The organism is Bacteroides sp. 51 (assembly GCF_010500965.1).
In the GTDB taxonomy this organism is placed as follows: Bacteria; Bacteroidota; Bacteroidia; order Bacteroidales; family Bacteroidaceae; genus Bacteroides.
The window spans coordinates 113,178-228,520 of the sequence record NZ_QVMI01000002.1 but is presented as its reverse complement, the minus strand read 5'-3'; the positions used below and the strand labels follow the sequence as shown (position 1 = coordinate 228,520).

Below are 115,343 nucleotides of genomic sequence, written 5' to 3'. Positions count from 1 at the left end.
ACCGCCTGCGCATTCCATGTTTTGAAATTACATCCCGCATACCAGCGTGCAATATCAACGTAATGCATTCCGCAATCGTGAAAAGATGGTCCTTCATATTCATGCCCTTCGCCAGGAGCAAGTCCGGGAGTAAGATGGCAAAGGCGAATGATTGCGAGTTCACCGATTTCGCCCTGATCAATAAAATCTTTGATTAGTTTATGGTACCACGAGTTGCGTAGATATAAATTTACGGTCGAAAACAAACGCGTACTTTCTGCTGCTTTTACGGCTGCCCGCTCTCTTTCTACGGTATCGGAAATAGGCTTCTCGGAAATAATATGCTTTCCATAGCGGAATGCTTTCTCAATTTGTTCTTTTCTGGAGTCGGCAAGCGCAAAAAGGCCGATTACCTGCACAGTTTCGTCTTCAAATATTTCCTGTTCGTTATCAGTTATCTTAGATTCCGGAGAAAGTTGAGCGGCAAGCTCCCGGGAAGCCGGGCTCAAGTCGCATATATAAGCAATATCCCATCGTCCGCTTTTCAGCATCTCCTCAAGATAAAATCTGCCCATTCTTCCGCAGCCGATAAGTCCGACTTTAATTTTGGTATTCATGCTATTATCATTAAAAGATTATCAGGTTTTATTTCATCGCAGGGGAGATGAAATAGCTGTTATGCAAAACTAATCCCTATTCGGCCAGCTTCTGTGAGCTAAAGAAGGAATTGTAGAAAAGAAAAATCGTATCTCACTGATATACAGCAGATACGATTTAAAATAATATCAAAAAATGTAGATTGTTTAGAATGACTTATTCAACTGTTTTCTTCATAATACCGATTTTCATAACCATTTCTTCAAACTTTTCACGGTTAAACGCAGCCTTGTTCCTCATTTTAGTCCGGTAGTTATATATCGTACTCATTGAACAACGTAAAAATCCGGCTATTTGGGTACTGTCTGTTATACCCAACCTAAGCAAAGCATATATTCGAAGTTCTTTATTCAGCAAATCATCCGTCTTCAAATGAATTTGCTCTTCCTGCTCAAGCAATGAATTAAAATCACTCACAAAAGTAGGATATAAATTCAAGAAAATATTGTCGAAATTCGCATAGAGCTCTTCCAAGTCATTATCTACCGTGGCGGTAGATTTTAAACGCTTTATCAAATCTTCATATTGACGGTTAATTGCCAACTTATAAAGCCCTTTACGAAACTCTTCTATCTTATCTATATAGGTAGAACACAAATTGAAAAACTGAGCTATATATTGTTCTTTAATTTGATTGGATTCATGCAGTTGTTCGTTTCTCTCATTTATCTGATTGTTCCTTTCATTCAATTCGGTTATCAAGTTATTCAATTTAATATTTGTCTGTGATAGCTTCTCTTTTACACGCGACAGTTTTTTCATCTGCTTATAAATGTAGATAACCAATAGAATAAGGAAAATGGAGAGTATGCTTATCCATATAAGATTTGTTTTCAGTTTAGAATTGGTCTTTGTTTCTTTTAATTGGTAAGAGGCGTTGATGATAGAGTAAAATTCGGCCATTTCTGCTGTTCGGAATTGCGCTCCGGAGAAAACCGCATCCTCAATAGCTGACTGTGTATAACGAAATGCTTTGTTAATATCACCACTATTATAATAGATCAGTGCCAACCGCAGGCAAGAAGCATTTTCTTTGATTGAACTTTTTATATCTGCAATGGCCGACATTATGTAATATTTCTTTTCAAGCTCCCACTCCTCCTTCCTTCCATTGATCACGGCCAAATTATGAGTAATCATTGCGTATTCCGGAGAATCTGCAGTTTCGGTACGAAAGAGATCATTCAATATTTCTTCGGCTTCTTTATTTTTGCGCATATTGGCATATTTGTTCGCCAAATTTATTTTATATTTGAAAGTAGAAGGTTCCAGTACAGACAATAACGAATCCTGATATATCCCTGCCTCACGGTTATACCCGCCTTGGTTGCTGATTACAGCATAGTGATAAAAGAAGCGTGAATACGTTTCATAATAAACAGGTAATAAGTCTTGGGGAAGTTGGTGTGAAGGGATATTTTTCAAAATATCTCGTGATTCCAGGAATTTGCCTGAATAAGAATAAACACTGGCCAAACGGATATCGGACATAAACTTTAAACGCTGGTTGTCAAGTTGCTGAGCAATTCTTACATTTTCAAGTGCATAATAAACAGCAGTGTCGATTTTATATTTCTCATATTCGTCGCACAGTTTATAATTGATCTCGTATATATATTCAGGTGATGATCCCTTCTTTTTGAGTAGCTTTTTCAGGCTATTAATTTCCTGTTCCTTCTTTTCCGTGTATTGTTCTTTATTGTTGATAATATGATCCAGGAAGTTGGACAGTTGTTTCAGATCGTTTTTCCCATATATAGTAGTAGAAAAGATGCAAAATATGAGCATAAAAAAAATGCTCTTGGGCCGTACAACTGTGAGAATTTCATGGTTCATGGTATAATCATTTAAATAACGCGAGTCAGATATAAGAATTCGACCATAAAAATAGCATAATAGTCTAACATTGATAGTACCGATTTACAAATATCTTATCAATTTATTCTATTATGCTAAATATTCACTTTGTGGGATGGTGAACATCGTGGGTGGAACCAATTAATTGATTATCTACCCACATGGACAGGTAGGCCGAGTGATAACCCAGATAATATTCTCCTGTGGAGGGTGCTTTTAAATAACCCGTCCAGCGGACGCTGAAGTTGCGTGGGTCGAGGTCTTTCAATGGGGCTTCGTGCCACCAGTTGAAGTCGATGTGTATTCCATTTCCTCTATTCATCCACCAACTACCTCAACCCCGAGAAAAACCGCTTCCGCTACCGGCTACGGGGATACGACAACGACTGGATTGAAACGGATGCCCGCCATCGCATCGCCTCATACTCTAAAGTGCCGTGGGGAAACTACACATTCGAGATACTGACGGCCAACAACGAGGGCATATGGGGAGCGCAGAAAACAATCCACCTCACCGTGAAAACCTCGCTCTGGGCCAGTACATGGGCCATTATTGTATATATACTACTGGTTGGTGCTGTTGTTGCATCTATGCTTCGTTATTACTTCGAGCGACGCAAACTGAAAATGCAACTCTATTTGGAGGAACGGGAACGTGAACAGAAGGAAGAATACCACCAGGCGCAACTGCGCTTCTTTACCAATGTGTCGCATGATTTCCGCACGCCGCTATCGCTCATTATGGCAGCATTCGATTCGCTCAAGACCGGACGAACCAACATCAAGTACATGAATATTCTCGAGAACAACATCAAGCGGCTGCACGAGTTAGTGAATGAATTGCTCGACTTCCGTGCGCTGCAAAACGGGAAGAGTAGTGCTGGTGGTGAGTGACAATGGTATCGGTCTGGCGCTAGTCAAAAGCCTTGTAGAGCTGCATGGCGGCACTATCAGTATATATAGCGAACGGAACAAGGGAACGGATATTGTGGTATCCTTCCGGTTCCGAGAGACGAAAACTGCTGAAAACAATTCTTCCGGTACTTTTCAAGAGAGTGAAATGTCTTCCGGGTTTATGCGCTATAAGGAAAACATTATCAAAAAAGTTGAAGATATGGTCGGCGCTGATGTGATAGACGATCATACTTATCCTGTTTACACGGAGAAAAAAACGATATTGTTGGTAGAGGATAATGATGATCTACGCATACTCATTGCCGAAATACTTGATAAGGATTATCACATCATCCAGGCTGAAAACGGAGCCGTCGCCCTGGAGAAGTTAAAGGACGAGAACCCCGATTTAATCCTGACAGACATCATGATGCCACTCGTGAGCGGTATCGAATTGTGCCGTGCAGTGAAGCAGAACATTGAGACATCGCACATTCCGGTCATTATGCTGACCGCCAAATCGGGCATGGAGAATCAAATCGAGGGCATGGAGGGCGGCGCCGACCAGTATATCGAAAAGCCAGTAAACCGCAAACTGCTGTTGCTGAGCATTGCCAATATCTTCGCTCACCAGGAACGCGTCAGGACATATTATTCAAAGAACTTCTTTTCGGACAATCCCGAAGCAAAGTTCAGCAAACGCGACAGTGAGTTTATGGTGGAACTTCAGAACGAAATCGAGAAACAAATAGCCAACCCCGAACTGGATGTGGAAAAGTTGGCTGCTTCTCTTGCCATCAGCCGAAGCAAGCTGTACACCAAGATTAAAACGCTCACAGGTAAGTCTATCGTAGAGTATATTCGTAGTTATCGTCTGCGCAAAATCGCCCGCATGTTGCTGGAAGAAGATTTGCCTATAAACCTGATTATAGAACAGGCAGGGATTGATAATCCATCGTACTTCTCGCGGATATTCAAGAAGGAGTTCGGGGTTACGCCGACAGAGTTTATGGAGAAAAACAGGAAAGGGAGTTGAAGTTGCTAAATTAATCTAGTTGTTAATCCGCCAAGTCATAAATATGAGTAAAAACAGATCAAAAAGATAGTATTTGTTCTATTCTAGTTACATGCAAACTTTTCAAAAACCGTCAGTGAGATGTTAAAATCAGGTCTTAGGCTTGATTCCGCAGTGTATTATTGACATTTGGAAGTGCCCCAGTGCAATAATTTCTACACTTGAGCCGCGCACTGCCGACAGCACGCGGCTCAAGTATAGATAACGCGCGGCTCAAGTATCGACAGCCAAGCGCTCAAGTATCGACAGTCAAGCGCTCAAGTGTTTAAAGTGTTTCATTTTATAGATTTTTATTCTCTGGTTGGTCTGTTTTAAGCAAAATAATCAAAGTATACATTTGCTACTTTTACCCCAGACCGCGCAACTATTTAAAACCTATATTATTATATTTTAGTCATTTAGATAGCCTATTTAATAAATTTAAAACTTTTTGATTTTAGCAAACGTGATTCTTTTGCCATTTTCCCTTCCCTTTCTGCCCTAAGCCCGGAATTTGCGATTACCGCTCCATTCTATTATCAAAATGTCATTTCTGTCATTTTGTCTATATTTTGCTATTTCCAACAAAACCTTATAATTTCCGCCCGCCAACCCTCCACCGGTTAATCAAAAAAAAGAAGCACCAGATTATTTCCTGATACTTCTTTTCTTTCTGAGCCTCTTGTCGGATTCGAACCAACGACCCCGAGATTACAAATCACGTGCTCTGGCCAACTGAGCTAAAGAGGCGGGTGGGCAAGCTAACTATATCGCGCCGCTACAACCAACTACCTTTGCTGCGATCAAGCCCTGGAGGATTCGAAGGGAGCTGGCCGTATAGGACTTACCCGGCTGCAAAGGTAGACATTTCTTCAAAACCTGCAATAGCCTACTTATATTTTTTTTGCAGCAAACCCTTTAAGCATCTACATTTCAGACATTTAACAAATAAAAAAAATATCCGATTTATATTCTCATGTAAAAATACTACCTTTGTGCGCTTATATATTAAAAAAGAATGGCTGAAAACAGAATAAATCTACAGCGGTATGCTATGCATTTTGGTACCTATATGGGAGTCTATTGGATTGCCAAGTTCGCCCTCTTCCCTATGGGCCTGTCCAATTCGTTCCTCATGTTGCTGTTCTTTACGCTGACCATAGCAGTGCCTTTTATGGGATATTACTACGCCCGCACCTTCCGGGAAAAGATATGCGGTGGCAACATCACCTTCATGCAATCCTGGCTGTTTATGGTATTTATGTACCTCTTTGCTTCATTGCTGACGGCCGTGGGCCATTACATTTACTTCCGTTTCATAGACCACGGATACATGATGGACACCTACAGCGCCCTGCTCGAAGAAGCCAAAAGCGTACCGGGATTCGAAACAATGATGGAACCATACAACCTTCCGGACATAATCAACCTGATACGTTCTATGAGCGCCATCGAAATCGCCATGCAACTATTATCCCAGAACATGCTCTATTGCAGCATTCTGGCATTGATAACCGCACCGTTTGTAGCAAAAAAGAAACAAGTTATTTCCTAAACCCGAAAAGATCATGGATATATCTGTTGTCATCCCCCTGTTCAATGAAGAAGAATCGCTGCCCGAACTATACAACTGGATAGAACGGGTGATGAACGAAAACGGCTTTTCGTTTGAAGTGATCTTCGTTAACGACGGGAGTACCGATAATTCATGGAAAGTCATTGAAAACCTGAGCAACCAATCCGAGCATGTGAAAGGTATTAAATTCCGTCGCAACTACGGAAAATCGCCAGCCCTGTACTGTGGTTTCAAAACCGCACAAGGCGATGTCGTGATCACGATGGATGCCGACCTGCAAGACAGCCCCGACGAGATTCCCGAACTCTACCGGATGATCAAAGAAGAAGGCTACGATATGGTTTCCGGCTGGAAAAGAAAACGCTTCGACCCCATTTCAAAGACTCTCCCCACCAAGATCTTCAATGCCACCGCCCGCAGGGTTTCCGGCATCAAAAACCTGCACGACTTTAACTGCGGGTTGAAATCCTACCGGAAAGAAGTGGTAAAGAACATTGAAGTATACGGTGAAATGCATCGCTACATCCCCTATCTGGCAAAGAATGCCGGATTCAACAAAATCGGAGAAAAAGTGGTACAACACCAAGCCCGTAAGTACGGAACAACCAAGTTCGGCGTAAGCCGTTTTGTGAACGGATACCTCGACCTGGCCACCCTGTGGTTCCTGGCCCGTTTCGGTGTAAAACCCATGCACTTCTTCGGACTCCTCGGATCGCTGATGTTCGTCATCGGCTTCATAGCCGTGGTCATTGTCGGAGCAAGCAAACTTTATGCCATGTCCAAAGGCCTGCCCTACCGCTTGGTAACAGATTCGCCCTATTTCTACCTGGCGCTGACCTCCATGATCATCGGTACCCAACTCTTTCTTGCCGGCTTCCTCGGAGAACTCATCTCGCGGAACGCCACAGGCCGGAATGATTATCAAATTGAAGAAACTATTTAAGATAAAAGCAACAATGAAGAAATTCGCAAAACTCATATTCATCCTCATCGTAGCCTATCCGCTGATTGGGATAACCGTATCATCCTGTGCCGGCGAGAGCGATTGCTCCACCGCAGGTCGCGCCATGCTTAATGGTTACATTTATAGAAAGACAGAAGCCGGAACATCAGTGAGAGATACACTCGACTCACTCAAAATCACGGCATTCGGTACAGACTCCATCCTCCTCAACAATCAGAAAGACGTACACGATTTGTCTCTCCCATTGCAGTACACCAAAGACACCACTATAGTGATCTTCCAGTATAGCCAGGTAACAACAGACACCATAACAATCCGCCACACCAATACCCCGAACTTCATATCCATGGAGTGTGGATATGAGATGAAACAAGCCATACTGGGGCTTAAATATACAAAACACAGGCTGGATTCAATTCGTGTAACCAATAATAGTACAAACACCGATGGGACAAAAAACCTTGAATTATACTATCGTTAAAGCAATCAGCCTTATTCTGTTTCTTGTCTGCACCGCATCGATACACGCCCAGAACTCCACGTCAGACAAAGACAAGAAGAAAGAAGACATTGTAGAGTTTCCATTATACAATGGGCTCACCGTAAGTGCCGACATCTACGGACTGGGCGCCAAGGTATTTGGTAGCGACTTCCTTAGTTCCGAAATAGCCGTAGAAGCCAATCTGAAGAACAGATTCTTCCCTATCGTAGAAATCGGATACGGAACAACCGATGCCTGGAGCGAACGGGGAACACACTATAAAAGTAGCGCACCCTATTTCCGCATTGGGATGAACTATAATACCATGTACAAGAAAGGCAATCCAAACTTCCTGTACCTGGGCTTCCGGTATGGATACACCAGTTTCTCTTACGATGCAGTCAGCACACCTGCCGAAGACCCGATATTCGAAGGAAACATGGAAAACCCAAGCCTGACGGATAACATCTGGGGTGGTAGCGTTGCATTCGACCATAAAGGTCTGAAAGCAAGCATGGGATGGCTGGAATTGGTGGTCGGCATACGCACTAAAGTCTACAAAGACTTCTACATGGGTTGGAGCCTACGATATAAACGAAGCATGAATACTTCATTAAACGAATATGGCGATCCCTGGTATGTTCCCGGATATGGAGAATATGACTCAAATCGTTTTGGACTTACATACTCATTAATCTATAAACTCCCCTTCTGAGATGGCCGGAATTGAAATATGGCTGATTGCAATAGGTCTGGCTATGGATTGCCTGGCTGTATCCATTGCAAGTGGCATTATATTAAAGCAACCTCGCATCCGACCGATGCTAACCATGGCCTTTTTCTTCGGACTATTCCAGGCCATCATGCCACTCATCGGATGGGCAGGTGCCAACACCTTCCATCATCACATCCAAAGCGTTGACCATTGGATTGCTTTCTGTATTCTCGTATTTCTGGGTGTACGTATGATACGCGAATCACTAAAAGGTGAAGAAAACAGAGAACCCTTCAACCCATGCAACTTTAAAGTAATCATCACCCTTGCCATCGCCACAAGTATCGATGCATTGGCCGTAGGTGTATCATTTGCTTTTCTGGACATGAACACCTTTTCCGATATACTCAGCCCCATTTGTATCATCGGATTCGTATCGTTTATCCTATCCATCGGCGGAGTACTCTTTGGAAGCTGCTGCGGATATGGACGCAAAATCCGTGTCGAACTATGGGGAGGCTTGATACTGGTCATCATCGGAGTTAAAATTTTAGTCGAACACCTTTACCTGCAATAGTCATGGAAGCTAAGAAACCCTCAAGAGCCCGCTTACTTTGGCTCATTCCACTAATCCTGGGAACAGTATATATCCTAAGAAGAGAAAACACCGCCCTACCCTATCAACAAACTCAGGGGCTCATCTTCGGAACAGTTTATACCATGACCTACCAATACCCCGAAGACCTAAAAACAGAAATAGAACAAGAGCTGAAACGCTTCGATGCTTCACTCTCTCCATTCAACGACAGTTCCGTCATTAGCCAGGTCAACCGGAATGAAGATATCACAACCGATACACTCTTCCAGAACGTATTTAACCGTTCTATGGAAATCTCCGAAGAGACTAACGGAGCTTTCGATATAACGATTGCCGCACTGGCCAACGCCTGGGGATTCGGCTTTAAGAAAGGAGAATGGCCCAACGAGCATATCATTGATAGCCTTCTGGAACTTACAAACTACAAGAATATAACCCTGAAAGAAGGAAAAGTAAAAAAGAAAGATCCACGCATCATGGTTAGTTGCAGTGCCATAGCCAAAGGATATGCCGTAGATGTACTGGCACAATTCCTGCAACGGAAAGGAATAAAAAACTATATGGTCGATATCGGCGGCGAACTGGCCCTGAAAGGCGTAAACCCTAAACAAGCATCGTGGCGCATCGGAATAAACAAACCGATAGACGATTCACTTTCCGTAAATCAAGAACTGCAAATGATTCTTCAACTTACCGATCGTGGCGTAGCTACCTCCGGCAATTACCGCAACTACTACTATAAAGACGGCAAGAAATATGCCCACACCATCGATCCACGCACCGGCTATCCTGTTCAACACAGTATACTTTCGGCAACCGTAGTTGCCCAGGATTGTATGACTGCCGATGCCCTGGCCACCGCCTTCATGGTTATGGGCCTGGAAGAAGCCGAAACTTTTGCCAATGCTAATTCTACAATTGGCGCATGTCTCATATACAGTGATGAGGATGGAAAGTTCAAGACCTACATTACTGAAAACATGAAGAAGTATATAATAGAGAAGTAATACCACTACTTCAAAAACACAAAATATACCGCCAGTATCAAGCACCCAAATGCAGCGAAATGATTCCAATGCAGCGATTCGCCTTTAAACAGCACCGTTGTAAACACTGTAAAGATTACAAGCGTAATCACCTCTTGTATCACCTTCAGTTGCATCAGCGAGAAAGGACCACCATTGCCAACAAACCCAATCCGGTTTGCCGGTACCTGGCAAGCATACTCCGCAAGAGCGATAAACCACGAAAACAAAATAACCAGATAAAGCGGCCAGTTTGTAATCACCTTCATCTCCTGAAGTTTTAAGTGCCCATACCAGGCAAATGTCATAAAGATATTGGATACAATAAGTAGAAGAATCGAATAAACGCCATGTGAAAGCATATAAGCAATTATTTAAGGTAATAAATCAGTCTGTATATTAGTCATACTTCCCCAAAGGCTATAGCGCGCTTCAGGATTCATCGCCTCCAACTGATGTAAAATCCCTTTCATATCACTCCGGCTGGATTGCGACTCATAAGGGCAATTCTTTTTCTGCTTCTGATAGACATGCAACTCCGATAGCTCAATCAGGTCAGACTCATGCACCAAACACATAGGACGAATGATCGTCATATCGAATTTCCGCATAATCAACTTGGGGGGCATTGTACTAAAAGCTCCCTGAAAAGTTATATTCATCAGTAACGTCTCAAGAATATCATCCATGTGATGTCCCAAAGCTATTTTATTGCACCCATGCTCTTTAGCCACAGTAAAAAGCGCTTTCCTGCGGTTCCATGAACAAAGAAAGCAAGGCGACTTCCGCGTATCAGTACTTGGGTCGAACGAAGTTTCATATACAATCAATGGAATATCATACGCAGCAGCATGTGCCCTCAAATACTCCAGATCGGCCTGATAAGGTATATTGGTCATTACCACATGAACAGCAATTACCGTAAAACGAGGTTTAAAGATACGCGAACGTCTTCCCAGCAACTCTACCAAGGCCAAAGAATCTTTGCCACCCGATAAACCAACCAGTATTTTATCTCCCTCTTCTATCAATCCATACCCGACAACACCTTTATTAAAGCGTTTATCTATACGACGGATTGTTTTTTCTTCTTCAGTGAATTGTGCCATATTTGTAAAATTGACTGCAAAAATAACGAAAAGTATGATTCTTAATAACGAAAAGTGCAATTCAAGGAAGTTAATTTTATTATCTTTGGAAGAAATACTCAAAACTTTGTATTTTTGAGTTTAATAAAAAGATAACCTACTTATGAAACTAAGATATACGATTATATTATTCTGTTGCCTCCTGTTCGGCAGCCTATCTGCCCAAACACTAGATCAAGCCAGAGCTATGTTTACCAAAGGGCAATATGCAGAAGCTAAACCCGCATTTGAGAAGCAAGTAAAAGCACAACCAAACAATGCCAACTATAACTATTGGTATGGAGTGTGCTGTTTGAAAACCGGTGAACCGGAAAAAGCCATTAAATATCTTGAATTCGCCACAAAAAGGAAAATACAGAACGGTCCCCTCTATCTGGGGCAGGCATACGATCATGCTTATCAATTCGAGAAAGCTGTTGAAGCATTTGAAGAGTATATCGAAGCTCAAACCAAAAGAAAACAATCAACAGAAGAAGCCACCATGCTTTTGGAAAGAAGTAAGGTCAATGCCCGTATGCTAAAAGGAGTAGAAGACGTTTGTATTATTGATAGTTTCATTGTAGATAAGACCAACTTCCTTGATACTTACAAAATCAGTGAAGAGTCAGGCACCGTTTACACCTATAACGAATTCTTCAATGTACAAGGAAACAATCAAGGCACGGTATACGAAACCGAATTGGGCAATAAAATATATTATAGCGAAACCGGCAGTGACAACTCATTGAATATTTTCTCCCAAAACAAGTTGTTGAATGAGTGGAGCAAAGGAGTGGAATTGCCCGGAAGTATCAATTCCGGTGGCGATGCCAACTATCCGTTTGTCCTTACAGACGGGATTACGATCTATTTTGCTTCGAACGGTCCACATTCTATGGGTGGTTACGATATCCTTGTAACCCGCTATAACAGTGGTTCCGAAACTTATCTGGCACCGGAAAATGTAGGGATGCCTTTCAACTCTCCATACAACGATTATATGTATGTGATTGACGAGTTTAATGACCTCGGGTGGTTTGCCACAGACCGCCACCAGCCGGAAAACAAAGTTTGCATCTATGTCTTTGTACCCAATACCTCCCGCCAGGCATATAACTATGAAGCTATGGACCCTAAAAAAATACGTAACCTGGCTAAACTGACCTCTATAAAAGATACCTGGAAAGACGAAACCATAGTAACTGCCGCCAAGGAAAGACTTGCCAGTGCTATGGCTCAAACCACCAAAGAGCGCAAGACATATGACTTTGCATTTATCATCAACGATCAATATACTTATCACAGTGTAAATGATTTCAAATCAACCCGCGCAAAAGAATTGTTCAATAAATACCAGCAACAGGAAAAGGAATACAAGACACAAGTAAACAGACTGGAAGAACAACGTAATACATATGCCGTAGCCAACAAAACGGATAAAGACAAAATGGCTTCCGCTATTCTTTATCTGGAAAAAAAGGTAGGTACATTGAGTGACGAATTAGACACTCTGGCGACTAATATACGTAACGAAGAGATTAAATCCCTTAAAAAATAAAATATGGACATACTTATTATCGCCGTTTTGCTCATTGCAGCTATTATCCTGCTTCTGGTAGAAATATTCTTTATTCCTGGAATCAGTATTGCAGGGATTGCTGCTGTTGGAGCTTTGCTATACGCCAATTATTATGCCTTCGTTTATATGGGACCTGTTGCAGGTTTTATCACCTTAACCGTTTCGGCCATAGCCTGTATAGGTTCTATTGTACTTTTTATGCGCTCTAAAACGCTTGATAAAATTTCCTTGAAAAAGAATATTGATTCTAAAGTTGATAAGAAAGCGGAGCATAGCATTCAGGTAGGCGAAAAGGGTGTTGCCACTACCCGCCTGGCTCTGATCGGTTATGCCGAGATCAACGGAAAGATAGTAGAGGTAAAATCGACCGATGGTTTTCTGGATGAAAAGACTGCGGTTATCGTAACCCGGATCTCAGACGGCACCATCCTTGTAGAAAAAGATAAATAAATATATTATTCACTAAAAACAGAACATAATGGACCCAATGTATCTTACCATTGCGATAATAGCTGGTGCTATTATCTTTCTTGCCATTTTCTTTCATTATGTACCATTCTTCCTTTGGTTGTCCGCCAAGGTTTCGGGAGTCCACATCTCTCTGGTACAACTCTTTCTGATGCGTATTCGTAATGTGCCTCCTTATATTATTGTTCCGGCTATGATCGAGGCTCATAAAGCCGGACTAAGTAATATCACACGCGACGAACTGGAAGCTCACTATCTGGCCGGTGGGCATGTAGAGAAAGTAGTACATGCACTGGTATCGGCATCTAAAGCGAATATCGAATTATCTTTCCAAATGGCAACAGCCATTGACCTCGCCGGACGTGATGTATTCGAAGCGGTTCAGATGTCAGTAAACCCTAAAGTAATTGATACACCTCCCGTTACAGCAATGGCCAAAGATGGTATTCAGTTGATAGCCAAAGCTCGCGTAACAGTACGTGCCAATATTCGCCAGTTAGTCGGCGGTGCCGGTGAGGATACTGTTCTTGCCCGTGTTGGTGAGGGTATCGTATCATCTATTGGTTCATCGACCAATCACAAAGCTGTACTTGAAAACCCGGACACCATTTCCAAACTTGTACTTCGCAAAGGGTTGGATGCAGGAACTGCATTCGAAATCTTATCTATTGATATTGCCGATATTGATATTGGTAAGAACATTGGTGCCGTTCTGCAAATGGATCAGGCGAATGCCGATAAGAATATCGCACAAGCAAAGGCCGAAGAACGCCGTGCAATGGCAGTAGCTACCGAACAGGAAATGAAAGCTAAAGCACAAGAAGCCCGTGCGAAGGTTATTGAAGCAGAGGCAGAAGTTCCTAAAGCAATGGCAGAAGCATTCCGCAATGGCAATCTGGGAATCATGGACTACTATCGCATGAAGAATATCGAAGCAGATACCTCTATGCGTGAAAATATTGCCAAACCTAATTCGGGAACAAGTAAACCGTTAGGATAGCGGCAAGGTGCCGCACCCTGGTTTCCATGCGGGCGACATATCCTTAAAAAATAAAATTATGAAGAAATATTTCCCTTCATCCGAACTAATCATCAACGAAGATGGCTCCGTATTCCATCTTCACGTAAAACCGGAACAACTGGCAGATAAAGTAATCCTGGTCGGTGATCCCGGACGCGTGGCACTCGTTGTATCACACTTCGACAATAAAGAATTTGAAGTAGAAAGTCGTGAGTTCAAAACCTGTACAGGAACATATAAAGGCAAACGAATTACAGTTCTTTCTACCGGAATTGGCTGTGATAATATTGACATCGTATTAAACGAACTTGATGCACTTGCCAATATAGACTTCAACACGCGTGAAGAAAAAGAAAACTTCCGCCAACTGGAGTTAGTACGCATTGGTACCTGTGGCGGATTGCAACCCAACACACCTGTAGGAACATTTATTTGCTCACAAAAGTCGGTTGGGTTTGATGGTTTACTAAACTTCTATGCCGGACGTAACGAAGCTTGCGATCTGGAATTTGAGAAAGCATTCCTGGCACACATGGGCTGGACGGGCAACATCGGGAACCCGGCTCCTTATGTAATTGATGCCGATCCCGAATTGTGCAATCGCATCGCTAAAGACGAAATGGTACGCGGGGTGACTATCGCAGCAAGTGGGTTCTTTGGTCCGCAGGGACGTGAACTCCGTATTCCATTGGCCGATCCGAAGCAAAACGAGAAAATTGAAACCTTCGAATACAATGGTCACAGAATCACTAACTTCGAAATGGAAAGTTCCGCACTTGCCGGACTCAGTAAACTAATGGGGCATAAAGCAACCACTGTTTGTATGGTTATTGCCAATCGACTGATTAAGGAAGCCAATACCGGATACCGGAACACCATCGACACATTAATCAAAACCGTACTCGACCGCATCTGATGAGTACATTTGTAGCTATAGACTTTGAGACGGCAACAGGCTATCCATACAGCGCCTGTGCCGTCGGCATTGTCACCATCGAAGACGGTATCATTACCGACGAATATCACAGTCTCTTTCAACCACCCGAAAACGAATACTGGCGAAAAAATATCTCTATTCATGGCATCACTCCCGCCATGACCGAAGATTTACCCGGATTTCACGCCATTTATCCGGAAGTTAAAAAACGATTGAAAGGCAAAATTGTTGTTGCCCATAACGAAGGATTTGACCGTAACGTTTTGATACAAACGATGCGTGTTTATCAACTGGATTATGATGAATTATTTCTTCCCGAACGTTGGGAATGTACTTGCAGAATCTATCGTTCATTAGGATACAAACCCGTTACATTAAATGCCTGTTGCGAACGCCAGGGTATTCCTTTGCAACACCATGAAGCACTGTCCGATGCCAGAGGATGTGCAAAACTTTACTTAAATTTCCTCGAAAACATTCATTATTAACTCCATTTTAAGCAGTAATTATACATTTTATTAACTGCCTCCTATTTTCTTTGCATATAAAATCAACTTTAAAATGATAATATATGAAAAGTAACTATCTGATTATTGGCACTTTATTACTCATATTCTGCAGTTTATCCGGTTGCTCGCCCATTGGAAAACAAAAAACAGACACATCACGTATCATTGCCAATCCACTCAATCTGAACTATCGTTTCCACCCCGACGAGCCTTCCCGAAGAGAGGCGGCCGACCCGGTATTGGAATATTTCAAAGGCAAATATTATCTGTTTGCATCTAAATCCGGTGGATATTGGAGCTCTCCGGACCTGATAGATTGGACCTATATTCCTTGCAAAACCATAACAACAATAGAGCATTATGCTCCGGCAATCATGGTAATGGATGATGCTATTTACTTCATGAGTTCATCCGATCCGAAGATATTTAAAAGTACCAATCCCGATATGGATAATTGGGAAGATATAGGGTCTGAGTTTGAATTCCAAATTGCCGGCTCCGTTGATCCGGCCTTCTTCCTCGATGATGACGGAAAAGTATATATATACTGGGGATGCTCTGACAAGGACCCCATCATTGGAGTTGAAGTAGACCCTAAAAACAAGTTCAAAGTAGTTGGTGAGGCTAAAGTATTGATAGAACACAATCCCGACAAATATGGTTGGGAAGTAAAAGGACCAAACAATAATCTTAATAAAGCCGGATACAATGAAGGTCCCTGCATTATTAAATATAAGGGAAAATATTACCTGCAATACGCCGCACCGGGAACTGAAGTGCGGGTTTATGGTGATGGTTTATATATTTCCGACAATCCGCTAGGCCCATACACCTATGTAGAAAGTAGTCCTTTCTCATTTAAGCCCGGAGGTTTTATCGGAGGAGCAGGTCATGGGCATACGTTTAAGGATAAATATGGCAACTACTGGCACGTAGCCACAATGAAGATCTCACAACGTCATATGTTTGAACGCCGCCTTGGTTTATTCCCCATTTACATCTCCAACGATGATAACCTATACAGCCATACCGTATTTACGGACTACCCATTCATGATTCCTGATAGAAAGGTGAACATGGAAAAAGAAACCGGATATATGAATTGGAATATGTTATCCCATGGCAAACCCGCATCATCATCTTCTGCTCTTCTTGATTATAAAGTGGAGTATGCCAACGATGAACAGGTTGAAACATGGTGGGCTGCCGAAACCGGGAATGCCGGAGAATGGTGGCAAACAGACTTAGGCAAAACAGTGGAAGTCAAAGCGTTACAAGTCAACTTTGCCGATCATGATTTCACCAACAAAGCAGAGAACTCATACGTTTATTATCAATACAAGGTCGAAGCATCTAATGATGGTAACAACTGGAAAGTTATAGTTGACCAGACCCAAAATAAGAAAGATGCACCACATGAGCTATTTGTATTGGAAAATCCGATAGAAACCCGCTTCCTACGTATCACCAACACCAAAGATCTGCTGGGTAAATTCTCCCTTTACGATTTCCGTGTCTTTGGTCATGGCAAAGGTGGGCTACCGCGTGAAGTTACCAACTTCACCATTCACCGAAACCCAGAAGACAGACGCATGATGAATTTCAGTTGGACTGCACAGGAAAATGCTTCCGGTTATATCATCCGTTGGGGAGTAAAGAAAGACAAAATTAAGAATGAAACAATGGTTTACGATAATCAATGTGAGCTACGTTTCTTCAATCGCGACTCCGAGTATTATTTCACCATCGACTCATTCAATGAAAACGGCGTGATTCAGGGAAAAGAAATCGTACACATTAAATAAGCTATTTTAATAAGCAATTGAAAAATCAAAGCCCGGTTCATCCTTTTCAGGTAAACCGGGCTTTTTGTTATGGAAGAAAGCGGTATCTTTGCAAATCAAAAGACAAAAACCATGATGAATCAAGATACAATTTGCGCCATAGCAACTGCACAAGGTGGTGCCATAGGGTCGATACGCGTTTCAGGTCCGCAAGCTATCCGGATTACCAGCCATATCTTTACTCCCGCCAGAAGTGGGGAAAAGTTGGAAGACCAGGCGCCGTACACCCTCACCTTCGGACGGATTTATGATGGTGAAGAGATTGTGGATGAGGTACTTGTAAGCCTCTTCCGCGCTCCACGATCCTATACAGGCGAAGATTCTACGGAAATTACTTGTCATGGCTCATCTTATATTCTGCAACAAGTCATGCAACTATTAATAAAGAATGGTTGCCGCACCGCCCAACCAGGAGAGTTCACTCAACGAGCATTCTTGAATGGTAAAATGGACCTTAGCCAAGCCGAAGCCGTAGCCGATCTGATAGCTTCGACCTCAGCAGCGACCCACCGCTTAGCTATTAGCCAAATGAGAGGTGGCTTCAGTAGAGAGCTAGCCGAACTACGTGGACAACTACTCAATTTCACTTCGATGATCGAACTGGAACTCGACTTCAGTGAAGAAGATGTGGAATTTGCCGATCGCAACGAGTTATTCCAACTTGCCAATAACATTGAACGCGTCATTTCGCGTCTGGTAAACTCATTTAGTGTAGGAAATGCCATTAAGAATGGAGTACCTGTTGCCATTATTGGCGAAACCAATGCTGGTAAATCAACTCTGCTCAATGTATTGTTAAACGAAGAAAAGGCTATCGTCAGCGATATTCATGGTACCACCCGTGATGTTATTGAAGATACTATTAATATAGGCGGCATCACCTTCCGCTTTATAGACACCGCAGGTATCAGAGATACTAACGACACGATTGAGAATCTTGGTATTGAACGTACTTTTCAAAAGATAGAACAAGCCGAAATCATTCTTTGGGTAATTGATAGTAGGGAGGTGGAGAAGCAGATTCAACAACTATCAAGTAAAATTCTCCCCCTTGTAGAAGATAAACAGCTCATCCTTATCTTAAATAAAACCGATTTGCTGTCTACTGAACAGGAAAAAGAATTACTGTTCATACTTACCGATCTTATTAATAAAGATAATATTCAATATATTTCCATCTCGGCTAAACAACGCACACATACAGAACATTTACAGAAAATGCTTGTAGAAGCTGCACACTTACCAACGGTCACCCAAAATGATGTGATTGTTACGAACGTACGCCATTACGAAGCCTTGACTAAAGCATTAGAGGCCATACATCGTGTACAGCAAGGATTGGATATGCACATCTCAGGTGATTTCCTTTCGCAAGATATCAGGGAGACTATCTTCCATCTGAGCGATATTGTTGGAGAAGTTACAAACGACCAGGTGCTGGGGAATATTTTTGAGAATTTCTGTATCGGGAAGTAAGTTGAGATTATCATCCATTTTCAATAACTATCATTAACAGCAAAGTATCTTATTGCAAATCAGTTATATTTTGTCTAATTAATGCTTCCCTATTGTTAAATCCAATTGTTTCGATTACTTTTGTACCACGGCTGTACCGCTGTGTTTTTGCATCTGTCTTTCAAGTCCTAATTTTAACAGATGATACACTATTGGGACTTCTTGATACACAGTGATACATGATGATACAGAATATTGGCGAAATAAGATGAAAGAACAAGGAAGTATACTAAAGATCTGTGAGTTTTGTGGCATTACATTCAATGCTTACAAGACCACGACCCGTTATTGCTCACACACTTGCAACTCAAGAGCGTATAAAGATAATAAACGGCAGATGAGGTTGACGGCTATCAACTATCGCACAATGCAAGAGATGGAGATGATTAGTGATCAGTATGAAAAGATCAAAGACAAAGAATTTCTCTCCGTATCAGAAACTGCCTTTCTATTGAGTGTTGGACGAATGACTGTATACCGATATCTTCATTCCGGAAGTTTACCGGCAGTTCAAATAGGTGGAAAAACATTTATTCGCAGAAAAGATATTGACACCATGTTTGATGCAAAAGAGGAATACAAAGCAAAACCCTCTACCGATCGTAAGCCTATCTCTGAACTTTGTACGCTTGCTGAGATTAAAGAAAAATATAAGGTAAACGAATCATGGATTTTTAAAGTAGCCAAGGAAAACAATTTCCCTCGTACATTAAATAAAGGAAAGACTTATTTCAGTCGTAAACATGTGGACGCTTACTTTTCCAAGAAGAACCAATACACCGGCATTGCCGAATGGTATTCTGTAGATGATATAAAGGAAAAGTTTAATATGACTATCAATTCCGTATACTCATTTGTGTCTGAAAACTCAATCCCCAAAAAGAAAGAAGGCAAATATGTGTTTTACTCGAAATATCATGTGGATAAGTTAAAAGAAGAAGTAGAGCCGGAAAGACTGGAATACTATACAGTTCCGGAAGCCATGGAAAAGTACAACATGAGCCGAGATCAGATATATCATTATGTGAAGTATCATAAGATTCCTAAAGTAAAGATTGGAAAGTCAATTAAGATCGCCAAACAGGAATTAGACAATGTATTAAACCCGATAATTATATAAGCCATGTCAATATCAAAAGTCACTTTACGCCGCCGGCCTATCAAAAATGATATGGAGAGTTTATATCTGGACTTCTATCCGGCCATCCGCAATCCCGAAACAATGGAGATGAGCCGGAGGGAATATTTAGGAATCTATATCTACTTGCATCCAAAGAATGAAGTAGAGCGTGAATATAATAATGAGATGCTCCTAAAAGCTGAGGCCATCCGTTCTATCCGTGTACAATCTATAATTAATGAGGAATACGGATTCTTGGATAAACATAAGATGAAGGGAGATTTCTTAGCCTACTTCAGTGAGATGTGTAAAACTAAAGATCAGAAATGGTTGAGAGTTTACGATCACTTTTATAAGTTTGTTAATGGCAAGTGCACTTTTGGTGATGTTAATGTAGATTTGTGTCGCAAGTTTCGTTCTTATCTATTGAATGCAAATCAGCTGAATCGGCCCAAGCATAAGATAGCTCGCAATTCGGCAGCGGGATATTTCTCTACCTTCCGTGGATTATTAAAAATTGCATACAGGGACAAGCGGATTAAGGAAAACGTAAATGACTTTTTGGAGAAAATAGAATACGAGGATGTTCGCAAAGAATACCTGACCCATGACGAGGTGAAACTATTGGCAAATACGCCATGTGATATTCCGGTACTTAAAAACGCCTCACTCTTTTCCTGCCTGACAGGATTACGGATCAGTGACATTCTCAACCTGACGTGGGATGAAATTGTTCTTGGCGCCGACAATGGATACTGCTTACGGTTACGTACAGAAAAGACTGAAACAGAAACAACGCTCCCCATCAGCTTCGAAGCGTTGGAACTCTGCGGTGAACGTGGAAAAGGGAAAGTATTCAAAGGATTGCAGCGTTCCATGACACAATACCCCTTAAAAAACTGGCTCAAGAAAGCCGGGATTACGAAAAACATTACCTATCATTGCTTTCGGCACACGTTTGCGACCCTTCAGATAGCCTTAGGCACAGATATTTATACCGTCAGCAAGATGCTTACTCATAAAAATGTGAGTACAACTCAGGTGTATGCTGAGCTGGTGAGTGAGAAGAAAAGAGAATCAGCGAATAAGATTAGTTTGAAATAAGATGAAGAATATACATATATCAGAAGAAGACTTTGTAGAAGCGATTGAAGCTTTGAGAAAACAATTAGAACACGATGAGTTCTTTGGGGAGTCAATGGAAAATGCTTTCCCCGGTTGTCATGCACCAATATATGACAACCATTATTTGTGGGAAGCTCTAATCATGTTGCTTGAAATAGCTACTGATGATACAAGCAAAACTGTAGAATGGTGGATATATGACGCAAAATTCGGAACAGATTCAAACATGGGAGTCATAGAAAATAAGGATGGTAAAGAAATTACAATAACTTTGCCAACAGCAAAAGACCTATACAACTACCTAAAAAACAAATAACCATGGGATACGAAGTAAACAAAATACAGTCACAGTTTGAGGAATTGAAATCAATCATCATTTCTCATAGGAATAGAGCTTACCAGGCTATCAATACCGAGATTATCACAACAAATTGGGAAGTAGGAAAGTATGTTTCCCATAGAATAATATCCGAACAATGGGGATCAGGAGTAGTTGATCAGTTTGCTAAATATTTAAAGAATAACCAGCCCGAACTAAAAGGTTTTGATAGAAGTGCCATATATAGAATGGTGAAATTTTATGAGACATATAGTTCTGCTAAATTTGTGGCGGCATTGCCGCCACAAACAAAAAGCGCTGATATTCAAATTAATACAATTGTGGCGGCAATGCCGCCACAATTAAGAGACGAAAGACAGATTATATCTTTCTTGTCTTTGATAAACTGGACATCTCACTTGGAGATTATAACAGGATGCAAGACTGAAGAAGAAAAAGTTTTCTATATCCTTTTAGCTTACAAGGAGAAATTAAAATATAGAGAATTGCGCCGTCAGATAGAATCAAGTGTCTATGAACGGAGCTTATTGGGAGAAAAGAAGCAATCTTTAAAGTTGAAAGAAACCTATCCTACAGCTAAGCAATTATTCAAGGATAGATATATGGTTGATTTCCTAAACTTGCCGGAGAACCATAGCGAGAAGACCCTTCAACAGGGACTCATACAGCAAATGAAGAAATTTATATTGGATTTGGGCAAAGATTTCATCTTTATGGGAGAAGAGTATCCTATTCAAGTGGGAATGACCGATTTCAAAATTGACCTTCTGTTTTTTCATAGAGGATTGCAATGCCTTGTAGCCATTGAACTTAAAACTACAAAATTCAAGCCAGAGCATACAGGACAATTAGATTTCTATCTTGAAGCACTCGATAGAGATGTGCGAAAAGAGAATGAGAACCCGAGTATTGGTATATTGTTGTGCAAAAATGCCGATGCCTCAGTAGTTGAATACTCATTAAGTAGAAGTTTAAGCCCTAGCTTGATAGCTGCGTATGAACAGAAATTGATACCTAAAGAAGTACTGAGAGCGCATTTAAACGAATACTACGATGAAGTGAAGACAACATTAGATGATAGTGATGAAGAATAAATACCATGAATATATCATAATCTACCTATCAGTAGCGATTGGTTGCTTTGCTATTGGTCTTATTGTGAGAGCTACGGTTGTTGCTCAAGGGGTTGATGCATTTTCGGCAAACACCATCTTCTGGCTTATTGCCGGACTTGGGATAATATCCTATTGTGTCCTCACTATAGCAATAAAAGGATTATTGGATAAAACAGGTAAATTACTTTTCCCTAAACCCAAACAAATAAAAGAAGTGCCAAAGCCGGAGGAAGAACCGGTAAAACAACTCTCTTTGGATGAAATCCGGAAAGAGAAGCAAAAACTGCTTGCGCTACAACATACTGAAAAGCTAAGTACAGCAATCCAATACACAAAAGAAACATTCGCCCCATATATTTCAGATGCCGATATGGACCTACTCTGTGAAAACATAGAAATCTACGCAGCCGGAAGCGACTTAAATACGCCCACTTTCAAGCCGGTAAAAGTAAAAGACCTGACCACCGCTGATATTTGCCACTTTGGTTGGAATATCTGGAATCACTTCGACGTAACAGACCAATGGGGAATCGCCCGATTCATCAAAGCCGTGTTTGAAGAGAAACTGAAAGATATGGAGCTGAAAACCATTAAGAAAAAACTAAAGATATTCGAACCAAATAGCACAATTCAAATACAGGAGAGTCTAAAAAAACTGACGACACAAAGTAAGGAACAGTATTAACCACTATCTCAAAATGTTTTTCTGGTGTTTCTCTGGTGATCTGTGTCACCGTTGAAACACCATTTTTATTTGCACTGAAACAATTAAAAAGCAATTGAATTATGTGCAACGAAATCATCACTTTCGATAAGTTACCCGAGGCGGTTGCTTATCTTATTAAAGAAGTATCAGAACTGAAAAGCTTGGTTGAGACGAAGCAAAGTCAACCGACAGAAAAGCGAGTTCCGATAGAAATTGAAGAAGCGTGTCGGCTGATTATGAAAGCCAAACCAACCGTTTACGCTTTGGCAAGAAAAGGACTTATTCCTTGTTATAAACGAGGAAAGAAACTGTTTTTCTTTGAAGATGAACTAATGGCATGGATTACTCAAGGTAAGCGAAAAACCATAGAGGAACTGAAAGAAGAAGTTGAAGCCCGTGTCAACCAAGGAATCCGTCGCCGACCTTCACGTCGTAATTTTTAAAGCCAACGATTATGGAAAATAAAATTACAGCAGAGGGTATCATCCACGAAGCTCTACATTATAAAGGAAAGATGTACGGCTCAGATTATCCGGTTCAAGTGTTCCCACATCAGATTCAGGATATTATCTATGCGACAGGAGAATGTCTTAACTATCCCATTGATTACATTGCAGCATCACTTTGTTTTGTACTATCAGTTGGAATTGGTAATACGCATGTTGCCAAGTTAAAGGAAGGCTGGTCAGAACGAGCGATTCTTTATATCGCCCTGATTGGTCGTCCGGGAGTAAACAAAAGCCATCCACTTAGCTTTGCCTTTCATCCTTTGTTTGAGCATGACGCGAAGAATGCAGTTACGTTTAAGAAAGAGATTAAGGAATACGAACAGCTTCTTTATCTCAGTCGGAAAGAGCGTGAGGAGCAAGGAATTAGCGAATTGCCAAACGAACCCGTTCTGAAAAAGTTTGTTGTTTCAGATATTACTCCTGAAAGCCTTGCCTTCATCCACGAAAATAACAAAAGAGGGATTTGTTTATACACGGACGAGTTAGCTTCTTGGTTTAAGAACTTCAATCGCTATACAAAGGGTTCTGAGGAACAGTTCTGGCTCTCTCTTTACAATGGCAAGCCGATAATTTTGGATCGACGTGGATCCAAAAACTCTGTATCAGTCAAAAACTCCTTCATTGGCGTAATCGGCACCATTCAGCATGGAGTATTGAGAGAGATGGCGAAAGGAGAACGTAATCAAAACGGTTTTTTAGACCGTATTCTATTTGTGTTGCCAAACAATTTAGAAAAGCAGTATTGGAGCGATCAGCAGTTATCTCGGCATGTAATCCCTACTTGGAATAACCTGATGCAGAAACTTATCAATCAGGAATACCTCACCGATGACAATGGCGATATAATTCCTGTTGAGTTGTATTTTCAAGAAGATGCCAGGAAGCGACTCTACGACTGGCAACGAGGGAATACGGATCAATGTAATCGAGAAATCAACGAGACGTTGATGGGTATTTACAGTAAGTTGGAAATATATGCCATTCGCTTCTGCCTGATCTTGCAAGTTGCTCGCTGGCTCTGTGGAGAAGCCTCTAAAGATTCTATTGATTTAGTCAGTGTGGAGGGGGCTATCGAGTTGGTTAGTTATTATCAGAAGACCGCACGTAAGGTTCAACAAATTATTGCCTCTTCTGCAACTTTGGAGCAGCTTCCCTCTGACAAACAACGATTGTATAATGCACTTCCGTCAGACTTCTCTACAGCGGAAGGAATACAAGTTGCTTCTCAGTTTTCCATATCAGCAGATAGCTTCAAACGTATGCTTAGTGATTTCAAGGATGGCTTGCTTGATAACTACAAACATGGACGATACCGGAAATTGCTTTAGCGCATTTCCCGCATTCTCTACACTTTTGATTCTAAATCAAAGACATTCAGGTATATAACAATTTGCAAAACAATCCACTTTTCCGCTTTTTCATGCTTTTGCCATACTTAAAGTGCGAGGTTGTGTAAACCGATACGCACATTTCAAAGAGAGTAAAGCATTGATTTACAGTTCTGTTTCTCGAGATATGCGGAAAGTGTACAAAATGTAAAAAACATAATGAGCTATAGATATATATTAGAACCCTATAAAGGAATCGCAACACGGCACACCTGCCCGGCTTGCGAACAAAAGCGTTGCTTTTCACTCTACATTGATACCGAAAACAAGGTCTCTTTCCCAAATCATGTGGGTAGATGCGACCGGGAAGAAAAATGTGGATACCACTTCACACCAAAGCAATATTTCGAAGAAAACCCAGAATGGCGAGAGAGCTTTTCTGATTATCAGCCTACGATACCAAGAAATCTCCCTCCTGTGAAAGAAAAAGAACCAAGCTATATTGATCCGAACTTGGTCGCATCTTCGCTTGGTCATTATCAGCAAAACAAGTTGTTTCAATACCTATCCTCTCAGTTGGGAGAAGATGAAACGACAAAGTTGATGACGAAGTACAAGGTCGGTTCTGCCAAGCATTGGGACGGAGCAACAGTTTTCTGGCAAATGGATATTGCCGGAAAAGTGCGCACAGGAAAGGTAATGCTATATGATCCGGAGACCGGAAAGCGAGTTAAATATCCATATAATCATATCACATGGGTACACTCGCTCCTGAAACAAGACAACTTCAACCTGAGGCAATGCTTCTTTGGCGAACACCTGCTCGCCAGTCAATCCAATCTGCCGGTAGCAATTGTAGAAAGTGAAAAGACCGCATTAATCTCTTCTTTCTATATGCCCCAATTTCAATGGATCGCTACCGGCGGGAAACATGGCTGTTTCAATGATGAAAACTTGCAGATTTTTAAAGGTAGAAAGACAATCCTATTTCCGGATTTAGGAGCATGGGAGGATTGGCAAGTGAAAGCCGATAAAATGAAAAACCTAAACATAGAGGTCGAAATTTTCGATTTCTTGGAGAAACGAGCAACGCCGGAGCAACGGAAAGAAGGGTATGACATCGCCGATTTTCTACTTGAGGCGAAACAGCCTACGGCAATTCTTCAAGACATGATTAAACGTAATCCTGCCTTGAAAATACTAATGGAAGAATTTGGGTTAGTACTTGACAATTCTTCAAAGAACAAGGTAAATCCTCGCAAGAAGACCAGATTTAGACTCTAATGGAAAATCTGCGATTTTTAGCGGAGCAAGTTTATGTTTTGGTCATACCAAAACGCCACTTGCTCCCCAAAATGGGAGGAAATCCCGCTGGTCTAATAGTAAAATAGCAATTCAAAATGGAAGATAAAAAACCGAGAAAAATAGGTGGTCGACCCACCAAAGGATTAGGCGAAAAACGCACCTATATGGTCAGCGTTAAGATGGATTCTCGCGAGTACTTTTCGCTAAAGACGAAAGCCAAATCGGCAGGAATTAACCGAAGTGACTTCGTTCGTCAATGTATAGCCGGAGGTAAAATTTGTCCCCGGTTAACATCTGAACTGAACGATTATATTCGAAAGCTATCAGGAATGGGGAACAACCTGAATCAGATTGCCAGAAAAGCAAATGCTGAAGGTTACACCAGTACTCGCCATGAATACCTCTATCTGGCAGATAAGATTGATAACGTAATTGAAATGATTGAAGATGATGGCAAAAATAGTAAAGGGTAAAGCGTTCAAGGGTGCGGTTAATTACATTCTTGACAAGCAGAAGAATACGGAGATTGTCGATTTTGACGGGCTTCGAGTGAAGAGCAAAGCTTCCATCGTTCAGAGTTTCGTAACCCAAGCGAGCTTGAATAGTCGTGTGGCAAAACCGGTGTGTCATATCTCGTTAGACTTTTCTGCACAAGACAAAGATAAACTATCCAATCAACTGATGGGACGGATTGCTCACGACTATATGAAACAAATGGGGATAGTGAACACACAATATATCATTGCGAGGCATTTCGACAAGGAACATCCGCATATCCATTTGGTCTATAACCGAGTGGATAATAACGGCAAGACGATTACAGATAGCAACGACCGTTTCCGAAGCGAGAAGATCTGCAAGGAATTGACTGAGAAATACGGTTTGTACTTCGCCACCGGCAAAGAGAACGTAAAAGAACACCGCTTGAAAGAACCGGATAAAACCAAATACGAGATATACAATTCTCTCAAAACATTGGTGCCGAAATGCAAAAGCTGGCAACAGCTAATCAATGAACTGCAAAAGGCAGGGATAAAAACCGAGTTCAAGACCAAAGGAAATTCCGATGAAGTACAGGGAGTTCGGTTTCAGAAGAATGGATATTTGTTTAATGGCTCTAAAGTTGATAAGATGTTTAGCTACTCGAAAATTGACTACCAGTTAGAGCAAAACACCCGCATCCAGTCGGCAAGCCAATTTCAAGGACAATCCCATTCTAGCAGTGATGCCGTTGTATCAACAATAGAATCAGTCGGTTCTGCTTTAGGTGGATTGTTTGACATTCAGCCCGGAAGCGGATACGATGAGAATGAGGCCGAATATCTTCGCCAGCAGCGATTAAAGAAAAAGCCGAAACGAAAGTTCGGACGACAAATATAAGTGTATTTACAAATTAAACAGTAAGATAATGAGAAATATAGAGATAAACGAAGTATACACGCTTTTTGAAGAAATCAAAAAGCTGATTAAAAAGGGGAACGATAATACTCCTACCGTTGTTCAACCCGAAATAGAGTTGCCAGACTTATCCGTCATAAACGAATTGACAGACAAGTTACAAGAAACAATCGAAGAGGTACGCAGGCCTGCAAAAACAGAATGCCATCATATATTCAGCATAGCTTCGAACAAAATCTTCTTTAGTGTAATCGGTATAGGTGTTGCTTTGCTTGTGTGTATGTTTATGATATACTACCAGCGAGAGGAAATCGCCTCTTACAAAGACAACGATCTGAAATATCGTTATGTAAAAATGCAAGGAACAACAACGCCGGATGGAATAGAGTATTTAGAAAATGTATTTGACTATAAGCGAGATAGTATAAAAATTATCCGAAAGCAAGTAGAGCAATATGAAAAGGCTGTATTAGCAGAAGCCAAGCGTTTGGAGCAGGCGAGGTTGAAAGAGCAAGAGGCAGAACGACTAAGGCGTGAAGCAGAGAATTTGAAGCGAAACAAGTAACATTCTGAAAACGAGTGGTAATAAAGCAGGGATATTTATCCTTGCTTTATTTTTATAGCAGATTTTTAGCTATATTTGTGCGTGCGTTTTGTATGTTTCATAGAAAAATAATCCAATGGAATTGAACAGAATAAAAGAAGTCCTTGATGAAAAAGGAATTAAGCAGACGTGGTTAGCTGAAAAACTTGGTAAAAGTTTCAGCTCAATAAATGCTTATGCTTGTAACCGGCAGCAACCGAGTTTGGAAATGTTGCACCAAATTGCGGAATTACTACAGGTGAGTGTGAAGGATTTAATTGTAGATAATAAAAAGGAAAAGTAAAATATGGCTAAGAAAAATACGGCAGAGATAGGCTTTGAGAAAGAAATTTGGAAAGCTGCAGATTTGTTAAGAGGTAATCTCGACGCTTCTGAATACAAGTCAGTTGTATTAGGATTAATATTCTTAAAATACATCTCAGATTGTTTTGAAGCAAGATACCAAACCTTGATAGAGGAGGGGGATGGTTTTGAAGAAGACAAGGATGAATACACCTCAGAAAACATATTTTTTGTCCCTACAGAAGCTCGTTGGAATATAATAGCAGAAGCTGCTCATACCGCAGAGATTGGAACAATGATCGACAATGCAATGCGTATGATAGAGAAAGAGAACCTTCGATTGAAAGGGATTCTACCCAAGAATTTTGCACGTCCGGAATTAGATAAAAGACGACTTGGTAATGTTGTTGACCTGTTTACTAACATCCAAATGAAGGAACACGGCGATAACAAAGATATTCTTGGACGAACTTATGAATACTGTCTCTCCAGATTTGCGGAAGCGGAAGGTAAATTAGCCGGAGAGTTTTATACACCAGCATGTATCGTTAAAACATTGGTAGAAGTTTTGAAACCTTATAGTGGTCGAGTTTATGACCCTGCTTGTGGCTCTGGAGGAATGTTTGTTCAGTCTGCTAAGTTCATTGAAAAGCATAAACGAAATATTAATGACATTTCAGTCTTTGGTCAAGATAGCAACCCTACTACATGGAAAATGGCTCACATGAATTTGGCTATTCATGGGATAGAAGCCGATTTAGGGAAGTTCTATGCAGATACTTTCTTTGACGACCAACATCCAACGTTAAAAGCTGACTTTGTTATGGCTAATCCTCCTTTCAATCTCAGTGATTGGGGAGCGGACAAGTTGCAAGAGGATGTACGTTGGAAGTTTGGGACTCCTCCTGCCGGCAATGCCAACTTTGCATGGTTACAGCACATGATCCATCATCTGTCACCAAATGGAAAAATTGGGATGGTTTTAGCAAATGGCTCTTTGTCCTCTCAAACAGGAGGTGAAGGCTCTATTCGAGAGAATATCATTAAAGCTGATTTGATAGAGGGGATAGTAGCTCTTCCGGCTCAACTGTTTTACACAACGGGGATCCCTGTTTCTTTATGGTTCTTAAATCGAAATAAGAAACAGAAAGGCAAGGTTTTATTTGTTGATGCTCGCAATATGGGTACAATGATTACCCGTAAACTCCGAGAACTTGTAGACGACGACATTTCAAAAATAGCTAATACGTTTGAGGCTTTTGATGAAGGAGTCTTAGAAGATGAGAAAGGTTATTGCGCCGTAGCTTCTCTAGAAGATATAGCTAAACAAGATTATATACTGACACCCGGTCGTTACGTGGGAATAGCAGAAATTGAAGATGACGGAGAACCGTTTGATGAAAAAATGACACGCCTCACCGGCGAGTTGTCAGATCTCTTCGCACAATCACATGAATTAGAAGATGAAATTCGCAAACAGCTGAAGAGTATTGGATTTACGATAAAATAGCATTCATGTTCTCTTCAGTTTAACATTTACTTATAATTGAAGAAATATGAAAGAAAAATTAATTAAAGAGATTGAAAATTCTATGTCGGGAGCTTTAACATTGGAACAAACAGCACAACTCAGTACTTCGTTGCTTCAAATACTTAGCAAGTATGAAGTAATAGAGGATAAGGAGAGTGTACATGAAGATTCGGCATCAAATACCCGGTTATTAGAAATTTTCTTATCTGCAAAACAAGTCGAAGGTTGCTCAATTAAAACAATCAAGTATTATGAATCAACGATTCGCCATTTGTATAAAGGCCTGCCGAAGAATGTAGCGGATTACACTACTGAGGACATTCGAGCATACTTGGCTGTTTTTCAGAGTAAGCGCAAATCAAGTAAAGTCACAATAGATAATATCAGGCGGATATTTTCCTCCTTTTTTTCTTGGTTGGAAGAAGAAGATTATATCCTAAAAAGTCCGGTAAGGCGGATTCATAAGGTAAAAACAGGAACGCAAGTAAAAGAGGTATTAAGCGATGAGGCATTAGAGATGCTTCGTGACAATTGTGAAAATATAAGGGACCTGGCAATAATAGACCTTCTTGCGTCAACCGGTATTCGTGTGGGCGAACTTGTAAAGCTCAATCGGAACGATATTAATTTTCAAGAACGAGAGTGTATAGTTTTTGGAAAAGGGAACAAAGAACGCATGGTTTATTTCAATGCACGGACAAAGATTCATTTACAGCAATACCTGAAATCCCGCAAAGATAAAAATCCTGCCCTGTTCGTCTCATTAGCTAAACCTCATAAGCGATTGGAGATATCTGGTGTAGAAATACGTCTCCGAAAGGTTGGACGTAAATTAAAAATAAATAGGGTGCATCCTCATAAGTTCCGACGAACACTGGCAACTATGGCCATTGACAAAGGTATGCCTGTTGAACAGGTACAACAATTATTAGGTCATGTTAAGATTGACACAACTATGCACTATGCAATGGTCAATCAGACAAATGTAAAACTCTCTCACCGTAAATATATCAATTAAAAATGTGGACATATAGTACAACATATAATTGCATAACTCGTTTCGTCAAAAAGAGAAAGGGAAATGATAATTTAGAGCAGCAGGCACAAGCTTTATACAAGTCTTGGTTTGTTGATTTTGAGCCGTTTAAGGATGGTAAATTTGTTGATTCTGAATTGGGAAGGATACCTGAAGGGTGGAGAGTTGGGAAACTATCTGATGTTGGAAAAATAATAGGAGGAAGTACTCCTTCCAAAAGCCATCCAGAGTATTATACATCGGAAGGTATAGCATGGCTTACTCCAAAAGACCTATCCATTACTCATGCTAAATTCACATCACGAGGAGAGGTCGATATAACTGAGAAAGGGTATGATAGTTGTAGTACAAAGTTACTCCCCAAAGGGAGTGTTTTGTTTAGTTCTCGTGCACCTATTGGATATCTAAGTATTGCTTCTAATAAAATATGTACAAACCAAGGGTTTAAATCGATTGTCCCGCATGCAGAGATAGGGACCCCCTTTATTTATTACTATTTGAAGACAAATACTGTTGAAATAGAATCAAAGGCTTCTGGCTCTACCTTTAAAGAAGCTTCAGGAACTTTGATGAATTCTCTGCCAGTTGTAATCCCCGAATTGAAGACTCTTTGTAATTTCAATGAAATACTTAATCCTCTTTTCGAAATTCAAGAAAAAAATGAAGCCAAAAATCGAAAATTGTCTCAACTCCGCGACTCTATTTTACCCAAATTGATGTCCGGCGAATTAAAAATCAGTGATTTACACAGCTAAATTCTCATTTATGGAAGAGTGGAAAGAATATAAGCTAGGAGATGTTTGCTCTCGATTGAGAAGTGGGAAAAGCATATTAGCGAATAACGTATTGAAGGAAGGAATATATCCTGTAATTGGCGGAAATGGGATAAGAGGGTTTGCCGAAACCTCAAACTTTGAAGGACAGTGTGCCATCATTGGAAGACAAGGAGCTTACTGTGGGAACGTTCGCTTCTTCGAAGGCAAATCATATATGACAGAGCATGCGGTAGTGGTTGTTGGCAATGACTTCGCTGATACTTATTATTTGTCTTGCCTTTTGTCTTTAATGCACTTAGGTAATCTTTCAGCACAGTCCGCTCAACCCGGTCTATCTGTAGATACTCTTTCAAAGCAGATTATCCAGTTGCCTCCAATTACGTATCAGAGAAAAGTCTCCAATATAATAAAGTCCCTTGACAATAAAATCGCCCTCAATCGCCGGATAAATGATAATTTAGAGCAGCAAGCACAGGCTTTATATAAGTCTTGGTTTGTTGATTTTGAGCCGTTTAAGGATGGTAAATTTCTTGATTCGGAGTTGGGAAAGATACCGGAAGGATGGAAAGTAGTTGAGTTAGGTTGTTTTGTTGATATAAGTAAGAAGACACTTAATCCTCAACTATATCCTGATACCCATTATACTCATTATAGTCTTCCCGCTTGTGATAATGCTATGAATCCAGAGATGCAATTAGGAGCAGACATTATGAGTAATAAAATTGTATTAAACGATAATACTACACTATTTTCCAAGCTAAATCCAAGGATAAAAAGAATTTGGTTCACGCATATTGTAGAAGGAAATGCTATATGTTCAACTGAGTTTATTCCATACAGAGCAAAGGATGAGAAATTATACTCGTTTGTATATTCAACTGTAAATAGTGATACATTTTACAACTCTATCATGAGTTTTGTGAATGGGGCAACCGGTAGTCATCAACGTTTTCATGCAGAAGATACTCTAAGATTAAGATACGCAATTAATATGAGTGTAGTTGAGGCTTTTTGTGTACGTACAAATCCTGTGCTTGATAAAATGCATTATCTGCGAAGTGAAAATCAAAAATTATCAGCATTGCGCGACTCTATTTTGCCCAAATTGATGTCCGGCGAGTTAAAAATCAGTGATTTACACAGCTAAATTCTCATTTATGGAAGAGTGGAAAACAAATATATTAGAAAATTTATTAGAATGTATTATTGACTATCGCGGTAAGACTCCTAATAAAACGGACAAAGGAGTACCTCTTATTACTGCTAAAATAGTAAAAGGAGGAATAATCCAAACTCCTAACGAATTTATCTCTAACGAAGATTATAGGTCTTGGATGGTTCGCGGATTTCCAGAGAGAGGAGATGTTGTTTTAACTACAGAAGCCCCATTAGGAGAAGTCGCTCAAATAGAGAACGAAAACATTGCACTTGCTCAGCGCATCGTAACATTACGAGGAAAAAAATATGTTTTAGATAACACATATTTAAAATATTTTTTCTTATCTAAAATAGGAAAGGGACGTTTGATTGCCAGAGAAACAGGAACTACTGTAACGGGCATTAAACAAACGGAATTGAGGCAAGTTGAAATTACCTATCCGAAGTATGAAGTTCAGAAAAGAATAGCCTCCATCCTCTCTTCCCTCGACGATAAAATCGCCATCAACCGTCGGATAAATGATAATTTAAGATCAAATTAGTATGGATTGGACAAGAGAACATATTACTAAGATGCCGAGTTTTGGCGCTTTTGAAGCACATGTTTTAATGATAGAAGAATCTATCGAAACAAATGCATCGCTATGCATTGAAACTTGTAAAAGTTTAATCGAAGGAATATGTAAAACCATCCTAACCAATAAAAATATCACATACAAACAGTGCGAGTCTTTTCAGGGTTTAGTTCGCAAAACTGTTGATACAATAACCCCTTCTTGTTATAATAATGAGAAGATTTATGAATTATCAAGACGAATTGCCGCCGTTACACAAACGATTGCAGAATTCAGAAATGACTGTGGCTTTGCCTCGCATGGAAAAGATATAAAAGAGCCTCCAATAGACAGGAGCTTATCCTTGCTAACCTATAAAATAACTGATGTTCTTGGAGGATTTATCTTACACTATTACATAAAGTATAGTAAGCCCCAAAGGAATAGTCGAATACACTACGAAGATTGCCAGATGTTCAATGAGTATTTTGACTATGCAAACCCTTTGGTTATTGGATTACTTAGCCTTTCTGCTTCGGAAGCTTTGTACCAACAAGACTACCAAGCATACAGAGAGGAATATCTATACTATTTAGAGACTAAAGATGAATTTGATACTTAAAACGATATAATATGTCATTCACAGAGAACAGCTACGAACAAGCTCTTATCGGACTATATCAAAAGTTAGGATACGAGTATTTATATGGTCCTGATGTTGAACGGGACTATTATCTTCCTTTTTATGAAGCTCAATTAAAACAAAGCCTTATTGAACTGAATAGGTCGATACCACAAATCGGCATTGAAGAGGCTATTTCTAAATTGAGAAATCTGGACGCCGGTAGCTTGACTCAACGGAATGAACATTTCATGGATTATCTCCAACATGGCATAGAGGTTAGTTACTTTGACGGGAAAGAACAACAAAGCAATCTCGTTTACCTGATAGATTATGATTATGAACATATTCATAAAAACACATTCCAAATCATAAATCAGTGGACTTTTGTTGAAAAATCCGAAAAGCGCCCGGACTTGGTTGTTTTCATAAATGGATTGCCACTTGCTATTGTTGAAATCAAATCTCCATCACGAGAAGAGACTGATGCATCTGCTGCTTATCGCCAATTGCGAAACTATATGCAAGAAATCCCATCTATGTTTGTATATAATGCAATCTGTGTGATGACAGACATGAGTGCGTCTAAAGCTGGTACCATAACCAGCAAAGAAGATCGTTACATGGAGTGGAAAACCAAAGATGGGAGTTATGAAAGCACGCAATTAGCCGATTACGATACCTTCTTTGAGGGAATCTTTGTTAAAGAACGTTTTTTAGATATAATCAAAAATTATATTTGTTTCTCTAAGGATGACAAAAGCGAATCTATCAAGATATTAGCAGGATATCATCAATACTTCGCCGTAAATAAAGCTATTGAACGAACCAAACAAGCTATAGGGAATGATGGCAAAGTTGGTGTCTTTTGGCACACACAAGGAAGTGGAAAATCGCTCTCTATGGTTTTTTATGCTCATTTACTCCAACATTCTTTATCTCAACCAACGATTGTGGTTATAACCGACCGGAATGACCTTGATGATCAGTTATACACACAATTTGCAAAATGCAAGCAATTCTTGAGGCAAACACCAATACAAGCCAAAAGCAGGGAAAATCTCAAAGAACTTCTTTTAGGCAGGGAAGCAAATGGGATTATTTTTACTACCATGCAGAAGTTTGAGGAATCAAACGAGCCATTGTCTGAAAGACGGAATATAATCGTTATGACCGATGAAGCACATAGGGGACAATACGGCTTTGAAGAAAAGATTCGTCTCACAAAGAACAAAGAAGGCAAAGAAGAGGCTAAAGTCGTTATAGGAGCTGCTCGTATTATTCACGATTCTTTACCCAATGCATCTTTTATCGGATTTACCGGCACGCCAATATCAACAAAAGACAAAGATACACAAGAGGTCTTTGGAAATTATATTGACGTTTATGACATGACCCAGGCTGTAGAAGATGGAGCCACTCGCCCTGTATTCTATGAATCGCGTGTTATCAACTTAAAATTGGAAGAAGAAACTCTTAGATTAATCGATGCTGAATATGAAAGTTTAGCTGAAGAGGGGGCAGAGATTGATCAAATCGAAAAGAGCAAACAAGAACTATCTCATCTCGATGTCATACTTGGTGCTCCTGAAACTATTGATTCGCTTTGTCGAGATATTATCAAACATTATGAAGAAAACCGTCAGTTTGAGTTGACAGGAAAGGCGATGATTGTAGCTTACTCACGATCTATCGCTATTGATATCTATAAAAAAATACTTGAACTACGCCCGGAATGGGATGAGAAAGTAAAAGTAGTTATGACTGGAGGAAATAATGATCCGGAGGAATGGCATTCTATTGTCGGCAATAAACAATACAAAAAAGAATTGGCAAAAAAATTCAAAGATAATGAAGACCCGATGAAGATTGCCATTGTCGTTGATATGTGGCTTACAGGATTCGATGTGCCATCGCTTGCAACAATGTATGTTTATAAACCGATGAAGGGGCATAATCTGATGCAAGCGATAGCGCGTGTCAATAGGGTATTCTTAGATAAAGCAGGAGGTCTAATTGTTGACTATATAGGTATTGCTAAAGCCCTGAAAGATGCCATGCGCGATTATACAAAACGAGATAAGAGTAATTTTGAGAAATTAGATATAAAAGAAACGGCTCTATCCAAGTTCAAAGAAAAGTTAGAAGTCTGTCGAGACATATTCCACGGATATGATTATGGTAGTTTTCAAACAGGAACAGATGCCGACAGAGCGCAGTTGATAAAGGGTGGAGTGAACTTCATTATGGCTCCTGATAAGGAGGCGCAAAGAGATGCATTCTTAAAAGAAGCAAAATTGTTGCATGATGCGATCACTTTGTGTCGCAGTTTATTAGATAATACATTACGCTTCGAAGCAGCATTTTTTGAAACCGTTCGTATCCTATTAAATAGAATGACAGGTAAAGGGAAAGTTTCAAAACGAGAAATTAATGAACGGATTGGTGAACTTTTAAAGCAAAGCATAAAGAGCCAGGGTGTTATCAACCTATTTTCGGATGTTAAGACTGAATTTTCGTTATTCGATGCTAAGTTCTTGGACGAGATATCAAAGATGAAGGAGAAAAATATTGCCATAGAATTACTTAAACGTTTATTGGCAGAAAGAGTAAGCCTTTACAAAAGAACCAATCTTGTACAGGCAGAAAAATTCTCTGAAATGTTGAATCAAGCTTTATCAAACTACCTCAAGGGAATGCTTACCAATGAAGAAGTGATTCAGGAACTTCTAAAAATGGCAAAAAATATAGCCGAAACAGAAAATGAGAAGAATGAGCTTGGACTCAATGCGGAAGAAAAAGCTTTCTATGACGCATTAACTAAACCAAGAGCCGTTCAAGATTTCTATACAAACGAACAGTTAGTCGAAATGACTAAAGAGTTAACCGATATGCTCCGTAAGAATAGGACTATTGACTGGCAAAAGAAAGAATCAGCAAGAGCAGGTATGCGCCGACTCGTAAAACGTCTATTGAAGAAGTACAAATATCCACCAGAAGAATCTGAAAATGCGATGGCTGTTCTTCTGAAACAATGTGAAGAATGGAGTGATAATCCATCAGATTCCATTGACTTATCTGACTCGGGGCACAAGCTTTATAAAACAACTCTCAATGATGAATTTGTGCAACAAGCGGCTGAACCTATTGCAAAATACGGTAAAGATAAGAACGAATTATAAATGCATTTTAGATTATGACCAAATTAGAAACATTATACAACTCCATACGTGGACTAAAAGAATTAGGTTTACCTTTGAATGAAGAGACCCTGAAGGCGGTGGATCAACTGGAAGAAGAGTTGATTAAAGATGATGTAATCCCTCGACTTTCAGATAGTATAGAGCCTATCATAACTAAGATAGAACGTCCGATTGTCTTGGTTGTCGATTATATTCCGGGGGAAAACCTGTCTGTTCGCTTAACTCGGAAACGGGTTATTACAGATGAAAAAGAAACAAAACAATACCCTCTCTCTTCAGAGCGGAAGGAAGTCCAAGAAAAAATATATGCGACTAACGAAAATGCTAAAAAGAAGAAAACTGAACGAAAAATGAAGTTCGCTAATAAGGCGAAAAAGACCCGCCTTTCTGTTAAATTTCCAGACGGAACAACCATTGAAAATTCATATGCTTATGAAACTTTTATATACACTATCCTCAGAATAGGAGTAGAAAAAGTTGCCGAGCTAAATATGAAATGGGTTGGTCTTCCACTTGTGTCAAAAATAAAGGATGACTTTTATAACCAACACGAAATAGAAGGTGGTTGGTGGATTGTTACTCATTCGGCCACGAATCAAAAAAGATTGCAATTGGAAGAGATATCCAAGAAATTAAAATTGGGGTTAAACGTGGAAATAATATAATTTAGTGGACAACTGTAGTATAAGCAAATAAATATCGCATGAAGAATACTAATAAAGAGCAGCTTCTGCAGCTTGTTGATGAATACAATCAATTGGGCATTGGACAGCAGATAGACCATGATAAGTTCTATCTATACTCCCTTATTACAAATTCTACTGCGATAGAAGGTTCTACGCTAACGGAGGTGGAAAACCAACTGCTCTTTGATGAAAGTATTTCTGCTAAAGGTCGAACGATTAGCGAGCAGATGATGAACCTTGATTTGAAAGCTGCTTATGAATACAGCATGACGTTGGCAAAACAACATACTGATTTCAATACAGAAATGCTCAAATTCCTTTCCGCTATTGTGATGAAGAATACCGATAGCATTTATAATACTCTGCAAGGTTCATTCGATTCCTCAAAAGGTGACCTTCGTTTAGTAAATGTAACAGCGGGAACAGGCGGCAGTTCTTATATGAATTACCTGAAAGTTCCGGCACATTTGAAGGCTTTCTGCCAACAGATCAACGAACGCAGAAATACTCTATTACAAAGTGACGACCTGATAGAAAAGTATCTATTGAGCTTTGATGCCCACTATTTACTCGTAACTATTCATCCGTGGGTGGATGGCAATGGCAGAATGTCGCGTCTTGTGATGAATCACCTGCAATTTGAATTAAACCTGATTCCTACCAAGGTAGATAAAGATAACAAAGCGGAATATATACAGGCGTTGATTGACTCTCGTGAACAAGATTCCTTAGAGCCTTTCCGTGAGTTTATATTGGCTGAACATATCCGCAATTTGCGCAAAGAGATAGCAACTTATAAGCGTTCGCAAGCATTTGACCCCCTGAAAACAACGAGCGATCCTCAGGATTCGTTTAACAAGAATAATATATGACCAACTTCGACGAATACCTCCGACAATCCGAGCCCGCTAAACGGGAGAAAGGTTATGCCTGGCAGACCGCAATAGGTCTGCAAGCTGTTGATGGACTAACCCCATCCGAATACCTGATTGAAACCGCCCGGCAACATATCGAAGGGGATATAACTATTGATGAAGTTCAAGAGCGAATAAAGAGTTATTATCAGTCGAAAAAGACTCGGACAGCAAAGGATGATGAAAGAGAAGAAGCGGATAGAGCTTCGGCAAATATTACCAAGTTGCTCGGTGAGCGCTCCTTTGCCTTTACTGTAGCTGGTTTTACAGCCGTGCATCGACGTATATTCGATGGAGTTTTCAAGTTTGCCGGAAAGATTCGTGATTATAACATAACAAAGAAAGAATGGGTGCTTGATGGAGATACTGTTCTTTATGTTTCAGCTCCTGATCTTCGTAAGGCTATTGAATACGATATTGAACAGGAAAAAGCATTTGACTATACAGGCTTAAGTTTGGAACAAATCGTAAAGCATATCACTAAATTCGTATCCGGTTTATGGCAGATACATCCGTTTGGAGAAGGCAATACCCGAGCTGTTGCTGTCTTTACAATTCAATACCTCCGTTCTATCGGCTTTAATGTGGAAAATGATCTTTTTGCGAAGCATTCATGGTATTTCCGAAATGCTTTGGTCAGAGCGAACTATCAGAACGTGCAGAAAGGGGTTAAACGGAATCCTGAATACTTGGAGCGCTTCTTCCGCAATTTGCTGATGGGAGAAAAGAACGAATTAAGAAATCGTTCAATGCATATAGGAAATGAGCTCCAAAGTATCACTCCTGAAATTTCAAAGTCTCAAATTGATACTTTGAATTACACTTTGGAGGAAAAGGCTTTGCTTGACTGCATTCGTAAGAACCCACAGATAAAGCAACAGGAGATAGCTAAACAAATAGGAAAATCTATATCCACTGTAAAGCGATTAACAGTAGGATTAGTTGAGAAAGGTATTATTGAGCGTAAAAACGGTAAGCGTAATGGGTTTTGGGAGATAAAAGGAATCTAACACTTCAAATAACAATAAGTATAATCTGAAATAATAATTGATATGGCAACAGCAATTAGTGTAAACAAACAGAGTGTGTCAGAGCTATTGAAAACCGGCAGAACGAAGCCTTTTATCATACCTGAATATCAAAGACCTTACGCTTGGACATCCGAGCAGATCGAAACACTTTTTGAAGACATATGGGAATTTGCTACTACACAAGGAGATGTTAATCAAAACAGTTCTTATTTCTTAGGTAGCATTGTTTCGTTTGAAAATGAAGAAATGAAGCAAGAGATTATAGATGGACAACAACGTATCACATCATTATTTTTATTGCTTCGAGCTATTTATACAAAGTTGCGTAATGGAGACGATGTGAATTCTGCGAAAGCGCAGAATTTTATACGTCAGATAGAACCTGCCATTTGGCATACAGATAATTATACCGGAGAAGTAGATTATACTAATATTCTACTAACATCAATGGTTGTGGATAACGAAGGGAATGAGATTCTTGGGAATATTCTTGAGTCAGGAATAGCAGATTCAGAGGCAGATGACAACTACTCAAAAAATTATTTATTATTCCAAAGATTGTACGATGCCCATTGTGAGAAATCACCTCTAAAAGTATATGATTTCATCTATACCTTACTAAATAGAGCTATTCTCCTACCAATTAGTGCAGATAGTCAAGATACAGCATTGACCATTTTCTCAACATTAAACAATAGAGGGCTACCACTTTCTGATGCAGATATTTTCAAAGCAAAGATATACAATAACCTTCAGGGAGAAGAGAAAGAATTGTTTATTAATGAGTGGAAAAGCTTGGAGAAAGAAGCAGCCGAGGCATACGAAAGCATTCAACAACTTTTCTATTACTATATGTTTTATTTAAGAGCAAAAGAGAATGATGTAAGTTCCACGACCCCTGGAGTAAGAAAGTTTTATTCCGCAAACAAATTCGCTCGTTTAGATGATAAAAATCTAATGCAGGAATTGAGAACGTCATTAAATCTTTGGAAGGTTATTAACACAAATCAGGATGTACCGGAAGAAAGTTGGGATAATAACCTAAAAATCAGGAAGGCATTAGATATACTCACATCCTATCCGAATGAATTTTGGAAATATCCGGTCATTATCTACTATTTATCACACCGAAAGGAGGATGACTTTGATGAGAATTTCCTCTTATTCCTCAACAAGCTAACAGAAGAACTAATAACACGATTCCTCCTATTTCCCACCATCAATGCTGTTAAAGCGGATATTATGAAATTGGGAGCAAAAATAATTAACGACTCGCATCCAGACTTTGGATTTCGGGCTATTGACAAGATGCCTTTGGAGAGCATCATTAGGAAACCGCATCGCAACATAGTTAGAATGTTATTAAAATCGTATGCCTATAACCATCAAGATCAACTTTTACCTGACAATTGGCAAATCGAACATATCTTACCACAGAAATGGCAAACATCGTTTTTCCCCGATGTGCAACCTGAAGAAGTGAGCGCTATGATTGAGCATATCGGAAACAAAACACCTTTTGAAAGAAAATTAAACATCATCGCCAGCAATGGATACTTCAAAAAGAAACAGGATGAATATCAGAAATCGGAGATAGAGGTAACAAGGATATTAGTTGCCAGTATAGCTGACGACTGGACTTTGGGGAATATTGAGCACCGGGATAAGATCATCTCTTCTGAGATAATGAAACTTCTAAAGGATTGGGATGTAAATTATCAAAACAGTAAGGGCTCATCTACTACTCCACCGGCCGATGTCCAGGCGATGATTGATAAGCTAAAAGAAGATGGATGGATTAAATAATATAATGTAATCATGTCTCAATCCCACAAAGAGCCTATCGATTGCCCGCATTGTCATGCTCGCGGAGAGTTTGAACTTTGGGATTCTGTCAATGTTGACCTTGATCCTGAACTGAGAGACAAAATCTTCAACGATGAATTATTTCTTTGGCAGTGTCCCAATTGTAGAAATGAAGTATTCATTCCTTTTGGGTCACTCTATCATGATATGAAAAATAAGTTTATGCTTTTTTTCTCGTTTGAAGAACCGGAAAGAGGCAAATATGATCCTCTTGAAATCCCGCAGCCTTTAGGATTAGAGGATGGATATACTATACGCTCTGTGTATGGATTGATAAACTTTAAAGAGAAAATTGCCATATTGGAAAACGGGCTTAATGATGTGGTGATAGAGAGAATGAAATATATTATAAGTCATATTTCATATCCTGAAATATCAGAAAAAAGGTATGACCTGCGTTTTGGTGGGCTCAATGCGAAAGAGGAGGACTCAATGCATGAAAGCATTGTTTTTTTCTATTTAGACGAGGAGAAAGAAGAAAAAATGATTCTCACATTGCCTATGGATAATTATTACGAACATAAGTTAGCTGTAAAACTTGATCCTCGTTTTAACGTTGAGAGAGGTGTATGCGTTGATCAGGAATGGATTGCCAATCAAATGAAAAAATCAGCACCATGAAGCGAGTAGGCATCAAAGGCGAATACAAAGAAGGTCGTTGGGCTTTAGTCGATTCAAACGGATTGCCATTAACAGAATACAAATATTGGTTTGTTGAACCCATAGGAGAAGGTTATTTTCGAGCACAAGTAACCGGAGGATCACAATACAACCTGCTTCGGACAGATGGTACGGAAGTTTTCAGAGAAAGTTTTTCATCCATCGGTCAGGCGCATCATGGTCTTCTAATCGTCGGGATAACAAAACGAAAAACCAAGACAATACCTACGCAATACTTATCTGGCATTGCTCACGTCAACGGAGATTTTCTTCTTCCAATTATGGATAGTCATGCTCGTTGGCTCTATGAACTTTTGGATGTAAACGGAAATAGAGTGGAGTGGGAAAATATTCCAGAAAACAAAACCGAAGATGATTATGAGAAAAGATATTATGCCATTCAAATTGAAATCGAAGGCAATCTTTATTTTGTAAAGTTAGATGGAGGAATTTATGATCCTGCCGAATCTCATTTACCTCCCAAAACAAAAATAGATACGACAGATTTCTTTGAGAAAGTTGCCAATTGGGTTTTACCCGGCTTGCAATTCTTTTATCGCGACACCAATGCGCCGATCATTGCGGAGGATGTTTATCATGTAAACGCAATTATTCGGGCAGGCTTTTTCATTGATACAACAACCAAGCTTCTAAAACCGATTCATAGAACTCGTTTCCTCATTGCATCCGCACATACGGCAAGACTCTTTGAGATAGAGGACTTAGTAATGCAAAATCCCAATGTAGGGTTGTGGAATTTATCGGTTTTACACTTCAATAGCTACTTCAAGGTTATGGATGTTTATAAGGTAGATGGCGTGACACAAGTTTTTCTACTTCATATACCCGAAACAGCCGCTCGACTATTAGGAGATAACGAGATGGCTTTTAATTTTTTCAACCATGTCGCTGGGCAAGAAGGCAGTACCTTGATTGAAATAGCGAGAAATAGTTTAGAAGAAAAGATGCGACAGGAGGTTCATTCCCGTTCTTTGAATAAAGAGTGGGAAGAACGTACTTTTCATCCGATAGGGTTAGATAATAATTATCAGCTTTTCTCACTTTTCCAGGCAGAAGAACCCACCGATGATAAAACCGCAGGGATGAGTAGCTTTATTCACAAATTGGCAGAAGATGCAGATATAGAGATTTCCATTAAAGAAGAAGACAACTTCCCCTTTGTAGGTGTAGAGAAAAGCATTTGTGAAAACTGTTTTTTCTCGGCTGCGATCAAAGGACATGGAGAGTGTTGTGGGCGTCTTGATAAGGAAGATTTTCGTAAACATTACATAAAAGGACGATGCGACTACCGCAAGGAAGCCGAGTCGGAACTCTCTTGGCACGAACGAAAAGAACAAGAAAGAATTCTAAAAGCCGATCGAGAAGCAAACCCTTTAAAAGAAGCGACAACCCTAGTGACAGAGTTTATAACTGAAAAATTAGGCGGCGATATAGACCATTTATTAACATACGATTTCACACAGCTCAAAGACGATGAGAAATATGGTTACTGTCGTGGCTATGCTTTTTCTCCAACTCATACGGAGATAGTAAGAGCACTACTAACTCTTATTTTTGATGGAGTTTGGGTAAATTACGCTTTCGCTCCGGAGCAAAATAAAAATGTATTTGGTGGATGCTTACTTCAAACACATCAACGACTTTTAGGTGCTGCAATTGCAGGAGAGTATTTTAAGGGATTATCAAAGTATAATCCATCGAAAGCCTTGGAAGAAAAAGCCAATGACTATTATAGGAAACTTTATTTCAATCTGGGCAATATGGTTTTAATGCCAAAAGCTTTCGAACTTTCAAAAGAATCAACCTTAATCAAGGGTTATATGGATAAGTTTTTATCCATGATCCATACCTATCTCATCAATCCACGAAAGACTCCTTATTCCTTTCTGGATACGATGAATTCTTGCAAAAAGGAGTTAGCCGAATACATAGGAATAGAAGGATTCCATCTTTTGACAGAGCGTTTGCTTCTTCAAGACTATCTTGATTCTGATGGTAATCCCAAGGAAATATTTAAATTAATCACGATGAACGATAAGTTTCTTTCTCGCGATAATTATTTGGAAGCAGTAGAAAAATATCTTTCTTTCTGCGAAGAGCATATTCCTCGCAGAGCCGAAAAGATGCTATCTGTATTGAAAGAACGTCTATCATAAAACAGAGAAAAACCCTATGATTCCACTTTTTAGCTCTCCCATAACTTCGCTAAAGAATTGCAATTGTCAATATTTCAGCAGGTTAATACTTCTCCGATTTGGAGAATTGAAGAAAAACAGTACATTTGTACCGTGAAAAATGTTAAATAATTGATTTTCACCACATTCTATGCACTTGTTTTTTTGAACTTTGTACCGTTAAAAAGCTTATATATCTGATAATATGATATATACATATCCTGTATCGGAAAATAAGACATGGTTATAAAGGGTTAGTATATACTAACGGATACTACTAAGGCGCTCATAATGAGCGCCTTTTATGTTTCTTCAATTTTCCCCTACAAGTAGACTTTTAGCTTGATTTGTATTTTTTTTCTGCGTTATTTCTCCATCGTCAATTAACGCAAATAAGAGATACCTTTCCCATCTCCCAGAATGTGTTCAAATGGAACGGAGCGGAACGGAGTGGAATGTACTGGAATGCACCGGAATGTAACTAAGATATATTAATTGATAAAATCTTAGGTTATGGGAAGTAATATCCGAATCCAAAAGGTATGCCAACATTGTAGTGGCATTTTTACCGCCAAAAGAACAAACACTATGTATTGTTCACAAAAATGTGCAGCAGCAGCTTACAAGGTGATGAAGAGAACGCAGCACATAAAAGTTGTGGAAGAAGTCGAAGAAAATAAACTTAAGTCACTCTTAACTCCTATTATTAAAGACAAAGACATATTAAGTCTGGAAGAGGCAGCAGAGTATATGGGTATAGGGAAAACCACTGTATATAGGTACTGTATTGCAAAAAAACTAAGGTGTTTAAAAATAAATAGGAGAATTTTCATTCGTAAACAAGACATTCATCTAATGTTTGAAGAAGCACAGGATTATGAGGTAAAACAGCAACCACGCAAGCCAATTACAGAATTTTATACAGCTAATGAAATAGCTGATAAATATAATTTTTGTAAGAGCGCTATTCACCAATATGCAAAATCCAAACGCGTGCCAACGGTAAGCCGAGGTGGAATATATTACTACAGTAAGTCACATATAGATAAGCTATACTCTCTAAAAACACCTGATCCTGAAATAACGGAATGGTACTCTGTAAAAGAAATAATGGAGAAGTACTCTATGACAAAAGCATCCACTTATAGTTTGGTATCTGAGAATGTTGTTCCCAGAAGAAATAACAGTGGTATAATGCTTTATTCAAAAAAGCATATCGATGGTTTATTGAGTAAACGAGATATTTCACAAATTGACCCAGCAAAATGGTATACAGGAGCGCAAATTGTTGAAAAATATAATGTATCAAGAGGATGGGTAGCCAATTTCGTTCACAAAAAAGGAATTACAAAGACAAGGCGTGGCTCAATGGGATATTACCTTAAAGAAGAATTTGATAATGAGTACAAGAAAACGTATCCTCCACAAGAATGGTATTCAGTTGAAGAAATTATGGAAAAATACAATCTTACTCAAGAATCCGTTTACGCATTCATTAGAAGATACTCAATCCCAACAGAAAAAAATGGAGCCAGGATTAAAGTATCTAAAAACCACATAGATAAATATTTCGATTATTCATTTGTTTAAAACAAAATATTATGTCAACGAAAATCACATTAAGAAAAGTAGCAATTTCAAATGGGAGATATTCACTCTACCTCGACTTTTATCCCGCTATCAGAAATCCTAAAACAATGAAAATGGTCTATAAGGAAACTCTGGGCATTTATATTCTTCAAACACCACAAAATGACATAGAGAAAGAATATAATAAAGAAATGTATGCTAAAGCAGAAGCAATCAGAGCTATTCGAATTCAAGCTTGTATCAATGAAGAATTTGGTTTTTTAGATAAAAGCCAACAGAAAGAAGATTTCCTTCGTTTCTTCTTTGACTTATCTATGAAAAAAGGGGAGAAATGGTCAATTGTCTATACCCATTTCAAGAAATTTGTTGCTGGGCATTGTTCATTTGGAGATGTTACTATCGATTTATGCCGTAGATTTAGGACCTATCTATTAAATGCAGAGCAATTAAAAAACAAAGAGAAAAAATTGAAAAAAAACTCTCAAGCCGGATATTACTCTACGTTTATGGCTTGTTTAAAAGTGGCATATCGCGAACGTCTCATAAAGGAGAACGTGAATGATTTCCTAGAGAAAATACCATGTGAGGAAACTAAAAGAGAGTTTCTTACCTTTGAGGAACTCAACAAGCTTGTCGATACACCCTGTGATATACCAGTATTGAAGCGAGCATCACTCTTTGCATGCTTAACTGGCTTACGATTTAGCGACATATTACAACTACAATGGAATCATATTGAAAAAGCAACCGTCGATGGCTATTGGATGAGAATAAGGACGGAAAAGACAGAAACAGAAGCCACCCTACCATTAAGTCCGGAAGCATTGAAATTGTGTGGAGTACCAGATGAGGGATTAGTATTTAAAGGATTCTGTAAATCGATGTTAGGAGGGTCTTTCAAGAAGTGGATCAAAGATGCAGGTATAAACAAGCACATTACCTTTCATTGTTTTCGACACACGTTTGCCACTCTCCAACTGGCTCTTGGTACAGACATCTACACTTTAAAAGAAATGCTAACTCATAAATTTGTTTCTACAACTGAAATCTACACGCATATAATAAATCAGAAAAAAGTAGAATCAGCTAATAAAATAAACATTAAAATAGATACAGAAAATATAGATTGATTAGTTAAAAGTTATAGCACTTATAAACAATTAATATCATATTCCCTATTCTTAAATAAAAGAAATATGATAGATACAAGTAGAATTACTTTTGAAGATTTACCAGAAGCCATTACGCTCATTCTTTCAGAGATGAACACTATAAAAACACTACTCTCAACCATCAAGCAGCCTATCAAACAGGAAAGGAAGCCTATTGGTATAGAAGAAGCGGAGAAAATCATCAAGAAATCCAAGCACACAATTTATAAACTTGTTAGCAAGAAAAAAATACCATGCTATAAAGCTGGAAGAAAAATATATTTCTTTGAGGATGAACTTATTGATTGGATATTAGGTGGTAAATTAGAAACCTATTCAGCCACAATTGCTGAAGTTAGGGCTTCAATTAATAAAAATACTAGAAAGAGAAAATAAATCTATCCTTTTTTCAAAAAAACAGGCAACAGGCCAGACTATAACTGTCATTTTAGAATATTACTTTCTTGATACAATATAGTTATCACAATAGAGTAATTTAGCCATTTTAACCCTCAAATTTAAAATTAAAATGCAAAGATTAGGAATTCTATTCTTCTTAAAAAGAAGAAGAATAAACAAAGATGGCAAATCACCAATTATAATGCGAGTTGCATTAAATGGAGAAAGAACAGAGTTTTCAATTCAACGAAAAATTGATCCGGTTCTATGGAATCAAGATAAAGAGATAGCCATTGGACAAGATAAAGAGTCGTCGGAAATTAATATGTACATCCTGTCCTTACGGGCTAGAATTTACAAAATCCAAAGAGAACTGGAAGACGATAGTAAATATTACAACATCCAATCAATCAGAGAGCAATTGGTTGAATCTCCTAAAATGTTCTTTGAGTTGTTCAAGGAAAACAATGAACGATATGAGAAATTTGCAGGAATCACTATTACCTCCACAACATGGAAACGATATGTTCGTTGTTTAGAATATTTCAAAGAGATGTACATTCCTAAATATAAAAAAGAGGACTTTCCAATATCTGAATTAACGCCATCACTTATTGATGATTTTGAGATATTTCTGAGAACAAAGAAGAAGTGTGAGCACAATACTACCAACAAATATCTGAAGTATGTGAAGAAGATATGTAATCACGCTATTGAGAATGGTTGGTTAAAGAAGAATCCATTTACAGGCCGAAAACTATCGGAAGTTGATGTTGATATTGAATTTTTGACAATAGAAGAAGTCAATACAATCAGAAATAAAAAGATTGAAGTTGAACGCTTGGCACAAGTTAGAGATGTGTTCATTTTTTGCTGCTATACCGGCCTTGCATTCATTGATGTGGCAAACCTGAAAGAAGAGCATATAACAAAAGACAATGCAGGTAATTTATGGATTAGGAATAAGCGGCAAAAGACGGGAATACGTTTTGATGTTCCATTGTTGGATGTTCCACTGCAGTTGCTTGAAAAATACAAGAATAATCCGCTGTGCATTCAAAAAGGCACTCTTTTGCCGGTTATTTCCAATCAACATTTCAATGCCTATTTGAAGGAAATAGCTACGATATGTGGCATTAAAAAGCGGCTCACGACACACATTGGCCGCCATACATTTGCCACTTCAATTACCCTGGCCAATAAGGTTTCAATGGAAAATGTACAGAAAATGTTAGGCCATAGCGACATAAGCATGACACAACATTATGCGAAAGTACTTGACCATTCGATATTAAAGGATATGAATATGGTAAATACACAGTTGAGTCAGGGGTAGCCCTTAAAATGTGAAAAGGTTGCCTACCTCTATTTGAGTGGACAACCTTTCTTATTATCCTCTAATCTACAATCAATAATTACCTATCAAACCTTTACCATATTTCTTCATTTCTTTTGTTTAATAAAACCCGTTGTAGGTTTAAATTTAGCAACACTTTTAGCTTTTATCAAGGTCAGTTCCTTTGTCTTAGGCATCATTACTTTCCTCTCCGGATAATCCTTCACGTAAAAAGTGCCAAACCTGTTTAAGGTAACTTTATCTCCTTTGTTCAAGGCTTCATTTACAGATTCCAATATTGCATTTAAACAAGCTTCCACTTTGGCTTGTGGTATTTGAGTTTTCTCTGATACTGATTTTATTAATATTACCCTGTTCATACTATTAATGAAGTTTTATTCAGATTTCTCCTAATGTCATATTGAGATTCATATATTCAATATAGTTTCATATTACTCATTCAAACAACATCACATTGGTGCTTTTTAAGCAACTTGCCACTTATAAATAATATACCTGCATCAGTTAATCAATTTTTAGAAGCTGTGATATAATCAAAATAATCCACGTCTACATAGCCACCTGTGGACCGTGTAGCATAATTAAATATCGCAAATTTACTGCCCATAAACATGCGTGTGTAATCAAACACCATTTTAACAGGTAAACCAATAGGCATCCATTCATTTCCATCAAGGCTATAAAAGAAGCGGGCATAATCTTGTCCCGGAGTGAAATCGCCTTCTATGCGCAAATAAATAACCTTACTATTAATAGGTATGCGGGCTTGCTCAGTAATCTCTACGCTACTAATAGCATGTTTGGATTCTTCGAATATGCTTTTCTGTTCACTCATCACAAGATATAGTTTCTTTCCGTTCTTTTCAACGGTAAGTACCCCGCTGTCGCCATTGAAAGCGGATAGTCCGGCACGATCACCATCTTTCATACCGCTTAGTGACAGGCTTACGGTACCACTACATTGGGGTCCAACCATACGCTGAGTCAGTGTATTGGGGGCAAGAAACAGATTGTCGACAATACGAGCGGTTTTCAAACGTAAAAATCCCGGGCGTTCGGTAAGACTCCATGCCCGATCTATCGGGTTGTGATTCCATTGCCAATAAAGAGAAAGACGGGAAGCGGCGAAATCGTCCGAACCACAAATGCCATCCATCGGCATATATGACTGAGTGGTATCGTTCGGGATTTTTCCATCCTTATCACCCAGCATAGGCCATCCATCTGCCGTCCATGTACAGGGCATAAGACACGGCACACGTCCTACTCCGCCACGATCTTGAAAGATTAGTCCATACCATTCGCCATCCTTACTATCCACAATGCATCCCTGCCCTACACCGCCATAACCTTCAAACTCGGTTTCCAGAATTACGCGTTTCTCGTAAGGTCCCGTAATATTGTCGGCACGATAGCATACTTCGCGACGCAGGCGACCGGGTATACTCCAGTCCATCGAAATCATTAATAAGTAATACTTGCCATTGTGTTTGATTACAGAACTACCTTCCAAAAGAGCTTGCTCGTCAGCGTCACGTTCAAAAATTTGTTGATCAATACCACCAGGAAGTATATCTGTCAGGTCGGGTTTTAATTCCGTGAGATGTCCTGTGCCATGAAACATATATACACGTCCATCATCATCGAAAAAGAGGGAGCCATCGTGGAAGTGTGGAGGACGTGTGTGTAGTGTCCAAGGCCCTTCCGCTTTTTGGGCTGTATAAACAAACCCTCGGCCGGGAGCTCCGTTAGCACTGAACCATACATAAAACTGATTGTTGTGGTAGCGAATAGACGATGCCCATTGGCCTTGGCCGTAGGCTGTGCCATCGAGTAAATCGTATCTGGGGCCATCGTCTATGCGGGGAAATACATAACTCACAGTTTCCCAATGTTTCATATCTTTTGAACGCATGATTGGTGCTCCCGGCATAAGGTGCATCGTGGTGGATATCATATAGTAATGATCGCCGGCGCGACATACCGACATATCGGGTACATCGGCATAAAGAATGGGGTTGCGATATTGTGCTTCTACTAATAAGGGGAAGAACAATGCGAGGTAAAGACACAGCAAAATGCTTTTCTTGTTTGTTATTGACATAATTGTTTGTTTTATTGGTTTACTTTTTTTAATACCACTGTCATTAATGCCGAACGACTCTTCTTTCTGAATCGTTCGACATGCATCAACTAACCTAATAAAAATACCTGTAAAATTATTCTAAGAACTTCCAATAATCAAAATATAAAAGTTCGCCGATTCCATTTCCTTTGAAAACAAAATACAGATCATGAACGCCGGTAATCTTATCTATATCGGTCGATACCAACTGCCATCTATCACTACCACCAGTACGTGGTACTTTAAGAGTGGTAATTAATTTCCCCTCTTTACTACCAAGACGAACTTCCATGGTTACGTTATTATGTATGGTTCCAACTCTTGCCAGAAACTTGGACGTGCCGGTTTTCCGGAAATCAACATCTCTCACCCGTGTATAACTGTCGTTGCGGGTAGCTTTAATAAATACGCCTACTTCTTTGCTGTACGATGATTTAATGCCTTCCGACCAGGCCATTGTTTCTGCCTCGACCTTAGCATAAGGGTTCAGTGTCTCTGTTCCTCTTATAATCCCTTCTTTATCCGTTTTAAGTTGTGGGATCGAACCATCGACATTGAACTTTATTTCCTGCACGCAAACCGAACGGGTAAAACCACTGCCACCAGGCAATGCACCATCATGATAGAAGAGGTACGTCTTTCCTCTGAAATCAATGATTCCGGGATGATTTGTAAAGCTAGCTCCTTCGGCAGGCATGAACATACCCTTGTTTTTCCATGGGCCTGTAGGTTTATCGCTGGTAGAATAGCCTAAATGTTCTGGCAGTGGCCCGCCAGCCCAAAACAGATAGTATAAATCATTGCGCTTATATAGCCAGGGAGCTTCTTCATAGGAAGTAGCACGTTTCGGGTCACCTTCACGTTTACCAAAGGCTTCTTCGGTCATAGGCAAACGAACGATTTCGCCGCTGTAAGAAATCATATCTTCATTCAGTTTAACATAAAAACAATTGGGGTTTCCCCAATATAAATAGGCTTGTCCGTCATTGTCGATAAATACCGTAGGGTCAATATCTCCCCAATCGGTTTGAACAAGTGCTTTTCCCAAAGGATCGTAAAAAGGGCCGTAAGGGGTATCTGCTACGGCTACACCTACTGCCGGCCTGTTGTTTTCTTTTGAGGTAACCGGTACATACATATAGAACTTCCCATTGCGTTCAATGCATTGAGCAGCCCAGGCATCGCTTGCTGCCCAAGTGAAGGTTTTATAAGACAATGGTGAAGGGTGTTCTGTCCAGTTTATCATATCAGTAGATGTATAGAGTAACCACTCGTTCATGGTAAACCATGTAGAGTTGTCTTCGTCATGACTGGTATAGAGGTACACTTTATCGTTATATACCATTGGTGCCGGGTCGGCGGTATGCTTGGTTTGTATAATTGGGTTTTGAGCCATTACCATCGTTGTGCAACAAAACAGTAAGAGGCAGAATACTTTTTTCACGAGTTTCATTTCTTGATTATTTAAAGGATTAATAATATACAAATTTAGTTTTCAAATACAGGTATATACTCAAACCAATCAAAATCGGCAAAAGAGTTATTTAACGTTTCTGACTGTGCAAAAAGTCCGATATAAACTCCGGTAAATCCTCCTGCGGTTTCGGTACTGATGAAGCGTGTATCTATATCGCCCAACTTTTGAAAAGTTTTATTATCCGTTGAATAGGAATAACTGTACATATCGTTACGCCCATCAACACGTAGGTATACTCGTTTACCTGACAATATAATCTCTTTTTCTATATGCCTCAATGAACCTATATAGTAGGATAAAGAAAGAACAGTCTTATCATCCGTTTGCTTAACTGATAAATCATAACGGTAATTAGAAGCCATATAGGTAGTTAGCCCTGCTTCCGAGTTTTCTTTCAGATTACTAAAATCTAATGCTGTTGTTGCCCGGAAGTTAATGTGTTGCTGTCTGCGACCTACAAATGTGGGTGAATCTGTTTCATCTATTCTAACCGTAGAAGCTTTCAGCCGAAGTGTACCTTTCTTTGCCGTAAGTGAATAGTTATCGCAGTTTGGATTACATAAATAGTTCCATTCGTATCCTAATGCAGATTCGTTGAAATCATCTTTAGCTGGTTTTTGCAGAGTTTTCACTTGCGGCAGCGTAGTACAAGTCATAGATAATGCTACTGTTCCATTGTCATTCACAACGGGCCATGCATCATTGTCCCATCTAACAGGTGCCAGGAATGTTTCACGACCTAACAGATGATGCGTATGCGACTGTGGTCGGAAGCCAAGAAAGACCGTCCACCACGAACCGTCATGTGCCTGAATGAAATCTGCATGTCCCACACCCTGTATAGGATTGAAAGCACCATTCTGGTTGATGTGAGTAAGTATCGGATTAGCAGGGTTCGAATCATACGGTCCGGTTATCGAACGACTACGTGCGATAGTGGCTTTGTGTCCATACTCTGTACCGCCTTCGGCTACCAATAAGTAGTAATATCCGTCTTTTTTATAAATATGAGGGGCTTCGGTATGGCGTGCACCTGTTCCATCCCATATTTTTTGAGTTTCGGTAAGGCGCTGTCCTGTACTGATATCTACTTCACAAATATGAATGCCTCCCATTGCTGTTATGAAATAGGTCTTTCCGTCTTCATCAAAAAAGATATCCGGATCTATACCGCCCATATCCACCCATACAGGATCGGACCAATCTCCAGCCGGATTATCGGTATATACATAGAGATTTCCTTTGTCTGAGGTGTTGGTTGTAACCATATAAAACAGCCCATCGTGATAACGAATAGATGGTGCGTAAATGCCATTCCAAAAACCAATTTTCTCAAGTTTCACTTGCGATGGCCGATCCAATACATAGCCTATGTTCTCCCAATTAATAAGGTCTTTACTATGATGTATAGGGACAGAAGGGAAATATTGAAAACTACTGTTTACAATATAATAATCATCGCCTACTCTGCAAACACTGGGGTCGGGGTAAAAACCTGGAAGTATAGGGTTAGTAAACCCTTGCCCCATACCAACAACAGAGAACGATAAAAGGAAAAGACTTAAGAGTATTTTTGAATAGGTTTTCATACGTATGGTTTTAATAATTATGGTTTTGTTTTCACAAGTCGAACTTTAAAGATTCCGCCTGCAACATTATCATCTTTACTCTTAAAGGTCACTGTAATAGATGTCTTTCCTTTTAATAGACCAGAAGGAATCTTATACTCTACATTTACAAAATCATCCACTTTCCATTTACCTGATATGTTCTCGGTGACTAGTAGCTGCTCATCAATCAGGATATCGAATGTCCTGTTCCCGCTTTCATTTCCCCAATAGCGAAGCATAAGTGATAAATCATTCTGTCCTTTGGTAAGTAGATTATAGCTGAAATAACCATCGTTGCCATGCGCTTCTCTAAAACCCTCTTCAAAAGCATGTCCTGAATTTGAATGAAGACTTTTCATCTGGTGGTCTACTTCAGGCTGTTGTTCGCCGGGAGTAACCATATCCACTGTACGTTCATCCAATATCATTTTCTCTCGTTCTATCAGTGCCATTTTTTTGCTATACTCCTTGTATTCCTGTTCAGTCATCGACATCCAATACATCAAATAACGACTGTCGTGAACACGGAAGAAAGGCTCGAATACCATATTATCGTACGCCCGTTGATTAAATAAGCCGGGGATGGTAAAAGCAAATGATTTACCTTCAACAGGTTTCATATTATCCAACTTAGCCTGAATCTCTTCTCTGCTACCTATGCTAAAAGGAGCTTCTGTTATTGGTAGAAGTTTTCCGGAAGCGATATGCGCCCAACGGTCATCTCCTGCAACTAATCCGCGAAGATCTTCCGTTCCCGTTTTAGCTGCGAGCAGGATTGGTCCACGAAGCACAGAGATATAAGTCGGAACATTCGGCATTTCCTCTATCGTATTTTTCATTGGGGTTTTAATTGTAACCACATCGCCATTATTCCATGTCCTTTCGATTTCAACATAAGACGAAGGCGATGACCCCGTAGCGTAGTTTTCACCGTTACAAATCACTTGCATATCAGACGATACCCACCATGGAAAGCGAACCAGTAGTTTGAACTTAACAGGAGAGTCTACTTTGACGGTCAATGTGCTTCCTTCTTCGTCGGGGAATGCTGTATGCTGTGTTAACACTACTCCTTTATCTTTCCATGTGAGTTCGGACGCGACAAAGAGATTGACGAACAAGGAATCGCCGCTGTGGCTATAAATAAGTTCCCCATATTTTCCATGATTCTCCATACCCGTTCCTACGCAACACCACATGGCTTCATTCGGAGCTGAATACACTCGGTAGTGGCGAGGACGCGCAGAGGTAAAATAAACATAGCCTCCATGTTCCGGATGCTGGGAGGAAAGGATATGATTAAACATGGCTCTTTCGTAAAAATCAATATATTTAGCATCGGGGTTCATCCTGAAAAGTCCTTCGGTCAACTTCAACATATTATTGGTGTTACATGTTTCCGGACCTTCTTTTTCTTCCGTATAGCTACTGCAATCTGCTTTTGTAGGGAAGTGTTCTCTACGGCTATTCCCACCAAATGATAAAGAGCGATTGTTCGCAACTGTTTCCCAGAAAAATTTCGAAGCGGTTATATAGTTGGCATCTCCACTCAATTCTGCTACACGTTGATAACCTACTGCCTTGGGAACTTGTGTGTTGGCGTGCTTATTGTCCAAATTATCTGTTCTCGCTGCCATACTATCAGATATTTCTTTATGCGAGAAACGTTTGGCAGCATTCAAATATTTAATCTGTCCTGTCATTTGGTAAGCATCGGCATATACTTCATTCATTCCGCCAAATTCATTGGCAAGCATGGCTTCCATCTGGTTATCATCTAATGGTTCGATGACGGTCAGGCCCCAGTCGCACAAATCAATAAACATTTGTTTGGCTTCCTTGTTGCCTCCGTATGCCCATGCATCTCTTAAGCCAGCATACGTTTTATGCAAATTGTACCAGGGAACCCAATAATCCCAAACTATTTGCGGATGGCCATTCTTGATTTCCGTCCAGATCTTTTCGCCGTGCGGTACTCCACCAACATAACCATTTCCATGTGCTTGCTGACAACGTTTCAGTTCTGAAATAAAATATTCCATACGCTGTTTGCATTCTTTGTTGCCCGTAGCCGCATAATGAATGGCTAATGCCGAAAGATAATGTCCTCCAACATGCCCGTCCAGGTCTACCCAATTGGGGAAACTCTCACCTTTGGGTTTCAGTCCGGCCTCTTTCAAAAACGGGGCTAGCAAGCGGTCTGTTTCGTATTGAAGCAATACGTGGGTATTCAGGTCGGTGGCATGCTTAAGGGGGCCATCCAATAGCTTCACATCACTTAAAGAGAATGTGTTTGAATATAAAGGTTCTTCCGAATGCGTAGTACACCCGATCAACAATAGATTTAGTAGTATAATAATTAATATTCTCATTTTTTTCTTTTTTATTTGAATGATCAATAATAGAACTGGAATAGCTCGTAAGAGGTAGAGGCTACATTAGCCCAAAATGGTTTATCGCTCATAGCATACCCCATACCTTCCGAGCAACAGGAAGCGTAAGCCTTGTGATATATTCCATTACGTTTGTAATTTCATGACCCTTACTGATAGTTGGCAGTAGTTGTATAATTATTCATCTAGGCAAACTGCCACGAAGAGAGTGTTAACAGGTTATCGCCCTGTCCTCTAAAAACCAAATACAAATCACGAATGCCTACCGCATTCGATACCAGACATGATTTTTCTACCAACTGTTGTTTACCGCCCGTATTATTTACATCGATGGTTCCAATCACCTGGCCTTGCGGATCGACTGTAGGAATAACCTGTTTAATTGTTCCATCAGCATTAAATGGGTATTCACAAGCGACACTCACATTTATTCATCGCAATAATTCACTTTCATTAGTATTAAATTTAAAGATTAAACATTATTTCTTAGTTGTATATATTTCTATAGTGGTTACTTTGTCTTTATGCGTAAAATTGTATATGAGAATGGCGGAAACGCATAATTAAAGTTCTTGCCAAACTTATTATAAACACTTTCTTTCGGATAGATTTTTTGAGGTTCTTCAAACGAGTTTTCTTCTTCGCCATTTGTGGCGGACAAAGATATTACCTTGCCTTCTTTCTCTACATGCGATACGCCATCCAACTTAATTGTGGTAGAATAAGGTGTAGCTTCTGCATTAACAACTTTGAGAATTAATTCATGGGTTGCTTCATCATACCCCGACGAGATAAATTGCAGTGGAGTGGATTCAGGTACATGGCTCAATATATATTCGCCATCCATATACAATTCACTTTTTTGAGGCGTTACTACAAGTTTTATTTCATACCATTTGTCTGTTTCAATGGTTTGAGGCACGCTTACGCTTGCTACACCTGCATTTCTACCTCCGGATACTTGTTCAACCGCAGTTGTTTGGTTGGTCCATCCGGCAATATTATAGACAAAGCCCTTGTTTCCATCCTCTGTTAATCCGATATAGATAAAGAAACCTTCATTACCACTTGTTCTACGAGCTTTACATGTAAGTGTAAATTGATTACTATTAAAGCCATCAATAATATACTGGGTTGCCGATTGTGAAGAGGTCTGACTCAACACTTCATCTTTGATATCCCAAGTTCCTCTATTCTCGGACGAACTGGAAATAGTAAGTTTCTGCTTCACTCCATCTTCTTTTATTACGTATATATCTTTAAACTCCACCTGTGTTTCCCAGGATCCTAATCCTACTTTTCCATTTATATATTCCATCGGCTGTGGTGTACTCATTGTCATATTGCTTGCCACATTGTACGTAGGCCGGTGCTCTGCTGCCATCTTCTGGACATAATATGAACTGCGGCCAACAACCTGATCCGTATCTAGCCAAATCAAATTTACAGCCCAACTACGATCGTTTCTATTTTCCAACAGCGGAGCATAAGAGGTCATTTTTACCAAATCTCCGTTCCGTTCCATGCCGGTAATAAAAGCAGCTTCAGAAAGTGCAGCTAGCATATTGCCGGCACCCACACCACTATTGCAAGCATATTCGCCTACATACACATCATACTTCCCACGGGGATGATTATCAAAGATTGTGCTATTCTGGAAAAAGAAGTTAGGAGCCACATACCAATGTGGGTCTACCATATCGGTTTTCGCAATTTTACCCGTTCTTTCTAAACCGTGATTGGAGATCAACACCAACTCGGGATATTTTTCTTTAATAGCAGCATAGAAGATATCAAACCGTTTATCGTACTCATCTCCCCAATTCTCATTCCCTATTTCTACATACTTTAGCGGGAAGGGGTCAGGGTGTCCATGTTCCACACGTTTAGCTCCCCATTCGGTAGTCGTATCTCCTAATGCGTATTCTATAGCATCCATACAATCGTCCAAGTAATAAGCAATCTGATTATCCGGTGAGGCATCACCCATACAGAACTGACACCCTAAGCCAACATTACAAACATACATAGCGTCAGCATTGATATCTTCGCAAAATTGCAGCATTTCATAATAGCCAAAACCATACGAACAGCGATATCCCCAAGTGCTGTATTCACCGGAACGTGCCGCAGGGTCACCTAGCGTTTTCTTCCACTCAAAACGATTATTGAGCGTAATACCCTCTACTACACAACCTCCCGGCCAGCGTACAAAAGCGGGTAACAAATCTACCAAAGCATTAGCAACATCGTTTCGCAAACCATTCGGCCGATTATTAAACGTCTTTTCAGGAAAAAGAGATATATAATCCAAATAGACTGTGCCTGTTGTGTTAAATTCCAAAGCTAGTTTTCCTTTTGCATCGGTTGCCGAAGAGGTAATAAGTTGGCTAATATCGTACCATGAATTACTTTGAGGCATTTGTATGGTGGTTGAAGTCAGTACTTTATCATCTTCCGATAGCAAATGTGCGGTAATCTGTCCTTTATAATCAGCATCAGAACGAATAATGGTACGCAGAAAATAATTCTCTCCTTCTACCAGATTCATACCCCAATATCCTTCGTTTATAAGCCAAACAGGATGAGAGGCATTCTTTATGGTAACTTTCAGGTTATTCGGAGCAGACGAGTATTTAGGTCTTTCTTTTGTTAGTTTCATTTCGGCAGCTGAACCTTCTCTTGTTTTCAGGCTCCATCCCGGAACCACTTCTGTAGTCCACCGGTAGTGCTCCGATTTTATTTCGCCGGTTAAATGATTATGAACTTTCTTCGGATAAAGCGTATTGCCTTCGGTATAATATCCTTCCGGCATTTCAAGTTCTTCAAAGCTACGGTTTTTAACAAGTTCCGCATACAATCCGCCGTCGCCGGCATGATTGATTTCTTCAAAAAAAATTCCATACATGGAAGGAGCGACTTCGGCACCTATTTTCTGTAAATCAATTATAATTTTGCCCTGCGGACTTATTGTCTTATCACATGCACAAAGTAATAAAGCAAAGACGATAGAATATAGAAGACGATATTTCATTATATGTGGTATTGGTTTTGTAGATTTGTTGAACAAAAATAGGACGCAACACCTTTTCCCGTTTTATATATTAGATATTCCGTTTTTGATTTTGAGTATTTATAAAAGCATTAGAACAAAAGTTATCGGATATATATTTAGTGTTTCAATTTTCAGGTATTAGATTTTAAAGATTAGATATTCTATTATTCATTTCGTTTTCGTCAATAAAACAGTTATCAATTACCTTAGCGAAAGCACTGATTTCAAATCACTTTACCATATTTTGCTTTCCTTTAAATATATCAGAGAGAGGTAATAAAGAAGAAAAAGACCGTAACGTTGAAGTTCGGTCTTTTTCTTTAAAAAGAGTTCGAGACTCTTTTTCTACAAATAAAAACTAACCTGAAAACAATCAATTCATAGCATTACCTTTCAAATTCGGGTTATTACTTAATTCCTCTTCTGGGAAAGGATAATACATTGCCTTCTCGCTCCACCCCAATGCTTTTATCGAATCGAGCCATTTGGCATCTGCCATTCCCCAGCGAAGCAAGTCAAAATAACGAACATATTCACCACAGAGTTCAACAAAGCGCTCATGAACAATGATATTCTTTATACTATTCATTGCAACACCGTTAATCACCTTGCCGCTAGCTAGCAATTCATCTACATTAGGAATATAGCCCGGTGCATTCTGATACCATAAGTGGGGTTGCTCCGAGGGAACTATCTTATTGGCACGATCGCGTACTTGTTGAATGTAATACTTAGGCCCTTCCTGATCTGTAATAACTTTGTTGTCGTTGCCTGCTTCGCTCAAACATTCGGCATACATCAATAGTACATCCGAATAACGTACCAAACGGGTATTTATTTCATTGTCTATATCGGAAATCTGATAGTCGGGACATTCCTTACGGGTTCCGTAAAGATGTTTGTCCGAAGACAAGTTATTGATCATATAATCCCAGTCGGCTACATTTCCAGTCAACTCTGTATAATAAGCACCACCCGGGCACCACATGGTCATGAACTTACGTGGGTCACCGTCTTCAAATTCATCAAAGGTCCGCTGGTTAGGTGCCAGATTCCACCAGGAACCTCCCGTACCGTCGGGTACACCGATCTCCTGCCATCTCCATGAATCCGAACGGTCGCCTCCCATCCAGTCAGGACCATTAAACATTTGGATTTCGAAAACAGATTCAGCATTATTCTCGTGCACGGTTCCCCACATAGAATTTTCACGAAAATTGTCCATTAATTGATATTCTCCGCTATCAATTACCTTTTTCAGTTCAATTTGCGCCTTGCCAAATTCGGCAGCCTGACCACGCTCCAAAATAGGGCGGTACAAATAGGCTTTAGCCAAATATGCTTGAGCAGCCCCCTTTGTGGCGCGGCCTTTATTCGCTGCATCGGCATAGAGTACACTTCTCAAGGGCAATAACTCTGCCGCTTTCGAAAAATCTGAAATGATCAATGCATAAATCTGTCCATTTTCCGAATTGCCGGGATAATAAAGCGATGCATCGGATATAGGCTCATCCCAGTATGGAATGGTTTCGCCGAACAGCTGTACCAAATGCATATAATTCAATGCTCTAAGGAAATAGGCTTCGCCCAACAAGCGGTCTTTCTTACCACTGTCAATTATTCCTTCAAAATTGGTTATCTTCTGAATAGCCAGGTTGGCAGCAAATACACCATTGTAAAAGTCCATCCATGCACTTTTTAACAAACCTTCATTTGCCGGAGTAGTATAGGTGTCCTGATACAAGTTAGACCACTTGAATGTTTTATCAAAATCGTCTCCCGGAGCCAATAAGTTATAATACATCGCACGCGCGTATCCACCCTGGTTGTGCCCGATCAAGGATTCGTATGCGGGAATAACTGCGGCCTCAAGCTGTGCTTCGGTGGTATAGTAAGTATCATCCGAGAGTTGTTTCGGATTGTCCAGGTCCATATCAGGCATGCATCCGCTAACCATAATTATAGCAGAAAGTGCAACGCTAAAGCGTGAAATATTTCTTAGTGTCATATTCTTCTAATATTTAAAAAGTTAACTGTAAACCCACATAAAACTCACGTGTATTCGGGAAGGTCGGGTCCCAAAGACTCATACCATCCACACCTCTTGTGAGGTTCTTGCCACTCCATCTGTCCTGATCGCCAACTTCGGGGTCATAACCTTTGTATGAAGTAAGGGTCAACAGGTTCTTGGCACCTACATAGATGCGCAGATGCTCGATAGAGAACTTGTTTAGCAATTGTTTTGGGAATGTATAACCCAACGTCAGAGCCTTCAGGCGGAGATAAGAACCATCTTCCACATAACGATCCGATAGTTTACGGTTTTGATTCGGGTCGCCGATAATGGCGCGAGGCATGTTTGTGTCCGTATTCTTAGGATAGAATGTGCTAACTCCGGAAACCGGGTTGACAAACATAATATCTTCTGCGCGATAACGGTTCAACACTTCTTTCGTATTGTTGTAATAATGGTGCATACCTTCATTGTCTACACGGCTGTAGTTGAAAATATCATTGCCTTGGGAACCTTGCCAGATCATAGCGAAGTCAATGGTTCCAAATGCTGCTTTATAGCTTACATCGGCGCTCAGCCCGTAGGTAAACTTCGGAATAGGGTTACCAATATAATCTTTATCGGCATCAGACAGTTCGTTGTCATTATTCAGGTTTTTGAAGCGAATGTCGCCCAACTGTGCATTTGGAGCAAAAACTTTATCTTCGTCCAGTTGCGCTTGTGTTTTATACAAACCATCGGTCACATAGCCCCAGAATTGACCTATGGATTTTCCTACTGCTGTTTTGGTCACGCTGTTGGCAGCAAAAATAGCATTGTTACTACCTAAGTCCAATACCTTATTTTTGACTGTCGTTAGATTTCCGGATACGGAATAATCCCAATTCCCAATTTGATCGCGATAGGTAAGAGTGAATTCAAAGCCCTGGTTCTCAATGCTACCGGCATTTAGCGTGGGGAAGTTACCCATATATCCGGCAGTAAAAGAAATAGGAACCTGAATCAACATATCCTTTGTCTTCTTATAATAATAGTCCATTGTAAAAGTCAACCGGTTGTTGAGTACCGTTAAGTCAAGACCGAGGTCGGTAGAATACTGTGTTTCCCATTTTACATCGGGGTTGGAAGGAGTAGTCGGCAAAGCGCCGCTCACCTTACTGTCGTTCAGATAATACCAGATACCGTCGAAGTTCACTGTACTTTGATATTGATAAGGGTCGATCAGGGAATTACCCAACATACCCCAACTACCACGCAATTTCAAATCGCTCAGCCAACTAAATCCCTGCATAAACTTCTCCTGGCTGATGCGCCATGCAGCAGAGACAGAAGGAAAATTACCATAACGGTTGTTCTTACTGAAGTTAGAAGAGCCATCGCGACGGAAATTGAATGTCATCATATACTTGCTGTCGTAACTATAGTTCACACGCCCCAACAAAGAGAACATGGAAGAACGACTGATATCAGAACCTACTACTTTCGAAGAGTTATCCTGAGTAGAACCCAATATAAGGATATCGGGACTTGGCATAGCGCGTGCTCCGCCATTATGCCCCAAACCTTTAGTTTCCTCTGAAGTTACACCTATCAAAGCACTTAAGTTATGTTTACCGAAGATTTTGTCGTAAGACAATGTATTCTCATACAAGAAGCGATTGCTCTTTGAGGTGGACATTTTATATTCGTCTGGCGAATGGTTCTCATATCCAATGGAATAGTCGGCAATATAGTTCTGAACAACATAGCGATACATATCCACACCCATATTGAACTTATACTTCAAACCCGGAATAAATTCATACGTTGCCCATACATTACCATTGATAGTTGTACCTTCGCCTTTGTTCCAGTTCATGTGAGATTCGGCCAACGGATTACCGCAATCCGTACCATTACCGGCACCGGCAAAACCTGTCACATGGTTTTCATCGTAAATAGGACAAGTGGACGACCATTTCTGAGCACCCAATATCTTGGTATCGCTCCAATCGTGCAGGTTACGATTGATGGTAATGGTTTCCCCCAATTTCAGCTTACCCTTTGTAAAATCCGAAATCAGTTGTATGCCATAGTTTTTATAATCTTCGCGGATAAAGATGGGTTGGTCTGTGGAATAGGTCGTATTAATTCGGAAATTAGCTTTATCGGAACCTCCGCTTACAGAAAGGTTGTGTTTCTGAAAGAAAGCTGTACGTTTCAACTCATTCATCATATTATATCCTTCACCAATAGCAGCGGGATCGGACAATGCAGCCAGATAATCTGTACGATTAGGATTCTCATTATACATCGCTTCATTAATCAGCTCAGCCAGTTCCTGGCCATTGAGCATATCTACATCATGCGACATACCTTTCCAGCCTGCATAACCATCGTAGCTAATCTTGACATCACCGGTAGCACCACGTTTAGTTGTTATCATGATTACGCCATTCGCACCACGAGCACCGTAAATCGCACAAGAAGCAGCATCCTTCAATACCTGAATACTGGCTATATTACTTTCATCGGGCACCACACCACCAATCATACCATCTACTACATACAACGGGTCGGTATTGTTGATGGAACCTACACCACGAACGCGGATTCTACCATTAGTCATTTGTACACCGGCTACCGAGCTTTGAAGTCCTACAGCCAAGCCACCGGGAACTTTTTCCAACTCTTTTGTGTCGAGTACGGTAATGGACGAGGATAAGTCTGCTTTCCTTTGTGTACCATAACCGATAACAACAATATCATCCAGTATCTGTGTGTCTTCTTTTAATAACACACTAAAAGTAGTGTTTCCGCCAATGGCAATTTCTTGTGTTACATAACCCACAAATGAAAAAACGAGTATTTCATTTGGACTTCCCGAGAGCTTAAAAGTACCCTCCAGATCGGTAATAGTACCATTGGTTGTGCCCTTCACTAGAACAGACGCACCAATAATGGGTTCACCATCTGTTGCCGATACAACTTTACCACTAATACTTCTACTTTGTCCCCATGTCATAGATGCACTAAGAAACAGAGTGATTAGAAATAATAATCTTGTTTTCATACACTTTCTTATTTAAGATTAAACAGGTTGTTATTTTTACAACATATCGTATCAATATCAATAGAAGAATCAAATATTGAGTTCAGACATGCAAATAATATGCAAAATGGAGAGAATAATAGTCAGCTATCATCACTAATTGTTTTCATAAGTATTCATTTTAAAGATTGACAATTGATTTGTTATACTAAAGGCTGGTGCAAAAATAGTTGGACTTGAAAAAATGGGCTTTAAATTTCAGATATTTGATTTTAGGTATTAGATATTCCATCCTTTCCAGAAAGGCTTCAAAGCTAAATGAGTAGAAAGTTGTCTAATTAAGGAAACAACAAATCATCAATAGTGTACCATAGAAATACCATTGGAGGTTTACATACTTCAGAGCTTTGACAAAAATCATCAGATTTACAATTAAGGGGTGGAGATTTTTAGTAAATCATTCACCCCTTTGATCGCACCAATAGAAACAAGCTGTACGCAGTGTTAGGCAATAATGGCAAAAAAAAGGCATAAAAAGCTGGCACTTGAATACGCCCGACTTCCTATGCCTAAATAGGTTATGAAAAGCACCTATATGAGAAATACCTATTGATATACAAAATTAAGCAATAAGCCCACTAAGCAGTTTTGATTTTAGGTATCAAGTTTTAAATTTTAGGTATATCTCCAAAAATAAGGAAAATTTATCTTCTTCACTTTAAATCTCTGTCGGTGGTTTACCAAAATGCTTCTTAAAAACTGTGCTAAAATAACTGATACTTGAGAAGCCGCAATATTCGCTAACTTCGGTAATCGTATATTGACGCGACTTGAGCAGTTCTAGCGCATGGTTCAAGCGAATGGTTTTTATAAAGTCAACTGGAGACTGACCTGTTAATGATTTGATCTTCTTATATAAAAGTGAAGTGCTTACATTCATGGAGGATGCAAATTCGTCTTTTCCGAAATCAGTATTGTCCATATTATGTTGTATTACCTCCAATGCTTTTTTAACAAATTGGTCGTTAAGTTTATTGGAAAAAATAGGCTGTTTACTATCGGATTGTTCAACCCGCCCAAGCACCTTATTACGAACCGCCTCCCGGTTTTTGATGATAGAGGTTATCCGTTGAGATAAGATAGCCATATCAAAAGGTTTTGTTATATAGTCTTCTGCCCCTAAGCCTAGTCCTTCCAACAGGTGAACCTTTTCAGAAAGAGCTGTCAGTAATATTACCGGGATATGTGATGTTTCAAACGTAGACTTTATTAAGCGGCATAGTTCGAATCCATCCATGTGAGGCATCATTATATCAGAAATAATAAGATCGGGTGCTTCCTGTCGGATCAAATCCCAGGCCTCAACACCATCATTGGCAATGGATATTCTGTATCGTTCCTGAAGAGATACCTTCAGGAAATTCTGTAAGTCGTTATTGTCTTCAACTATCAGTATATGCGCATGTGTTCCGGCAAGAGAATTTATGTCTGTTACATCAGAGGGATAATCCGTAGCCGTAAAAATTATAGGAGTACTATCTGTAGATGAAGATAACGCGTCAGCAACTTCCTTATAAGGAATTGTAATGCAGAATGACGCACCTTCATTTTCTTTACTCTCCAGGAAGACATGTCCCTGATGCATATTTACATAGTTCTTTACCAACAGCAATCCGATTCCAGAGCCTACCATTTTAGAGTTTACAATATTATCACCCCTATAAAACTCCCGGAATAGTTTCTTTTTAGCATTTTCAGAAATACCTAAGCCGTAATCTTTTACTTCTAACACCCATTCCTTCGTATTGCATAGGAGTTTGATCTCCACATTACCATCGGGATGAGAGTATTTGATGGCATTAGATATTAGATTATCGATCACCTTTTCCATTTTAATCTCATCAACTGCTGTTACAAAATGTTCCTGATTGGATGTAAACTCCAACCGCACATTCTTCCGTCCGGCTGCTGATTCGAACATTGTTTTTCGTCGACATACCAGATTTACAACATCAGCCATCACTAAAAACAATTGTCCTTTCCCAATATCTACTTTCTGGAAATCAAGCAATTGGGTGGCAACAAAAGATAACCGTCCAGACTGTTCCGTAGCCAAATCCAAATAATATCGTCCTCTGTTCGATAAGGTTTCCTCTTTGTTCAATTCTTCTATCGGAGCATTGATTAATGTTAATGAAGTGCGAATATCATGCGCTGTATTGGTGAAAAAGCGAATTTTATCTTCTGCATGGAGTTGTTTCAAACGGTTAATATAAAATTTCAATGAGAAATACGCGATGCTTGCTAAAATGAAAAATACAATAATACGGAACCACCAAGTCTGCCAATAGGGAGGAATAATGTGAACATATAACATACGTTCGTCTACAATCTGCGAAAGCGAATTATTATACATTCGCACCATGAGACGAAAGTTTCCACTGGGTATATTCGTATAATTAATAAGTTTAAGGTTAGATGGAGATGTCCAATCCTGATCAAGTCCCTCCATCTTCCACGAAAATTTACTGGCAGAAGATGATACCCCAATAGGCAATAGTTCTATCGCAATGTTATTCTGATTATGCTTCAATGAGAATTCGGTTTGCTTATCTACCGGAATATCACGCAGAATATCTGAATTTTCTTTTATGGAACGACCTGAGATATAAATATCCTGTAAGAATATTCGTCCATTAAGTTGTGCATGATGAAGTACATTGGGATTGAACATTACTGCTCCATTATTTGTACCCCATACCATTTCTCCATTCTTCAACTTTGTACTTGCGTTTATGTTGAACGATATGCTGGACAATGCAAAAATAGAAGAGTATACGTCTATTGCACTGGTAGCAGGATTATAACGACACAATCCGCCTTCGGTACCAAGCCATAAATGACCATCAGTATACAAGATACTGTTCACAAAGTTCGAAGGAAGCCCGTCTTCAGTCGTTATTTTCCGGCTTGTACGGTCAGAGTAATTATAACGAATTAGGCCATCACCTCCTGTCCCTATCCAGATTATGCTGTCGGTTATCAATATATCCTGTGTGAGATGGTCGGCTAGGTAGTCTATAGTTTCGGTTTGCTTATCGAACAACAATAAAGCATACGAGCAGGCCAAAAGCATTTTTCCAGATGATAATTCAGCAAAAGAACGAACGGGTTGCCCCGGATATAGACGAAAGCGTTTTTCTTTAGACACATAACAGGCAAGATACCCGCGAACACTCCCTAGCCAAATATCGCCTTCGCTATCTTTGAATATATCGAAAATAAACTTTCCTGCCGATTCGGAATCTGTGTGTGGAGAATGATGGGCCAACTCTTTTCCATTTTCCCCGTCCAATATATACAAACCAGATGAATAGGTGCCTGCCCAAATATTGCCTTGATCATCTTCACACAAGGCATGAAACACCTGAGCCTGTTCGTAGGTGTTTTTGTAATAGGTGTCCCACTGATTGGTGGACACTTTCCATCGACTAATACCATTATTCGTTGCAAACCAGATATTCCCTCTACTATCTTCGAGGACATTATTCACGTTGTTATTGCCCAACGAATAAGGATTATTTATCTGGTGAGTAATTTGACTGACCAATGGCGATTCCTGATCGAAGTAAGATAATCCACCGCTATATGTGGCCACCCAAATTCTTTTCTTGTCGTCACAAAATACATCATACACTCCATCACCACATAACGACGATGGATTATCGCCATCTTCTTTGTAGATATTCAAAACTGAATCTCCGTTTCTGTTTATCTCCCAGATTCCTTGTCCGTCAATGCCTACAAGTAAAGTGGAATCGGTATTTGCCTCTATAACCCCAATCGGTTGCTTCGGAAAATCTTTGATTGAAGTGCCTTCGAGCTGATTCTTATTCAAATCATAATAATACAGTCCATCAAAAAGGGTTCCTACCCATAAACGTGCTATACTTTTATCGTAATAGATAGTTGAAAAACGGATATTGTGGTTGTTAATCCTATACATCCTTTTTTGATCCAATGTGTGAATATTAAGCAGATATAACCCGTCTTCGGTAGCAGCAAAAAGATGGTCTTTATCATACCAATCAATGGAATAGGTTTCTTTGGATAATTCCTTCACTGCATGAAGTTGTTCATTTTTGTATTGATACAAACCAGCCGAAGAAGCTATCCACAGAGCTTGTTCATGATCAGTAACAATTTTTTCAACAGTTATATAAAGATTATCGGTTGGTACGCGTAAATCAAGATATACATCGAAACGGTCGTACAACTCGTTATAAATAAACAGTTGTCCATTATTTGTAAAAGCAATTAACCGGCCTTTGGAATATATTACTTTAACAGAGAGAACATTGGCTGAAATATATGGGAGTTGATAGATACGGTAATTACCTTCTGTTATTCGCAATACACCATTTTTGGAAGATGCCCAAATAAATCCATTATCATCTTTGCATACACTGCTCACCTCACGCATAGAGATTCCATAGATTGAATTTATGCTATAAAACTTTGCATTCGAAGAATAGATACTTACCCCAGAAACAAAGGATAGTAGTATTGTTAATAGTAATTTCATTGCATTTAAAGGAAACTGCATTTAAAGTGATAACCCTATTACAAATATAGTGAAACTATTAAATAAACAACAATCTCTCGAAGCAAAAATCCTGAGAGACTATCAGATATTTGAGCCAGCGAAATACTATAGTCTTTTTCGGTTTGTTTCATAGAAAGAAAATACTGATGTTCTTCATCTTTAAACAATAACATTCCTGCTTTCTGGGAATCCTTTTGAAGTTGAAAACATATACGGGTAACACTACTAAACTTATAATGCTGTACACGGCGTGCTACAAATGCAGGGGTTTTCTTCTCACTTGCCTGAATATCTGAACATTTAAGGGTAAGACATCCGATGTTATCTGCTAGCGATTCCTTTCCAACCATACCATCGTTATTTACAATGTACGCGCGACCGTCTTCGTCGAAGAAGAAAGAAGGGTCAATACCTCCAACCTCGGGCAAGTGGATGGGCTCCGACCAACTTCCGAACAGATCCTGGGTTTTAACGAAGAAGTTACCGGCACCGACGTTGGTCGTAATCATGTAATAGGTTTTGTTGTGGGGATTGTAACTGATGGCAGGAGCAAATATGCCTCCACCTGTGCCTTGTCCCTGGAAGTTTGCCAACTGGGAAGGACGGTCGAGTACATGCCCCACTTGTGTCCAGTTAACTAGGTCTTTGCTATGAAATATAGGTACCCCAGGATAATAAACTAATGTAGAGGTGACAAGAAAATAATCTTCTCCATTACTGCAAATACTTGGATCGGAATACCATCCGGGCAGAATCGGATTAAAGAACTGATTTGCAGCCGTCAGTGGGTCTTCATTATAATAATCATCTTCCCTTGTATAATGGAAATAGTCGAAAACTGCAGACGAATTTCCTTTAGACACTTTTATTCCACCCTTACTTGTACTTTGCGCATTGCAGGAACACAACATCAATCCAACTAAAACGATTAAGCAGCCATACTTTTTCAGATTCATTTTTTTATTTATTTTGAAACACATGCAAATCTTCCATCAGGTCGAATGGATATATCAACAAAAGCCTTTCACCTCAAATCTCCGACACCTTTTCTCATAAAAAACGAATTCAGATTTGGCAACCGTTTGGATTGCTAGGAGTTAGTCCAAACACCTAAAGCATCACCTATAAGAAGCTTATTCAATGTTCTCATTATATTAACAAAGCTATCTATATTTGATTTTATATAAGAAAACCTTAATTTTCTTTGAATAAAGTGTATCACAAAGATGTGGCTGAATAAGTTTTATCTTTTTAGAATACAGATACTTTAGTTTAGAATTTAAGTAAATATGCTAAAACAAAACCCTTTCAGAATAGGCTATCCTTAGGAATTATCTAAAAATGAAAATCTAATATCCAAAATATAAAACCCTACATCCCACCCATCCGTAACTTTGTGGCTTAACCAATACATAGGAGAAACATCTCAATGAAACCAACTACACAAAGAAATTCTGAGCAAAAAGGATTCTATAAATTGTCATGGCTACAACGTGTCGGTTTTGGTTCGGGCGATTTGGCGCAGAATCTCATTTATCAAACAGTAAGCATATACCTGCTAATCTTTTATACCAATGTTTTCGGACTTCCTTCGAAATCAGCAGCCATTATGTTCTTGATCGTCCGTCTGGTCGATGTCGTCTGGGATCCTCTCGTTGGTGCATTTGTAGATAAGCACAACCCCAAACTTGGTAAATATCGTTCGTACCTGGTACTCGGCGGCATACCGCTTACCGGATTTGCCATTCTTTGCTTTTGGGATGGATTTTCGGGTTCTTTACTTTATGCTTATATTACCTACGTAGGCTTATCCATGTGTTACACATTGATTAATGTACCTTATGGAGCATTGAATGCATCACTCACGCGCGATACAGATGAAATAACCAAGCTCACCTCCGTTCGTATGTTTCTAGCCAATCTTGGTGGATTGGCCGTAGCTTACGGTATACCTGTTATGGTGCGAATGCTCTCTCCCGACGGAAAGATAAACTCTGCCGAATCCGGAAATGCTTGGTTCATCACGATGAGCATTTATGCTGTCACAGGTTTGATTCTCTTAATCTTTTGCTATACACAAACCAAAGAGCGGGTGGTTATGGACGAACAGGATACGTCGGAAGTAAAAGTATCCGATTTGTGGATTGAGTTTAAACGCAACCGCCCACTGCGTGTTCTGGCCTTCTTCTTTATTACCGCTTTCGCAATGTTAGCCATAGGAAATTCAGCAGGGTCGTATTACATGATTTACAACGTACAGGCACCGGATATGCTACCTTATTTTGCCGCACTCGGCTCAATACCGGCATTTATATTTATGCCCATGGTACCTGCCATAAAACGAGCAATCGGTAAAAAACAAATGTTTTATGTATTCCTGTCCATAGCCATTGCAGGAATGATTCTCTTTTATGCCATTTCAATGATATCCGCACTTAAATCTCAAATATGGCTGGTATTAGTAGCTCAATTTGTAAAATCTACAGGCATCATAGTTGCCACAGGCTATATGTGGGCACTGGTTCCGGAAGTAATATCCTTTAGTGAACATACAACCGGACGCAGAATTTCGGGCATAGTAAATGCCTTGACTGGTATTTTCTTTAAAGCAGGCATGGCTCTAGGAGGAGTGGTCCCCGGATTTGTACTTGCTTTTGTCGGTTTCGACGAAAAAAATGCCCTGACGCAAACGGCATTTGTAGAACAAGGAATTTTATGGCTTGTAGCAGTTATACCCGCAGTATTACTATTGTTGGCCATGTTTATTATCTCCAAATATGAGTTGGAAGATGATGTTATAGACAAAATAAATAGAGAGATTGAAGGAAGACATCTGAACCAATAAACACCAGATTATAATTAATTACCATATTGAAGAAAATTAAAACTTATGAAGAAAAACACCTATTATTTATTAGCTATCTGCCTTATATGTGTTCTTGCTTCCTGTAAGAATCTAAAAACTGATGATAAGCAAGCACAAGTGTCAGTTTTAAAGGAAACATTCAAAAACAAATTTCATATAGGAGTTGCATTGAACAAGCAAGAATTTATGGGTTTCAATACGAAAGCTAGCGAAGCAATTGCTACGCATTTCAATTCTATAGTTGCTGAAAACTGTATGAAAAGTATGTTCCTTCAACCCAAAGAGGGAGAATTCTTTTTCAATGATGCAGATAAATTCATCGGATTTGGAGAAAAAAACAATATGCATATTATTGGTCATACCCTTATCTGGCATTCGCAAGCCCCAGGTTGGTTTTTCAGAGATAAGGAAGGTAACGACGTTTCTGCCGAAGTACTTACTCAACGCATGAAAAATCATATCCATACCGTGGTAGGTCGATATAAAGGCAGAGTAAAAGGTTGGGATGTGGTAAACGAAGCTATTGAAGACAATGGAGAATGGCGCAAAAGTAAATTCTATCAAATAATTGGTAAAGATTTCATTAAGTTGGCATTCCAATTTGCACACGAAGCCGATCCTGATGCAGAATTATACTACAATGACTATTCAATGGCTCTTGACGGCAGACGCGCAACTGTTGTCCAGATGGTAAAATCATTACAGGAACAAGGCATCCGGATTGATGGCATCGGCATGCAAGGGCATGTCGACATGTACGGACCCTCCATCAACGATTTTGAGAAAAGCATTCTGGCATACGCAGGTCTGGGAATGAAAGTCATGGTTACAGAGTTGGATTTAAGTGTGTTGCCAAGTCCCTGGGAAAATGTCGGAGCCAATATTTCCGATGCTATAGATTATCAGGAACAAATGAATCCATACCCTGCTGGTCTGACTGAAAACATGGAGCAGCAATGGGAAGCGAGATATATGGATTTCTTTAAACTATTCCTGAAACACCACGATAAAATAGACAGGGTAACCTTGTGGGGGTTGAGCGATGCTACTTCATGGAAAAATGACTTTCCCATTAAAGACCGTGTAGACTATCCACTACTATTCGACAGGGATTATAATCCCAAACCAATCGTTTCCAAATTCTCTGCATTAACAAACAGCGAACTCACCGCTTTAAAAACAAATTAAAATGAAAGTACCTCGATATTTAGTACCCAATGATTATATGGCCGACCCTTCCGTTCATGTGTTTAACGGTAAATTATTCATTTACCCATCTCATGATTGGGAAAGTGGTATTCCAGAAAACGACAACGGCGACCATTTCAACATGAAAGACTACCATGTGTATTCCATGGACAATGTGGAAAATGGAAATATTACCGATCATGGTGTTGTTTTAAGAACAGAAGATATTCCGTGGGCAGGCCGACAACTCTGGGATTGTGATGTTGCCTACCGGAACAGAAAGTATTATATGTACTTCCCGCTAAAAGACAAGAATGACATATTCCGTATAGGTGTAGCAATTAGCGATAAACCCGAAGGCCCTTTCGTTCCCAACCCCGACCCTATAAAAGGAAGCTATAGCATTGACCCAGCTGTGTGGAAAGAAAATGATGAATACTACATGTACTTTGGTGGTATTTGGGGCGGACAATTACAGCGCTATCGGAATAACAAAGCACTGGAATCGGCAATATTCCCAGAAGGTGATGAACTGGCACTTTGTCCTAAAGTTGCCCGCTTACAGGAGAATATGTTCGAATTTGCCGAAGAACCGCGAGATATTTTCATTTTGGATGAGAATGGAATACCATTAAAAGCCGGAGATACAGAACGTCGTTTTTTTGAAGCATCCTGGATGCACAAATATCAAGAAAAATACTACTTTTCCTACTCTACAGGAGATACCCATTTAATCTGTTACGCCATCGGTGATAATCCCTACGGACCATTCACTTATCAGGGAGTTATATTAACTCCTGTTGTTGGCTGGACAACACACCATGCTATTGTAGAATTCAACAAAAAATGGTATTTATTTCATCATGACTGTGTGCCCTCCGAAGGAAAAACATGGCTACGCAGTTTGAAAGTCGTAGAACTTGAATACGAAGAAAACGGGAAAATAAAAACGATAGAAGGAAGGATATAAAGATTAGTATTGAGAAGGTGTAGTCTCCATTTATTATCGGGGATTTACCAATATTTCATATAATGTAAAAAATACAGACAGATTACTTTATATGTAATATTCAAAAAATACTTGTTACTACATTAAAATTATTAATATGTGAATTTTAAATATATTTGTTAGCACAGAGATATAATAAATTAAGTCCAAAATCATTTATCAAAAGGAATAAATTCAATACATAATGTTTGCAGTTGAAAAAAAATCAACGATAATTATTTAAATACTAAAATGACAATGAATAAAAGAATGATTTCTTACCTGCTATCTCTTTTATTACTAATCGGCAATTCGCTTAGTAGTTGCTCTTTCAATGAGGGATGGGTTAAAGAAAAAAAAGATGCAGTCGCTACACCGCCGGTTTTGATAGGCAAATCCGTAGCCGCTTTCGACTACTTTAATTATAAAGGAGAAGATGATTATTACAAAGATAATAATCTGACGGACGAGAGCTCTTTTTATAACGCTATTCTTCCTGGTTGGTACTCCGACCCCAGTGTTTGTTCCAACGGAGAAGACTACTTCCTGGTAACTTCCACCTTCGTGTATTATCCCGGAGTTCCTTTGTTTCATAGCAAAGACCTGATTAACTGGACACAAGTGGGGCATGTACTCGACCGTCCTTCCCAGTTGGCAAACTTCCAGGGACAAGGCACAAGTGGAGGCATATTTGCTCCTGCCATCAGCTACAATCCCCACAACAAAACCTATTACATGATTACGACCAACGTCGGTGCCGGTAACTTCTTCGTTAAAACCCAGGATCCGTTCGGAAGTTGGTCGGAGCCCATCTACTTGCCCGAGGTTGGAGGTATTGACCCTTCCTTCTTCTTCGACGAAGACGGTCGTGCGTACATTGTAAATAACGATGGTATGGATGGAAAGGAATTGTACGATGGGCATCGCTCTATTCGTATTCGTGAATTTGATCCGGCTACAGATAAAACCATTGGCGATTGGAAGATGCTTGTTAACGGTGGCGTGAATCTAGCGGAAAAGCCCATCTGGATTGAAGGCCCTCACATGTACAAGATCAATGGTAAATACTTCTTAATGGCAGCAGAAGGTGGTACAGGTCCCGATCATCGTGAGGTAATCTTCTCCGGAGATAGCCCAATGGGAGTTTTTACGCCTTGGGACAAGAACCCCATTCTTACTCAGAAATATTTGCCAGCCGATCGTCCTAATCCCATCACTTGTGCCGGACATGCCGACTTGATTCAAACCAAAGAAGGCGATTGGTGGGCTGTGTTTCTGGCGTGTCGCCCAATCAATAACCAATTCGAAAACCTGGGGCGTGAAACCTTTATCATTCCAGTGAAATGGAGTGGAGATGGTTTTCCATATATGACACAAGGAGAGGATCTTATACCTATGATTTTGAAAAGGAAAGGCGTAACAAGAGCCGAAAACACTACCTTTGGAAACTTTGAACGGAACGATCACTTCAATGCTTCTACATTGGGTATGGAATGGATTACACTGAGAGCACCGGCCACCGATCTGTATTCGCTAACAGATAACGTCGGATGTCTTACCCTTAAATGTTCAGATATTCAGGCAAGTGAGAAGAAAACCCCTGCATTTGTAGCACGCCGTGTGCAACACCATAAATTTGAGTGCGTTACGAAGATGTACTTCGACCCGGCAGATGAGAAAGATCAGGCAGGCGTACTTCTATATAAAGATGATACCCATCAATACTTTCTGTCAGTCAATGATACCAATGAACAAAGAACGGTTAGTCTTGAAAAAATTAGTGACACAGGAAGTGAATTCCTGGCAAAAGACGTAATAGATGGTAAAAATGCCTCAATACAATTCAAGGTTGTTTCGAGAGGCCTGTCTTTCGATTTCTATTATGCAACCGAAGCAGACAAATGGAAAATGCTTTGCGAGAATATCGATGCCGGATACCTGTCCACAGCGCAAACCGGTGGATTCACAGGTACTACTATAGGCATGTATGCCATGAAGAACAACTAAGCTTTTCACGCTGAGATAACAAAAGAAATCATATAAAATCTTAAATCAAATGAGAAATCACATTAGACGATTGCTGCTCCTCTCCCTATTCTCATTCTGTTACCTGCTCGGTATAGCACAGAATACGGTGACGGTGAAAGGTACAGTAGTAGATGAAACCGGTGAAGCTATAATCGGAGCAAACGTCATTTGGAAAGGTAATACGTCTATAGGTACGATTACCAACATTGACGGACAGTTTACGATACAAGTTCCGGTAGGCTCTACACTGGTGGTCTCATTCATCGGAATGAAACCCCATGAACGGAAAGTAACGGCTACAGACAAAGCGTTGAAAATAGCCTTAACAAGCGACTCTGAGCAATTGGAAGAAGTAGTGGTGGTAGGTTACGGGCAACAGAAGAAGGCTTCTGTAGTAGGCGCCATTTCCCAGACCACGGGTAAGGTACTTGAACGTGCCGGAGGGGTATCCAGTGTGGGTGCCGCCCTAACGGGTAATTTGCCGGGTGTATCTACGATGAACTCCACCGGTATGCCGGGCGATGAAGATCCCGAAATCATCATTCGTGGAGCCAGCTCATGGAACAGTAGTTCTCCATTGATTCTGGTCGACGGTATAGAACGTCCCATGAGCTCGGTGGACATTAGTTCTGTACAATCCATCTCTGTGTTGAAAGATGCCTCTGCCACAGCCGTATATGGTGTGAAGGGTGCCAATGGCGTTATCCTGATTACAACAAAGCGCGGTCAAGAAGGCGCGGCAAGGGTAGACATAAACTTCAGTGCTACGGCTAAAGTACCTTCCCGCTTACCAAGTAAAAAAGACTCTTATGAAGCACTCCTGTTACGCAACCGAATCATCGAACATGAACTGGGGCTGACACCGGAATCGTGGAGCGACTATATACCGTTGGATATTCTGGATAAGTATCGTAACCCTGCCAGTGTAGAGGAAGCCGAACGCTATCCAAATGTGGATTGGGTAGACGAATTGTTTAAAAACTATGCAATGAGCTATAATGCCAATGTGAACATATCGGGTGGTACTTCTTTTGTGAAGTATTTCGCTTCTGTCGATTACCTGGGCGAAGGCGACTTATTCCGTGAGTTCAACAACGGTCGCGGCTATCAGGCAGGGTTCGGTTATAACCGTATCAACGGACGCTCCAATCTGGATTTCAGTTTAACAAATACAACGATGTTCAAGGTTAGCCTATCCGGTTCCTATGGGGTGAAAAAGACACCTTGGGATTATAGTGACAACGATTACGGAGCATGGATTTCCGCTTACGGTACACCGCCCGATGCCATGCTTCCCATCTACAGCGACGGTTCGTATGGTTACTATCCGAGAGACGAAGTGGGTGCTTCCAACTCCGTATACTCCGTAGCCTTGAGTGGTGCCGAAGAACGTACCACCACCCGTATTAATACAGACTTTACCCTGGAACAGGATTTAAGTAAGTTCGTTAAAGGGCTTTCCGTACGCGGGCTGTTCTCTCTGGATAACACCTTCCTGGAACGCAAACGCGGTGTGAACGACCTTTATAATAATGCGCAACGGAAATGGATAGACCCGAAAACCGGTCAGGTGTACTACAAAGAAGGAACAGATTCCAACACTCAATTTGAATTTCAGGAGAGTAAGAAATGGGGTACGAATGGTGGAGAAATGGATAATAGAGCGACCTATCGCCGCATCTATTACCAGTTCCAGTTAAACTGGGCCCGTAAGTTCGGCAATCATGACCTCGGTGCCATGGGGCTATTTAGCCGTGAGAAATATACAACCGGAAGCGAGATACCGCATTACCGTGAAGACTGGGCATTCCGTGCCACTTATAACTATGCACAGCGTTATTTCCTGGAAGTTAATGGTGCCTATAACGGTTCCGAGAAGTTCTCCAGTGACAACCGTTTTGCTTTCTTTCCCTCCGGTGCTGTTGGCTGGATGGTGAGCGAAGAGAAATTCATGAAACCGTTGAAGTTTATGGATATGCTGAAACTACGTGTTTCTTACGGTAAAATCGGTGATGATAACGTAGGCGAGCGTTGGCTATATATGAGCCAATGGGCTTATGGGGGCAATGCCAAACTGGGAAGCGTGGCCGACGAAACCAGTCCTTATACATGGTATCGTCCTACCGTGATGGGTAACACGAATATCCATTGGGAAACCTCTACAAAACTGAACTTCGGTACCGACTTTGCTTTCCTTGAAGGATTGATAACCGGTTCATTAGATGTGTTCCGTAATACCCGTACCGAAATTCTGGTTAGTGGCACGGATCGTGCTATACCCTCTTTCTACGGTATGACTGCTCCTTGGGCAAACTTAGGTAAAGTGCGTGCCACCGGTTATGAATTGTCGGTAAAGTTCAACAAGAACATCGGAAAGAACTGGCGTGTATGGGCAGATATGAACATGACACATGCCAAAGATAAAATCTTAGAGCGTGATGATGCCGAACTCCTTCCTTGGTATCAGAAGCTCGAAGGGAAACCTATTGGGCAAGCCTACTCTTACATAGACCATGGTTATATGAATACCTGGGACGATGTATATTCCAGTCCCCAACTGAATACAACGGACAGCCAGAGATTACCGGGTGACCAGATTATCGTGGACTATAATGGTGACGGAGTTATCGATACCAACGACAACGTACCTTACGGATATAGCGGTAATCCGCAGAATACCTACAACGCCACTGTCGGTTTCGACTGGAAGGGCTTTAGTTTCTTTGTGCAGTTTTACGGTGTAACCAACGTTACCCGTCAGGTGGTGCTGACAAGCTTCTCCGGTAAATTGAACAATGCGTACAACCAGGGCAGCTACTGGAGCCCTGATAATCAGAATGCAGAAACTTCATTGCCACGTTGGACGTCAACCATTGATGGTATGTCGAATGGTACACGTTACATGTACGACGGTTCCTACATCCGCCTCAAGAACGCAGAGGTAGCTTATACTTTTGCCGGCGACAAAATGAAAAAATGGGGCGTGGGTTCATTGCGCGTCTACCTGAACGGAAACAACCTTTGGTTCTGGAGTCGTATGCCCGACGACCGCGAGTCGAACACTGCCGGTACAGGATGGGCTTCACAAGGTGCATATCCTACCGTGAGACGTTTCAATCTGGGATTTAAAATCACGCTTTAATAAGATGAATGTATATGAAAGCAACAATTAAAACTATACTTTATGGCTTCGCCTTCATGATGGCAGGTACAGCGCTAACGGCTTGTTCCGACTACCTGGATCGTTCGGAAGATTCGATTGTCAATCCGGAGGATGTCTATAAGAACTTTTATAACTTCCAGGGATTTACTGAGGAACTCTATTATTGTATTCCCAATATGAACTGTTCCTTCTGGCAATCCGATTACAACTGGGGAGAAGACGAACTCAGTGTAGCCGGTTCTACCTGGTTCATGGGTTACAAGGTAGATAACGGTGACTTCTGGGGTTGGCAAAAAGAGTTCGACGGCTGGGGAGCCTGTTGGATGGACGGGGTAGGTCTTACCACTGAAGATGATCGTATGAAGAAACGTATGTGGCCCTTGGTGTGGTATGGCATCCGCAAAGCGAATATTGGTTTGCAACATCTCAATGACATGATCAATTGTACTGAAGAGGAATATAACTTGATTGCTGGACAACTCTATTTCTTCCGGGGATGGTTCCACTTCATGCTCATGCAATCTTTCGGCGGGTTACCCTATATTGACCACGTGTTGAGCAGTAGTCCTAGTTCAGTCCGTCTGCCTCGTCTGAGTTATCAGGAGTGTGCCGACAAGGCAGCCGATGACTTCCGGCGTGCAGCTGTATTGCTGCCATTGGATTGGGATGATACCATAGTCGGCATGAACACGTTAGGCAAGAATCGTCAGCGAATAAATAAGATTATGGCACTTGGCTATTTGGGCAAGAACTACCTCTGGGCAGGCAGTCCGTTGATGAACTATGAAAGCACTGGTGTGAAGACATACAACAAAGAATATTGCAAGAAGGCTGCCGAAGCCTTTGCCGAAATGCTATTCCTTTGCAAAGCAGAAGGAGGCAAAGCCAATTATAGCTTGATGGACTTCAGTCAATACTCAGACATCTTCTATACTCTGAATCAAGGTTATAAGATACCTGGAGGTACTGAAGCTATTTTTATGCCTCCCGTATATCAGGCATGGGGAACATATTGGAGTCAAAGTAACCAATACACGCCTGGTGTATTGCTTGACGGTTCCAGCAACATGTTCTGTCCTACAGCCAACTACGTTAATTATTATGGTATGGCAAATGGTCTTCCTATTCCCGATTGCACTAAGACGGATATCGAAAGTGGATATGATCCTCGTCAACCTTGGAAAGATCGCGATCCTCGTTTTTACCACGATATAGTGTATGACGGCGTGAAATGCCTGCAGGGCGCCACTCAAACCCGTGAAGCCCATCGTTATGCCAACCTTTACACGGGAGGTAGTTATCGTGACGATTATGTAGGTAGCCGTACAGGTTATCTGATGTACAAGTTCGTACCCAATACAACCAACAACGATGATCGCGGACAAGAAAAGGACCATCTCATCAACATCAGCTATATGCGTTTGGCAGATATTTATTTGATGTATGCCGAAGCTGTAACCAACGGTTATGACTCGCCCACCGCTTCCGTTCCCGGATTTGGAAAGACAGCCGCAGAAGCCCTCAACCAGGTGCGCGACCGTGCCGGAGTAGGACGCGTAGCTACCAAATATCTCACTTCAACAGAGATGTTTATGAACGAAGTGCGCCGCGAACGAGCCGTAGAGTTGGCTTACGAAGGCCATCGTTTTAACGATTTGCGTCGCTGGTTACTTTTAACTGAGTATCCTTACACAATCAAGACAGCCATCGATTTTGATCGTGCAGGAGGTTTTAGCACCGACGATCCTGAACATAATACCGTACTTAATCTGACCGAGCGTGTGGTGGTAGAACGTAAGTTAAACACCAAACACTATTGGTTACCTTTGAAGCGCGTCGATACCAATATCTATCTGGAGTTTGACCAAAATCCCGGTTGGTAATCATTTATAAAACGTATAATACAATGAAATATATAGCACATAAATTTCTTCTCCTGAGTGTGGCAGTCGCGATCATGACACCTGCAGTGGCGCAGACCCCAGAGGATGAAGGAGTAGATACCTTAACCGTCCAGCCTCAACAAGTAAATGTGGCTTTCCGTAAGGTGGAGAAGCAGGACTTGTCGGGTGGTGTCTCTTTCTACAGTGTCCGTGACCTGTTGGAGAAAGATTATAATACATTCGCCCTTGACGGTGCTCAGTCACTGGCTGGAGGTTACAACGGAAATATCTGGGGACAAGGTGCTCTGGTGTTGATTGACGGTGTGCCCCGTGATGCAGGCGCGGATGTCAGAGCGAACGAAGTGGAAAGCGTTACGTTCCTGAAAAGCGCCAATGCCGTAGCCCTCTACGGAAGCCGGGGTGCAAAGGGGGTTATCCTGATAACCACTAAACGCGGTCAGGCCGGCAAACGTGAAATCAACATACAAGCCAATACGGGTTTCTATGTACCGAAGCGCTATCCACAATATCTAAACTCATGGGAGTACATGACGCTCTATAATGAAGCTCTCCGTAATGACGGATTGGATGAACTCTATTCGTCACAGCAAATTCAGAATTACTACTCCGCTACGGATAGTTACCGCTACCCAAGCATTGATTTTTACAGCAGCGATTACCTGAAAAAGGCCTATAACCACTCCGACGTAACAGCCGAAATAAGCGGTGGCTCCGAGCGTGCCCGTTTTTATACGAACGTAGGGCTTGCGCACGAAAGTACCTTATTAAACTTTGGAGAAGGCAAGAATGAACGTAACCTACGATTCAATGTCCGTGGAAATGTAGATTTCAAATTCAACGATGTTCTTTCAGCATTAGTAGATGCAACCGCCATATTGTCAACTAACCGCTTTGCCAAAGGTGACTTCTGGGGACAGGCTGCAACATTACGCCCCAACCGTTTCTCGCCATTGATACCGATTAGTGCTGTGGAGGAAAGCAGTGGTTTGCAAGCGCTTATCCTGAACGGCAGTCGCCTTATTGATGGTAAGTATCTGTTGGGAGGTAGTCAATTGGATCCGACCAATGCTTTTGCCGATGTTTATGCCAGCGGTTATAATGTTGGTACTACCCGCCAGTTTGAAATGACTGTTGGGTTGGATTTTGACCTGGAAAAGTGGTTGAAAGGATTGAGTTTCCAAACGCGCTTCTCCATTGACTATTCCTCCGGTTACAACGAATCTTATGCTTACACGTATGCTGTATACGAGCCAAATTGGTACACATATAACGGAGTGAATATGATTGATGGAATAACTAAATACAACGAAGATCGTAGCACCGGTACGCAGGATGTGGAAAACAGTTGGTATCAGCAAACGCTGGCCTTTTCCGCTCAGTTCAATTATAACCGTACGTTTGCCGATGTGCACAACGTAAGCGGAATGTTGCTTGCCTCCGGCTACCAGCGCACCGATAATGGAAAGTATCACAAAATCAGCAACGCCAACCTGGGACTGCAGTTGACTTACAACTGGAAACACCGGTATTATGCCGATTTCACGGCTGCTGCCGTTCACTCTGCCAAGATGGCTCCGAAGAAGCGAAACGCATTTTCGCCCACCTTCTCTTTAGGTTGGAGGCTCAGTCAAGAAGAGTGGTTGAAGTATTCTCCGATCGTAAATGAGCTGAAACTAACCGTTGGTGCGGGTATTCTGCATACCGATCTGGACTTTGAAAACTACTATATGTATAAAGGGTATTATTCGCAAACCGAAGGTGCCTGGTATAGTTGGAAAGACGGAGCCTCTTCCATTCAAGCTACAGAATCCCGTCGTGGAAGTAATCCGGATCTGGGCTTTGTGAAGCGCAAAGAATTCAGCATCGGATTAGATGGTAGTTTCTTCAATGGAAAGATAGATGCCAATCTGAACTATTTCTACCAACGAATGGCAGGAATGCCTATACAACTCAATTCGCAATATCCTAACTGGTTTCTAACGTATTGGCCCGGTTCTTCATTCCTTCCTTACGTGAACTACAATGAAGACCGCCGTTCTGGTTTCGACTTTGCCGTCAACTACAATCATAAGATTGGTGAAGTTAACTTCACATTGGGAGCAACGGGTAACATTCTGAGTACGGAGGCTATCAAACGTGATGAGAATTATGAAGATGCCTACCAGAACCGGGTTGGAAAACCAACCGACGGACTTTGGGGCTTGGTGAGCGACGGACTGTACCACTGTCAGGAAGATATTGACCGGGCTCCTGCTACTTCTTCTTTCGGAGAGGTGAAACCGGGTGATATCCGTTACGTGGATCAGAATGGCGATGGCATCATCGATAGCAAAGACGAAGTTTATTTAGGCCATGCCGGATGGGGAGGCGCTCCTTTCTCTTACGGTATTAATCTTACAGCCAAGTGGAAAAACTGGACATTCTTTCTGCGTGGCACCGGTAGCACGGGTACGTATGGCATGAAAGATAATACCTATTATTGGGTGTACGGAGATCGCAAGTATTCCGAAGAGGTAGTGAACCGTTGGACTTTTGAGACTGCCAACACCGCCACTTATCCGCGTCTGACTACCTTGAGCGGAAACAATAACTTCCGTAGCAGTGACTTCTGGCGTTATAAATCCGACCGTTTCGATTTGGCCAAGATACAGCTTACCTACGATTTCCCTACACACGTTCTGGGTAATGGATGGGTGCGTGGATTGAAACTCTATGTCAGCAGCGATAACCTCCTGACCATTTCAGGAGAACGCAAGCTGATGGAAATGAATATCGGTGGTACCCCTCAATGCCGCTATTTCAATTTGGGTGGAAAAATACAGTTCTAACGAATAACAAGAAATGACGATGAAAAAAATAATCCTGTTTTCCGCTTTGTTGGTTTTGGCAACCAGTTGTGACGACTTGTGGGATCCTGCCAAAGAAAACTACCGCGAGAAAGAAGAAATGTACGAAGAAGCAAACTACGCCCTTGGTATTCTGATGAACGGCTATACCCGTATTCCTACCGGCAGTTGGAGTTTCAACGATGTGGCTACCGATGATGCTGTGAGCAACGATGCTACGAATGGCTACCGCAAACTGGCTACAGGCGAGTGGACATCCAATAACAATGCTGTAGATAAGTGGACAACTTGTTACGCGGCTATTCAGTATATGAACATAATGCTCGAAGAGAGTGACAAAGTGAAGTGGGACAGCAATGAATCCCTGCGCGAAATGTTCAATGACCGAGCCAAAGGGGAAGCTTATGCTTTACGCGGACTATTCATGTACTATCTCTTACAGGCACATGCTGGCCCTACGGCTACCGGAACAATGATGGGCGTGCCTATTTATACGGAGAGCCAAACACCTGAGAGCAACCATAATGTGATGCGTGTCACTTTCGATCAATGTTTAGAACAGATGTACGGCGATTTCGACCGTGCCGAAGAACTGTTGCCGCTTGACTTTACGGATATAAGTTCCGAAGCCGAAATACCTGCCCGATATGAAGGTGTAACCGTCGGTGATTATAACCGTGTTTTTGGTGCCTATTCACGCCAGCGTATCGCCCGCCGCATTATTGAAGGGCTGCGCACACGTGCCACTCTTTTGGAAGCCAGTCCGGCTTTCAATACACAGAGCAATGTAGACAAATGGGTCATAGCAGCAGATGCCGCTGCTACAGTGCTTAACCGTATTGGTGGAGTAAGTGGTTTGGCTTCGGCAGGAAACAGTTGGTACAACAACCGTGCCGAAATAGATGGACTGGCAGAAGGTAACAATCCAGGCGAGATTTTATGGCGTACAGGTGTTGGCAATAGCCGCAACTTGGAAGAAGATAATTATCCACCCACGCTCTATGGTAAAGGACGGGTAAATCCTACACAGAATCTGGTAGATGCTTTTCCGATGAAGAACGGTTATCCAATATCGGATAGTCGCGGTAGTTATGAAAGTGCTAATCCTATGAGTAACCGCGATCCGCGCCTAACACTCTATATTGTAGCCAATGGTGACCGTATGGGACCTTCGAATAGTGTAATCAATACCTTGGGAAGTAGCAGTAACGACGGGGTAAACCAGACCGAAACATCTACCCGTACTGGTTACTATATGCGTAAGTTGCTTCGTACAGATGTTAACTTATCGCCTCTGTATCTCAATGAGCAGAAGCATTATGTACCGCACATTCGATATACAGAAATATTCCTCAATTATGCTGAAGCCGCCAATGAAGCTTGGGGACCTACGGGATCCGGTACGCATGGATATTCTGCATACGATATCATCAAGGCTATCCGCACCCGCGCCGGAGTGGGTACCACTAACGGTGACCCTTACTTGGAAGACTGCAAGCAAAGCCAGAGCCAAATGCGCGAGTTGATTCGTAATGAGCGTCGACTGGAACTGTGCTTTGAAGGCTTCCGTTTCTGGGACTTGCGTCGTTGGAAAGTGTCTTTGGAGGACTTGACTGAAACTGCCCGTGGTACTAATCTAGTAAACGGTGTGCAGATCTACTCCAACATAGAGAACCGCATCTATAAAGATTATATGTACTATGGTCCCATCCCTTACAGTGAAATCCTGAAGTGGGATAATTTGAAACAGAATACGGGTTGGTAATTACACTATATAAATATGATTATGAAACGAACTAAATACATATTTGCCACATTGGTGCTGGCACTGACAGCTTGTCAAAACAGCGACATTGATTTCCCCGACTTTGATTACCGTACGGTCTATTTCGCTACGCAGACGCCGGTTCGCACCCTTGTTTTAGGTGAAGACCCGCAGGTGGACAACCGGATAGACAACGAGCATAAGTGCGTAATCAAGGCTACTACAGGAGGCGGTTATTCGAACTCTAACAATATTGTGATACGTTATGCCGTGGACAACTCCATGGTAGAGAACTTATACTTCAGTGAAACGGGCGAAAAGATTTACGCCATGCCCGTAACCTACTACAATCTTTCTTCAGATCAAATGGAAGTTCCGTCGGGAGAAATCACGGGTGGTGTTACGGTGGAGTTTACTCAAAACTTCTTTAACGATAAGAATGCCATTACAAACCGTTACGTCATCCCTTTGCGTATGACACATGTAGAAAGTGCCGATTCTATTTTGCGCGGCCAATCCAGTCTGACAAGCCCAAATCGTTTTATTCAGAGCGATTGGAATGTACAGCCCAAAGATTACGTGCTTTACTGCGTGAAATACATTAATCCGTGGCATGCCCATTACCTGCGTCGCGGTATCGATGAAATAACAGGTGCTCCAGGATATGAGAGTCTAATCAAAACAAATAAACGCCATGCCGAATACGTAGAAAAAGATGAGACGGTGATGTTGACCACGAGTGCCTATCGTTCCGTAAAACTGTCGCTCAATGCAAAGGATGAAGAAGGAACCAACATTCCTTACACAGCCGAGATTACTTTCGATGAAGAAGGCCGCTGCACGGTGGCTTCTGCCGAACCGGACAAATACAGCATTGCAGGTACCGGACAGTTTGTAGAAAAAGGTGACAAGAAAAGTTGGGGTGGTAAAGACCGGAATGTGCTTTACCTGGATTATACGGTAGAACTTAAGGAATTAACCTGCCATACGCTAGATACACTTGTTGTGCATTATCGAGGAGTAACGAAGGAAGAATTTACACCAGAATACAAATGATAGTTCTCTTAAAACCGAAAAGATTTATGAAACACAATATCATTATCTCAACCTTACTGTTAGCGGTTATTCTTTGCTGTGCCGCTTGTACGGACAATGACCGGGAGTTTTATTTAGAAGCTCCGGAGTTGGAAGGACCTACCGACTTTGAACCTGCCGACCTGCCCGTGTTACACGTGGAGGGACGTTACCTAAAGGATGCCACCGGAAATATAGTTAACCTGCACGGCTTTGCGCAGACTTACAGTCCCTACTTTAATAATGGCGCATGGAGCGGTTACGATGTTGACGCTTGTTTGAACTATAACCAGAAGTGTATTGATGGCGTACTAGCTGCCGGTTGGAAGATGAACTTCATCCGCCAGCACATGGACCCGCATTGGACCAGTCCGGGTGCTCCCAACGAAGCCAATGCTCACATTTATTTTGATGTAGACCGGTTTATGAAATACCTTAATGTTGTGTTCATTCCCATGGCTGAGTATGCCATTGAACGTGGTTGCTATGTGGTGATGCGCCCTCCGGGTGTATGTCCGGAAACCATTGCCGTGAACGATGATTACAACGACTATCTAATACAGGTATGGGACTCCGTGTCCAGCCACCCTCGCATCAAGAACAATTCGCACATCATGTTCGAATTGGCTAACGAACCGGTGAACATCGTGGGTACGGATGGAACAGTGGGTGCTTCTACCAATGCTCATTTCGAGGCTTTGCAACTATTTCTGCAACCTATTGTAGACCGTATCCGCGAGAATGGCTGCAACAACATCATTTGGTTGCCTGGCTTGGGATACCAGTCACTCTACCAGGGATGTGCTACATACAAAGTAGAAGACAGCAACATGGGTTATGCTGTTCACTGCTATTGTGGATGGTACGGCAGTGATGCCGAGCAGGATAGTGGTGAAGGCATAGGCACACCAACCGGAACCGGATATGCCAGTTTCCAGCAAGGTTGGGATAAACAAGTAGGTCCCGTGTCGGATATCGCACCCATCATGGTGACCGAAATGGACTGGGCTCCTGTTAGCTATAACAGTTCCTGGGGAAAAGGAACCACCGGAACGGCTGGGGGATTCGGCTTCGGTGCTAACTTCAAATATATAACCGACAACAGCGGTAATGTGTCCTGGTTGTTATTTACCGAGCAACAACACCTGACAGAGTTCAAGGATGAACCAGGTACGGAAGGCAACTATACCTTCCTTAATGATCCCGAGGCTTGTCCATGGCCCATCTACCATTGGTTTAAGGAGTATGCCGGAGGTGCAGTCGATCACGGTTCATTAGTAGAGATTTCTGTGAAGGATGTAACAGGCAACGAACTGACACTTTCTACCGGTTCTGAGAAATACCTGTTGGTACAGGCTAAGTACAGCGATGGAACTACAGAACTGGTAACGGCCAGTTGTTCGTACGTAAGCACCAATTCGGAAACTTTCCCGGTAGTAAAAGGACGACTGACGGCACTGGCCGACGGTGATACCCATATTACGATTACTTATATTTATAAGGGCGAAAGTAAAGAGTTGACGCTCCATGTAACGGCTTCCAGCTTTGACTTGAACGAACTCAATCCGCACATCTGGGATCCGGAAAACGTAGCTTCTTATAATACAGTTTCTCACCGTCTGATTACTGCCCCTTACGGCTTTGGTGGCTGGCAATACGCAAGCGGACTCGACCTGTCAGCCTCAAACTACTTGGTGGTAGAACTGAGCCAAGGTACGAATGTGGATAGCGAAACTTCGTTCAGATTGTTCGACATTGACAATTATTGGACTAGTGCTGCCGAATATCCCGTGAAAGATTATCGCTTGGTCATTGACCTGCGCGACATGAAGAACGGGAATGGAGACAAAGTCGATCCGTCGCATTTGTACATTATTGGATTCTGGACATTCGGAGGTGCAGACAATGCCGTAGTCATTAACCGTATCTATACCACTCAGACAGCACCAACAGATACGTATACACCGCCTGTGCCACCCGATGAACCGGGTGAACCGGTTGATCCTATAGACCCTGTTGATCCGATCGATCCTGTCGATCCTGTCGACGTAGACCTGTTCCCGTTGAGCGACCTTAATCCAAGCATTTGGGAACTAGGTACATTCGACCCGAATACCCACGAACTGTTAACGGGCGTATGTGGCTTCGGAGGTTGGACGCTGGAAGCAACAGGAGAATCCTGGGACTTGAGCAAATATCGCTATCTGATAGTAGAATTGAATGAAGGATCAGCCTATGATAAGAACGGTTGGAGCTTCCGCCTCTTCGACAATGGCTATTGGGGCGGTCAGGTAGAAATCTCCATGGCAGACGAAGTGACAAACAACCGCTTGATAGTGGACTTGAATGCCACTTGGATGATGACCAATGGTAACCTCCTGAATACATCAAAGGTCAACATTGTCGGTTTCTGGTCCTTTGGCGATCCCGATCCGATTTACATCAAACGCGTGTATGTGGCGAATGAATCTAATTAAAAACACACTATAATCAAGCCAATATGAAAAAGATATTATATACAGTTTTTGCAATAACATTATTGTGCCTGCCCTTTGGGGCTTGCACAGACAATGCAATGAACGACGACCCCGAAGAGCCCTTCACCGATCCTATTCCCATGGAGGATTTGGAAGAGAGCACGGTGACGTTCGGCAATCCGATTATTTATTCCGATGTGCCCGATCCTTCGGTAGTGCGCGTGGGCAATGACTACTACATGGTGTCAACCTCCATGCACCTGGTACCCGGTGCGGCCATTCTACACAGTACCGACCTCAACAACTGGCAGACAGTGGGCTATGCGTTCGACCGTCTGGAAGGAAGCCCTGCCGCTAACTTCGAGAATGATCCCGACATAGGTCGCAACGACATCTACTCGCAAGGATCATGGGCTTCCTCGCTGGCTTACCACAATGGTAAGTTCTACTGCCTGTGGAACACCTGGGGGTTCGGCTCGAATGCCACTTCCTATATTTCCTCTGCCACTGATCCCGCCGGACCGTGGGAAATAGAACAACGCATGGATCGGCTCTTCTATGACGCTTCGCTCTTCTTCGATGATGATGACAAAGCTTATATCTTTGCCGCTCACGCCGAGACTATTACATTGCTGAATCCTGACCTTTCAGCCAGTTCAACCGAGTATATCTTCTCTACCGGTGCCTACGAAGGCGAGGGATATCAGGTGCGTAAGGTCGACGGACGCTACTACATCTTCATGATGTGCTGGCCCAGTGGAAGCGTACGTTCAGTAGTCTGCCTCCGTGCCGACAATATTGCCGGACCATACACTGCCCGCATGGTGCTGAGTAGCAAAATAGGAGGTAGTAATGGCATAGGCGACGGTGTGTCGCAAGGTTGCGTAATAGATACTCCCGACGGCAAATGGTACGGTCTGTTCTTCACTGACTTGGGACCAGTGGGACGTTGTCCTGTGCTGACTTCCTGCAAGTGGGAAAACGGTTGGCCGATCTTTGGAACCAAGCTTGGCGAAGTGGAGACCGATGTACCTGCTCCGTCGGGCAGCAACCAGTATAGTCGGCCTGTGGTAGTACAAAACGATGACTTCGATGCCGGCAAACTGAACCTGATGTGGCAATGGAATCATAATCCAAGCGCCGCTCACTGGAGCCTTTCGGCACGTAGTGGCTATATGAGGCTAATCACCGGGCACATAGCCACCGACTATTTCCATGCCCGTAACACGCTGACCTGCCGCACTATGGGTCCGGCTTGCCGTGGCGACATTGCGCTGGACTTCTCCGCAATGAAAGATGGTGATCGGGCCGGACTTTCCATGATGCAATACCAATCAGGCCTGGTGGGTGTGAAGAAAGAGGGTGGAAGTTACCACCTCTTCATGAGTGACGGTGTTCAGGATGGTATCGTGACCGAACGCACTTCTATTCCTATTAGTCAGACTAGTGTTTACCTGCGGGTAACGGCAAACTTCGACACCAACAAGGCCAAGTTCTACTACTCGCTTAATGGAAGCCTTTGGGTGGAAATAGGCAATGAAATGACCATGACGTATGATTTGTTGAACTTCGTGGGTAACCGTTTTGCCATCTTCAACTACGCCACTAAACAGACGGGTGGCTATGTGGATGTTGACTACTTCCGGTTCAGCAGGATGTAACCGTCATCCGAATTTGAATACTATTTAAGTAAGTATAACTTTTTTATTAATCATTAATTTTTTAAATCATGAAAAACAAGCATTTTTTACATTTTGCTGCGATAGCAGCTACCATGCTGATGTTTACCAACTGTAGCAATAACGAAACCGTTTTAGGTGAAGTTCCCGAAGTAGTAGTCCCTGCAACCAAAGGCCATCCGCTCACCATTACTGCCTCTATCGATGGAGGTACCGCAACGCGTATGGTTAGTGAAGAAGGCACGAACGGCATTAAACTAACTTGGGATCTGGCCGATAAGCTTTATCTTTTGACAAGTGCCGATGGCACCACTTGGGACAACATCTATTATACCTTTGGGGCTAAAGAAGTAGATACAGACAACGCTTCAAAGGCAACCTTTGTATGCGAAGACTTCGACTTCCCCATTGGAACCACAAAAGTAAAACTCATTTACACCTCAGGCGACGTAAGTGCTAAAGCCGATTTGGAAAAGACAGCACAATCGCTGGGTCAACAAAGTGGAAAGATGGCCGATGTTGCCAAATACCTCCACATGGAGACTGCAGCACTTACTGCCACTTCCGAAGATGACGTGAAAAACCTGACAGCACAACTTGCTCACTCAAACGCTGTGATGAAAGTGGTAATTGCCAAGAGTGATATTGAATGGGGCAACGACTATGTACCTGCTCAAATTACAATGAAACTGGAAAGCAGCAGCCTACAGTTGCGAGGTACCACTGACAATACAATCACCATCAATAACACAACGGCTTGGACTGCTGATAATAAGATTGTTGCCAACGTTGTGGTATGCATGGATGGCAGTGCTTCTGCCAACGATCGTTGGATCTTTACAACAAAAGACGCTCTGGGCAACTCCCTGATCAAAGCCACTGCATCGGCCAAAACATTGGAAGGCGGTAAGCGCTACAATGCACCAATGACGTTCTTTACTGGCGACTATTTTCCATTACTATCTCAATATTTCGTCAATTTTACCGATGGAGGAACCTTCGATGAATCTACAAAAACACTCGTTACCGGAATGTATGGAGCAATGGGCTGGAGTTTCGAAACACCCCTGAACCTGTCTGCCTATAAATACCTTGTTATTGAAGCCACAGACGGCTACAACAAAGGAACTCAATTTAGAATGATTGACGAAGGTGGATTCTGGGGCGGAACCCAAGCGCAACCTCTGATAAGCGATGCTAAGACCGTTCTCGAACTAGACGAACTTGATGCAGGACTCGATGAGGCTGGTACTTTTACTCCTACACGGAAACTGAACAAAGCCAATATTACCAATATTCCTATTTGGAGCTTTGGTGGCGAAGATCACAAACTGGTATTTAGCAAGATTTACCTCACTAACACTCTAACAGATGAACCAACTCCTCCTACCGGTGATGGTAACACAAATATCACTGCTCCCGGTATTGATGATAGCGGTGAAGATGCATTCTAATCTGTAATGTTCATATCGGTTTGTAGTAATAACCAATAAAATCATCCTAAAATGAAGAAGAAATACTTCCCTCTCTTGATAATGACAGCCCTCGTGCTGTCTTTATCAGGGTGCAGTGACGACGACGAGCCGCAAACTACCGTGCCACAGCAAACCACCGAAAGCCAATCTGTTAGCTTGACGCTTTCGCTGGGAATGCTGACGCGCGCCGTAGGAGCGGATATCGGCACCAGAGGAGTGAAGACACACTGGGAACAGGGCGACAAGGTTTACTTTAGCTACACCAAGACCTTTGCCACCGACCAGGAGATACTGAACGTCTTTACCATCAGCCAAATTGACGCGGCTGATGCAGGTTCTGCCCTTTTTACCTGCTCGCAATTCATCATGCCTCGTGGCATCGAAGAAGGAAAGTTGGTTTACGTGGGCGACAAGGAGGTGCAATCATTATCAGATCTACTACCGCAGGGCATCGACCTGGGTACGCAGCTTCAACGAGGTAACAATAGTTTGGCTGGTATCAGCAATTATCTGCACATGGAGAGCGGTTGGTTTCGTGCCAGTAGTGCGGAAGAAGTTGAACTGGCTGCTCCCCAGATGAAGCATAGCAACTCGCTAGTCACCTTGCAAATAAAGCGTCCCGAAGGCTGGACGGGGCAGGTGTCCGAAGTGGCACTTACGCTGAGCAGTGACAACGTCACCCTATTAGGTACCACGGACAACCGCATTGTGCTGAAGTTGGAAGATGCTGGATGGGACGATAACTACATTTTGGTACACTTCATCGTTCGCATGGAAGGTATAGTGAATATCGGTAATCTTTGGAAAGTGGAGGTATTATCTTCCGATTCCAAAGAACTGAAATTGACTTTCCCTGCTAAACAGTGGGACGCAGGAAAGCATTATACGTCTCTCATCTCGGACGATCTATCGGATTACGAAACACCTGTGTATATCGAAGTACCTGGGTTTGAGGATGCGGGCAACGCGTTTTGAAATTTAAACATCCTCCTCCCCCTTTGAATAGAATGGAGGATGTTTAACACTGTATTCTATTACAAATTGTACACCAAAGCATTCCTATTAAACATCGTAACTCATATATAATGAAATGCTTTCATACTATATAACCTCGACCTTGTATCAAGGCATTCGATCGGGAAAGACAAAAGAAGTACTCCGTACACTCGAACATGCCGCCATTTATTTGCACATTACCGAAATTTATACCCTTTTAGCCTCTTAACAATAAAAGAATTTGGAATATGAGGATGGAAAGTTTCTGCGTTCGTGTGACTGTCAGCTATCGTCAGATTAGTTTTTTATTTCCCCCTTTTTAAAGAGCATAATGATCTTGAGACAATCAGTTTTATTGGCATAGGCTACTCAGTTCTAATTACGAACAAATTAGTAATGGGGAATCTGTCTGAGAGAATGCCTTGCCAGCATTCTGGTGGTTGATAAGAGGAGGGATTTCTTATATCACTGGTGTCTTTTTATTCCCGCCCATGAATTAAATATAAAAAATACAAACATTGTTCATTTACTTTTTTGCCTAGGGTAATATTTATAATATCATTCCAATTTGATTAATTTTATGACCAACAGATATTCTTTTAATCTATTTCTCCCAATTAAAATACGATTATTTATGTACATTTCAAATTAACCAAGGATTCTTATACGGATCATAATCATTCTGAAATGTAGCCATCTGCCAATCCATTACAGGCCTATGTTCATCAATAACCTTTCTTGGTATTTGCGGATTTAGCTTTAGTTTCGCCGCATCACTCAACCATTTCATTGACTCTTCATAATCCTTAATCCGCACAATAGAAACATTATTGGGGGCTATTAACTTTGTGAGCTCATACAAAGACAACCGAACAAAGTGTTTCTTCAAATTGTAGTTTCTTGGATCACCTGATGAGAGGTTCGTCCCTATCTTAGGAATATCAGCATTCACATCAATCTCGGGACGAAATACTACTCCATTATAGACGATGTATTCGTGACTACTTAATTCATAATCATTGTATTCCGGATTATAATCAGCAATTGCACCCCAATTGTTCGAATCAAAAGGATTAATACTATTATCAAACCCTTCCTCAGATATTAAAGTATAAAAGTTACTTTCATATATAACTACATCCCACAACTTATAATCTATTGGCAACCACTCGGAAAATTCAACTATCTCCCATCCGTTTACTAAAGGAATACGAATATTTCCAAATTTATAGCCATGATCTTCTACACATATGAAAGCCAAACCATTATAAAAGACTATATCGTCTTTATAATAGGTTCCAAATTGTGAATAAGGTTTAACTTCTTGAATCTTATTTACTAAATCACTATATTCCTCCCAATAACACATATCTGATGGTGCTTTATAGCCTGACAAGGATCGTATTACCTCATAAATATTCTCTTCATAATACAAGTGAGCACCTACCGGATAAGTTATCGATCTTTCATATTGAGCAATATACTTCCCTTTTCTGAGTTCATTTTCTATCTCATAATTCTCACTCAAATACTCGACAATACTCATTTCAGCCGATTCTTCAGCCTGAAGAATCCTTTCCGGAGCATTGCGTAGCAATTGAGATAATGCCTCTTGAGTAATTATACCATAATAATCATTCGTATTCAAAAATCGTCGATACATATAATTCTTCGCTTTTTAATAATTAAATCCTTCGTAATAAACGGCAGTAGTCAATACTTGTCCCGTATTATTATCTCCTGCTTTGAACTTGTACCAACTATCTCGAAGATATAGACATAGCAAATAGTCCAAACAATCTGATAAGTGGCCATGTTTCTCATATTTCACGCCAGTTTTAGGGTCAGTCAGCTTGGTTTTACTCTTTGTACCGTCACTATTCTTTAGTTGGTAAATCAAATCTTCTGTTAACTTACGGCAACGAATATCAATTTGTAGTTCCCATCCATTATAACCACTAAAAATCTCATTTACAAAATCAGTTCGAACGACTTGTGGAGGTTGCTTCTTGAGTAGTTTTAGTTTTGGTCTGAGTATACCAGCACCTAAAGTTTCTGTTATGATTGTATAGTTATTAACACCTTCTTCGTTGGTCGTAGAGCGTTGCAACCCAGATGGATCCCCTGATACTTCAATACCTCCAATATGCTTATCACGATAGAGCTTATTTTTTATCTTTCGGGATAATGCCGGAGTATTATTTTCCTTGTTTTCGGGTTTACCTAGTATCTCTTCCAACACATAAACTTTCTTGCTGTCATAATCAATCTGGGCAGTTAATACCGACATCTGCGGAGCCACATTAAAATCCCAAACAGTAATCAATGGCTTGGATGGGTTATACACCTTTTCTTTCAAATCGGTAATCAGATGTTTGGAACCATCAAACTTATTATAGATTGCCATATCATTGGCTTCTACAAAATCCCAATTGCCATACAAAAGGCGTTCCTTTGTTGCCTGATCACGTATTTTATTCAGCGCAGCTTCATACGTTTGTCGGAATGCAATATTTGGATTATCAAATACACTAAAGGGGATATACGCCTCCCCTTCACGACAATCGACCTTTTGTCCGTCTTCATCTTGCACAAAGCGACCACGTACCCAGTTAATTGTCGGGTTGGTAGTCAAAAGCATACGAGAGGTTTTAAAGGTTTCATGAATCCGCCAACGTAGACGAGAGAATAATACCTCAATGGCTCTCTCTGATATTTCGGAAACCTCGTCGACAAAAGCAATAGTATACTCACTAGAGCCAAAACGTTCAAAATTTGGGTCGCTGGGAATATCAGCCATCTCTTTCATGATAATGACTGAATCATTCCAGAATGTCAGTGTCCCTTCGAGATTATTGATTTTGAAATTGATTTCTTCTTTTAATCCCCAATCTTTAAGAATTGACTTTATAGTATTCCATGTAGACTCTTTGAGCGATTTCAATGTCTTTCGAGCGACGACAGCACGGATATTCTCGAAGCGGATGCAGCTACTAATCAACCACACAGAGCCCACGAACGATTTTCCACCACCGGCACTTCCACCGCCCAGAATCAACTGCGGCAGATTACGATTTCTACACTTTACACACTCAGGAATAAACTGAGGATTCATGTTTATATCGTAACCTGTCAGAACCTGCTCAATCCCACCACCACAGTTTGGGCAAAAGTCCGGTTGCAATAATTTCCAGAGATCGTATTGTTTGGGAGAGGGTTTGAAATCAATACGAATAGCTTTGGGCGGTTTAAGTCTGTTTACCGCCATTAATGTAAAGCATTTAACTTTTGTAACTCTATTCTTAATACTCTCATATCAAAGAATAGAGCCTGAACACATGGATGGGTTATAAATGATAGGGATTAATCTTCTATAGTAATGGATATATCTTGCTCTTTCAACAGAATTGTATTTAACTTATCGGAAATGATTCGCGAATTAAGAACTTTACCTTTTACTTTGTTCTCACCAACAATAATGCATCCGGCACTATGCTCTTCTGTTGTTCCTGAATGTATCAAAATTCCGATAAAATGAGGTACATTGTGTAATCGGGGAAGAACTCGTTTAAATCGGGGGCTGTGTTCCATTGTTATTTTGTAGCTCCCATCTGGTATAGCTGTCTGAGCGTACACCTTTCCATTACACTTACACGCTTGTCCTTTGGGAGTATATGGACATTCTAATGGCAATTTCCTTACGCGGTCCTCAATCGTATTACAAAAGAATTTTCCGTCAATATACAAATCTCCAATCGTATATTTCTCTCCCTTGAATTTTCGTTTAAGCAGTAATTTCATATTTTTATCTTTGCTATGTTTTTTAAGAAGAATAGCCAGGAACTCCCAAATATGTTTTATGTTTGCACTTGGTTTACAACGAGCCATCAGTATGGAAAAGAATGAATTACAGGAACAGATAAATCTAATCCGTGCAGAAAGATTATTCAAAGGATTCAACGCAAAGAAATACGTAAACTTTGCTTTGACTTTGATGAAGAATGGTTATGAACCGGAAGATATTTATATTTTGGCTGGGTTGGATGACGAGCGATTCGAAATTGTCGATAAGTATTTTGCTTTGGTTACAGAAAAACTGGGGTTAGACATTTATGAAGATGAAGATAAAATTATAGAGTTATACGCCATCCATACAGCCGAGGATGTCATATCTGGTAAAATTTCCGTTGAACGTGGATTTAATAAAATGCTCAACATCGTACAATATACTTCGTACGACAGCAAATATATCCAGTTCGACTGCCTGGCCGAAGATTTCGATTTGAATGAAGAAGGGTATTTGCTGTACAATAATAAGGAAACTATCAAAGATAGAAGTGCGGCTATTCTTGAAGAGTTCCATCTGTTCCTGTTAGCCATCCGACTGGAAATAGATGATTCTACACGCGAAAGTGTGTTTTGCAATAAATGTTCCTGCATCTCTCCTCTTGCCTATAAAACGAAGCTATTCAGCAGGCTACAATATGCCTGTTGCCAAAAGTGCGGATCAAAAGATGTGGAGTGGTTTTGTTCCCAGTCAGGCAAAAGGAAAATACTGGAAGCACTGGAGAAAAGATAAATGTATTATATATAAAAAGGACTACTCCAATTATGGAATAATCCTCATATTCTTAAAATGAAAAGCTAAATATTACTTCTTTGAAGCTTCAATTGACATCTTGCGGAACTCTTTCATTTTCTTTTCAATTTCCAATGATGCCTTACGGGCACGAGTCCCTGCTGCTTTATTTCCATTCTCAATTTGTAAGCTCGCATCTTTTGCAAAAGCCTCATACAATGAAGCAACGCTTTCTACTAATTCTTTCATGATTATATACAGTTTTAAAATTTACGCAAAGATAGCCTTCCCGACATTTCCAACAAAATAACTTTCTCGTTTTTTAGCCTAAGTGCCAACTCTTTGCAATGAAGAATAGTGGCTTATGCTTGATTTGGTTTACACATTCAATTTTATTGGTTATATTTGTGGCATATATTTAGTCTATAAAGATTTTTAGATATAGCATTCAATAATTACCGACTGATAAAACCGCCAATTTTAACTCAGATGATGGTAGATAATTTGCAAATGCTTACGCTAAGGGCGTGAGCTATGTATTATTTCTACCATCGGGTGCTTGGCGGTGCCTTTCAGCGGAGATAATTATAGTCTCACGCTTTTTATATGATAGCATGCGTACTACAAAAAAAGACATATTGCAGACCCGTCAAAAGCCACTTTATAATATAAGGAAATATAAAGAAAAGAAAGCCATATATAGAGCAACGATTGGGACTGATCTGGCTGAAGAACTGTATAATCAGATTTTCAATATCATTATCATAGAGAAAAAATACAAAGATCCACAGTATTCTGCAAAATACCTGGCTAAGTTACTTAAAACAAATACCAGTTATCTTTCTGCCGTCATTAGTTCCCGCTTTGGCATGAATTACCCTTCTTTGTTAAATGACTGTCGAATAAAAGAGGTTCTACGCTTATTGACAGACAGGTGTTATAAAGATAAAAAGATAGGAGAGATTGCTTCAATCGCAGGGTTTACCAGTCGCCAATCGTTCTATGTTGCTTTTTATAAACATGTAGGGGAACCTCCCAATGATTATCGTAAAAGATTCTCTGATAAGAAAAAATAGGAGTTTCCTATTTTTCTATAATAATATATTCCGAATAGGTAATTTCCACATATGGATTATTCGATGAGATGGTCTGATGAATAGCTTTCACTCCCCATTTCCACCATAGAAACTTATGTTTCTTCTCAATCCAAACAGCTTGAGTTAGCACAACCGGTAGCCTGATTGTTCCCGACAATCTGGAATTTTGAAGTATTCCATCAATCATTAAATGTGGTGTTTCGACTTTTACTACCCCAGCAGTTACCGGTTCATCCTGATAATCCTTTATGATGGTGTCCTTTACCGCTGTATCGAACGGAGCATTTACTTCTACTTTATGTTTACTGATAGCCTGAAGATGCTTCATTTGGATCCTCATTTTTCGAATGGTTTCTGTATCTTCAGCCCGGTGTCGTTTGTATTCTGCTAAGGTTAACTTCAACGTCTGAACATCCACAGCCATGGAAGTCGAATCTATCTGAATACGTTTTATCCCGGATAATAAACTTTCGGTATTCTGCTTATATTTGCTGACTTCTTCCTTCAATATCTTGTTTTTGGTAAGCAAATAACCGGAAAAAGAACAGACCACCAATAAGACAGTTAACAACAGTGCTATAACCTTACTCTTCATATTTGATAGAATTAACAGGTATAAACCAAACTGTTTCACCCATAAAAGGTGCTTCCAACTGCACCATATAACCCTTTATTTTCCGTTCTCTGAAATCAAGTTTCTCTACTATGGAACCAGTCATTCCAACCATCTTATCCAGACGCAAGTCTGAAAGTTCTTTACTGGGACAAATCCGGATAAATACATTCTCATTTTCCATAAAACTTCTTTAATGATTGTGAAGTAGTTCTTTAATATCGGCACGCATCTCTCTCAGGTCAGCCTGAATGCTTGTAAACTGAGCCATATTAGCCTCAAAAACCGCTTTGTCCAGTTTTATAGCATCGATACGGTCATACTGATCCTGAATTCTGATCTCAAGTTTGACACATCGTTCCTTTAGTTCTGCCAGTTGCATTGTATTATTGACGTGCTGAACATACATAGTTACGATAAATGAGACGATCATTACAATCATCCTGAAATTCTCCATAACAAATTCTTTAATTTTACTCATAAGCAGTTGTATTGAATAAGATTGAAAAAGCTTCATAAACTGCGTGAATAAGCTTTGCAGCCGCTTCACTATCCTTTATCATTCCGAATAGCACCAGAGAGACAATGATGATGATATAGATAATCCGCTCTATCGGTGGTTTACCCGGCTTCCTCTTCTTTGGTTGCTTCGGGGACGATGACATTGAATGTGACACCTCCTCCATCTGCTTCGATTCTAAGTTTTGACTCATGTACATGTTTTATGGGATACAAATCCGAAAGTGCTCTGGCCGCATTGACTGAAACAGCTCTGAGTGGGGCCGGCGAGAGTACTGTTCCAAATCTATCAATAAATTCCGCAGTTGCTGTTTCCTTCATTATCGCTTTCAGGGTTTCAGTAACCTGTAACTTTATTGCAACTGTTTCCGTCTCAGCCTGCAGTTTCCTGGCCAACTCATTAACCCTTGCAAGGATATGAGGTAGAGAAAGAAACTTTCTGCTTTCCACCGATAGATTTTCCGCCTGCCCAAACACTTCTTCATAACATATAGCATGCTGTCCGGCATAATCGCTATCGCCATACACAAACAGATGGCAAAAACGTTCTTCTGCCAAGGTTAATTCTACTTTTTCTTTTTGTCCATCACTATTCATCGCAAAATGCTTCTTTTGTTTAAGAATAGGCTATAAAGTAGGCTCTGGTTTTACAAAGTCAGCTTTTCTTTCGAGGAGCTGTTCCATGAGTGCCTGATAGAAAACATCAGCCAAAGCATTGGCACAATTTTCCGCATCGGCCAGTGAATTAATTAACCGCATATTAAATTTCACATTCAAATCATATCCGGTTATAGCAGCCATCATCTCATTACCATCGTAATTTAATACTCCATAGCACATTAATTCATCCGATTTAAAAGTTACCGTCTGAGGTATATCTTTCTCCATAATTCTTATATTTTAAAATGAACCCGGGACTTTTCACCTTTATGAATAACCACCCCACCTTGCCCACCGGAACAACGTAAACGGTTCGAGAGTACCTGAACCACGTTCAAGGTGGCTGTCACGTCAGCATCAGCATTGTGAGCATCATCCAATTCAATGCCCAATTTTTCAGCAATAAGCTCTAGTTTATAAGATACCATGGAACTATCATGAGCATACGCCAACCGAGCCAGGTGAATGGTATCTATGTAATCCGGCTGGAAATTACCGTAAAAGTCTTTCTTTCCTGAAAGGACTTTCTCAAGTTCTTTAATCAAACCGGCATAGTTCATTAACTGGGTTAGAAACCCAATATCAAATGTGATATTTTGTCCGATCAGGATAGGCTTATACTTGGCTCCTTTGCTTAGGGTATTACGCTTAATAAATTCAATTGTATCTTTCGCTGTCTGATTTATGTCCATACCCTGCTCCAACAGGGTTTCCATTGTTATTCCAGAGTAATCTAATGCTACCCGTCCAATCTCCATCGGCTCAGCAGGCTTATTCTCCACTTCATATTTTGACCTGAGCACCTTTCGTTTGGGAGTGCCTATATCCTGCTTGTTGTAAGGAGCAATATAACAACTTAACTGTTCAACAATCTCGAAGCTATCTAAGCGGATGGCTTGTAAAGCGATCTGAGTACAAGCGCACTTTGTACAGTCTAATCCTCCTGTTTCGAAGTCAAGACCAACCCCGGTGAATACCTTAATTTCATTTGTTTGTTTCATCACGTTATACTGTATATAGTTTAGAAGTTTTATAGGTATTAAGATTGTTGGTTCCTGAGTAATCGCTATATTTTACAACAGCGGATACAATTACAATCTTGTCTTTAAGAGCATCTATCTGCTTCTTATTCTCCACATAGAAATCACTCCAGCAGACCAATTCGGTGATATCCAGATTCTGTTGTAGCTTTATCTTGGCAAAGTTCTTCTTCTCACCAGTCACTTTATCTCTATACGAAAGTTCATCTACACTCAGGACAGTAGCACAGACAGCTACTCTTTTTCCTTCGCTGTTGTAATCCTGTAAATCTTTTAAATTGATATAAGAAACCTTGCATTTCTGGTCTTTCTTGGCTTGCGAACCGTCATAAATACGTTTATAATCTATCTGCCCGATACCTGAAACGGCTATTTGTTGCATGGACCAGAAATAGTGTTGCTCTATCAGTCCGGGAGGGTAATCCTTTTCAGAAAGTTCAAATCCAAGGGCTTGTGCGGCTTTCTGAAGAATATGGTACCTGTCTGTTACCGTTTTTACCTTTTCGACCTGATCAAAGCAGCCAGCCAGTATCAAATGTCGTACATGTCGTGCATTTACAGGAGTCCGGGTCTCTTCTTCCGCACTATCAGGATCATCCCAATACTGATATTTCTTTAGTTTATACTTAAAAATCCGGTGAATGAAATTTTCTATCGAGACAAAATGTCCATTTTTTGTTCTTTCGCCAAGAATATATTCCACCGTTTTACTACCCACCATCTTTATTCTTGTCAGTGACCAGAAAATACGGTCTGTTTCATAATCGGTATAGAACTCTTTCTCTGATACATTGATATCCGGTGGTACAATCTTTGCTTGGCTACATTCTTCCATTTCCGACATAATGGATGGAATTTCTTTATCATCCCCCCATTGCAGTGCAACTGTGTAAAACGCAGAGGGGAAATTGGCTTTCAGCCAAGCCCCGCAGTAAGCTGTTAATGCATATGCTGCAGCATGGGACCGGTTAAAAGAATATTTTCCGGCCACTTCAATCTTATGCCAGATTTCTTGTGCTTCGGTCTTTGGACATCCATTTTTTATTGCACCTTCTATAAAATCCTCTTTCAAGGTAGCCATCAGGTCTGCTTTTTTCTTACCAATCGCTTTTCGTAAGTGGTCAGTTTTTCCTAAACTAAATCCTCCCAATGTATGTGCGATAGACATAAACTGTTCTTGATATGTCATAATACCATACGTATTCTTTGTCGCTTCGTAGGTTCCATAGTTATAAGTAGGGCGCACCTCACCTCGCTTGCAGCGTACGTATTCATCAGTGGCTCCGATTTCTAATGTAGCGGGACGATAAAGTGCATTAATGGCGATCAAATCTTCAATACAGTCAGGATGGACCTCTGTAATAAACCGGGTAATACCAGAACTGGCAAACTGAAATACATTTTGAGTATGCCCCTCCGAGAGGAGTTCATAGGTTTTCTCATCATCCAGCTCATCTCTGATAATATGTTCAATGCTCAGGTTCTTATGATACATTTCATTGACGATACAGATGATTGCCCCTAATTTACTTAGTTCCTTAGTGGCCAACACATCCTCTTTCAATAGTCCGATTTCATCCACTGCATAGCCATCAAACTCACTTACCAGTAGACCGTCAACTTTTTTAATAGGCAAAAAATCAAAGCATTCGGCTTCCTCCTCATCCTTTGTGTCAGGAGTAACAATGATAGCGGAAGCATGCACAGAAGCAGAACGGGGCTGTCCCATAAGTGGGCGTATATCTTCGATCAACTGTGGGTACTCTTGAATAAACCGTTGTACCTTGGGATTGACAGCAGCCAACCTAAATAAATCCGTCCAGGTCATATTATCATTTTCGAAGATGGCTGTGATATAGTTTACCAATTGTACTGGTATCCTGTGTACCCGGGCCACATCTTTGAGCACCGCTTTTAGTTTAAGTGTGGTAAATGTTCCGGCAGAGAATACCCGCTGTTTTCCATTTACATTGTAGCGACACTCCAGATATTCCTTAATCTCCTGTCGCCGGTTAGAGGCATAGTCGACATCAATATCTGGCAATGCCGAATGTCCGCCTTTGACTAAACCTTTATCAACAAAGCTATCCAAGACGTATTTATCCGTTTCAAGCCTGATTTCTTTTAGTTCTTCTACTTTCATTTTTCTTTATTTTGTAGCGTCTATCTCTTCAAGTGTCCACAGAATATCCCGGTTATCCAGAATAATCTCATCTCCTATTTTCAATTCACAGGCTTTTATACTCATCTCCACTTCATCTCTTCTTACTCGCAGCCTGGCATTTCTAAAGAATAGATATGGTTTCCCACTTAGGGTGATCTTAATCGCTTTTTCTCCGGCTTTTTGCAAAACATCCTCACCAATCACCGTTACGTTATCACACCAGATCAATCCACAACGTTCAGGTACCAGAAAGCGACTGAAAAGCAAATCGTACTTTATCGGATCAATAGAGGTAATCCCCAATAGATAGGAAACAAGTGAACCTCCGGCAGAGCCACGCCCAATACCTACGGTAATACCTCTGCGACGAGCTTCCTGTACCATATCCCATTGTACCAGAAAATAATCCACATTGTTAGTTGATTCGATAATATAAACCTCTTCTTCCAGACGTTGCCGGTAACGTGGGTGTTCTTTAAAAGGAACCTTCGTCTCCAGCCCCTCTTGAAGCAACTTTAGAAACATATTCCCCCTGCCCTTATATTTCATTTTTTCTTCATCCCGCATGATATAACGAGGCATATACATTTTACCTGTTTCAAACCGGGCGGAGGCATGTTCGGCAATATACAGGGTATTATCACACATTTTCTTAAAGAGTTTGTCTATATCCCACATATCAGCATTAAATAGAGGGACTATCGTTGCAAAATGCTCGTCTACATCCTTAAAGTACTGATCGTCGGATTGATTGTGGGCAGCACCCCGGGAAATTTTATTTAGTAGTATCTTGTTCCGGGCTTCATCCTTATCTATATAATAGTTATCACAAATCAGGATAGGCTCCACTTCAAAAGAGCAGGCTTCATTATCATAGAAATTGGAAAAGAAGAAGCGAGTAGCTTGCAATACCTCCAAGTCTATCCTCTCGGCCTTATATTCGGAAAGATCAACCTGATAGTAGAGCTTATCGAATGCTTCTTTCAATAAATGAATTACATAATGATTGCCCTTCATCCAGTGGGAAGAGAGTTTGCCTAGAACCAACACATTACCCTTCCCCCTCTCCAATAATTCGGTTAGGGTTATTGTATTTGAAGAGCTATCTACCATTATAAACTTTTGGATTCGTAACAGATTCTTCAGCCCTCTCTGTGATTGGCAGTAAATTTTCAGTTCGATTTTACTATCTCCATGCTCCAGTGTAAATGAATACCCAAAAACCGGAGTCAGGCCAACTTTATCACACTGTTTCTGTAGCGATAGACAGGCTGCCATGGTATGGTAATCACAAATTCCAATTGCTTTATGTCCCATCTGGAGGGCTTTTTTTGTCCACTGCTCCAAATCCCCTGAGCCATTCAGAAGTTCATATCCGGTATGTACTCCTAGGTTCACATAACTAACATTCTTTTGGGGAGGGATTCGTTTACCAATGTGTTTTAGGATATTAAACTGGAATTCCTGCCTCATATCATAATAATAGTAGTTATCTCCAAAAGGAAAAGCCACATAGAAAATACCTTCTTCCATCAGGATGTCCGGACTTTCCATCAGATTAAAAATCAGTTCTTCTTTGGTTCCTCTGAAAATAGATCTTGCGTTAGAAAGATCGGCCAGAAACATTTTTCCGAATCCTTCTATTTCCAACACTTCACTATCTATGGGGCTGTAGCAGATTTTTTGCTTATCCAACCAGTTAATAAGTTCATTCATTATTGTTGTATCTTAGTTATTGAATATTCAACAGGCGTTTTGATCCGATAGGTAAATGTCCGGTATATCTCTTCTTCTGATAGGTCTTCCCAGTCCTTGGATGGGTCGGATATATCGGCTATAAAAACATGGAAATAGCGGGAGAGCTCCTGAGATGTACGTTTAATGGCTTCCACGGCATCACCATCGTAACCGATAACCACTGTCGAGACCCCTTTGCTTTGAATCTTATAGATTTGGGTTTGCGATATTTTTTTTCCGAAAGTGGCAACAACTCCAACCCGGGTGTTATCATACAATTCCAGCTTACGGGTTAAGGCAATCACATCAAAAATGCCTTCTACCAGAATGACGACTTCCGTCTCACCTTCTACTATTGCATCATAATTGTATAATAGCTTGACAAAGTCATTCTCCCTCGAATTGCGAAAACGAAGTATCTGGAAATCTCCTTTATATTTGGCCTTGCGATTGTACTGATCAATCTCTTTCTTGGACCAGGTGTAGCGGGAGACATAACCTACCGTATCACCATTATCCATAACCGGAAAGATAACATAATCCAAGAAGCGACGGTTGAGTTTTCCGGTAGTGCCAACAGGGAAATACTCATAATCATCAAAGATAAATCCACGGGACTTCAGGTAGGGGTGGAAAAATTGGCGCTTATAGAAGTCTGGTAATCGCACAACCCCCAACGTATCATCTATGCCTTCTTCGTCCTCCAATTTGAACAAGGACTCACTGATTCCAGAACCAATATTTGCTACCGGGGTCAGGATCAAATCCTCTCGCCCAATGGCTGTAAGTAGTTGTTCCAGTGTCCGGGTAGACATACCGCAACTGAAACAGTTGGCCATGAAGAGTTTCTTTTTATCAGTTTCTTTGCCAATGTATATGCCGAATTTTCCCTCTTTTTTACAATAAGGGCACCGGGATATCAGGTTCTTACCGGCCCCATCGCATCTGGCATCCAGTTCACGGGTGATCTCTGAGATCAGGTATTTTATTTCTGAGTTTTGCATCATATCACTATCTCCTTAAGCTCATGGTTCGTACAGCATCATAAAAAACTTCGTTATCGAAGTCGGTAGCAATCTTAAATGTATCTCCCTTACGGAAGAAGCGAGATTTAGCCACATGGAGTCGCATTTCATCCACCGCCCGCTCAGCGGAGGATTGGTTCAGACTGATCAGATGGGTACAAGGACGTGCCAGACCCTTGGCTTCCGAGCAATTATATTCAGTAAGTACATTTTTCTCATCGTTCAGCCATTCCCTGTTTTCAATCGTCGCCTGATAGGTAACCACAATCCATACATTCTCATCAGCGGCCAGATCCTTTAGATCATTAGCCACAGCAATCCGCTTGGAACGTTCATGTTCCGCTCCCCAGACTCTCCGGCTGGCATCCGTAAGTAAATCCATGGAGTCTACTATTACAATATCCGGATTATGACCATTGATTTTCCGGTACTCGGCAATACCGTTTTTTATGTCTAATGAAGATACACGCGCATTGAACCGGGGGAAAGTCCTTACCATAATACTGCCGGCATAACGTTCAACCATAGCCTCAAAATGTTTCATCTCCGTATCAGAGATGCGACCTTTTTCGTAATAGAATGCATTCTTAGTGATTAATCCTCCGCTATACGCATTTAATGCTTCTTCTTCGGAACCTTCCAGTTGGAAGTGTAGTACATGTAAACCATCATCCACATTGGCGCGGATACCAATATACTTGGCAATATGAGATTTGCCCACACCAGTGGATGCCAGAAAACAAGATAGTTGTCCCCTGAGGCTCCGTCCATTATTCAATGCATCCAAATCATCTATGTAAAATCGGGTAACGGCCTTGAGACCGGAATACTGCAACTCTTCTTCCTTCAACCGGTTCTTTTGAAAGCGTAATGAGAAGGTTTTAGCCACATCAATGAAAGAGGATGTTTTTAGTGTGAAAGTAGATACCCACTCCGCATATGTCTTCAGTTTTTCTTCTGCCTTTTTCTGCTGGTTCTGGTTATAGAGTTTGCCCACTTCGGTATACACCAGCTGTAGCTCCACCCCTTTGATATAAGATTCAAAAAGGTCGATCACAATCTCCGGATTGGCATCTATTTCGTATTCCCGGAATGTGTTGATCAGTTCAATTGCATCGTAATCCCCGCTGAACACCTGGGAAAGAACCGCGTACGAGGGAGAAGTTTTGTAGTTTCGAAAATGACCAATAAATACTTCCTGCACTTTTTGAAAAGTGCGATCCGGTAAATATTCTTTTCGCATGTGAGAGACCAGGGTAGCACAGATCGACTCGTGCCGGATGGCAGAAGCATAGAGCTCGTATAGGAACTCAGCACTCAGGGGATTACGTTCTTTGGGACTCATGACTCTCCGTGTTATTAAAGGCCTCCATACGTATCCGATAGAGTTCGGGGTATTTCTTTTTAGTTACCTCAATACAACGGGCTGCATACAAGCAACCTCTGCAATACCTGGAAAAAGGGGTATAGAGTAACGTACTCAATTGACAGATGAGATAACCGGTTTCTTTATTATATAGTCTGCCTTTCGTCCTTTCTTCATATTGTGGGTAAATGAATTTAAAAAGCGGGTGTTCTTTTTGATCCCTGAAGTACCAGAGTAGCGAATTTCGGGATAAAGCATACCTCTCCAGCCATCGATCTTCGAAATAGCGCTTCTGAGGGGTACTATTTTGGAATCGTTCAATGGCTTTTTTACCAAAAGAATGGCTGGCCTTCCATTTGAGAAGGTATTCTTTCTCAAAATGACTGATCGCATATATCTGGCAGATGCAATAATCAATCAGTTTTTCATATTCCAGTTGTGTACACCCCCAAACTTCTATCCGATCCAGTCCCGTAGAGACACATTGCATAGCCACATGACCACCAGGGAAGCTGAAATGGGATGCTATACACTGCTCCATCAAGAAAGAAAATATACGAATAGATAGTTTATTCCTTTCTTGCTTCTCCATCACGATTAATAAGTTTACGCATTTGTGACTTGGCCAGAAACAGCCTACTCTTCACTGTTTCAATATTTCTGGTTTTCAACGTTCCGTTCCTATAACAGACCTCCATAATCTCATGAAGCTTATATCCGGCCTGTTGCAGGAGTAATGCCTCCCGATAAATTGGTCTTAGCCGGTTTAAAGCATGAAGGATATCATCGCTATAGAGACTACAGTAGTTATCCATATCCATGCTGTTAGCCCCTAATTCTTCTTCATCCAAAGCAGTATCAGCAATCTCTGATACATCCAGGTCATCTGAGCGTTTATAACTGGTATGGCGGGTATTCATATCGGCAATAAATCGTTTGGTTACGATATGAAGCCAGGTCTGAATAGAGCGGGAGGGATCATAGGTTTCGATATACTTGAAAAAGTTGATCATCACCTCGTTATAGTTATCCTCTATTTCCTGCGGATAAAAAGAGTATTTGATACAGAGTTTATATATTAAATTCTTATGAGGCAGTACATGCCTTTCGAACAGCTGCGTCCTCCTTTCTACGGATTCATCACTGGTTAAATGGTTGTCCGGTTGTATATTCGCATCCACACTGATAAGATTATGTCTGTTCGTAAATAATATTTCACATAATCTATCAGCATCACGAGTGCATCAATTAATCGGATCAATTTTATCAAGTCTATTTTTGCCTTAATCATCATTGTATATTGACCTATAAAATTTTATATTTTCGGATAAAGTAATAGAACAGATGACAGGCATCTGCTTCATTATCATCGCCAGGAGTAAACTTGTATATCCGTTCACAAGCTTTTATCATCTCTATCTTAGTAGCTCTCCCATTGCCGGTTGCCCACTTCTTCAAAGTAGACACATTGACAAAAAACGGCTCCGGCAGATTCAACTCATCGCAAATTTCAAAGAGGATACCTCGAAATTCACTGAGCTTACGCATATCAGAGAAGTGATTATTTACATTGATATCTTCAGCTACGATCTGTCGGATATCGTACTTGAGAATAAATCCCATTACCGTGTCCCGGAAATCTTTGTGTTGCTTGTTGTCATTCCGCCTTTTGGATTCGGTAAAGTTCCAACTGCCTCTTTCATGAATACTGAAATAGCCCGTATGTGTGGCGATGTCCAACGAGAGAATCTCACTCCGGGTCAGTTCGGGTACTATCTTTTCAGACTTCAATATACGATTCGCCATTCTCTTTAATAATTTTGATTTTGTGAGGATAAGATTCGGCAATGTTTCCATGAGAGACCACCAGAGCTGTCAGAGAAAGACTGTTTAGCGCTTCAAACATATTGGCCAATCCATCTTCATCGACCGCTTCAAGGATTTCATCCAACACAAGCAGATTCAAGCCTTTATCATCATCACAGTTGGCATTGATGAGCTTCTGCATTGCCAGAATAGTTGCCAGATTAACACGGGCAGCTTCACCGGCGCTGAACTTACCAAAACTACCAGAGTCGATACCCGAACGTACCAGAGAGACGGAGATTTTTTCACGTACCTTACCGGATTTAAGGTAGGTATAGCCTGAAAAACGAATACGGATATCACTTCCGATCTCTTCCAGGAATTCATTCGTAATTTTACTCAAGGCTTCTATCTTAGTGTTGGCCAGATAGGTCCTGAACTCAACAAAACGGCTCTCTTGTATCTCTAGTGTTCGAAGTTCATCTTCGATCAACATCTTCTTTTGCAAAACATCGGTTGCCTTATCCTGATATTCTTTCAGAGACTTGCCGAGTGCAAGCAAGGTATCCGAACCGGATTCACGATCCAGTTCCCGAAGCGTATCTTCCAGAGTTGCAATCGAGCCTTCCAGCATCTTTATCTCATCTTCAGCGTTTCGTTTCTTACGCTCATTAGCTTTATAAGCATCATCTACCATGCCAAAAGCTTCGTCAAAGATTTGTCGAGCAACGTTATCAATATCTGTTTGAAGCTGATTTAGCCTTTCAATAATACGACGCTGAGTGCCACGAGCCATGTCAAGCTCATGATCTATCTCTTTTACATCTCTTTCTGCGGAGAGCAGTTTGTCTTTCCACTCATTCTTTTGAATAGCCAGTTTCCGCTGTTTTTCTTTGAGAAGCATCTGTGATTCTTCAATATCTTCCGCACGGACAGACAGACTGCCTATATCTGTTGAGAGCAAGGCGTATTCTTTTTCTTTTTCTTTTATTTCTGCTTTACCCTTTTCTACATCAAACCGGATATCACTGGTAATAAACTCAAAGCCACAAGAAGGACAGGATAAGGTACCGGCCAGTTTGTTTTTCAGTGTATCAATAGCACCGCAAAGCATCCTGCGAACCTGTTTAACCTGCTCAATCTCTGTATTTACCGCTTGAAAATCGGTTTCCAGACAGGACAACTCGTTCTGACAGTTGTTTTCATCCTGCATATTGGTAGATAAGAAGCGTTTATATGACTCACTTAGAGCTTGGTAAGACTGAGTAGTGGCAGTCACTTTTTCTTCCGCAATCCGGAAAAATTCATCCCATTTCTTTAACTCCATTTCTGCCTGGCTGATCTTCTCCTGTTTGATGGTAATTACCTGTTGCCAATCTGTTAAAGGTGTATTTGAGATAGTTGGGATAAGAACCTTTACTCCGGCAAGGTACTGCTCCAGTGTGTGCTCTCCATTTTCCAGGTCTTGAAGTTGTTTGTCTGCATCTGTTATTTGAGCTAACTCATCCGATATACGGGACAGATCATCGTTTCTACTGCGAAGAGTCGCCCGTTTCTCTGCAATCAGATTATGAATACCGGCTATTTTTTCTTCTTTTGTTTGTGCCCGCTCCAATTTGTTTTCTTCTTCTTTTTCCAGTTGCTCTTTCAACATCTCAATCCGGCCATCATATCCAGCCAGTTCCAATTGTCTCTTTTGAAGCAATTCTTGTATAGGCATTTTATCTTTCAATATATTCACGATAGCCTGGTCGACAAGAATGCCATTACTGAACCGGTTGATTATTTCCTTTTTTTCTTTGTCGGAACAGGAAAGGAAATCCTGGTACTTGTATTTGGAAAGCACAAAGTTATTATAGAGTTCGCTACGGGTAATTCCCAGTGTTTCCAGAATAAACCGATTATAAGCATCGACACCTGAGAGTATTTTCTCTGTATTTTTCCCATCAGGATCAATCATGAAACACGTTACTTCAGAAGCACCCTTGCGAAAGATTTTTCGACCAATAAGCAACCCACTACGGGTACTCTCGTTACGAAAGGTTAGTTCAATAAAACATTCATCCGAGCTATCATTGATAATCTCTTCATTCTTGATCTTTCTGAGTGGACTACCCGTAATACCTATGGCAATGGTCTCAATCAAGGCGGACTTTCCAGAGCCGTTGCTACGCTGGGACTCATTATCATGGTTATCTCCGAAAATAAGGGTCGTTACTCCGTTTCGAATTTTATAATGCAGCTCTTTGAACGAGCAGATGTTTTGGGCATATATTTCAGTTAGATTCCACATACGTATCTATTTTTAAAAGGTAAGACAAGCCGAGTTCTACATTGTCAATCTTCTTTTCTTTGCAGAACTCTTGATAATTTTCACAGATTTTTCCATGATCGAATTTCTCAAACAACGTTGTGGAAACATTTTCTATGGCTTCCACATCTTCCGTAATCACTTCCACTTTATTGGCACCGGCACGAATCAGAGTACTCTTGTCGATATTTCTGGATCGGGCAGTGTTACTATGTACGCGGACCTTTATTTTATACTGCCCCTCACTCTTGAGCTCATCCAACAGGTCGGTCAGGTGTACGCCCATCTTGTCATCTGCCACATCAATTACTTTGTAGCGTATATTCGCCTTGTTTTTTACAAACCGGGTATTACCATCACTATAGAGAATGGTATAACCTTTCTCTTCATCTTCTCCAAAATTGTGCTGACGTGAGGAACCTATATATAGGATATTCGTATCAACAATCTGACTGCGATTATGATAATGCCCGACAAATACCTGGTCGAAAACATCGAAAATATGCGTAGGAAGTTCGTTCTCAGAAGGATGTGCCAGTGCGCCGTTAATCCCTTCGTGGATATAGAGAAAATTGCGTTTCCCTTTATCCAGGTTTTCAGCTATAAGCTCGTCTAATTTCTGCTGGAAACTACCGTTTTCTGGAAAATAGGCGAGCAAATGAAGACTAAAATCCCATAGGTCATCCCTGAGGGTTATGAACGTATCGGCCACTATCACATTAATATGCTGGTCAAACACATGGCAATAGCCTCTGTTTTCTTCCTGATTTACCTTGTCGTGGTTCCCATTTATGATTGCGATTTGTATTCCAAACCGGCTAGCTGCAACAAAAGCATCGTACACCGCTAACAGGACATCCAGTGTCTGAGAGGAGCGGCTAAGGAATAAATCTCCGCCAAGGGCAATCTGTCGGATATTCTCTTCCATACAAACTGTAAGAGCCTCTCTCCAGTTGACTTCGAATTCTGGGATATTATCCTTTGAGACATGGATATCATTTAGCATCAGGATACACGGATAGCTGTTCTTTTTCATATCTAAAAAGAATTTGATAGAAAGCGTACAGCATACACTATACGCTTTCTGTAAATAAATTAAGTGATTGGTTAGAACTTACCGTCTCCTGCGGTTTCTGCCGGATGTGGGTTCCTGTTGCTCTTCTTCATTATCAGGATATTCCTCTTCGGGATTCTGTTCAGCCTCTTCTTCTCCAACTCCTCCTTCCAGGGCCGCCTCTATCATATCCAACAGGTCACTGTTAGTGGTAGAACGGGTAACGCGAACGGGTAATCTTTCCTGTTCAACAAACGCACGAATCAGCCCTCTGAGTTCCTGACCTTCTTCACTCTTGTCACCAAGTCCTTGCTCCTGCAACTCATCAAAGCGGTTAAACAAACTATCGGCAGTAATACCAGCCGAAGCATTGTCCCGGGAGTCTTTGGTACGCTTATCGAAGCTAAAAGAACTTGTATCATCAGCAGGAAGCTCCGAAGCTAATTGGGCAATAGCTGCTTTCATCTCATCGGTCTCCATGAGTTTCATTTCATATTTCACATCACACTGCCGGAGGTATTCGAGAGTGGCTTCATACTGGAACCTGGAGTAGCGATGGATAATCTCAGGGATTCGGGGTGCGGACATCAATGCGTTTAACTCCTCCAACGTCAAAGCCACCGGTTCGGATTCATTATCAATGCTGATGATATATTCCGTTTTGGAACCGTTCTTCTTCTTTTCAATCTCCACCGGATAGGCGTTGTAGACCGAAGATATCGGACAGGAATAATGTGGATTCTTTACAAGTTTCTTTTGCCAGAGTTTGAACCTGCGCTCGTCTAAATCTTTAAACTGGGAATGTGAAAGGGTCATCAACTGGATACCTTTTGCCCGGTTGCTGAGATCGAAAACGTAAAGTGCATGACCATACGTGTACTTCAAGCCACCACCAAAGGTACCACCACCAATTTTTTCTGCCAGTTTTTCATCTCCTCTTGCCTTGGCCTGCGTAACAGCGGCTTTCCGATAGGTGTCAATCAGATCAACTGAATAACCAGCATCGGTGGTACGGGGAACAGTGACATATACATATTGCTGCTTAGTACCGGAAGAAGGCTTTTCAATCTCCAGCAACATCTGGCTGATAGGGTACTCATAAGATTTACGATCAGCCGTACCATCCTGATTAGGAGCCACAGGCAGAATACGGATACTGTAAACTCCCAGTTTATCCATACGGAAATACTCGGTCTTCTGAAATGATTTGTTCTCTTCGATAGCACGCGCTTGTGCTTCAGAATAGCTCTC

Annotated in this window: 95 protein-coding genes, 1 tRNA gene and 1 pseudogene (2 of these 97 cut by a window edge); 60 read left to right on the top strand and 37 right to left on the bottom strand. The window is 40.8% G+C overall.

What is annotated here, in order from left to right; all coding sequences use genetic code 11:
- The 3 genes from D0T87_RS02940 to D0T87_RS02930 form a co-directional block, all read right to left on the bottom strand.
- Positions 1-596, bottom strand: partial view of a Gfo/Idh/MocA family protein gene (locus tag D0T87_RS02940; protein WP_163172669.1) — the 5' portion only. 478 nt of this gene lie to the left of the window's left edge; the window shows 596 of its 1,074 coding nt (coding positions 1-596); the start codon lies at positions 594-596; its stop codon lies beyond the left edge, outside the window.
- 196 nt (positions 597-792) lie between these two features.
- Positions 793-2,424 (bottom strand): DUF6377 domain-containing protein, encoded by a 1,632-nt coding sequence (locus tag D0T87_RS02935; protein ID WP_163172667.1) that lies wholly within the window; start codon positions 2,422-2,424, stop codon positions 793-795.
- A 172-nt stretch (positions 2,425-2,596) separates the two neighbouring features.
- A complete protein-coding gene (locus tag D0T87_RS02930; RefSeq protein WP_163172665.1) occupies positions 2,597-2,815 on the bottom strand; it encodes a PA14 domain-containing protein in 219 nt (72 codons plus the stop codon).
- 17 nt (positions 2,816-2,832) lie between these two features.
- Between D0T87_RS02930 and D0T87_RS24840 the strand changes: the two are divergent.
- From D0T87_RS24840 to D0T87_RS02920, 3 genes and pseudogenes are all read left to right on the top strand, one after another.
- Positions 2,833-3,003 (top strand): annotated as a pseudogene (locus D0T87_RS24840) (triple tyrosine motif-containing protein); the annotation flags it as partial.
- Positions 3,004-3,084: 81 nt separating this feature from the next.
- Positions 3,085-3,387 (top strand): sensor histidine kinase, encoded by a 303-nt coding sequence (locus tag D0T87_RS25025; RefSeq protein WP_370526813.1) that lies wholly within the window; start codon positions 3,085-3,087, stop codon positions 3,385-3,387.
- Positions 3,329-4,423 carry a DNA-binding response regulator gene (locus D0T87_RS02920; protein WP_163172661.1) on the top strand — a complete coding sequence of 365 codons (1,095 nt, stop codon included), beginning with the start codon at positions 3,329-3,331 and terminating at the stop codon, positions 4,421-4,423. Before D0T87_RS25025 ends, D0T87_RS02920 begins: the two co-directional genes overlap by 59 nt.
- Positions 4,424-5,117: 694 nt before the next feature.
- On the opposite strand, the gene D0T87_RS02915 is transcribed toward D0T87_RS02920, so the two are convergent.
- Positions 5,118-5,191 (bottom strand) — tRNA-Thr (locus D0T87_RS02915).
- A 268-nt stretch (positions 5,192-5,459) separates the two neighbouring features.
- On the opposite strand from D0T87_RS02915, the gene D0T87_RS02910 reads away from it, so the two are divergent.
- The 6 genes from D0T87_RS02910 to D0T87_RS02885 are packed head-to-tail and all read left to right on the top strand — an operon-like array spanning position 5,460 to position 9,782.
- The gene (locus D0T87_RS02910) at positions 5,460-5,996 is read left to right on the top strand and encodes a DUF4199 domain-containing protein (RefSeq protein WP_163172659.1); all 537 of its coding nucleotides are present in this window, start codon (positions 5,460-5,462) and stop codon (positions 5,994-5,996) included.
- Between the two features lie 13 nt (positions 5,997-6,009).
- The gene (locus D0T87_RS02905; RefSeq protein WP_163172658.1) at positions 6,010-6,960 is read left to right on the top strand and encodes a glycosyltransferase family 2 protein; all 951 of its coding nucleotides are present in this window, start codon (positions 6,010-6,012) and stop codon (positions 6,958-6,960) included.
- Between the two features lie 13 nt (positions 6,961-6,973).
- A complete protein-coding gene (locus D0T87_RS02900; RefSeq protein WP_163172656.1) occupies positions 6,974-7,462 on the top strand; it encodes a DUF6452 family protein in 489 nt (162 codons plus the stop codon).
- Positions 7,428-8,177 carry a DUF6048 family protein gene (locus tag D0T87_RS02895; protein ID WP_163172654.1) on the top strand — a complete coding sequence of 250 codons (750 nt, stop codon included), beginning with the start codon at positions 7,428-7,430 and terminating at the stop codon, positions 8,175-8,177. The genes D0T87_RS02900 and D0T87_RS02895 overlap by 35 nt, the downstream gene beginning before the upstream one ends.
- A gap of 1 nt (position 8,178) precedes the next feature.
- Complete coding sequence (locus D0T87_RS02890; protein ID WP_163172652.1) at positions 8,179-8,754, top strand: manganese efflux pump MntP family protein; 576 nt, start codon at positions 8,179-8,181, stop codon at positions 8,752-8,754.
- 2 nt (positions 8,755-8,756) lie between these two features.
- Positions 8,757-9,782, top strand: a complete 1,026-nt coding sequence (locus D0T87_RS02885; RefSeq protein WP_163172650.1) for an FAD:protein FMN transferase — start codon at positions 8,757-8,759, stop codon at positions 9,780-9,782.
- Positions 9,783-9,787: 5 nt separating this feature from the next.
- Here the strand turns inward: D0T87_RS02885 and D0T87_RS02880 are convergent, their stop codons facing one another.
- Positions 9,788-10,162: a DMT family protein gene (locus tag D0T87_RS02880; RefSeq protein ID WP_163172648.1), complete on the bottom strand. Its 375-nt coding sequence runs from the start codon at positions 10,160-10,162 to the stop codon at positions 9,788-9,790.
- A gap of 12 nt (positions 10,163-10,174) precedes the next feature.
- The gene (locus tag D0T87_RS02875; protein WP_163172646.1) at positions 10,175-10,909 is read right to left on the bottom strand and encodes an ATP-binding protein; all 735 of its coding nucleotides are present in this window, start codon (positions 10,907-10,909) and stop codon (positions 10,175-10,177) included.
- A gap of 142 nt (positions 10,910-11,051) precedes the next feature.
- Between D0T87_RS02875 and D0T87_RS02870 the strand changes: the two genes are divergently transcribed.
- The 36 genes from D0T87_RS02870 (at position 11,052) to D0T87_RS02695 (ending at position 49,340) form a co-directional block, all read left to right on the top strand.
- Positions 11,052-12,485, top strand: coding sequence for a tetratricopeptide repeat protein (locus tag D0T87_RS02870; protein WP_163172645.1), 1,434 nt, complete (start codon positions 11,052-11,054; stop codon positions 12,483-12,485).
- Between the two features lie 3 nt (positions 12,486-12,488).
- On the top strand, positions 12,489-12,956 hold the full coding sequence (locus tag D0T87_RS02865; protein WP_163172644.1) for an NfeD family protein: 468 nt from the start codon (positions 12,489-12,491) through the stop codon (positions 12,954-12,956).
- Between the two features lie 28 nt (positions 12,957-12,984).
- Positions 12,985-13,974: a flotillin-like protein FloA gene (floA, locus tag D0T87_RS02860; protein ID WP_163172643.1), complete on the top strand. Its 990-nt coding sequence runs from the start codon at positions 12,985-12,987 to the stop codon at positions 13,972-13,974.
- 58 nt (positions 13,975-14,032) lie between these two features.
- Positions 14,033-14,911 (top strand): nucleoside phosphorylase, encoded by an 879-nt coding sequence (locus D0T87_RS02855; RefSeq protein WP_163172642.1) that lies wholly within the window; start codon positions 14,033-14,035, stop codon positions 14,909-14,911.
- Positions 14,911-15,420 (top strand): 3'-5' exonuclease, encoded by a 510-nt coding sequence (locus D0T87_RS02850; RefSeq protein ID WP_239063437.1) that lies wholly within the window; start codon positions 14,911-14,913, stop codon positions 15,418-15,420. Before D0T87_RS02855 ends, D0T87_RS02850 begins: the two co-directional genes overlap by 1 nt.
- An 83-nt stretch (positions 15,421-15,503) precedes the next feature.
- A complete protein-coding gene (locus tag D0T87_RS02845; protein ID WP_163172641.1) occupies positions 15,504-17,246 on the top strand; it encodes a family 43 glycosylhydrolase in 1,743 nt (580 codons plus the stop codon).
- Between the two features lie 114 nt (positions 17,247-17,360).
- On the top strand, positions 17,361-18,761 hold the full coding sequence (gene mnmE / locus D0T87_RS02840) for a tRNA uridine-5-carboxymethylaminomethyl(34) synthesis GTPase MnmE (protein ID WP_163172857.1): 1,401 nt from the start codon (positions 17,361-17,363) through the stop codon (positions 18,759-18,761).
- Positions 18,762-19,008: 247 nt separating this feature from the next.
- Positions 19,009-19,920, top strand: a complete 912-nt coding sequence (locus D0T87_RS02835) for a helix-turn-helix domain-containing protein (protein WP_163172640.1) — start codon at positions 19,009-19,011, stop codon at positions 19,918-19,920.
- A gap of 3 nt (positions 19,921-19,923) precedes the next feature.
- The gene (locus D0T87_RS02830) at positions 19,924-21,024 is read left to right on the top strand and encodes a site-specific integrase (RefSeq protein WP_163172639.1); all 1,101 of its coding nucleotides are present in this window, start codon (positions 19,924-19,926) and stop codon (positions 21,022-21,024) included.
- Between the two features lies 1 nt (position 21,025).
- Entirely contained in the window at positions 21,026-21,361 is a 336-nt protein-coding gene (locus D0T87_RS02825) for a hypothetical protein (RefSeq protein WP_163172636.1), read from the top strand.
- Between the two features lie 2 nt (positions 21,362-21,363).
- Positions 21,364-22,479, top strand: a complete 1,116-nt coding sequence (locus D0T87_RS02820) for a YhcG family protein (RefSeq protein ID WP_163172634.1) — start codon at positions 21,364-21,366, stop codon at positions 22,477-22,479.
- A complete protein-coding gene (locus D0T87_RS02815; protein WP_163172632.1) occupies positions 22,466-23,185 on the top strand; it encodes a mobilization protein in 720 nt (239 codons plus the stop codon). Before D0T87_RS02820 ends, D0T87_RS02815 begins: the two co-directional genes overlap by 14 nt.
- Before the next feature lie 101 nt (positions 23,186-23,286).
- The gene (locus tag D0T87_RS02810) at positions 23,287-23,649 is read left to right on the top strand and encodes a helix-turn-helix domain-containing protein (protein WP_163172630.1); all 363 of its coding nucleotides are present in this window, start codon (positions 23,287-23,289) and stop codon (positions 23,647-23,649) included.
- A gap of 11 nt (positions 23,650-23,660) precedes the next feature.
- Positions 23,661-25,043 (top strand): DUF3987 domain-containing protein, encoded by a 1,383-nt coding sequence (locus tag D0T87_RS02805; protein WP_163172628.1) that lies wholly within the window; start codon positions 23,661-23,663, stop codon positions 25,041-25,043.
- Positions 25,044-25,262: 219 nt separating this feature from the next.
- A complete protein-coding gene (locus tag D0T87_RS02800; RefSeq protein ID WP_203558593.1) occupies positions 25,263-26,327 on the top strand; it encodes a DUF6371 domain-containing protein in 1,065 nt (354 codons plus the stop codon).
- Positions 26,328-26,443: 116 nt separating this feature from the next.
- Positions 26,444-26,821 (top strand): plasmid mobilization relaxosome protein MobC, encoded by a 378-nt coding sequence (gene mobC / locus D0T87_RS02795; RefSeq protein WP_163172626.1) that lies wholly within the window; start codon positions 26,444-26,446, stop codon positions 26,819-26,821.
- Complete coding sequence (locus D0T87_RS02790; RefSeq protein ID WP_163172624.1) at positions 26,796-27,728, top strand: relaxase/mobilization nuclease domain-containing protein; 933 nt, start codon at positions 26,796-26,798, stop codon at positions 27,726-27,728. Before mobC ends, D0T87_RS02790 begins: the two co-directional genes overlap by 26 nt.
- 28 nt (positions 27,729-27,756) lie before the next feature.
- Positions 27,757-28,311: a hypothetical protein gene (locus tag D0T87_RS02785; protein ID WP_163172622.1), complete on the top strand. Its 555-nt coding sequence runs from the start codon at positions 27,757-27,759 to the stop codon at positions 28,309-28,311.
- A 115-nt stretch (positions 28,312-28,426) separates the two neighbouring features.
- Positions 28,427-28,633 (top strand): helix-turn-helix domain-containing protein, encoded by a 207-nt coding sequence (locus D0T87_RS02780; protein ID WP_163172620.1) that lies wholly within the window; start codon positions 28,427-28,429, stop codon positions 28,631-28,633.
- Positions 28,634-28,636: 3 nt separating this feature from the next.
- The gene (locus D0T87_RS02775) at positions 28,637-30,142 is read left to right on the top strand and encodes a class I SAM-dependent DNA methyltransferase (RefSeq protein WP_163172618.1); all 1,506 of its coding nucleotides are present in this window, start codon (positions 28,637-28,639) and stop codon (positions 30,140-30,142) included.
- 46 nt (positions 30,143-30,188) lie between these two features.
- A complete protein-coding gene (gene xerA / locus D0T87_RS02770) occupies positions 30,189-31,181 on the top strand; it encodes a site-specific tyrosine recombinase/integron integrase (protein ID WP_163172616.1) in 993 nt (330 codons plus the stop codon).
- A 2-nt stretch (positions 31,182-31,183) separates the two neighbouring features.
- Entirely contained in the window at positions 31,184-31,954 is a 771-nt protein-coding gene (locus D0T87_RS02765; protein ID WP_163172614.1) for a restriction endonuclease subunit S, read from the top strand.
- 10 nt (positions 31,955-31,964) lie between these two features.
- A complete protein-coding gene (locus D0T87_RS02760) occupies positions 31,965-33,122 on the top strand; it encodes a restriction endonuclease subunit S (protein ID WP_163172612.1) in 1,158 nt (385 codons plus the stop codon).
- Positions 33,123-33,132: 10 nt separating this feature from the next.
- On the top strand, positions 33,133-33,675 hold the full coding sequence (locus D0T87_RS02755) for a restriction endonuclease subunit S (RefSeq protein WP_163172610.1): 543 nt from the start codon (positions 33,133-33,135) through the stop codon (positions 33,673-33,675).
- A 1-nt stretch (position 33,676) separates the two neighbouring features.
- Positions 33,677-34,309, top strand: coding sequence for an abortive infection family protein (locus D0T87_RS02750; RefSeq protein ID WP_163172608.1), 633 nt, complete (start codon positions 33,677-33,679; stop codon positions 34,307-34,309).
- Positions 34,310-34,320: 11 nt separating this feature from the next.
- Entirely contained in the window at positions 34,321-37,491 is a 3,171-nt protein-coding gene (locus D0T87_RS02745) for a type I restriction endonuclease subunit R (protein ID WP_163172606.1), read from the top strand.
- Between the two features lie 14 nt (positions 37,492-37,505).
- A complete protein-coding gene (locus tag D0T87_RS02740; RefSeq protein ID WP_163172604.1) occupies positions 37,506-38,177 on the top strand; it encodes a hypothetical protein in 672 nt (223 codons plus the stop codon).
- A 38-nt stretch (positions 38,178-38,215) separates the two neighbouring features.
- The gene (locus tag D0T87_RS02735) at positions 38,216-39,070 is read left to right on the top strand and encodes a Fic family protein (RefSeq protein WP_163172602.1); all 855 of its coding nucleotides are present in this window, start codon (positions 38,216-38,218) and stop codon (positions 39,068-39,070) included.
- Positions 39,067-40,122: a Fic family protein gene (locus tag D0T87_RS02730; protein ID WP_163172600.1), complete on the top strand. Its 1,056-nt coding sequence runs from the start codon at positions 39,067-39,069 to the stop codon at positions 40,120-40,122. Before D0T87_RS02735 ends, D0T87_RS02730 begins: the two co-directional genes overlap by 4 nt.
- Positions 40,123-40,164: 42 nt before the next feature.
- Positions 40,165-41,949 (top strand): DUF262 domain-containing protein, encoded by a 1,785-nt coding sequence (locus D0T87_RS02725; RefSeq protein WP_163172598.1) that lies wholly within the window; start codon positions 40,165-40,167, stop codon positions 41,947-41,949.
- 12 nt (positions 41,950-41,961) lie between these two features.
- Positions 41,962-42,630 carry a CpXC domain-containing protein gene (locus D0T87_RS02720; protein ID WP_163172596.1) on the top strand — a complete coding sequence of 223 codons (669 nt, stop codon included), beginning with the start codon at positions 41,962-41,964 and terminating at the stop codon, positions 42,628-42,630.
- A complete protein-coding gene (locus tag D0T87_RS02715; protein WP_163172594.1) occupies positions 42,627-44,846 on the top strand; it encodes a hypothetical protein in 2,220 nt (739 codons plus the stop codon). Before D0T87_RS02720 ends, D0T87_RS02715 begins: the two co-directional genes overlap by 4 nt.
- Before the next feature lie 531 nt (positions 44,847-45,377).
- Positions 45,378-46,454, top strand: a complete 1,077-nt coding sequence (locus D0T87_RS02710; RefSeq protein ID WP_163172592.1) for a helix-turn-helix domain-containing protein — start codon at positions 45,378-45,380, stop codon at positions 46,452-46,454.
- Between the two features lie 11 nt (positions 46,455-46,465).
- Positions 46,466-47,584 (top strand): site-specific integrase, encoded by a 1,119-nt coding sequence (locus D0T87_RS02705; protein WP_163172590.1) that lies wholly within the window; start codon positions 46,466-46,468, stop codon positions 47,582-47,584.
- 66 nt (positions 47,585-47,650) lie between these two features.
- Positions 47,651-48,001, top strand: coding sequence for a helix-turn-helix domain-containing protein (locus D0T87_RS02700; RefSeq protein ID WP_163172588.1), 351 nt, complete (start codon positions 47,651-47,653; stop codon positions 47,999-48,001).
- A 133-nt stretch (positions 48,002-48,134) separates the two neighbouring features.
- A complete protein-coding gene (locus D0T87_RS02695; protein ID WP_163172586.1) occupies positions 48,135-49,340 on the top strand; it encodes a site-specific integrase in 1,206 nt (401 codons plus the stop codon).
- 107 nt (positions 49,341-49,447) lie between these two features.
- Here the strand turns inward: D0T87_RS02695 and D0T87_RS02690 are convergent, their stop codons facing one another.
- The 11 genes from D0T87_RS02690 to D0T87_RS02640 all read right to left on the bottom strand — a co-directional run bounded on the left by D0T87_RS02690 (position 49,448) and on the right by D0T87_RS02640 (position 70,628).
- Entirely contained in the window at positions 49,448-49,720 is a 273-nt protein-coding gene (locus D0T87_RS02690) for an HU family DNA-binding protein (RefSeq protein ID WP_163172584.1), read from the bottom strand.
- Between the two features lie 149 nt (positions 49,721-49,869).
- Positions 49,870-51,465: a glycoside hydrolase 43 family protein gene (locus D0T87_RS02685; RefSeq protein WP_163172582.1), complete on the bottom strand. Its 1,596-nt coding sequence runs from the start codon at positions 51,463-51,465 to the stop codon at positions 49,870-49,872.
- 115 nt (positions 51,466-51,580) lie between these two features.
- A complete protein-coding gene (locus D0T87_RS02680) occupies positions 51,581-52,939 on the bottom strand; it encodes a glycoside hydrolase family 43 protein (RefSeq protein WP_239063435.1) in 1,359 nt (452 codons plus the stop codon).
- 35 nt (positions 52,940-52,974) lie between these two features.
- Entirely contained in the window at positions 52,975-54,552 is a 1,578-nt protein-coding gene (locus D0T87_RS02675; RefSeq protein WP_203558592.1) for a glycoside hydrolase family 43 protein, read from the bottom strand.
- Between the two features lie 17 nt (positions 54,553-54,569).
- Complete coding sequence (locus tag D0T87_RS02670; RefSeq protein WP_163172580.1) at positions 54,570-56,945, bottom strand: beta-L-arabinofuranosidase domain-containing protein; 2,376 nt, start codon at positions 56,943-56,945, stop codon at positions 54,570-54,572.
- A 206-nt stretch (positions 56,946-57,151) separates the two neighbouring features.
- Positions 57,152-57,391: a carbohydrate-binding protein gene (locus D0T87_RS02665; RefSeq protein WP_370526810.1), complete on the bottom strand. Its 240-nt coding sequence runs from the start codon at positions 57,389-57,391 to the stop codon at positions 57,152-57,154.
- An 86-nt stretch (positions 57,392-57,477) separates the two neighbouring features.
- A complete protein-coding gene (locus tag D0T87_RS02660; protein WP_163172578.1) occupies positions 57,478-60,000 on the bottom strand; it encodes an alpha-L-arabinofuranosidase C-terminal domain-containing protein in 2,523 nt (840 codons plus the stop codon).
- Between the two features lie 394 nt (positions 60,001-60,394).
- Positions 60,395-62,029, bottom strand: a complete 1,635-nt coding sequence (locus tag D0T87_RS02655) for a RagB/SusD family nutrient uptake outer membrane protein (protein ID WP_163172576.1) — start codon at positions 62,027-62,029, stop codon at positions 60,395-60,397.
- 13 nt (positions 62,030-62,042) lie between these two features.
- Positions 62,043-65,087: a TonB-dependent receptor gene (locus D0T87_RS02650; RefSeq protein ID WP_163172574.1), complete on the bottom strand. Its 3,045-nt coding sequence runs from the start codon at positions 65,085-65,087 to the stop codon at positions 62,043-62,045.
- 697 nt (positions 65,088-65,784) lie between these two features.
- Entirely contained in the window at positions 65,785-69,651 is a 3,867-nt protein-coding gene (locus D0T87_RS02645; protein ID WP_163172572.1) for a two-component regulator propeller domain-containing protein, read from the bottom strand.
- Positions 69,652-69,689: 38 nt separating this feature from the next.
- Complete coding sequence (locus D0T87_RS02640) at positions 69,690-70,628, bottom strand: family 43 glycosylhydrolase (protein WP_163172570.1); 939 nt, start codon at positions 70,626-70,628, stop codon at positions 69,690-69,692.
- A 473-nt stretch (positions 70,629-71,101) separates the two neighbouring features.
- On the opposite strand from D0T87_RS02640, the gene D0T87_RS02635 reads away from it, so the two are divergent.
- From D0T87_RS02635 to D0T87_RS02575, 13 genes are all read left to right on the top strand, one after another.
- Complete coding sequence (locus tag D0T87_RS02635) at positions 71,102-72,517, top strand: MFS transporter (RefSeq protein WP_163172568.1); 1,416 nt, start codon at positions 71,102-71,104, stop codon at positions 72,515-72,517.
- Positions 72,518-72,562: 45 nt separating this feature from the next.
- Positions 72,563-73,726 (top strand): endo-1,4-beta-xylanase, encoded by a 1,164-nt coding sequence (locus tag D0T87_RS02630; protein WP_163172566.1) that lies wholly within the window; start codon positions 72,563-72,565, stop codon positions 73,724-73,726.
- A gap of 1 nt (position 73,727) precedes the next feature.
- Positions 73,728-74,696, top strand: a complete 969-nt coding sequence (locus tag D0T87_RS02625) for a glycoside hydrolase family 43 protein (RefSeq protein WP_163172564.1) — start codon at positions 73,728-73,730, stop codon at positions 74,694-74,696.
- A 276-nt stretch (positions 74,697-74,972) separates the two neighbouring features.
- Entirely contained in the window at positions 74,973-76,721 is a 1,749-nt protein-coding gene (locus D0T87_RS02620) for a glycoside hydrolase family 43 protein (protein WP_163172562.1), read from the top strand.
- 49 nt (positions 76,722-76,770) lie between these two features.
- The gene (locus D0T87_RS02615; RefSeq protein ID WP_163172560.1) at positions 76,771-79,884 is read left to right on the top strand and encodes a TonB-dependent receptor; all 3,114 of its coding nucleotides are present in this window, start codon (positions 76,771-76,773) and stop codon (positions 79,882-79,884) included.
- A gap of 14 nt (positions 79,885-79,898) precedes the next feature.
- The gene (locus tag D0T87_RS02610; RefSeq protein WP_163172558.1) at positions 79,899-81,788 is read left to right on the top strand and encodes a RagB/SusD family nutrient uptake outer membrane protein; all 1,890 of its coding nucleotides are present in this window, start codon (positions 79,899-79,901) and stop codon (positions 81,786-81,788) included.
- Between the two features lie 23 nt (positions 81,789-81,811).
- Positions 81,812-84,637, top strand: coding sequence for a SusC/RagA family TonB-linked outer membrane protein (locus D0T87_RS02605; RefSeq protein WP_163172556.1), 2,826 nt, complete (start codon positions 81,812-81,814; stop codon positions 84,635-84,637).
- A gap of 19 nt (positions 84,638-84,656) precedes the next feature.
- A complete protein-coding gene (locus tag D0T87_RS02600) occupies positions 84,657-86,420 on the top strand; it encodes a RagB/SusD family nutrient uptake outer membrane protein (RefSeq protein ID WP_163172554.1) in 1,764 nt (587 codons plus the stop codon).
- A gap of 21 nt (positions 86,421-86,441) precedes the next feature.
- Positions 86,442-87,476, top strand: coding sequence for a DUF5627 domain-containing protein (locus tag D0T87_RS02595; protein WP_239063433.1), 1,035 nt, complete (start codon positions 86,442-86,444; stop codon positions 87,474-87,476).
- A gap of 26 nt (positions 87,477-87,502) precedes the next feature.
- Positions 87,503-89,971, top strand: coding sequence for a cellulase family glycosylhydrolase (locus D0T87_RS02590; RefSeq protein ID WP_203558590.1), 2,469 nt, complete (start codon positions 87,503-87,505; stop codon positions 89,969-89,971).
- 23 nt (positions 89,972-89,994) lie between these two features.
- Positions 89,995-91,632 carry a glycoside hydrolase 43 family protein gene (locus D0T87_RS02585; RefSeq protein ID WP_163172551.1) on the top strand — a complete coding sequence of 546 codons (1,638 nt, stop codon included), beginning with the start codon at positions 89,995-89,997 and terminating at the stop codon, positions 91,630-91,632.
- A 68-nt stretch (positions 91,633-91,700) separates the two neighbouring features.
- Positions 91,701-93,104 carry a hypothetical protein gene (locus D0T87_RS02580; protein WP_163172549.1) on the top strand — a complete coding sequence of 468 codons (1,404 nt, stop codon included), beginning with the start codon at positions 91,701-91,703 and terminating at the stop codon, positions 93,102-93,104.
- A gap of 81 nt (positions 93,105-93,185) precedes the next feature.
- On the top strand, positions 93,186-94,100 hold the full coding sequence (locus tag D0T87_RS02575) for a hypothetical protein (protein WP_163172547.1): 915 nt from the start codon (positions 93,186-93,188) through the stop codon (positions 94,098-94,100).
- A 664-nt stretch (positions 94,101-94,764) separates the two neighbouring features.
- On the opposite strand, the gene D0T87_RS02570 is transcribed toward D0T87_RS02575, so the two are convergent.
- The 3 genes from D0T87_RS02570 to D0T87_RS02560 all read right to left on the bottom strand — a co-directional run bounded on the left by D0T87_RS02570 (position 94,765) and on the right by D0T87_RS02560 (position 97,922).
- Complete coding sequence (locus D0T87_RS02570) at positions 94,765-95,784, bottom strand: hypothetical protein (protein WP_163172545.1); 1,020 nt, start codon at positions 95,782-95,784, stop codon at positions 94,765-94,767.
- 15 nt (positions 95,785-95,799) lie between these two features.
- Positions 95,800-97,389, bottom strand: coding sequence for a phage terminase large subunit (locus tag D0T87_RS02565; RefSeq protein ID WP_163172543.1), 1,590 nt, complete (start codon positions 97,387-97,389; stop codon positions 95,800-95,802).
- Between the two features lie 95 nt (positions 97,390-97,484).
- On the bottom strand, positions 97,485-97,922 hold the full coding sequence (locus tag D0T87_RS02560) for a DUF5675 family protein (RefSeq protein ID WP_163172541.1): 438 nt from the start codon (positions 97,920-97,922) through the stop codon (positions 97,485-97,487).
- A gap of 91 nt (positions 97,923-98,013) precedes the next feature.
- Between D0T87_RS02560 and D0T87_RS02555 the strand changes: the two genes are divergently transcribed.
- Positions 98,014-98,700, top strand: coding sequence for a hypothetical protein (locus D0T87_RS02555; RefSeq protein WP_163172539.1), 687 nt, complete (start codon positions 98,014-98,016; stop codon positions 98,698-98,700).
- Between the two features lie 72 nt (positions 98,701-98,772).
- Here D0T87_RS02555 and D0T87_RS02550 read toward each other — a convergent pair whose 3' ends face one another.
- Positions 98,773-98,949: a histone H1 gene (locus D0T87_RS02550; RefSeq protein ID WP_163172537.1), complete on the bottom strand. Its 177-nt coding sequence runs from the start codon at positions 98,947-98,949 to the stop codon at positions 98,773-98,775.
- Between the two features lie 365 nt (positions 98,950-99,314).
- On the opposite strand from D0T87_RS02550, the gene D0T87_RS02545 reads away from it, so the two are divergent.
- Positions 99,315-99,776 carry an AraC family transcriptional regulator gene (locus D0T87_RS02545; RefSeq protein WP_163172535.1) on the top strand — a complete coding sequence of 154 codons (462 nt, stop codon included), beginning with the start codon at positions 99,315-99,317 and terminating at the stop codon, positions 99,774-99,776.
- Between the two features lie 7 nt (positions 99,777-99,783).
- Here the strand turns inward: D0T87_RS02545 and D0T87_RS02540 are convergent, their stop codons facing one another.
- From D0T87_RS02540 to D0T87_RS02465, 16 genes are all read right to left on the bottom strand, one after another.
- Positions 99,784-100,392: a DUF6549 family protein gene (locus D0T87_RS02540; protein WP_163172534.1), complete on the bottom strand. Its 609-nt coding sequence runs from the start codon at positions 100,390-100,392 to the stop codon at positions 99,784-99,786.
- Positions 100,382-100,594, bottom strand: a complete 213-nt coding sequence (locus D0T87_RS02535; protein ID WP_163172532.1) for a hypothetical protein — start codon at positions 100,592-100,594, stop codon at positions 100,382-100,384. Before D0T87_RS02535 ends, D0T87_RS02540 begins: the two co-directional genes overlap by 11 nt.
- A gap of 9 nt (positions 100,595-100,603) precedes the next feature.
- A complete protein-coding gene (locus tag D0T87_RS02530) occupies positions 100,604-100,891 on the bottom strand; it encodes a hypothetical protein (protein ID WP_163172530.1) in 288 nt (95 codons plus the stop codon).
- Positions 100,892-101,031: 140 nt separating this feature from the next.
- Complete coding sequence (locus D0T87_RS02525; RefSeq protein WP_163172528.1) at positions 101,032-101,526, bottom strand: hypothetical protein; 495 nt, start codon at positions 101,524-101,526, stop codon at positions 101,032-101,034.
- Positions 101,527-101,556: 30 nt separating this feature from the next.
- Entirely contained in the window at positions 101,557-101,817 is a 261-nt protein-coding gene (locus D0T87_RS02520; RefSeq protein ID WP_163172527.1) for a hypothetical protein, read from the bottom strand.
- 5 nt (positions 101,818-101,822) lie between these two features.
- Positions 101,823-102,590: a PolC-type DNA polymerase III gene (locus D0T87_RS02515; protein WP_163172525.1), complete on the bottom strand. Its 768-nt coding sequence runs from the start codon at positions 102,588-102,590 to the stop codon at positions 101,823-101,825.
- A gap of 4 nt (positions 102,591-102,594) precedes the next feature.
- Complete coding sequence (locus D0T87_RS02510; protein WP_163172523.1) at positions 102,595-104,772, bottom strand: DNA polymerase III subunit alpha; 2,178 nt, start codon at positions 104,770-104,772, stop codon at positions 102,595-102,597.
- 6 nt (positions 104,773-104,778) lie between these two features.
- Positions 104,779-106,509 (bottom strand): PHP domain-containing protein, encoded by a 1,731-nt coding sequence (locus tag D0T87_RS02505; protein WP_203558589.1) that lies wholly within the window; start codon positions 106,507-106,509, stop codon positions 104,779-104,781.
- Positions 106,509-107,537, bottom strand: a complete 1,029-nt coding sequence (locus tag D0T87_RS02500; protein ID WP_239063430.1) for a toprim domain-containing protein — start codon at positions 107,535-107,537, stop codon at positions 106,509-106,511. Before D0T87_RS02500 ends, D0T87_RS02505 begins: the two co-directional genes overlap by 1 nt.
- Before the next feature lie 4 nt (positions 107,538-107,541).
- Positions 107,542-108,900: a DnaB-like helicase C-terminal domain-containing protein gene (locus tag D0T87_RS02495; protein ID WP_163172521.1), complete on the bottom strand. Its 1,359-nt coding sequence runs from the start codon at positions 108,898-108,900 to the stop codon at positions 107,542-107,544.
- On the bottom strand, positions 108,881-109,513 hold the full coding sequence (locus D0T87_RS02490; RefSeq protein ID WP_163172519.1) for a hypothetical protein: 633 nt from the start codon (positions 109,511-109,513) through the stop codon (positions 108,881-108,883). The genes D0T87_RS02495 and D0T87_RS02490 overlap by 20 nt, the downstream gene beginning before the upstream one ends.
- Positions 109,491-110,102, bottom strand: coding sequence for an RNA polymerase sigma factor (locus D0T87_RS02485; RefSeq protein ID WP_370526809.1), 612 nt, complete (start codon positions 110,100-110,102; stop codon positions 109,491-109,493). The genes D0T87_RS02490 and D0T87_RS02485 overlap by 23 nt, the downstream gene beginning before the upstream one ends.
- A 124-nt stretch (positions 110,103-110,226) precedes the next feature.
- Entirely contained in the window at positions 110,227-110,727 is a 501-nt protein-coding gene (locus D0T87_RS02480) for a crossover junction endodeoxyribonuclease RuvC (RefSeq protein ID WP_163172517.1), read from the bottom strand.
- Positions 110,702-113,020, bottom strand: coding sequence for an SMC family ATPase (locus tag D0T87_RS02475; protein WP_163172515.1), 2,319 nt, complete (start codon positions 113,018-113,020; stop codon positions 110,702-110,704). Before D0T87_RS02475 ends, D0T87_RS02480 begins: the two co-directional genes overlap by 26 nt.
- Positions 113,004-114,074 carry a metallophosphoesterase gene (locus D0T87_RS02470; RefSeq protein WP_163172513.1) on the bottom strand — a complete coding sequence of 357 codons (1,071 nt, stop codon included), beginning with the start codon at positions 114,072-114,074 and terminating at the stop codon, positions 113,004-113,006. The genes D0T87_RS02475 and D0T87_RS02470 overlap by 17 nt, the downstream gene beginning before the upstream one ends.
- A 78-nt stretch (positions 114,075-114,152) precedes the next feature.
- Positions 114,153-115,343, bottom strand: the 3' portion of a protein-coding gene (locus tag D0T87_RS02465; RefSeq protein ID WP_163172842.1) for a hypothetical protein. 39 nt of this gene lie beyond the right edge of the window; only the last 1,191 of its 1,230 coding nucleotides appear in the window; its start codon lies off the right edge, out of view; the stop codon is at positions 114,153-114,155.

Coding starts and splice junctions, on each gene's coding strand:
- D0T87_RS02935 (WP_163172667.1), bottom strand. CDS start 2,424: ATGCTCATATTTTGCATCTTTTCTACTACTATATATGGGAAAAACGAT.
- D0T87_RS02930 (WP_163172665.1), bottom strand. CDS start 2,815: ATGAATAGAGGAAATGGAATACACATCGACTTCAACTGGTGGCACGAA.
- D0T87_RS25025 (WP_370526813.1), top strand. CDS start 3,085: ATGCTTCGTTATTACTTCGAGCGACGCAAACTGAAAATGCAACTCTAT.
- D0T87_RS02920 (WP_163172661.1), top strand. CDS start 3,329: ATGAATTGCTCGACTTCCGTGCGCTGCAAAACGGGAAGAGTAGTGCTG.
- D0T87_RS02910 (WP_163172659.1), top strand. CDS start 5,460: ATGGCTGAAAACAGAATAAATCTACAGCGGTATGCTATGCATTTTGGT.
- D0T87_RS02905 (WP_163172658.1), top strand. CDS start 6,010: ATGGATATATCTGTTGTCATCCCCCTGTTCAATGAAGAAGAATCGCTG.
- D0T87_RS02900 (WP_163172656.1), top strand. CDS start 6,974: ATGAAGAAATTCGCAAAACTCATATTCATCCTCATCGTAGCCTATCCG.
- D0T87_RS02895 (WP_163172654.1), top strand. CDS start 7,428: ATGGGACAAAAAACCTTGAATTATACTATCGTTAAAGCAATCAGCCTT.
- D0T87_RS02890 (WP_163172652.1), top strand. CDS start 8,179: ATGGCCGGAATTGAAATATGGCTGATTGCAATAGGTCTGGCTATGGAT.
- D0T87_RS02885 (WP_163172650.1), top strand. CDS start 8,757: ATGGAAGCTAAGAAACCCTCAAGAGCCCGCTTACTTTGGCTCATTCCA.
- D0T87_RS02880 (WP_163172648.1), bottom strand. CDS start 10,162: ATGCTTTCACATGGCGTTTATTCGATTCTTCTACTTATTGTATCCAAT.
- D0T87_RS02875 (WP_163172646.1), bottom strand. CDS start 10,909: ATGGCACAATTCACTGAAGAAGAAAAAACAATCCGTCGTATAGATAAA.
- D0T87_RS02870 (WP_163172645.1), top strand. CDS start 11,052: ATGAAACTAAGATATACGATTATATTATTCTGTTGCCTCCTGTTCGGC.
- D0T87_RS02865 (WP_163172644.1), top strand. CDS start 12,489: ATGGACATACTTATTATCGCCGTTTTGCTCATTGCAGCTATTATCCTG.
- floA (WP_163172643.1), top strand. CDS start 12,985: ATGGACCCAATGTATCTTACCATTGCGATAATAGCTGGTGCTATTATC.
- D0T87_RS02855 (WP_163172642.1), top strand. CDS start 14,033: ATGAAGAAATATTTCCCTTCATCCGAACTAATCATCAACGAAGATGGC.
- D0T87_RS02850 (WP_239063437.1), top strand. CDS start 14,911: ATGAGTACATTTGTAGCTATAGACTTTGAGACGGCAACAGGCTATCCA.
- D0T87_RS02845 (WP_163172641.1), top strand. CDS start 15,504: ATGAAAAGTAACTATCTGATTATTGGCACTTTATTACTCATATTCTGC.
- mnmE (WP_163172857.1), top strand. CDS start 17,361: ATGAATCAAGATACAATTTGCGCCATAGCAACTGCACAAGGTGGTGCC.
- D0T87_RS02835 (WP_163172640.1), top strand. CDS start 19,009: ATGAAAGAACAAGGAAGTATACTAAAGATCTGTGAGTTTTGTGGCATT.
- D0T87_RS02830 (WP_163172639.1), top strand. CDS start 19,924: ATGTCAATATCAAAAGTCACTTTACGCCGCCGGCCTATCAAAAATGAT.
- D0T87_RS02825 (WP_163172636.1), top strand. CDS start 21,026: ATGAAGAATATACATATATCAGAAGAAGACTTTGTAGAAGCGATTGAA.
- D0T87_RS02820 (WP_163172634.1), top strand. CDS start 21,364: ATGGGATACGAAGTAAACAAAATACAGTCACAGTTTGAGGAATTGAAA.
- D0T87_RS02810 (WP_163172630.1), top strand. CDS start 23,287: ATGTGCAACGAAATCATCACTTTCGATAAGTTACCCGAGGCGGTTGCT.
- D0T87_RS02805 (WP_163172628.1), top strand. CDS start 23,661: ATGGAAAATAAAATTACAGCAGAGGGTATCATCCACGAAGCTCTACAT.
- D0T87_RS02800 (WP_203558593.1), top strand. CDS start 25,263: ATGAGCTATAGATATATATTAGAACCCTATAAAGGAATCGCAACACGG.
- mobC (WP_163172626.1), top strand. CDS start 26,444: ATGGAAGATAAAAAACCGAGAAAAATAGGTGGTCGACCCACCAAAGGA.
- D0T87_RS02790 (WP_163172624.1), top strand. CDS start 26,796: ATGATGGCAAAAATAGTAAAGGGTAAAGCGTTCAAGGGTGCGGTTAAT.
- D0T87_RS02785 (WP_163172622.1), top strand. CDS start 27,757: ATGAGAAATATAGAGATAAACGAAGTATACACGCTTTTTGAAGAAATC.
- D0T87_RS02780 (WP_163172620.1), top strand. CDS start 28,427: ATGGAATTGAACAGAATAAAAGAAGTCCTTGATGAAAAAGGAATTAAG.
- D0T87_RS02775 (WP_163172618.1), top strand. CDS start 28,637: ATGGCTAAGAAAAATACGGCAGAGATAGGCTTTGAGAAAGAAATTTGG.
- xerA (WP_163172616.1), top strand. CDS start 30,189: ATGAAAGAAAAATTAATTAAAGAGATTGAAAATTCTATGTCGGGAGCT.
- D0T87_RS02765 (WP_163172614.1), top strand. CDS start 31,184: ATGTGGACATATAGTACAACATATAATTGCATAACTCGTTTCGTCAAA.
- D0T87_RS02760 (WP_163172612.1), top strand. CDS start 31,965: ATGGAAGAGTGGAAAGAATATAAGCTAGGAGATGTTTGCTCTCGATTG.
- D0T87_RS02755 (WP_163172610.1), top strand. CDS start 33,133: ATGGAAGAGTGGAAAACAAATATATTAGAAAATTTATTAGAATGTATT.
- D0T87_RS02750 (WP_163172608.1), top strand. CDS start 33,677: ATGGATTGGACAAGAGAACATATTACTAAGATGCCGAGTTTTGGCGCT.
- D0T87_RS02745 (WP_163172606.1), top strand. CDS start 34,321: ATGTCATTCACAGAGAACAGCTACGAACAAGCTCTTATCGGACTATAT.
- D0T87_RS02740 (WP_163172604.1), top strand. CDS start 37,506: ATGACCAAATTAGAAACATTATACAACTCCATACGTGGACTAAAAGAA.
- D0T87_RS02735 (WP_163172602.1), top strand. CDS start 38,216: ATGAAGAATACTAATAAAGAGCAGCTTCTGCAGCTTGTTGATGAATAC.
- D0T87_RS02730 (WP_163172600.1), top strand. CDS start 39,067: ATGACCAACTTCGACGAATACCTCCGACAATCCGAGCCCGCTAAACGG.
- D0T87_RS02725 (WP_163172598.1), top strand. CDS start 40,165: ATGGCAACAGCAATTAGTGTAAACAAACAGAGTGTGTCAGAGCTATTG.
- D0T87_RS02720 (WP_163172596.1), top strand. CDS start 41,962: ATGTCTCAATCCCACAAAGAGCCTATCGATTGCCCGCATTGTCATGCT.
- D0T87_RS02715 (WP_163172594.1), top strand. CDS start 42,627: ATGAAGCGAGTAGGCATCAAAGGCGAATACAAAGAAGGTCGTTGGGCT.
- D0T87_RS02710 (WP_163172592.1), top strand. CDS start 45,378: ATGGGAAGTAATATCCGAATCCAAAAGGTATGCCAACATTGTAGTGGC.
- D0T87_RS02705 (WP_163172590.1), top strand. CDS start 46,466: ATGTCAACGAAAATCACATTAAGAAAAGTAGCAATTTCAAATGGGAGA.
- D0T87_RS02700 (WP_163172588.1), top strand. CDS start 47,651: ATGATAGATACAAGTAGAATTACTTTTGAAGATTTACCAGAAGCCATT.
- D0T87_RS02695 (WP_163172586.1), top strand. CDS start 48,135: ATGCAAAGATTAGGAATTCTATTCTTCTTAAAAAGAAGAAGAATAAAC.
- D0T87_RS02690 (WP_163172584.1), bottom strand. CDS start 49,720: ATGAACAGGGTAATATTAATAAAATCAGTATCAGAGAAAACTCAAATA.
- D0T87_RS02685 (WP_163172582.1), bottom strand. CDS start 51,465: ATGTCAATAACAAACAAGAAAAGCATTTTGCTGTGTCTTTACCTCGCA.
- D0T87_RS02680 (WP_239063435.1), bottom strand. CDS start 52,939: ATGAAACTCGTGAAAAAAGTATTCTGCCTCTTACTGTTTTGTTGCACA.
- D0T87_RS02675 (WP_203558592.1), bottom strand. CDS start 54,552: ATGAAAACCTATTCAAAAATACTCTTAAGTCTTTTCCTTTTATCGTTC.
- D0T87_RS02670 (WP_163172580.1), bottom strand. CDS start 56,945: ATGAGAATATTAATTATTATACTACTAAATCTATTGTTGATCGGGTGT.
- D0T87_RS02660 (WP_163172578.1), bottom strand. CDS start 60,000: ATGAAATATCGTCTTCTATATTCTATCGTCTTTGCTTTATTACTTTGT.
- D0T87_RS02655 (WP_163172576.1), bottom strand. CDS start 62,029: ATGACACTAAGAAATATTTCACGCTTTAGCGTTGCACTTTCTGCTATA.
- D0T87_RS02650 (WP_163172574.1), bottom strand. CDS start 65,087: ATGAAAACAAGATTATTATTTCTAATCACTCTGTTTCTTAGTGCATCT.
- D0T87_RS02645 (WP_163172572.1), bottom strand. CDS start 69,651: ATGAAATTACTATTAACAATACTACTATCCTTTGTTTCTGGGGTAAGT.
- D0T87_RS02640 (WP_163172570.1), bottom strand. CDS start 70,628: ATGAATCTGAAAAAGTATGGCTGCTTAATCGTTTTAGTTGGATTGATG.
- D0T87_RS02635 (WP_163172568.1), top strand. CDS start 71,102: ATGAAACCAACTACACAAAGAAATTCTGAGCAAAAAGGATTCTATAAA.
- D0T87_RS02630 (WP_163172566.1), top strand. CDS start 72,563: ATGAAGAAAAACACCTATTATTTATTAGCTATCTGCCTTATATGTGTT.
- D0T87_RS02625 (WP_163172564.1), top strand. CDS start 73,728: ATGAAAGTACCTCGATATTTAGTACCCAATGATTATATGGCCGACCCT.
- D0T87_RS02620 (WP_163172562.1), top strand. CDS start 74,973: ATGAATAAAAGAATGATTTCTTACCTGCTATCTCTTTTATTACTAATC.
- D0T87_RS02615 (WP_163172560.1), top strand. CDS start 76,771: ATGAGAAATCACATTAGACGATTGCTGCTCCTCTCCCTATTCTCATTC.
- D0T87_RS02610 (WP_163172558.1), top strand. CDS start 79,899: ATGAAAGCAACAATTAAAACTATACTTTATGGCTTCGCCTTCATGATG.
- D0T87_RS02605 (WP_163172556.1), top strand. CDS start 81,812: ATGAAATATATAGCACATAAATTTCTTCTCCTGAGTGTGGCAGTCGCG.
- D0T87_RS02600 (WP_163172554.1), top strand. CDS start 84,657: ATGAAAAAAATAATCCTGTTTTCCGCTTTGTTGGTTTTGGCAACCAGT.
- D0T87_RS02595 (WP_239063433.1), top strand. CDS start 86,442: ATGAAACGAACTAAATACATATTTGCCACATTGGTGCTGGCACTGACA.
- D0T87_RS02590 (WP_203558590.1), top strand. CDS start 87,503: ATGAAACACAATATCATTATCTCAACCTTACTGTTAGCGGTTATTCTT.
- D0T87_RS02585 (WP_163172551.1), top strand. CDS start 89,995: ATGAAAAAGATATTATATACAGTTTTTGCAATAACATTATTGTGCCTG.
- D0T87_RS02580 (WP_163172549.1), top strand. CDS start 91,701: ATGAAAAACAAGCATTTTTTACATTTTGCTGCGATAGCAGCTACCATG.
- D0T87_RS02575 (WP_163172547.1), top strand. CDS start 93,186: ATGACAGCCCTCGTGCTGTCTTTATCAGGGTGCAGTGACGACGACGAG.
- D0T87_RS02570 (WP_163172545.1), bottom strand. CDS start 95,784: ATGTATCGACGATTTTTGAATACGAATGATTATTATGGTATAATTACT.
- D0T87_RS02565 (WP_163172543.1), bottom strand. CDS start 97,389: ATGGCGGTAAACAGACTTAAACCGCCCAAAGCTATTCGTATTGATTTC.
- D0T87_RS02560 (WP_163172541.1), bottom strand. CDS start 97,922: ATGAAATTACTGCTTAAACGAAAATTCAAGGGAGAGAAATATACGATT.
- D0T87_RS02555 (WP_163172539.1), top strand. CDS start 98,014: ATGGAAAAGAATGAATTACAGGAACAGATAAATCTAATCCGTGCAGAA.
- D0T87_RS02550 (WP_163172537.1), bottom strand. CDS start 98,949: ATGAAAGAATTAGTAGAAAGCGTTGCTTCATTGTATGAGGCTTTTGCA.
- D0T87_RS02545 (WP_163172535.1), top strand. CDS start 99,315: ATGCGTACTACAAAAAAAGACATATTGCAGACCCGTCAAAAGCCACTT.
- D0T87_RS02540 (WP_163172534.1), bottom strand. CDS start 100,392: ATGAAGAGTAAGGTTATAGCACTGTTGTTAACTGTCTTATTGGTGGTC.
- D0T87_RS02535 (WP_163172532.1), bottom strand. CDS start 100,594: ATGGAAAATGAGAATGTATTTATCCGGATTTGTCCCAGTAAAGAACTT.
- D0T87_RS02530 (WP_163172530.1), bottom strand. CDS start 100,891: ATGAGTAAAATTAAAGAATTTGTTATGGAGAATTTCAGGATGATTGTA.
- D0T87_RS02525 (WP_163172528.1), bottom strand. CDS start 101,526: ATGAATAGTGATGGACAAAAAGAAAAAGTAGAATTAACCTTGGCAGAA.
- D0T87_RS02520 (WP_163172527.1), bottom strand. CDS start 101,817: ATGGAGAAAGATATACCTCAGACGGTAACTTTTAAATCGGATGAATTA.
- D0T87_RS02515 (WP_163172525.1), bottom strand. CDS start 102,590: ATGAAACAAACAAATGAAATTAAGGTATTCACCGGGGTTGGTCTTGAC.
- D0T87_RS02510 (WP_163172523.1), bottom strand. CDS start 104,772: ATGAAAGTAGAAGAACTAAAAGAAATCAGGCTTGAAACGGATAAATAC.
- D0T87_RS02505 (WP_203558589.1), bottom strand. CDS start 106,509: ATGAATGAACTTATTAACTGGTTGGATAAGCAAAAAATCTGCTACAGC.
- D0T87_RS02500 (WP_239063430.1), bottom strand. CDS start 107,537: ATGATGCAAAACTCAGAAATAAAATACCTGATCTCAGAGATCACCCGT.
- D0T87_RS02495 (WP_163172521.1), bottom strand. CDS start 108,900: ATGAGTCCCAAAGAACGTAATCCCCTGAGTGCTGAGTTCCTATACGAG.
- D0T87_RS02490 (WP_163172519.1), bottom strand. CDS start 109,513: ATGGAGAAGCAAGAAAGGAATAAACTATCTATTCGTATATTTTCTTTC.
- D0T87_RS02480 (WP_163172517.1), bottom strand. CDS start 110,727: ATGGCGAATCGTATATTGAAGTCTGAAAAGATAGTACCCGAACTGACC.
- D0T87_RS02475 (WP_163172515.1), bottom strand. CDS start 113,020: ATGTGGAATCTAACTGAAATATATGCCCAAAACATCTGCTCGTTCAAA.
- D0T87_RS02470 (WP_163172513.1), bottom strand. CDS start 114,074: ATGAAAAAGAACAGCTATCCGTGTATCCTGATGCTAAATGATATCCAT.